102 protein-coding genes (2 of these 102 cut by a window edge) are annotated in these 114088 nt (G+C 70.6%); 43 read left to right on the top strand and 59 right to left on the bottom strand.

Annotated elements, in window-relative coordinates:
• The 3 genes in view from ACQPYK_RS12365 to ACQPYK_RS12355 are tightly spaced (at most 30 nt apart) and all read left to right on the top strand, a layout consistent with a single transcriptional unit that may run on beyond the window.
• Positions 1-669: the 3' portion of an urease accessory protein UreF gene (locus ACQPYK_RS12365; RefSeq protein ID WP_433254297.1), read on the top strand. The gene continues 27 nt to the left of window position 1, outside the view; the window shows 669 of its 696 coding nt (coding positions 28-696); its start codon lies beyond the left edge, outside the window; the stop codon is at positions 667-669.
• A 30-nt stretch (positions 670-699) separates the two neighbouring features.
• Positions 700-1398, top strand: a complete 699-nt coding sequence (gene ureG, locus ACQPYK_RS12360; protein WP_433254295.1) for an urease accessory protein UreG — start codon at positions 700-702, stop codon at positions 1396-1398.
• A gap of 4 nt (positions 1399-1402) precedes the next feature.
• The gene (locus ACQPYK_RS12355) at positions 1403-2176 is read left to right on the top strand and encodes an urease accessory protein UreD (protein WP_433254293.1); all 774 of its coding nucleotides are present in this window, start codon (positions 1403-1405) and stop codon (positions 2174-2176) included.
• Positions 2177-2233: 57 nt separating this feature from the next.
• Here ACQPYK_RS12355 and era read toward each other — a convergent pair whose 3' ends face one another.
• The 7 genes from era to ACQPYK_RS12320 all read right to left on the bottom strand — a co-directional run bounded on the left by era (position 2234) and on the right by ACQPYK_RS12320 (position 7996).
• Positions 2234-3154, bottom strand: a complete 921-nt coding sequence (gene era, locus ACQPYK_RS12350; protein ID WP_433254291.1) for a GTPase Era — start codon at positions 3152-3154, stop codon at positions 2234-2236.
• Between the two features lie 17 nt (positions 3155-3171).
• On the bottom strand, positions 3172-3504 hold the full coding sequence (locus ACQPYK_RS12345; protein ID WP_433254289.1) for a cytidine deaminase: 333 nt from the start codon (positions 3502-3504) through the stop codon (positions 3172-3174).
• A gap of 69 nt (positions 3505-3573) precedes the next feature.
• A complete protein-coding gene (locus ACQPYK_RS12340; protein ID WP_433254287.1) occupies positions 3574-4230 on the bottom strand; it encodes a hypothetical protein in 657 nt (218 codons plus the stop codon).
• 465 nt (positions 4231-4695) lie between these two features.
• Positions 4696-6000: a hemolysin family protein gene (locus tag ACQPYK_RS12335; protein ID WP_433254285.1), complete on the bottom strand. Its 1305-nt coding sequence runs from the start codon at positions 5998-6000 to the stop codon at positions 4696-4698.
• The gene (ybeY, locus tag ACQPYK_RS12330; protein ID WP_012889022.1) at positions 5997-6479 is read right to left on the bottom strand and encodes an rRNA maturation RNase YbeY; all 483 of its coding nucleotides are present in this window, start codon (positions 6477-6479) and stop codon (positions 5997-5999) included. Before ybeY ends, ACQPYK_RS12335 begins: the two co-directional genes overlap by 4 nt.
• Before the next feature lie 7 nt (positions 6480-6486).
• Positions 6487-7554, bottom strand: a complete 1068-nt coding sequence (locus ACQPYK_RS12325) for a PhoH family protein (RefSeq protein WP_433254283.1) — start codon at positions 7552-7554, stop codon at positions 6487-6489.
• Between the two features lie 91 nt (positions 7555-7645).
• Positions 7646-7996 (bottom strand): histidine triad nucleotide-binding protein, encoded by a 351-nt coding sequence (locus ACQPYK_RS12320; RefSeq protein ID WP_433258774.1) that lies wholly within the window; start codon positions 7994-7996, stop codon positions 7646-7648.
• 284 nt (positions 7997-8280) lie between these two features.
• Between ACQPYK_RS12320 and ACQPYK_RS12315 the strand changes: the two genes are divergently transcribed.
• Positions 8281-8760 carry a SigE family RNA polymerase sigma factor gene (locus ACQPYK_RS12315; protein ID WP_043655278.1) on the top strand — a complete coding sequence of 160 codons (480 nt, stop codon included), beginning with the start codon at positions 8281-8283 and terminating at the stop codon, positions 8758-8760.
• Positions 8757-9422, top strand: a complete 666-nt coding sequence (locus ACQPYK_RS12310; RefSeq protein WP_433254281.1) for a hypothetical protein — start codon at positions 8757-8759, stop codon at positions 9420-9422. The genes ACQPYK_RS12315 and ACQPYK_RS12310 overlap by 4 nt, the downstream gene beginning before the upstream one ends.
• A 4-nt stretch (positions 9423-9426) precedes the next feature.
• On the opposite strand, the gene ACQPYK_RS12305 is transcribed toward ACQPYK_RS12310, so the two are convergent.
• The 3 genes from ACQPYK_RS12305 to hrcA are packed head-to-tail and all read right to left on the bottom strand — an operon-like array spanning position 9427 to position 12369.
• Positions 9427-10158, bottom strand: coding sequence for a 16S rRNA (uracil(1498)-N(3))-methyltransferase (locus ACQPYK_RS12305; protein WP_433254279.1), 732 nt, complete (start codon positions 10156-10158; stop codon positions 9427-9429).
• Between the two features lie 42 nt (positions 10159-10200).
• Entirely contained in the window at positions 10201-11343 is a 1143-nt protein-coding gene (gene dnaJ / locus ACQPYK_RS12300) for a molecular chaperone DnaJ (protein ID WP_433254277.1), read from the bottom strand.
• 12 nt (positions 11344-11355) lie between these two features.
• On the bottom strand, positions 11356-12369 hold the full coding sequence (gene hrcA, locus ACQPYK_RS12295; RefSeq protein WP_433254275.1) for a heat-inducible transcriptional repressor HrcA: 1014 nt from the start codon (positions 12367-12369) through the stop codon (positions 11356-11358).
• Between the two features lie 183 nt (positions 12370-12552).
• Here hrcA and ACQPYK_RS12290 point away from each other — a divergent pair, with 183 nt between their 5' ends.
• From ACQPYK_RS12290 to ACQPYK_RS12280, 3 genes are read left to right on the top strand one after another with little or no spacing between them, the layout of a single operon-like run.
• Positions 12553-13284, top strand: a complete 732-nt coding sequence (locus ACQPYK_RS12290) for a hypothetical protein (protein ID WP_433254273.1) — start codon at positions 12553-12555, stop codon at positions 13282-13284.
• Between the two features lie 55 nt (positions 13285-13339).
• Positions 13340-14155 carry a DUF3097 domain-containing protein gene (locus tag ACQPYK_RS12285; protein ID WP_433254271.1) on the top strand — a complete coding sequence of 272 codons (816 nt, stop codon included), beginning with the start codon at positions 13340-13342 and terminating at the stop codon, positions 14153-14155.
• A 24-nt stretch (positions 14156-14179) separates the two neighbouring features.
• Positions 14180-14752 (top strand): DUF4870 domain-containing protein, encoded by a 573-nt coding sequence (locus ACQPYK_RS12280; RefSeq protein WP_433254269.1) that lies wholly within the window; start codon positions 14180-14182, stop codon positions 14750-14752.
• 43 nt (positions 14753-14795) lie between these two features.
• On the opposite strand, the gene hemW is transcribed toward ACQPYK_RS12280, so the two are convergent.
• Positions 14796-16007 carry a radical SAM family heme chaperone HemW gene (hemW, locus tag ACQPYK_RS12275; protein WP_433254267.1) on the bottom strand — a complete coding sequence of 404 codons (1212 nt, stop codon included), beginning with the start codon at positions 16005-16007 and terminating at the stop codon, positions 14796-14798.
• Here hemW and ACQPYK_RS12270 point away from each other — a divergent pair.
• A complete protein-coding gene (locus ACQPYK_RS12270; RefSeq protein WP_433254265.1) occupies positions 16001-17191 on the top strand; it encodes a glycoside hydrolase family 18 protein in 1191 nt (396 codons plus the stop codon). The two genes, hemW and ACQPYK_RS12270, sit on opposite strands and share 7 nt — an antisense overlap.
• 100 nt (positions 17192-17291) lie before the next feature.
• Here ACQPYK_RS12270 and lepA read toward each other — a convergent pair whose 3' ends face one another.
• Positions 17292-19130: a translation elongation factor 4 gene (lepA, locus tag ACQPYK_RS12265; RefSeq protein ID WP_433254263.1), complete on the bottom strand. Its 1839-nt coding sequence runs from the start codon at positions 19128-19130 to the stop codon at positions 17292-17294.
• Between the two features lie 131 nt (positions 19131-19261).
• On the opposite strand from lepA, the gene ACQPYK_RS12260 reads away from it, so the two are divergent.
• Together ACQPYK_RS12260 and rpsT are read left to right on the top strand one after the other, a co-directional pair.
• The gene (locus tag ACQPYK_RS12260) at positions 19262-20206 is read left to right on the top strand and encodes a hypothetical protein (RefSeq protein WP_433254261.1); all 945 of its coding nucleotides are present in this window, start codon (positions 19262-19264) and stop codon (positions 20204-20206) included.
• Between the two features lie 148 nt (positions 20207-20354).
• Positions 20355-20627, top strand: a complete 273-nt coding sequence (gene rpsT / locus ACQPYK_RS12255) for a 30S ribosomal protein S20 (RefSeq protein WP_433254259.1) — start codon at positions 20355-20357, stop codon at positions 20625-20627.
• Between the two features lie 77 nt (positions 20628-20704).
• Here the strand turns inward: rpsT and ACQPYK_RS12250 are convergent, their stop codons facing one another.
• Both ACQPYK_RS12250 and ACQPYK_RS12245 read right to left on the bottom strand, forming a co-directional pair.
• Positions 20705-20896, bottom strand: coding sequence for a hypothetical protein (locus tag ACQPYK_RS12250; RefSeq protein ID WP_433254257.1), 192 nt, complete (start codon positions 20894-20896; stop codon positions 20705-20707).
• 69 nt (positions 20897-20965) lie between these two features.
• A complete protein-coding gene (locus ACQPYK_RS12245) occupies positions 20966-21454 on the bottom strand; it encodes a MarR family winged helix-turn-helix transcriptional regulator (protein WP_433254255.1) in 489 nt (162 codons plus the stop codon).
• Positions 21455-21529: 75 nt separating this feature from the next.
• On the opposite strand from ACQPYK_RS12245, the gene ACQPYK_RS12240 reads away from it, so the two are divergent.
• Positions 21530-22423 (top strand): EamA family transporter, encoded by an 894-nt coding sequence (locus ACQPYK_RS12240; RefSeq protein ID WP_433254253.1) that lies wholly within the window; start codon positions 21530-21532, stop codon positions 22421-22423.
• Here ACQPYK_RS12240 and holA read toward each other — a convergent pair.
• Positions 22420-23391 (bottom strand): DNA polymerase III subunit delta, encoded by a 972-nt coding sequence (gene holA / locus ACQPYK_RS12235; RefSeq protein ID WP_433254251.1) that lies wholly within the window; start codon positions 23389-23391, stop codon positions 22420-22422. The two genes, ACQPYK_RS12240 and holA, sit on opposite strands and share 4 nt — an antisense overlap.
• A 112-nt stretch (positions 23392-23503) precedes the next feature.
• On the opposite strand from holA, the gene ACQPYK_RS12230 reads away from it, so the two are divergent.
• Entirely contained in the window at positions 23504-23656 is a 153-nt protein-coding gene (locus tag ACQPYK_RS12230) for a hypothetical protein (protein ID WP_433254249.1), read from the top strand.
• Between the two features lie 192 nt (positions 23657-23848).
• Here the strand turns inward: ACQPYK_RS12230 and ACQPYK_RS12225 are convergent, their stop codons facing one another.
• Complete coding sequence (locus ACQPYK_RS12225) at positions 23849-26236, bottom strand: ComEC/Rec2 family competence protein (RefSeq protein WP_433254247.1); 2388 nt, start codon at positions 26234-26236, stop codon at positions 23849-23851.
• Between the two features lie 124 nt (positions 26237-26360).
• Positions 26361-27038 (bottom strand): helix-hairpin-helix domain-containing protein, encoded by a 678-nt coding sequence (locus tag ACQPYK_RS12220; protein ID WP_433254245.1) that lies wholly within the window; start codon positions 27036-27038, stop codon positions 26361-26363.
• Positions 27039-27215: 177 nt separating this feature from the next.
• Between ACQPYK_RS12220 and ACQPYK_RS12215 the strand changes: the two genes are divergently transcribed.
• Positions 27216-27626 (top strand): hypothetical protein, encoded by a 411-nt coding sequence (locus ACQPYK_RS12215; protein ID WP_433254243.1) that lies wholly within the window; start codon positions 27216-27218, stop codon positions 27624-27626.
• 519 nt (positions 27627-28145) lie between these two features.
• On the opposite strand, the gene ACQPYK_RS12210 is transcribed toward ACQPYK_RS12215, so the two are convergent.
• Both ACQPYK_RS12210 and hutI read right to left on the bottom strand, forming a co-directional pair.
• Entirely contained in the window at positions 28146-28994 is an 849-nt protein-coding gene (locus ACQPYK_RS12210) for a DegV family protein (RefSeq protein WP_433254241.1), read from the bottom strand.
• 188 nt (positions 28995-29182) lie between these two features.
• Positions 29183-30391 carry an imidazolonepropionase gene (gene hutI / locus ACQPYK_RS12205; protein ID WP_433254239.1) on the bottom strand — a complete coding sequence of 403 codons (1209 nt, stop codon included), beginning with the start codon at positions 30389-30391 and terminating at the stop codon, positions 29183-29185.
• Between the two features lie 1046 nt (positions 30392-31437).
• Between hutI and ACQPYK_RS12200 the strand changes: the two genes are divergently transcribed.
• From ACQPYK_RS12200 to ACQPYK_RS12175, 6 genes are read left to right on the top strand one after another with little or no spacing between them, the layout of a single operon-like run.
• Positions 31438-32307 carry an STAS domain-containing protein gene (locus ACQPYK_RS12200; RefSeq protein ID WP_433254237.1) on the top strand — a complete coding sequence of 290 codons (870 nt, stop codon included), beginning with the start codon at positions 31438-31440 and terminating at the stop codon, positions 32305-32307.
• Entirely contained in the window at positions 32307-32687 is a 381-nt protein-coding gene (locus tag ACQPYK_RS12195; protein ID WP_197048557.1) for an STAS domain-containing protein, read from the top strand. The genes ACQPYK_RS12200 and ACQPYK_RS12195 overlap by 1 nt, the downstream gene beginning before the upstream one ends.
• The gene (locus ACQPYK_RS12190) at positions 32684-33085 is read left to right on the top strand and encodes an anti-sigma regulatory factor (protein ID WP_433254235.1); all 402 of its coding nucleotides are present in this window, start codon (positions 32684-32686) and stop codon (positions 33083-33085) included. Before ACQPYK_RS12195 ends, ACQPYK_RS12190 begins: the two co-directional genes overlap by 4 nt.
• Positions 33073-34083: an ATP-binding protein gene (locus tag ACQPYK_RS12185; RefSeq protein WP_433254233.1), complete on the top strand. Its 1011-nt coding sequence runs from the start codon at positions 33073-33075 to the stop codon at positions 34081-34083. Before ACQPYK_RS12190 ends, ACQPYK_RS12185 begins: the two co-directional genes overlap by 13 nt.
• Positions 34080-35771 (top strand): ATP-binding response regulator, encoded by a 1692-nt coding sequence (locus ACQPYK_RS12180; protein WP_433258772.1) that lies wholly within the window; start codon positions 34080-34082, stop codon positions 35769-35771. Before ACQPYK_RS12185 ends, ACQPYK_RS12180 begins: the two co-directional genes overlap by 4 nt.
• Positions 35764-37344, top strand: a complete 1581-nt coding sequence (locus ACQPYK_RS12175; RefSeq protein WP_433254231.1) for a SpoIIE family protein phosphatase — start codon at positions 35764-35766, stop codon at positions 37342-37344. Before ACQPYK_RS12180 ends, ACQPYK_RS12175 begins: the two co-directional genes overlap by 8 nt.
• An 83-nt stretch (positions 37345-37427) precedes the next feature.
• On the opposite strand, the gene ACQPYK_RS12170 is transcribed toward ACQPYK_RS12175, so the two are convergent.
• From ACQPYK_RS12170 to ACQPYK_RS12140, 7 genes are all read right to left on the bottom strand, one after another.
• The gene (locus tag ACQPYK_RS12170) at positions 37428-39323 is read right to left on the bottom strand and encodes a CocE/NonD family hydrolase (RefSeq protein ID WP_433254229.1); all 1896 of its coding nucleotides are present in this window, start codon (positions 39321-39323) and stop codon (positions 37428-37430) included.
• 567 nt (positions 39324-39890) lie between these two features.
• Positions 39891-40298 carry a hypothetical protein gene (locus ACQPYK_RS12165; protein WP_433254227.1) on the bottom strand — a complete coding sequence of 136 codons (408 nt, stop codon included), beginning with the start codon at positions 40296-40298 and terminating at the stop codon, positions 39891-39893.
• 486 nt (positions 40299-40784) lie between these two features.
• The gene (locus ACQPYK_RS12160; RefSeq protein ID WP_433254225.1) at positions 40785-41555 is read right to left on the bottom strand and encodes an alpha/beta fold hydrolase; all 771 of its coding nucleotides are present in this window, start codon (positions 41553-41555) and stop codon (positions 40785-40787) included.
• A gap of 103 nt (positions 41556-41658) precedes the next feature.
• Positions 41659-42000, bottom strand: a complete 342-nt coding sequence (locus ACQPYK_RS12155; RefSeq protein ID WP_433258770.1) for a DUF1048 domain-containing protein — start codon at positions 41998-42000, stop codon at positions 41659-41661.
• 45 nt (positions 42001-42045) lie between these two features.
• The gene (locus tag ACQPYK_RS12150) at positions 42046-42387 is read right to left on the bottom strand and encodes a PadR family transcriptional regulator (RefSeq protein WP_433254223.1); all 342 of its coding nucleotides are present in this window, start codon (positions 42385-42387) and stop codon (positions 42046-42048) included.
• Positions 42388-42880: 493 nt separating this feature from the next.
• Entirely contained in the window at positions 42881-44338 is a 1458-nt protein-coding gene (hflX, locus tag ACQPYK_RS12145) for a GTPase HflX (RefSeq protein WP_433254221.1), read from the bottom strand.
• 124 nt (positions 44339-44462) lie between these two features.
• Positions 44463-45158 carry a DUF4097 family beta strand repeat-containing protein gene (locus ACQPYK_RS12140; protein WP_433254219.1) on the bottom strand — a complete coding sequence of 232 codons (696 nt, stop codon included), beginning with the start codon at positions 45156-45158 and terminating at the stop codon, positions 44463-44465.
• 232 nt (positions 45159-45390) lie between these two features.
• Here ACQPYK_RS12140 and aceB point away from each other — a divergent pair, with 232 nt between their 5' ends.
• The 5 genes from aceB (at position 45391) to ACQPYK_RS12115 (ending at position 52036) form a co-directional block, all read left to right on the top strand.
• Positions 45391-46977: a malate synthase A gene (gene aceB, locus ACQPYK_RS12135; protein ID WP_433254217.1), complete on the top strand. Its 1587-nt coding sequence runs from the start codon at positions 45391-45393 to the stop codon at positions 46975-46977.
• 187 nt (positions 46978-47164) lie between these two features.
• Positions 47165-48622, top strand: coding sequence for an FAD-linked oxidase C-terminal domain-containing protein (locus ACQPYK_RS12130; protein ID WP_433254215.1), 1458 nt, complete (start codon positions 47165-47167; stop codon positions 48620-48622).
• On the top strand, positions 48622-49968 hold the full coding sequence (locus ACQPYK_RS12125; RefSeq protein WP_433254213.1) for an FAD-binding oxidoreductase: 1347 nt from the start codon (positions 48622-48624) through the stop codon (positions 49966-49968). Before ACQPYK_RS12130 ends, ACQPYK_RS12125 begins: the two co-directional genes overlap by 1 nt.
• Positions 49969-51207: a (Fe-S)-binding protein gene (locus ACQPYK_RS12120; protein WP_433254211.1), complete on the top strand. Its 1239-nt coding sequence runs from the start codon at positions 49969-49971 to the stop codon at positions 51205-51207.
• A gap of 67 nt (positions 51208-51274) precedes the next feature.
• The gene (locus ACQPYK_RS12115) at positions 51275-52036 is read left to right on the top strand and encodes an IclR family transcriptional regulator (RefSeq protein WP_433254209.1); all 762 of its coding nucleotides are present in this window, start codon (positions 51275-51277) and stop codon (positions 52034-52036) included.
• 73 nt (positions 52037-52109) lie between these two features.
• Here ACQPYK_RS12115 and ACQPYK_RS12110 read toward each other — a convergent pair whose 3' ends face one another.
• Positions 52110-52523, bottom strand: coding sequence for a YchJ family protein (locus ACQPYK_RS12110; protein WP_433254207.1), 414 nt, complete (start codon positions 52521-52523; stop codon positions 52110-52112).
• A gap of 183 nt (positions 52524-52706) precedes the next feature.
• Positions 52707-53630 (bottom strand): SPFH domain-containing protein, encoded by a 924-nt coding sequence (locus ACQPYK_RS12105; protein ID WP_433254205.1) that lies wholly within the window; start codon positions 53628-53630, stop codon positions 52707-52709.
• Between the two features lie 294 nt (positions 53631-53924).
• Here ACQPYK_RS12105 and ACQPYK_RS12100 point away from each other — a divergent pair, with 294 nt between their 5' ends.
• The 5 genes from ACQPYK_RS12100 to ACQPYK_RS12080 all read left to right on the top strand — a co-directional run bounded on the left by ACQPYK_RS12100 (position 53925) and on the right by ACQPYK_RS12080 (position 60643).
• The gene (locus ACQPYK_RS12100; RefSeq protein WP_433254203.1) at positions 53925-54515 is read left to right on the top strand and encodes an RNA polymerase sigma factor; all 591 of its coding nucleotides are present in this window, start codon (positions 53925-53927) and stop codon (positions 54513-54515) included.
• Complete coding sequence (locus tag ACQPYK_RS12095) at positions 54512-55591, top strand: CU044_5270 family protein (RefSeq protein ID WP_433254201.1); 1080 nt, start codon at positions 54512-54514, stop codon at positions 55589-55591. The genes ACQPYK_RS12100 and ACQPYK_RS12095 overlap by 4 nt, the downstream gene beginning before the upstream one ends.
• Before the next feature lie 112 nt (positions 55592-55703).
• Positions 55704-56636 carry a pirin family protein gene (locus tag ACQPYK_RS12090; protein ID WP_433254199.1) on the top strand — a complete coding sequence of 311 codons (933 nt, stop codon included), beginning with the start codon at positions 55704-55706 and terminating at the stop codon, positions 56634-56636.
• 822 nt (positions 56637-57458) lie between these two features.
• A complete protein-coding gene (locus tag ACQPYK_RS12085; protein ID WP_433254197.1) occupies positions 57459-58073 on the top strand; it encodes a hypothetical protein in 615 nt (204 codons plus the stop codon).
• Positions 58070-60643 carry a S8 family serine peptidase gene (locus tag ACQPYK_RS12080; protein ID WP_433258768.1) on the top strand — a complete coding sequence of 858 codons (2574 nt, stop codon included), beginning with the start codon at positions 58070-58072 and terminating at the stop codon, positions 60641-60643. The genes ACQPYK_RS12085 and ACQPYK_RS12080 overlap by 4 nt, the downstream gene beginning before the upstream one ends.
• 184 nt (positions 60644-60827) lie before the next feature.
• Here ACQPYK_RS12080 and ACQPYK_RS12075 read toward each other — a convergent pair whose 3' ends face one another.
• From ACQPYK_RS12075 to miaA, 6 genes are all read right to left on the bottom strand, one after another.
• The gene (locus tag ACQPYK_RS12075) at positions 60828-61499 is read right to left on the bottom strand and encodes an HNH endonuclease family protein (RefSeq protein ID WP_433254195.1); all 672 of its coding nucleotides are present in this window, start codon (positions 61497-61499) and stop codon (positions 60828-60830) included.
• Between the two features lie 135 nt (positions 61500-61634).
• The gene (locus ACQPYK_RS12070) at positions 61635-61997 is read right to left on the bottom strand and encodes a phosphomannose isomerase type II C-terminal cupin domain (RefSeq protein ID WP_433254193.1); all 363 of its coding nucleotides are present in this window, start codon (positions 61995-61997) and stop codon (positions 61635-61637) included.
• Between the two features lie 140 nt (positions 61998-62137).
• On the bottom strand, positions 62138-62896 hold the full coding sequence (locus ACQPYK_RS12065) for an SDR family NAD(P)-dependent oxidoreductase (protein WP_433254191.1): 759 nt from the start codon (positions 62894-62896) through the stop codon (positions 62138-62140).
• Between the two features lie 241 nt (positions 62897-63137).
• Positions 63138-65414 (bottom strand): tetratricopeptide repeat protein, encoded by a 2277-nt coding sequence (locus ACQPYK_RS12060; RefSeq protein ID WP_433254189.1) that lies wholly within the window; start codon positions 65412-65414, stop codon positions 63138-63140.
• A 61-nt stretch (positions 65415-65475) separates the two neighbouring features.
• A complete protein-coding gene (dapF, locus tag ACQPYK_RS12055; protein WP_433254187.1) occupies positions 65476-66282 on the bottom strand; it encodes a diaminopimelate epimerase in 807 nt (268 codons plus the stop codon).
• A gap of 116 nt (positions 66283-66398) precedes the next feature.
• Positions 66399-67304, bottom strand: coding sequence for a tRNA (adenosine(37)-N6)-dimethylallyltransferase MiaA (miaA, locus tag ACQPYK_RS12050; protein WP_433254185.1), 906 nt, complete (start codon positions 67302-67304; stop codon positions 66399-66401).
• A 221-nt stretch (positions 67305-67525) separates the two neighbouring features.
• Here miaA and ACQPYK_RS12045 point away from each other — a divergent pair, with 221 nt between their 5' ends.
• Entirely contained in the window at positions 67526-68008 is a 483-nt protein-coding gene (locus ACQPYK_RS12045; RefSeq protein WP_433254183.1) for an antitoxin, read from the top strand.
• A 202-nt stretch (positions 68009-68210) separates the two neighbouring features.
• On the opposite strand, the gene ACQPYK_RS12040 is transcribed toward ACQPYK_RS12045, so the two are convergent.
• The gene (locus tag ACQPYK_RS12040) at positions 68211-68729 is read right to left on the bottom strand and encodes a methylated-DNA--[protein]-cysteine S-methyltransferase (RefSeq protein WP_433254181.1); all 519 of its coding nucleotides are present in this window, start codon (positions 68727-68729) and stop codon (positions 68211-68213) included.
• Positions 68730-69326: 597 nt separating this feature from the next.
• Here ACQPYK_RS12040 and ACQPYK_RS12035 point away from each other — a divergent pair.
• Complete coding sequence (locus ACQPYK_RS12035) at positions 69327-69737, top strand: type II toxin-antitoxin system VapC family toxin (protein WP_433254179.1); 411 nt, start codon at positions 69327-69329, stop codon at positions 69735-69737.
• Positions 69738-69810: 73 nt separating this feature from the next.
• Complete coding sequence (locus ACQPYK_RS12030; RefSeq protein ID WP_433254177.1) at positions 69811-70758, top strand: ribonuclease Z; 948 nt, start codon at positions 69811-69813, stop codon at positions 70756-70758.
• 34 nt (positions 70759-70792) lie between these two features.
• On the opposite strand, the gene ACQPYK_RS12025 is transcribed toward ACQPYK_RS12030, so the two are convergent.
• Together ACQPYK_RS12025 and miaB are read right to left on the bottom strand one after the other, a co-directional pair.
• Complete coding sequence (locus tag ACQPYK_RS12025; protein ID WP_433254175.1) at positions 70793-71461, bottom strand: class III extradiol dioxygenase subunit B-like domain-containing protein; 669 nt, start codon at positions 71459-71461, stop codon at positions 70793-70795.
• 126 nt (positions 71462-71587) lie between these two features.
• Positions 71588-73084, bottom strand: coding sequence for a tRNA (N6-isopentenyl adenosine(37)-C2)-methylthiotransferase MiaB (miaB, locus tag ACQPYK_RS12020; RefSeq protein ID WP_433254173.1), 1497 nt, complete (start codon positions 73082-73084; stop codon positions 71588-71590).
• A 167-nt stretch (positions 73085-73251) separates the two neighbouring features.
• On the opposite strand from miaB, the gene ACQPYK_RS12015 reads away from it, so the two are divergent.
• The 6 genes from ACQPYK_RS12015 to ACQPYK_RS11990 all read left to right on the top strand — a co-directional run bounded on the left by ACQPYK_RS12015 (position 73252) and on the right by ACQPYK_RS11990 (position 79323).
• On the top strand, positions 73252-73914 hold the full coding sequence (locus ACQPYK_RS12015) for a Uma2 family endonuclease (RefSeq protein ID WP_433254171.1): 663 nt from the start codon (positions 73252-73254) through the stop codon (positions 73912-73914).
• Between the two features lie 100 nt (positions 73915-74014).
• The gene (locus ACQPYK_RS12010) at positions 74015-74770 is read left to right on the top strand and encodes an amino acid ABC transporter ATP-binding protein (RefSeq protein ID WP_433254169.1); all 756 of its coding nucleotides are present in this window, start codon (positions 74015-74017) and stop codon (positions 74768-74770) included.
• A 36-nt stretch (positions 74771-74806) separates the two neighbouring features.
• Positions 74807-75616, top strand: a complete 810-nt coding sequence (locus tag ACQPYK_RS12005) for a glutamate ABC transporter substrate-binding protein (RefSeq protein WP_433254167.1) — start codon at positions 74807-74809, stop codon at positions 75614-75616.
• A 70-nt stretch (positions 75617-75686) separates the two neighbouring features.
• Entirely contained in the window at positions 75687-76355 is a 669-nt protein-coding gene (locus tag ACQPYK_RS12000) for an amino acid ABC transporter permease (protein ID WP_433254165.1), read from the top strand.
• The gene (locus ACQPYK_RS11995) at positions 76352-77290 is read left to right on the top strand and encodes an amino acid ABC transporter permease (RefSeq protein ID WP_433254163.1); all 939 of its coding nucleotides are present in this window, start codon (positions 76352-76354) and stop codon (positions 77288-77290) included. Before ACQPYK_RS12000 ends, ACQPYK_RS11995 begins: the two co-directional genes overlap by 4 nt.
• 152 nt (positions 77291-77442) lie before the next feature.
• Complete coding sequence (locus tag ACQPYK_RS11990; protein ID WP_433254161.1) at positions 77443-79323, top strand: S9 family peptidase; 1881 nt, start codon at positions 77443-77445, stop codon at positions 79321-79323.
• Between the two features lie 100 nt (positions 79324-79423).
• Here the strand turns inward: ACQPYK_RS11990 and rny are convergent, their stop codons facing one another.
• The 3 genes from rny to recA all read right to left on the bottom strand — a co-directional run bounded on the left by rny (position 79424) and on the right by recA (position 83505).
• The gene (rny, locus tag ACQPYK_RS11985; RefSeq protein ID WP_433254159.1) at positions 79424-81043 is read right to left on the bottom strand and encodes a ribonuclease Y; all 1620 of its coding nucleotides are present in this window, start codon (positions 81041-81043) and stop codon (positions 79424-79426) included.
• 436 nt (positions 81044-81479) lie between these two features.
• Positions 81480-82388 carry a recombination regulator RecX gene (recX, locus tag ACQPYK_RS11980; protein WP_433254157.1) on the bottom strand — a complete coding sequence of 303 codons (909 nt, stop codon included), beginning with the start codon at positions 82386-82388 and terminating at the stop codon, positions 81480-81482.
• 13 nt (positions 82389-82401) lie between these two features.
• Entirely contained in the window at positions 82402-83505 is a 1104-nt protein-coding gene (gene recA / locus ACQPYK_RS11975) for a recombinase RecA (RefSeq protein WP_433254155.1), read from the bottom strand.
• A 280-nt stretch (positions 83506-83785) separates the two neighbouring features.
• On the opposite strand from recA, the gene ACQPYK_RS11970 reads away from it, so the two are divergent.
• A complete protein-coding gene (locus ACQPYK_RS11970; protein WP_433254153.1) occupies positions 83786-84091 on the top strand; it encodes a hypothetical protein in 306 nt (101 codons plus the stop codon).
• A gap of 33 nt (positions 84092-84124) precedes the next feature.
• Here ACQPYK_RS11970 and ACQPYK_RS11965 read toward each other — a convergent pair whose 3' ends face one another.
• Both ACQPYK_RS11965 and ACQPYK_RS11960 read right to left on the bottom strand, forming a co-directional pair.
• Positions 84125-84319 carry a DUF3046 domain-containing protein gene (locus tag ACQPYK_RS11965; RefSeq protein ID WP_433254151.1) on the bottom strand — a complete coding sequence of 65 codons (195 nt, stop codon included), beginning with the start codon at positions 84317-84319 and terminating at the stop codon, positions 84125-84127.
• A gap of 79 nt (positions 84320-84398) precedes the next feature.
• Positions 84399-85277 (bottom strand): AraC family transcriptional regulator, encoded by an 879-nt coding sequence (locus ACQPYK_RS11960; RefSeq protein WP_433254149.1) that lies wholly within the window; start codon positions 85275-85277, stop codon positions 84399-84401.
• Positions 85278-85376: 99 nt separating this feature from the next.
• Here ACQPYK_RS11960 and ACQPYK_RS11955 point away from each other — a divergent pair, with 99 nt between their 5' ends.
• Positions 85377-87089, top strand: a complete 1713-nt coding sequence (locus ACQPYK_RS11955; RefSeq protein ID WP_433254147.1) for a glycoside hydrolase family 35 protein — start codon at positions 85377-85379, stop codon at positions 87087-87089.
• Between the two features lie 77 nt (positions 87090-87166).
• Here the strand turns inward: ACQPYK_RS11955 and ACQPYK_RS11950 are convergent, their stop codons facing one another.
• From ACQPYK_RS11950 to ACQPYK_RS11930, 5 genes are all read right to left on the bottom strand, one after another.
• Positions 87167-88003, bottom strand: a complete 837-nt coding sequence (locus ACQPYK_RS11950; RefSeq protein ID WP_433254145.1) for a carbohydrate ABC transporter permease — start codon at positions 88001-88003, stop codon at positions 87167-87169.
• The gene (locus ACQPYK_RS11945) at positions 88000-88947 is read right to left on the bottom strand and encodes a carbohydrate ABC transporter permease (protein ID WP_433254143.1); all 948 of its coding nucleotides are present in this window, start codon (positions 88945-88947) and stop codon (positions 88000-88002) included. Before ACQPYK_RS11945 ends, ACQPYK_RS11950 begins: the two co-directional genes overlap by 4 nt.
• Positions 88948-89107: 160 nt before the next feature.
• A complete protein-coding gene (locus tag ACQPYK_RS11940; protein WP_433254141.1) occupies positions 89108-90427 on the bottom strand; it encodes an ABC transporter substrate-binding protein in 1320 nt (439 codons plus the stop codon).
• Between the two features lie 415 nt (positions 90428-90842).
• A complete protein-coding gene (locus ACQPYK_RS11935; protein ID WP_433254139.1) occupies positions 90843-91331 on the bottom strand; it encodes a VOC family protein in 489 nt (162 codons plus the stop codon).
• An 80-nt stretch (positions 91332-91411) separates the two neighbouring features.
• The gene (locus ACQPYK_RS11930) at positions 91412-92749 is read right to left on the bottom strand and encodes a pyridoxal phosphate-dependent decarboxylase family protein (RefSeq protein WP_433254137.1); all 1338 of its coding nucleotides are present in this window, start codon (positions 92747-92749) and stop codon (positions 91412-91414) included.
• A gap of 134 nt (positions 92750-92883) precedes the next feature.
• Between ACQPYK_RS11930 and ACQPYK_RS11925 the strand changes: the two genes are divergently transcribed.
• Positions 92884-97827: an ATP-dependent helicase gene (locus ACQPYK_RS11925; protein ID WP_433254135.1), complete on the top strand. Its 4944-nt coding sequence runs from the start codon at positions 92884-92886 to the stop codon at positions 97825-97827.
• A gap of 77 nt (positions 97828-97904) precedes the next feature.
• Here the strand turns inward: ACQPYK_RS11925 and ACQPYK_RS11920 are convergent, their stop codons facing one another.
• Positions 97905-98732, bottom strand: coding sequence for an ABC transporter permease (locus ACQPYK_RS11920; RefSeq protein WP_433254133.1), 828 nt, complete (start codon positions 98730-98732; stop codon positions 97905-97907).
• Positions 98729-99676, bottom strand: coding sequence for an ATP-binding cassette domain-containing protein (locus tag ACQPYK_RS11915; RefSeq protein WP_433254131.1), 948 nt, complete (start codon positions 99674-99676; stop codon positions 98729-98731). The genes ACQPYK_RS11920 and ACQPYK_RS11915 overlap by 4 nt, the downstream gene beginning before the upstream one ends.
• Before the next feature lie 78 nt (positions 99677-99754).
• On the opposite strand from ACQPYK_RS11915, the gene ACQPYK_RS11910 reads away from it, so the two are divergent.
• Positions 99755-100324 carry a TetR/AcrR family transcriptional regulator gene (locus ACQPYK_RS11910; protein ID WP_433254129.1) on the top strand — a complete coding sequence of 190 codons (570 nt, stop codon included), beginning with the start codon at positions 99755-99757 and terminating at the stop codon, positions 100322-100324.
• Between the two features lie 150 nt (positions 100325-100474).
• Here the strand turns inward: ACQPYK_RS11910 and ACQPYK_RS11905 are convergent, their stop codons facing one another.
• The 10 genes from ACQPYK_RS11905 to ACQPYK_RS11860 all read right to left on the bottom strand — a co-directional run.
• Positions 100475-101074 carry a hypothetical protein gene (locus ACQPYK_RS11905; RefSeq protein ID WP_433254127.1) on the bottom strand — a complete coding sequence of 200 codons (600 nt, stop codon included), beginning with the start codon at positions 101072-101074 and terminating at the stop codon, positions 100475-100477.
• 42 nt (positions 101075-101116) lie between these two features.
• On the bottom strand, positions 101117-101584 hold the full coding sequence (locus tag ACQPYK_RS11900) for a hypothetical protein (RefSeq protein WP_433254125.1): 468 nt from the start codon (positions 101582-101584) through the stop codon (positions 101117-101119).
• Positions 101581-102099 (bottom strand): RNA polymerase sigma factor, encoded by a 519-nt coding sequence (locus tag ACQPYK_RS11895; RefSeq protein ID WP_433254123.1) that lies wholly within the window; start codon positions 102097-102099, stop codon positions 101581-101583. Before ACQPYK_RS11895 ends, ACQPYK_RS11900 begins: the two co-directional genes overlap by 4 nt.
• A gap of 769 nt (positions 102100-102868) precedes the next feature.
• On the bottom strand, positions 102869-108349 hold the full coding sequence (locus ACQPYK_RS11890; protein ID WP_433254121.1) for an amino acid adenylation domain-containing protein: 5481 nt from the start codon (positions 108347-108349) through the stop codon (positions 102869-102871).
• Positions 108346-109653, bottom strand: coding sequence for a 2-oxo acid dehydrogenase subunit E2 (locus ACQPYK_RS11885; protein WP_433254119.1), 1308 nt, complete (start codon positions 109651-109653; stop codon positions 108346-108348). Before ACQPYK_RS11885 ends, ACQPYK_RS11890 begins: the two co-directional genes overlap by 4 nt.
• Entirely contained in the window at positions 109646-110629 is a 984-nt protein-coding gene (locus ACQPYK_RS11880; protein WP_433254117.1) for an alpha-ketoacid dehydrogenase subunit beta, read from the bottom strand. The genes ACQPYK_RS11885 and ACQPYK_RS11880 overlap by 8 nt, the downstream gene beginning before the upstream one ends.
• Positions 110626-111543, bottom strand: a complete 918-nt coding sequence (locus ACQPYK_RS11875; protein WP_433254115.1) for a thiamine pyrophosphate-dependent dehydrogenase E1 component subunit alpha — start codon at positions 111541-111543, stop codon at positions 110626-110628. The genes ACQPYK_RS11880 and ACQPYK_RS11875 overlap by 4 nt, the downstream gene beginning before the upstream one ends.
• Positions 111536-111766 (bottom strand): phosphopantetheine-binding protein, encoded by a 231-nt coding sequence (locus ACQPYK_RS11870; RefSeq protein WP_433254113.1) that lies wholly within the window; start codon positions 111764-111766, stop codon positions 111536-111538. Before ACQPYK_RS11870 ends, ACQPYK_RS11875 begins: the two co-directional genes overlap by 8 nt.
• Before the next feature lie 3 nt (positions 111767-111769).
• Entirely contained in the window at positions 111770-113146 is a 1377-nt protein-coding gene (locus tag ACQPYK_RS11865; RefSeq protein WP_433254111.1) for a condensation domain-containing protein, read from the bottom strand.
• Positions 113143-114088: the 3' portion of a class I adenylate-forming enzyme family protein gene (locus ACQPYK_RS11860; RefSeq protein ID WP_433254109.1), read on the bottom strand. Its footprint extends 503 nt past the window's final position; the window shows 946 of its 1449 coding nt (coding positions 504-1449); the start codon falls outside the window, past its right edge — the gene reads right to left on this strand; the stop codon is at positions 113143-113145. Before ACQPYK_RS11860 ends, ACQPYK_RS11865 begins: the two co-directional genes overlap by 4 nt.

Raw genomic sequence — 114088 nt, 5'->3', positions numbered from 1 at the left:
GACTCCCGGCTGCCCGCCGGGGGGCACGGGCACTCGGGGGGCGTCGAGGAGGCGGTCCGGATCGGGGCGGTCCACGACCTGCCCAGCCTCGCCGCCTTCCTGCGGGGGCGGCTGGCCACCGCGGGCCTGGTGGCCGCGGGCCTCGCGGCGGCCGCCTGCGAGCTCGGCGGGCCCGTTCCCGCCGCCGGTCCGGCGACGGCGGCCGGCCGTACCGGGCCGTGGGCCCGGCTGGACGCGGAGGCCGACGCCCGCGCCTCCTCTCCGGCCCAGCGCGAGGCGAGCCGGACGCAGGGCAGGCTGCTGCTGCGCACCGCCCGGCGGATCTGGCCGTCACCGGCGCTCGACGATCTGGCAGGAGCCGTACCGCAGGGTGCCCATCACCCGATCGCGCTCGGCGCGGTGGCGGCGTCGGCGGGGTGCGCCCCGAGGGAGGCCGCGCTCGCGGCGGCCTACACCGCCGTCACCGGCCCCGCCACGGCGGCGGTGCGGCTGCTGGGTCTCGACCCGGTCCCGGTCCATCGGCTTCTGGCCGATCTCGCTCCGGACATGGAGCGGATCGCCGCGGGAGCGCCGCTGGAGTGGGAGGCGCTGCCCGCCCACGCGGCGCCCGCGCTCGACCTGCTCGCCGAAGGACACGTCCGTGCCGAGCTGAGGCTCTTCGTCTCCTGAACACCTTGACCGGGAAGGACGGTGACGCCCATGGGCGCCGACCACGACGACCACCATCTGGCGGCCGACCCGCGAGGCCGGGCGCTGCGCCTGGGCATCGGCGGGCCGGTCGGCAGCGGCAAGACCGCGCTGACCGCGGCCCTGTGCCGGGCGCTCGGCCGGACGCTGCGCCTGGGCGTGGTGACCAACGACATCTACACCACCGAGGACGCCGATTTCCTGCGCCGGGCCGGCGTGCTCGAACCGGATCGGATCGCCGCCGTGCAGACCGGATGCTGCCCGCACACCGCCATCCGCGACGACATCGCCGCCAACCTCGACGCGGTGGAGAGTCTGGAGGAGCGGTGCGGCCCGCTCGACCTGGTGATCGTGGAGAGCGGCGGTGACAATCTCACCGCCACCTTCAGCAGGGGCCTGGCCGACAGCCAGATCTTCGTGCTGGACGTGTCGGGTGGCGACAAGGTCCCCCGCAAGGGTGGTCCCGGCGTGACGACGGCCGACCTGCTCGTGATCAACAAGACCGACCTGGCCCCCATGGTCGGCGCGGACCTCACGGTCATGTCCCGCGATGCGGCGGCCGTACGGAACGGCAGACCCGTGCTGTTCACCTCGGTCAGGCAGGAGCCGAGCTCGCCCGCGGTCGCCGAATGGGTCACCGCGCTCTTCCGCTCCTGGAGCCACGACCGGCTCCACGACCAACCCCACGACCACGACCACGTCCGCCTCTGAGCCGATGACCGTGACCCGCCGACCGGCACTCCGGCGCTCGATGACGGCTCGGGCCGCGATCGTCACCGAGCGCGCCCCGGACGGGCGAACTGTGCTCGCCACCATGCGCTCCGATCCGCCGCTCACGCTGCGCGGCACGGCGCCGGGCCAGGTACACCTGGTGTCCACCGCGGCCGGGCCGCTCGGTGGCGACGATCTCGCCCTCGACATCGAGGTGGGGGCGGGCAGCTCGCTGGACGTGCGGTCGGTCGCGAGCACGCTGGTGCTGCCCGGTTCGGGAGCCGCCGAGTCGCTGATGACGGTCACGGCCCGGGTCGGGCCGGGAGCGTCGCTGCGGTTCGCCCCCGAGCCGACCGTGCTCGCGGCCGGCTGCCTGCACCGCGTGGTGGTGCGGCTGACGCTCGCCGAGGACGCCCGGGTGTCCTGGCGTGAGGAGATCGTCTTTGGCCGGTACGGCGAGCGTCCGGGCCGCTGCCATTCCCGCTTCGACGCCACGGCCGGGGACGGACCGCTGCTGCGGCAGGAGTTCGTCGTGGGAGACCCGGCGATCGACACCGGCCCCGCCGTGTACGGCGACGCCCGGTGCGTGGGCAGCATCCTGACCACCGTGCGAGCGCCGGAGTCGGCGGTCGGGAACGGCTGGGCGGTGCTCCCCCTGGCCGGACCCGGCACTCTGATCTCCGCCCTCGGCCGGGACTGCGTCGAGCTGCGGCAGCGCCTGCGGAGCGGTGAGTCACACCTGGAGACCGTGACCGTCCCGCCTCGGGAGCGGTCGTGACGACCCGGACGGGACGAACCCGACCGCGGGCCCGGCTGCGACCTGACCGCGGCGGGCTCAGTCGTAGAAGCCCAGGCGGCGCAACTGCTTGGGGTCGCGCTGCCAGTCCTTGGCGACGCTGATCCGAAGGTCGAGATAGACCCGGGTGCCGAGCAGCGCCTCGATCTGCTGGCGAGCCCGGCTGCCGACGTCCTTGAGCCGGCTGCCCTTGTGCCCGATCACGATGGCCTTCTGCGACGGACGCTCGACGAACATGTGCGCGTAGATGTCGAGCAGGTCGTCACGGCCCTGCCGGGGCAGCATCTCGTCGACGACGACCGCGATCGAGTGTGGCAGCTCGTCCCGGACGCCCTCCAGCGCCGCCTCCCGGATCAGCTCGCCCACCAGCACCTGTTCGGGCTCGTCGGTGAGCTGGCCGCCTTCGTAGAGCGGCGGGCTCGCGGGAAGCCGGTCGATCAGCACGTCGCCCAGCACGCCCAGCTGCTCGCCCGACTGCGCCGAGACCGGGACGATCTCCTCGAAGTCCGAGAGCTGGGAGAGCGCCAGCAACTGTGCGGCGATCTGCTCACGTGACGCCAGATCGCACTTCGTCACCACGGCGACGACCGGGGTCTTCTTGACCGCGGCGAGCTTCTCGGCGATGAATCGGTCGCCCTTACCGATGGGCTCGTTGGCGGGCACGCAGAAGCCGATCACGTCGACCTCGGTGAGCGTGGACAGCACCAGGCTGTCCAGTCGCTCGCCCAGCAGGGTGCGGGGCCGGTGCAGGCCGGGGGTGTCCACGATGATGAGCTGGGCGTCCGGCCGGTGCACGATGCCGCGGATGGCCCGGCGAGTGGTCTGAGGCTTGGAGGAGGTGATCGCCACCTTCGTGCCGACCAACGCGTTCATCAGCGTGGATTTGCCGACGTTGGGCCGGCCGACGAAGCAGGCGAAACCGGCATGGAAATCAGCAGCTGAGGAACTCACGTCATCCATTGTCGCCGATGCCGGCCTCAGCTCTGACGCACGGTCCCGTCGGGGTCGGCCACGAGCAGCGTCTTGCCGCCCATGTCGCGGACCGCCTGGGCGTCCGCCTCGGCCGGTCCCTGCCCCGCGGTGACCAGCGCGGCCGCCTCAAGGGACTCGGCGCCGCTGGAGACGGCCATCGCCACGGCGACCTGCAGCGCCGACAGCGTCAGCGACGGCAACGCCACGTTGGTCGCCGAGTAGGTCCGGCCGGTCTCGTCGCGCACGGCCGCGCCCTCGGCGGCGGCGTTGCGGGCGCGGGCGGAGCGGGCCAGAACAATGATCTTGTTGTCCTCGGGATCGAGGGTCACGTCACTCACAGCGCAAGGGTAATCAGCGCATGGCCTTCGATCCCAATCGACCTGCCCGCCAGGCGACGGCGAGCGCGGTCAGCGGGCCGCCTGCTCGACGAGGAACTGGGCCAGTTGCTGGGTGCGCCGGACGTCGACGTTCGCGACCCCGGTGTGCACCAGCGAGACCAGGGTGCCGCCGATACGGGCGAAGACCATGTGCATCTCGTAGGGATATCCGTTCAGCCGGCCGCGCAGCCGCTTGGCCTGCACATCGTCACCGATGGCGTCCAGTTTCAGGCTGGACAGCCTCAGGGAGGTGCTCCTGCCGGGCAGGGGGCTCCTGGCGACCGGGCAGCCCTCCAGCGCTTCGGTCAGCTCGTCGAAGCGGTGCTCGGCATCGACGCCGGTGTAGGACGCCAGGCCGACTCCGAGTAGTTCGCCCAGTTCGTCGCCCGGATAGGTGGCGGCCACCCGCACCCCCGGCGTCCGCCGTGGCGCCCCGCCGCCCGCCATGCCGAGGACGAGCCGGCAGTCACGGCCGGCCGGGCGGAACGGGGGTTTCCATCCCTCACCCGGCCTCGCGGAAAAGCCGTCGGGTAATTGCTGTGCGTTCGGCAATAAACTCCGCAACCGCGCCAGTTCTGTACCGGCGTCCTTTCTGGCAGGCCCGGCCTCGGCACCGCACGCCGTCAGCGCCCCGGCCAGGACCACGCAGACGCCGGCCGCCACGGCAAAACGAATCCCCCGCGTCATGACTATTCCCCCGATGTCACATGCGAGGCGTCTTGTCCCCGCCGATCCGCTTTCTTCCCCGATGGTAAAAGCGGCAATCATCGAGAAACGGCCCGAGGGCGCCCTCAACCGCATTATGCGGCCGAGAACACCCTCGGACGAGAGGCGCAGAGCGGCCGGAGACCGTCCTCGCCTTCTTCTCCCCCCGTGGAGCCGTCCTTCGCGCCGCGAACCCCTCCCGGCGCCGGGACCTCTCCACCGGCTCCCGCGCGAGCGGATGCCGTGAGATGAGAATGGCGCGCGCCGCTTGCAGCCTGCTTGCGAGCCGCTTGGGAGATCGTCCCGCCCCGGACGCGACCCGCCCCCGCCTTCACCCGGGGCCGGCGTCCCGCCCCGGACGCGGCCCTCCCCTGCCTTCCGCAAAGGGCCGGCGTCCCGCCCCGGACGCGGCTCTCCCCTGCCTTCACCCGGGGCCGGCGTCCCGCCCTAGTCGTGTTCCACGGACGCACTGACCGAATTGGGCTCGGCCGGGGTGATCCGTTTGATGAGGACCGTGCCGATCCGGTTGCGGCGCCCGGCGAGGCTCTCCGCGGTCAGGCTGAGTCCCTCCACCACAGCCTCGGAGCCGGCGATCGGCACCCTGCCCAGCGCGTGTGCCAGCAGGCCGCCCACGGTCTCGACGTCGTCCACCTCGAGCTCGATGTCGAACAGGTCGGCCAGGTCGCCCACGGGAAGCCTGGCGGTCACCCGGACCGACCCGTCGTCCAGCGGCTCCACCGGGGGAGTCTCCTGGTCGTATTCGTCGGTGATCTCACCCACGATCTCCTCGAGGACGTCCTCGATGGTGACCAGTCCGGCCGTCCCGCCGTACTCGTCGATGACGATGGCCTGGTGGATCTGACGAGCCTGCATCTCCCGCAGGAGCTGGTCGATGGGCTTGCTCTCCGGCACGTAGCTGGCCGGGCGCATGATCGTCTCAACCTGCTCGGCCCGACCGTCGTCGCCGGTCTCCTGCACCCGGCGCACGATGTCCTTGAGATAGGCGATGCCGATGACGTCGTCCTCGTTCTCGCCGACCACGGGGATGCGGGAGAATCCACTGCGCAGGGCGAGCGACAGGGCCTGGTTCAGCGTCTTGCCGCGCTCGATGAAGACCATGTCGGTGCGGGGCACCATGACCTCGCGGACCAGGGTGTCGCCGAGCTCGAAGACCGAGTGGATCATCTCCCGCTCGTCCGGCTCGATGACCCTGCGCTCTTCGGCCAGGTCGACCAGGTCGCGCAGCTCGGCCTCGGAGGTGAACGGCCCCTCCCTGAAGCCCTTGCCTGGCGTCACGGCGTTGCCGAGCAGGATGAGCAGCTTGGGCAGCGGGCCGAAGATCCGGGTCAGGCCGTACACGAGGGGGGCGCTGGCGAGCGCGATCGGCTCGGCGTGCTGGCGGCCGAGTGTGCGCGGCGAGACGCCGACGATCACGTAGCTGATCACGATCATGACCGCCGCCGCGGCGGCGTAGGCCCAGCCCTTGTCGCCGAGCCAGTCGATGAAGAGCAGCGTGGCGATCACCGTGGCGATGAGCTCGCAGCTGAGCCGGAGCAGGAGCAGCAGATTGAGGTAGCGCGGCGGATCGGCGACGATCGCCTGCAGGCGCACCGCGCCCCGGCGCCCCTCACGGACGAACTCCTCGGCGCGCACCCGTGAGATGCGGGCCAGAGCCGTCTCCGCGCTGGCTATCAGGCCGCCGACCACGACGAGGACGACGGCCGAGAACAACCACCCGTTGGCGAGGTTCACCGCTGGGGGCGCACCTCCCGCCACGATTCGAGGAGTTCGCCCTGCAGGCCGAACATCTCCTTGTGCTCCTCGGGCTCGGCGTGGTCGTAACCGAGCAGGTGGAGGATGCCGTGCGTGCACAGCAGCTCCAGCTCCGCCTCGGTGCTGTGCCCGGCCTCGGCGGCCTGCTTGGCGGCCACCTGCGGGCACAGGACCACATCGCCCAGGAGCGCGGGATCGGTGGGGGCGTCCCCCTCCTGCCTGGCTCCGGAGCCGGGCCCCGGACGCAGCTCGTCCATCGGGAAGGAGAGCACGTCCGTCGGGCCGGGCTCCCCCATCCACTGCTCGTGCAGCACCGCCATGGCCTCTTCGTCCACGATCAGAATGGACAGCTCGGCGAGCGGGTTGATGTCCATCCGCTCCAGCACGTGCCCGGCGAGCGAGACGATGAGTCCTTCGTCGACCTCGACGCCGGATTCGTTGTTGACCTCGATGCTCACTGGTCGCTCATCTTCTTTCCCGGGGGCGCTTGACGACGCCCTTGATCGCCTGCGGGGCGGCGCTCTGCCGCTGCGTCTCGTCATAACGCCCGTAGGCGTCCACGATGTCGCCCACGAGCCTGTGCCGCACCACGTCCGCACTGGTCAGACGGCTGAAGTGGATGTCGGCGATGCCTTCGAGGATCTCCTGCACCACGCGCAGGCCGCTCAGCGTGCCACCCGGCAGGTCGACCTGGGTGACGTCGCCGGTGACGACGATCTTCGAGTTGAAGCCCAGCCGCGTCAGGAACATCTTCATCTGCTCGGGCGAGGTGTTCTGCGCCTCGTCCAGGATGATGTAGGCGTCGTTGAGCGTACGGCCTCGCATGTAGGCGAGGGGGGCGACCTCGATCGTGCCCGCGGCCATCAGCCGGGGGATCGAATCGGGATCGAGCATGTCGTGCAGCGCGTCGTAGAGAGGGCGCAGGTAGGGGTCGATCTTCTCGTAGAGCGTGCCGGGCAGGAAGCCCAGCCGCTCGCCCGCCTCGACCGCGGGGCGGGTGAGAATGATCCGGTTGACCTTCTTCTCCTGGAGCGCCTTCACCGCCTTGGCCATCGCGAGGTAGGTCTTGCCGGTGCCGGCCGGACCGATGCCGAAGACGATGGTGTGCTTGTCGATCGCGTCGACGTAGCGCTTCTGGTTGACGGTCTTCGGACGGATGGTCCGGCCCCGCGAGGAGATGATGTCGAGGGAGAGCACCTCGGCCGGGCGGTCGGAGGTCATCCGCAGCATCGCGATGCTGCGCTCGACGGCGTCCGTCGTGAGTTCCGCGCCTCCCTGGACGAGCTCGGTCAGCTCTTCGAAGAGGCGCACCACGATGCTGCTCTCCTCCGGGCTGCCGGTGATGGTGATCTCGTTGCCCCGGACGTGGATGTCGGCACGGAAGGCGCCCTCGATGACGCGCAGCAGCTCGTCGCGCGAGCCCAGCAGGCTGACCATCGAATGATCGTCCGGAATCACCACCTTTGCCTGGGTCCGGCTGGGACCCTTCGTTCGCGGTGGGGATGTTCTGCTGGAATCGTTTGTCTCGGACATAGGCGGGCCTTTCGGCCTGTTCGCCTCCAGATATCGGCGTGGGACTTCTACGCCATCGTATCCGTGATCCACGCGATCGCGCTTGCCGGTTTTATCCGGGGGGCCAGGTCAGGCCGCGCCCGCCGAGCACGTGTCCGTGCACGTGGAAGACGGTCTGGCCGGCCTGCGCGCCCGTGTTGAAGACCAGGCGGTATCCCGCGTCGGCGACGCCCTCCTGCTGGGCGACCGCGTGCGCCGCCTTGATCACGTCGTCGGCGAGCCCGTGGTCGGCGGCGGCCAGCGCGGCCGCGTCCGGGTAGTGGTCCTTGGGGACCACGAGCACATGGGTGGGCGCCTGCGGATTGACGTCCCGGAAGGCCAGCGTGCGGTCGGTCTCATGGACGATCTTCGCGGGGATCTCCCCGGCCACGATCTTGCAGAACAGGCAGTCGGCTTCACTCACCATGCAGGCACCCTATCCTCCCCCGGCGTTGCCAATCGGTGATGGTCCATCGCCAGCAAAGAAAGATCCACCCGGATAAGGTGGGTATGCAAAACTTCAACAACTACAGACCATGCGATTAGCGCGATATGGCCGCCTGGCGAGGACACGACTGGGTCATGCCCCCTAATGAACCGGAAGAGCGTAAACCCTCTGGGAAGGCCGAGCGTCCCACTGATGTGACCACCGAGACCCTCGTGGCCGACAGGTCGCTCGGGGCGGTGCCCGTCGAGTGGGACGCCGATATGGCCGTTACCGCGCTGTACAGCGCGCATTACCGGTCGCTTGTGCGTCTCGCTGTGTTACTCGTCCGCGATATGGCAACCGCGGAGGAGGTCGTGCAGGACGCGTTCGTCGCCATCCACGGCGCCTGGCGTCGCCTGCGTGACACCGACAAGGCACTCGCCTACCTGCGTCAATCGGTCGTCAATCGATCGCGCTCGGTGCTTCGGCATCGGGCCGTCGTGGAGAAGTACGCGCCCAAGGGCATGCCGGACGCGCCGAGCGCCGAGAACGGCGCGATCGGCGAGTTCGAGCGGTCCGCCGTCATCGAGGCACTTCGCGGTCTTCCCGCGCGCCAGCGGGAGGCACTGGTCCTGCGCTACTACGGAGACCTGTCGGAAGCACAGATCGCCCACGCGATGGGCATCAGCAAGGGAGCGGTCAAGAGCCACACGGCCCGTGGCATGGCCGCCCTACGAACTTCACTGGAGCAACTGTCATGACCGAGTCCCCCGACGAGTACGGCGAGCTGCTCCGCCGTGTCCTCAGCGCGGAGGCGGACTCGGTCGTTCCCTCCCCGGACGGGCTGGAGATCATCCGGGCCCGTGTGGAAAGACGCGGGCTCCGCGGGCTGATGTGGTGGCGCGCCGGAGCCTCCGTCGCGGGAGCCGTCCTGGTCGCGGCCACCGTCGTCATGATGGTCCCGCAGTTCCGCGAGCAGGTGACCCGGCAGATCGACGACGTGAACTTCACCCAGTCGGCCCCGCCCGAGCTGTCGGCCACCTCGCGGGCCCCCGCCAACGACGACGCCCACCTTCCGGCCGCCACCAAGCCGGGGCCCGCGACCACGGCGCCCCTGCCGGCGGCCACCCCGTCCAGGACCGCGGTGCCCAGCCCGAAGCCGAGCGCGAAGCCGACTCCCCGGCCCACGCCGACCCCGAGGCCCACGCCGGCACCCACCTGCCCCACGACGCTTCCCGACACCTCAGCGGTCGAGCCCGAGGATCCTCCGAAGGAGTGCGGTAAGACGCCGGCCCCGAAGCCCTCGGAGTCCGTCACGCCCTCCGATCGCCCGTGCTCGACCGAGGGGTGCCCTCCGTCGGAGGAGCCCCCGATGCCGACCGAGGCGGCGACGGAGGTGGCGACGGCCGTCTCGGGCGGCTAGGCGGTCACCAGCGTCCGGTGCGTGTCTGGAGCACCGCCGCCGCCGCGACCCCGGCCGTCGAGGTGCGCAGCACGGTCGGGCCGAGCAGCGCGGGCACGGCCCCCGCCTCGCGGAACGCGGCGATCTCCGCTTCGGCGACCCCGCCCTCGGGACCGACGACCACGACGATGTCACCGGCCTCGGGGAGCTCCAGAGTGGACAGCGGGCAGGCCGCCTCCTCGTGCAGCACGAGGCCCAGGGCGGCCGCCGACAGCAGTGCGGCGACCCGGGAGGTGGTGGCGAGCTCGCTCACCTCGGGCAGGTGGAAGCGGCGGGACTGCTTGCCCGCCTCCCGCGCCGTGGAACGCCAGCGGCTCAGCGCCTTGACCGCCCTGTCGCCCTTCCACTGGGTGATGCACCGGGTCGCGGCCCAGGGCACGATCACATCGACCCCCGCCTCGGTCATCATCTCCACCGCCAGCTCACCCCGGTCCCCCTTGGGCAGCCCCTGCACCACGACCAGACGGGGCCGCGGGGCCGGCACGTCGTAGCGGCGCAGCACCTCGACGCGCAGGGACTCCTTGCCCGCGTCCAGGACCACGCACTCGGCCACGGCGCCCGCGCCGTCGGTCAGGTCGAGCCGCTCCCCGGCCCGCAGCCGCCGTACGGCCGCCGCGTGACGCCCTTCGGGGCCGCCGAAGGTGAACTCCGCCCGCGCCAGGTCGGCCGGCTCGGCCAGGAAGACCGGAGCCGTCATCGGCCGTCGAAGGCGTGCCGGCGAGGCCGGGAGGCGTCGCGGTCAGCGGCCATTGAACGCATCCCGCAGCCGGGAGAAGAATCCCTGCTGGCCGGGGGCGAACTTACCGGGCGGGCGCTCCTCGCCGCGGAGCTTGGCGAGCTCGCGCATGAGCTCCTCCTGGGCGGGGTCGAGGCGGGCGGGGGTCTCCACGTTGACGTGGATCAGCAGGTCGCCCCGGCCGTTCTCGTTGAGGCGCTGGACGCCCCGGCCGTACAGCGGGATGGTCTGCCCGGACTGGGTGCCCGGCCGGATGTCGAGCTCCTCGGCGCCGTCGAGCGTCTCCATGGTCAGGATGGTGCCGAGCGAGGCCGCCGTCATCGGGATCTGCACGGTGCAGTGCAGGTCGTCGCCACGACGCTCGAAGATCTCGTGCGGGCGTTCGACGATCTCCAGGAACAGGTCGCCGGGCGGGCCGCCGCCCGGACCGATCTCGCCCTCGCCGGCGAGCTGGATGTGGGTGCCGTCTTCCACGCCCGCCGGGATGCGGACCTTGATGGTCCGCCGCGTGCGGACCCGGCCGTCGCCGGAGCATTCCTGGCAGGGGTTGCGGATGATCGAGCCGAACCCGCCGCACTGGGGGCAGGGGCGCGAGGTCATGACCTGGCCGAGGAAGGAGCGGGTGACCTGGGAGACCTCGCCCCGGCCGTGGCACATGTCACAGGTGTCGGGGTGGGTGCCGGCCGCGGCGCCGGAGCCCGTGCAGACCTCACAGAGCACGGCGGTGTCGACGACCAGCTCACGGGTGGTGCCGAAGGCCGACTCGCGCAGGTCGAGCTCCACCCGGATGGTGGCGTTGCGGCCCCGGCGAGCACGCGACCGGGGCCCGCGGCCACCGCCGCCGCCGGCCGCGCCGAAGAAGGCGTCCATGATGTCGCTGAACGGGAAGCCCGCGCCGAAGCCGCCGGCGCCCGCACCGGCGCCCGAGGCGAACGGGTCGGCGCCCATGTCGTACATCTGGCGCTTGTTGGGGTCGGACAGGACCTCGTAGGCCTGCGTGATGTCCTTGAACCGCTCCTGGGTCTCAGGGTCGGGGTTCACGTCGGGATGCAACTCCCGCGCCAGACGGCGGTAAGCCTTCTTGATCTCTTCCGCACTGGCGTCACGGCGCACCCCGAGGGTGCCGTAGTAGTCGCTCTTAGCCACTTAGTTGACCTCTTAGGATGCAGCCAGGATCTGGCTGACGTAGCGTGCCACCGCGCGCACCGCGCCCATCGTGACCGGGTAGTCCATTCGCGTCGGACCCAGCACACCGAGCCGGGCCAGTTGTTTGTCCCCCGAACCGTATCCGGCGGCGACGATCGATGTGCCCTGGAGACCCGTGTAGGGGTTCTCCGAGCCGATCCGCACCGTCAGAGCCGACAGGTCGGAGGTCTCACCGAGCAGGCGCATCAGCACGACCTGCTCTTCCAGGGCCTCCAGCACGTCGCGGAGACCGACGGTGAAGTCGGCTCCCGCGAGGTTGGCCGCCCCGGCGAAAACGATCTTCTCATCATGCCGGTCCACGAGGGACTCCAGCAGCACCGACAGGATCGTGGCCGCCAGCGGCCGGTCCTCCACCGCGAGCCGGGCGGGCAGGTCGGCGACCATGTCGGGGACCCTGGCCAGCCCGCACCCGTCCAGGCAGGCGTTGAGGGTCGCGCGCAGATGGGCGACGCGGGCCTCGTCGACCACGTCGGGCAGCTCGATCACGCGCTGCTCGACCCGTCCGGTGTTGGTGATGAGCACGAACATCAGCCGGCGCTCGCTCAGCGGGACCAGCTCGACGTGCCGGACCGTGGAGTTGGTCAGTGTGGGGTATTGCACGACGGCGACCTGACGGGTGAGCTGCGCCAGCAGCCGCACCGTGCGCATCACGACGTCGTCGATGTCCACGGCGCCGGCGAGGAAGCTCTCGATGGCCTTCTTCTCCGCGCTCGACAACGGCTTCACCTGCGAGAGCCGGTCGACGAACAGCCGGTAGCCCTTGTCCGTGGGCACCCGGCCGGCGCTGGTGTGGGGCTGGGCGATATAGCCCTGCTCCTCCAGCACCGCCATGTCGTTGCGGATGGTCGCCGGCGACACACCGAGGTTGTGCCGCTCGACGAGAGCCTTGGAGCCCACCGGTTCGTTGGTGGACACGTAGTCCTCGACGATGGCACGGAGCACCGCCAGTTTACGATCGTCGACCAACGTGCTCACCTCCCTGCCCGCACCCGAACGTGAAACGTCAGGGCTGGCACTCTGTGTTCCCGAGTGCCAAGTGTACGGCTCTCGCCCGCGGGGTGCGATAACGCGACGTCGGGAGGATGAGGCCAAGCGTCCGTCAAGTCAATTGCTATCGGGATACAAGCGACAAGGCCCACAATCTACGACATGTCCCACGATTTCGGATCCCCCTCGGGTGGCGCCTCTGCCGGCGCGCCCGGTCACGGCGCGCCCCAGCAGCCCTACGGCCACCAGCAGGGCGCCCCTTCTTACGGCTACGCGCCACCCGGATACGGCACGCCTCAGGGACCGCCGCCGAAGACGAAGATCAAGCCCAGCATCGGCTGGATCGTCGGCGCCTGGCTCGTCTTCGTGCTCAGCATCATCGTCGGTATCGCCGGTTTCGCCGGCGGAATCTTCAGTGCGATCACCGATGCCGCCCCCACCAGCTCGTTCGGCTCGGACAAGACCGTCACGGTCAGGCTCGACCCGGCGGACAAGCCCGCCGTCTACGTCTCCGCCGAGACGGGCACCAAGTTCGAATGCCAGCTCCAGGGCGACCCCGCGAAGGTCAGGCTCGAACAGCCGGGCGTGCAGCAGACCGTGACCGCCGACGGCGTCATCTGGGAGATGGCCCTGCGGGTGGGAGTGGACAAGGCCGGCGACTACCAGCTCACATGCACGGCTCCCGAGACGTCGAACGCCAGGTTCGGCGTGGGCAAGGAGATCGCCGCCGGTTCGGTGATGAGCGGAGCGGTCGCGCTGTTCGCGGTGCCGGCACTGGGGTTCCTGCTGGCCGTCATCGTGACGATCGTCGTGCTGGTCAGGCGGAGCGGCGCCCGCAAGCGCCGGGCCGCCGCGGCCGGGCAGTGGGGACAGCCCGGACCCTACGGCGGGTGATCGCGGCCTTTGCTACCGTCCCCTTGATCCCTGAAGAGAGGACGGGCGGTCGGTGATGTACGAGCGTGACGTGCTGTCGGAGAACTGGCGACGCCCCCTCAAGGGGAAGATCCCCCAGGTCCCCGCGGAGCTCGACCTGGTCGTGGAGGACGCCGACGGCGGCTTCTGCGGCGCCGTGGTGGCCTGCGACAAGGAGGCCGTCACGCTGGAGGACCGGTTCGGGCGGCGGCGGCTGTTCCCGCTGGAGCCCGCCGCGTTCCTCCTGGAGGGCAAGGTCGTGACGCTGGTACGACCCACCGCCGCGCCACGGGCCCCGAAACGCAGCGCCTCGGGCTCGATCGCGGTGGAGGGGCTGCGGGCACAGGTGGCCAAGGAGAGCCGGATCTACGTGGAGGGCGTGCACGACGCCGCCCTCGTGGAGAAGGTCTGGGGGCACGACCTGCGCGTCGAGGGCGTGGTCGTGGAATACCTGGAAGGGATCGACCACCTGCCCTCGATCGTCGAGGAGTTCGAGCCCGGCCCCGGCCGCCGACTGGGCGTGCTCGTCGACCACCTGGTCTCCGGATCGAAGGAGAGCCGGATCTCCGCCCAGATCTCCTCGCCGCACGTGCTGATCGTCGGACACCCGTTCGTGGACGTCTGGCAGGCGGTCAAGCCCGCGGTGCTGAAGATCGCGTCCTGGCCGTCGGTGCCACGTGGCGTACCGTGGAAGGAAGGGGTCATCGCCGCCCTCGGCTGGGATCTGGAGCCGGGCGACGCATGGCGCCGCATTCTCGGATCGGTCGCCACCTACGCCGATCTGGAGCCGGAGCTCCTCGGGTCGGTCGAGGAGCTGATCGACTTCGTGACGGTTCCCGGCGAGGATGGCTGATCCCGCACCCCATCAGGAGGGGCCATGAGCGACAGTCACGAGAACCCGCGGCACGAGCCCGCGGACGGCGAGCACCCCGGGCCCGCCGGGCCGCCCCGGTGGTCCGATCATCCCCGGCCAGATCATCCCGCGCCGGGGCAGGGCTACCCGCCTCCCGCCGCCTCGCCGTACGGGCCCGGCGGCTACGGCTATCAGGACGACTACCGCAACGCCTATCCGCCGCCCGGGCCGTACGGCTACGGATATCCCGCGCCACCGGGCGGCTACGGCCCGCGGCCCGGCGGCGACGACACCACCATGGCCATGCTCGCCCATCTGCTGGGCCTGCTGACCTGGTTCGTCGGCCCGCTGGTGGTGTATCTCGCGAAGAAGGACGAGTCCCCCTACGTGCGGGCCCAGGCGGCCGAGGCGCTCAACTTCCAGCTCACCCTGACGATCGCCTACTTCGTCTCCTGGATTCTGGCGTTCGTGCTGATCGGTTTCCTGCTGATGCTGGTGATCTGGATCGGCTCGATCGTCTTGATGATCGTCGCCGCCGTCGCGGCCAACCGGGGAGAGAACTACCGCTATCCGCTGAACATCCGCTTCGTCAGCTGATCGCGGGCACCGCCCCGCGTCTTCGGGCCGGGCTCCGGCGTCCTCAGGTCAGGTCGCGCACCAGGGCGTCGGCCAGCAGGCGGCCTCGCAGCGTCAGCACCGCGCGGCCCGCCTTGAACGGCTCCACCTCCAGCAGGCCGTCGGCCAGCGCCCGGGCGACCACCGGCGGCCGTTCGATCTCCTTGAGCGGGAAGCCCTGGGCGAGCCTGAGCTCCAGCATCAGCCGCTCCACCGCCCTGTCCCGCGGGGCGAGCACCTCGCGCGCGTGCGCGGGCGAGACATCGGAGGCCAGGCGCTGAGCGTAGGCCGCCGGATGCTTGACGTTCCACCAGCGGGTGCCGCCGACGTGACTGTGCGCGCCGGGGCCGACGCCCCACCAGTCGCCGCCGGTCCAGTAGAGGAGGTTGTGCCGACAGCGCCCGGCCTCCGAGGTCGCCCAGTTGGACACCTCATACCACTCGAATCCGGCCTCGGCGAGCATGGCGTCGGCGATGAGGTAGCGGTCGGCGGCCACGTCGTCGTCGGGCATCGGCAGCTCGCCGCGCCGGATCCTGGCCGCCAGCCTGGTGCCGTCCTCCACGATCAGCGAGTAGGCCGAAACATGGTCGGGCCCGGCCTCGATCGCCGCCGCGAGCGAGGCCCGCCAGTCGTCGTCGCTCTCCCCCGGCGTGCTGTAGATCAGGTCCAGGTTGACATGGTCGAACCCGGCGTCCCTGGCCTCCTGTACGGCGCGCGCCGGGCGGCCGGGGGTGTGCCGGCGCTCCAGCACCGTGAGCACGTGCTCGCGGGCGCTCTGCATGCCGAAGCTCATCCGGGTGAACCCGCCGGCGCGCAGCTCGGCCAGATAGGCCGGGTCCACCGACTCCGGGTTGGCCTCGGTGGTCACCTCGGCGCCGGCGGCGAGCCCGAACTCCTCCTCGATCGCGCCCAGGATCCTGACCAGGTCTCCCGCGGGCAGCAGGGTGGGGGTGCCGCCTCCGAAGAACACGGTCTCGACCGGCAGGTCCACGGCGCCGAGGTTGGCGCGTGCCCGCCGTACTTCGTCGATGGCGGTGTCGGCGTAGTCCTTGTGCGAGGCGCCGGGACCGAGCTCGGACGCCGTGTAGGTGTTGAAGTCGCAGTAACCGCAACGGGTCACGCAGAAGGGCACGTGGACGTAGAAGCCGAAGGGCCGCCCGCCGAGCCCGTGGAGCGCGCTGTCGGGGAGCCGGCCGGAGGCCGGTACGGGATCGCCGTCGGGAAGAGTGGATGGCACGACACCAAGTCTGCCGCTCCCGCCGCGATGCCCGAAACATCGGCCGTGCCGCCATGACGGCCACCATGACGGCCGCCCGCGCGACGAGGCGACCGCCGCCCGTGCGGCGAATCCGCGACGGACCGTTGACGCCCGGATCGCCCGAGTCTACGAACTGCGTCTCCTCCGACGCTTGGGCCGACTGGCAACGCCCGGTGCCCGCCGAGCAGAGCGTGGACGGCGTCGCCGACACCGCGGGCCAGGCGCTGAACGGCAACCTCAACCAGCTGAAGAAGCTCAAGGCCAAGCACCCCGGTCTCAAGGTGTTGATCTCCCTGGGCGGCTGGAGCGGCTCGAAGTACTTCTCCGACGCGGTGCTCACCCCCGAGGGGCGCGCCAAGCTGGCGGCCTCCTGCGTGGACCTCTGGCTCAAGGGTGACCTGCCCGGCATCGCGCCCGGCAGCGGGGCCGGCGTCTTCGACGGCATCGACCTGGACTGGGAGTGGCCGGGTTCCTCCGGCAACGACGGCAACGTCATCCGGCCCGAGGACAAGCAGAACTTCACTCTGTTCGCCACCGAACTGCGCCACCGGCTGAACGAGTTCGACCGGCGCAGCGAGCTGACCGCCTACCTGCCCGCCGCGGTGGCGAAGATCGACGCGGGCTTCGAGGTCCGCGAGGTCTTCAAGCAGCTCACCTTCGCCACCGTCCAGGGCTACGACCTGCACGGCCCGTGGGAGAACGTCACCGGCCACAACGGCAACCTGTTCACCGACCGGCGCGACCCCGGCCCGGTGAAGTACAGCGTGGACCAGACCGTCCGCGACTACCTGTCACGCGGCGCCCCGGCCAAGAAGATCGTGGTCGGCGTCCCGGCGTACGGCCAGGGCTGGACCGGCGTCACCGGCGGCACGAGCGGCCTGTACGGCACCGCCACCGGTCCCGCCCCCGGCACCTGGGCCGCGGGCAGCGACGATTACAAGAACCTGGTGAACAAGCCCGGCAAGCGCTACCGCGACCTGCGGACCGGCACCACCTGGATCTACGACGGCAACGAGTTCTGGTCCTACGACGACCCGGCCTCGGTGCTGCAGAAGGCGGCCTACATCCGTCTCAGGGGTCTCGGCGGCTCCATGATGTGGTCCATCGACCAGGACGACGCCAAGGCCTCGCTCACCTCGGTGCTCTACAGCGTCCTGCGCTGAGGCACCGCCCCCGGACCGGGCGGGGCCGTAGGACCCGGATCTGCGGCGGTTCCGCCCGCACGACCTCCCCGGCTCGGGGCCGCCCCGAGCCGGGGAGACGCTATTTCTTGACCTTGTCGGCGGAGGACTCGGTGGACAGCGCGGCGACGAAGGCCTCCTGGGGCACCTCGACGCGGCCGACCATCTTCATCCGCTTCTTGCCTTCCTTCTGCTTCTCCAACAGCTTGCGCTTACGGGAGATGTCACCGCCGTAGCACTTGGCGAGGACGTCTTTGCGGATGGCGCGGATGTTCTCTCGGGCGATGACGCGGGCGCCGATGGCGGCCTGGATCGGGACCTCGAACTGCTGCCTGGGGATGAGCTCGCGAAGCTTCTTGGCCATCTCGACGCCGTAGCCGTAGGCCTTGTCCTTGTGGACGATGGCGCTGAAGGCGTCCACCGCCTCGCCCTGGAGCAGGATGTCGACCTTGACCAGGTCGGACTCCTGCTCGCCCGAGGGCTCGTAGTCCAGCGAGGCGTAGCCGCGCGTGCGGGACTTGAGCTGGTCGAAGAAGTCGAAGATGATCTCGCCGAGCGGCATGGTGTAGCGGATCTCGACGCGGTCCTCGGACAGGTAGTCCATGCCCTGCAGGTTGCCCCGGCGGTTCTGGCAGAGCTCCATGATGGCGCCGATGAATTCCGAGGGGACCAGCACCGTGGACTTCACCATGGGCTCGAAGACCTTCTCGACCTTGCCCGTGGGGAACTCCGACGGGTTGGTGACCGTGACCTCCTTGCCGTCCTCCATGATCACCCGATAGACCACGTTGGGCGCGGTGGAGATGAGCGAGAGGTTGAACTCGCGCTCCAGGCGCTCACGGACGATCTCCATGTGGAGCAGGCCGAGGAAGCCGCAGCGGAAGCCGAAGCCGAGGGCCGCGGAGGTCTCCGGCTCGTAGACCAGGGCGGCGTCGTTGAGCTGGAGCTTGTCCAGCGCCTCGCGAAGCTCGGGGTAGTCGTCGCCGTCGATCGGGTACAGGCCCGAGAACACCATGGGCTTGGGGTGCTCGTAGCCGCTGAGCGGCTCGGTGGCCGGCCGGGCGACGGAGGTGACCGTGTCACCGACCCGCGACTGGCGGACGTCCTTCACGCCGGTGATGAGGTAGCCCACCTCGCCGACGCCCAGGCCCTTGTCGGCGATCTTGGGCTCCGGCGAGATGACGCCGATCTCCAGCGTCTCGTGGGCCGCGGTGGTGGACATCATCAGGATGCGCTCACGCTTGCCCAGGTGGCCGTCCATGACCCGGACGTAGGTGATCACACCGCGGTAGGTGTCGTAGACGGAGTCGAAGATCAGCGCGCGGGCGGGCGCGTCGGCGTCGCCGACCGGGGCCGGAACGTTCTGGACGACGTGGTCGAGCAGCTCCCGGACGCCCACGCCGGTCTTGCCGGAGACCTTGAGCACGTCCTCCGGCTCACAGCCGATCAGGTGGGCGATCTCCGCGGCGTACTTCTCCGGCTGCGCGGCCGGCAGGTCGATCTTGTTGAGCACCGGGATGATCGTCATGTCGTTGTTCATGGCCAGGTAGAGGTTGGCCAGGGTCTGCGCCTCGATGCCCTGCGCGGCGTCGACCAGCAGGATCGCGCCCTCGCACGCCTGGAGCGAGCGGGAGACCTCGTAGGTGAAGTCCACGTGCCCAGGAGTGTCGATCATGTTGAGGACGTAGCCGGTGTCACCCATCTGCCACGGCAACCGGACGGCCTGCGACTTGATGGTGATGCCGCGCTCGCGCTCGATGTCCATCCGGTCGAGATACTGGGCGCGCATGGAGCGATCGTCGACCACGCCGGTGATCTGCAACATGCGGTCGGCAAGCGTCGACTTGCCATGGTCGATGTGCGCGATGATGCAGAAGTTGCGGATCACCGCGGGATCGGTCTGGCCAGGCTGAATGCGCACCGGTGTCCGTTTCGACGGGATTGATGACGATCGACGACTGGCATACCAGCCGTCTTCCATGGTGACATGTCCGGGTGATTGCCCGGACCAGAGCACGGCGCGGCCTGCGGTTTCTCGCGGTGGTGGCGGCAGTGCTCCTTGTGCTTCCAGGGGTGGCCGCGGCCATCCTCACGATCCAGTTTACCGGGACACCCGCCCCATGGGCGAAGGCCACCGGCAACGACGCTCTTTGGCTCGGCCACGCGTGGGTGGACGGCCGTAAGGACGCCGCCGACGTGAAGGACCTGGCCGCACGGCTACGCAAGACGGGCGTCAAGGACGTCTACGTCCATGCGGGCCCGTTCGACGGCGACGGGGCCCTTCCGGCCGCGAAATACCCCGAAGCGAAAAATTTCCTGAAATGGTGGCATGCGGAGTTGCCCAAGGTCCGGGTGTCGGCCTGGCTCGGGCAGAAGGTCGACGGTGTTCTCGACCTCGACGACCCGGCCGCCAGGCAGCGCGTGCTGGACGGCGTGAGCCAGATCGTGGCGCTCGGCTTCGACGGCGTGCACTACAACTTCGAACCGGTCGGCAGCGGCGACGGCGACTTCCTGGATCTGCTGACCCGGACGCGCGCGATCGTCGGCGACCGCCTGGTCTCCACCTCGACCCCGCAGATCGAGCCCTTCCCGCTGACGCGCCCGGCCGTGCGCGCCGTCATCGGCCACGACAAGTACTGGTCGCCCGACTACTTCCGGGAGGTGGTGGCCCGCACCGACCAGGTGGCGATCATGACCTACGACTCCTTCCTGCCCTCCGAGTTGCTCTACGGCGGCTATGTCGTACGGCAGGCCACCCTCGCGCTGGAGCTCGTGCCGCCGGAGAAGACCCTGCTGATCGGCGCTCCCGCCTATCATGACCACGGCGTGGCGTGGTCCGACGCGGCGGAGAGCGTCAAGACCGCGGCCGAGGGCGCCCGGCTGGCGCTGACCTCCCACGGCAAGCCCCGCGAGCGGTTCGGGCTGGCGCTTTACGTGGACTTCGCGGCCACGGCGGAGGACTGGGCGGAATACGAGCGTTTCTGGTCCCACCCATGACGACGGCACGGTAAACTGATCAGGCATCCCTCTGTCCAGGCAGTCGATTTGAGCGACCGTCCTGGCAGTTGGTAGCCTGTTCAACTGCGTGTGGCGCGCCCTCTCTGCCCGCGCGCCCCACTCCGACGACATTCACCGAGGCTTCTTCGTGGCGAACATCAAGTCCCAGATCAAGCGCAACCGGCAGAACGAGAAGGCCCGGCTGCGTAACAAGGCTGTCAAGTCGTCCCTGAAGACGGCGGTCCGCAAGTTCCGCGAGGCTGCCGACCAGGGCAACGTCGACGAGGCCGTCGCGCTCCAGCGCGCCGCCTCCCGTCAGCTGGACAAGGCCGCCAGCAAGGGCGTGATTCACAAGAACCAGGCCGCCAACCGCAAGTCGGCGATCGCCCAGCGCGTCGTCGAGCTGTCGGCCGCCAAGTAGTCCAGGCTCTTCGCTCTTCCAGACGCCGCATCCTCCAAAGGGGTGCGGCGTCTTGGCGTTCCCGGGCAGGGCGCATTTCACGCCCCGTCGCCCCCGGAGGCTCGGGTGGGTTCGGTGGGTTCGGTGGGTTCGGTGGGTTCGGTGGGTTCGGTGGGTTCGGTGGGTTCGGTGGGTTCGGTGGGTTCGACCTTGCCGGGACAGACCCCGCCGGAGGGCGGGTCCGGATCGCGTTCCCGCCCGTCACGCGCGACCCGTCCCGGCAGGCCCACAGACCGGATGAACCCGCCGGCAGGCCCACAGACGGATGGACCTGATCGCCCCGTCGGCGGACGAGCGGGCTATTCCAGGGCGCCCATCAATGTCCTGAGCAGATCACCCAGACGCTCACGCTCCTGCGGCGACAGTCCGGCCAGCGCCTCGTGCTGAGGCCCCAGCCCCGCGGTCACGGCCTCGTTGATCGTCTGAAGCCCCCGGGCTGTCAGGCTGACGCGTAGCGCCCGGCGGTCGTCGGGGTCGGGAGTGCGGGCGACCAGTCCGGCCCGTTCCAGCCGGTCGAGCCGCCCTGTCATGCCGCCGGAGGTCAGCATGAGGGTGGCGGTCATGGCCTTGGGCGAGAGCGTGTACGGCTCGCCGGCACGACGGAGGGTGGCGAGCACGTCGAACTCGCCCCGACCGAGGCCGTAAGCCCCGTAGACCTCTTCCATGCGGTCGCCCATGAGCCGGGCGATGCGGTAGATCCGCCCGAAGACGCCCATCGGCGACGGCTCCAGATCGGGCCGCTCTCTCCGCCACTGCGACACGATCCGGTCAACCGGGTCTTCTCCCATGGCGCCATCCTAACTTGACACTAAATAGCTTAGTGCTAAGTTACTTACTATTGAGCTTGCTTGAAGGAGACCCCCGTGCCCGCCTCACGTCCCATCCTGGTCGCCACCACCGCCCTCGCCCCTACGGTCTGGGGCACCACCTACATCGTGACCACCGAATTCCTCCCCCCGGACCGGCCACTGCTGACCGCCCTGTTGCGCGCCCTCCCCGCCGGACTCCTGCTGATCGCCATGACGCGGGTGCTTCCCCGAGGCGACTGGTGGTGGCGGGCGCCGGTCCTGGGCGCGCTGAACATCGGCATGTTCTTCCCCCTGCTGTTCCTGTCCGCCTATCGGCTGCCCGGAGGCGTCGCGGCGGTCCTCGGTGCCATCCAGCCCCTCCTCGTCGCCGGATTGACGCGCACGGCGCTGCGCGAGAACGTCCCGATCCACCGCGTCCTCGCCGGAATCGTGGCCACGGTCGGCGTCTCCCTCGTCGTGCTCCGAGCCAACGCGGCTCTCGACGTCATCGGCATCATCGCCGGTATCGTCGCCGCGACGGGCATGGCCACCGGCCTCGTCCTCACGCGTTCCTGGGGCAAACCGTCGGGCGTGGGAGACCTGGCCCTCACCGGCTGGCAGCTCACCGCGGGCGGCCTGATGATCGCCCCGGTGGCCTTCGCCGTCGAGGGCATGCCGCCCGCGCTGGACGCGGCCGCCGTCGGCGGCTACCTCTGGCTGGGGCTCGTCGGCACCGCTGCCGCCTACACGCTGTGGTTTCGCGGTATCTCCCGGCTACCCGCCCCCCAGGTGTCGCTGCTGGGCACTCTCAGTCCGCTCACGGCGGCGGTGCTCGGCTGGCTTTTCCTCGACCAGTCCCTGAGCCCGCTCCAGCTCATCGGCTTCGCCCTGGCCCTCGGCGCGACCGTCGCGGGCCAGCTTCCCCCGCCCCGGCGCACCCGCGTCCGCGCGAGCACACAGTCCGTCTAACGCCCCGTACGGCTGGCGACGACGACCTGGATCATGTGCTCCAGAGCGTAAGCCGGATCCGCGCCACCGCCCTTGACCTGCTCGTCGGCGGTGGCCGCGGCCTGAAGCGCACGGGCGATGCCGTCCGGGCCCCAGCCGTTCAGCTGCCGCTGAACCCGGTCGATCTTCCAGGGCGGCATGCCGAGATGGCTGGCGAGCTGCCCGCCACGCAGGTTTCGCGGGGCACCGCCCACTTTGGCCAGCGAGCGCAACCCTCCGGCGAGCGCGCTCACCAGCAGGACGGGGGCCGTTCCGGTGGCGAGCGCCCAACGGAGCTGTTCGAGGGCCTCACCCAGGCGGCCCTCGACGGCGGAGTCGGCCACGGTGAACCCGCTGACCTCGGCCCGGCCACGGTGGTAGCGGGCGACGGCCGCCTCATCGATGGTCTTGCCCGGGGTGTCGAAGGCGAGCTGGCTGCACGCGGCGGCGAGCTCACGGAGATCGTTTCCCACCGCGTCGAGCAGGGCTCCCGCCGCGTCGGCGCCGATGTTACGCCCCGCTCGTTTCAGCTCGGCCTTGATGAATGCGAGCCGTTCGGCCGGTTTGGTCAGCTTGGTGACGACGACCACCTGGGCACCGGCCTTCTTGACCCCGTCGACCAGTGCCTTGCCTTTGACCCCGCCCGGGTGGACGAGGACCAGCACGGTGTCCTCCGCCGGACGCGCGGTGTAGGAGACGATCTCGGAGATGACGTCTTTGACCAGATCCTGGGCCGAGCGGATCGCCACCACCGACCTGTCGCCGAACAGCGAGGGCGAGGTCAGCCGGGTCAGCTCTCCCGGCTCCACCTTTCCTCCGACGAGGTCGTGCACCTCGGTGCCCGGATCCGCCGCCCGGACCGCCGCGATCACCTCGCCCACCGCGCGGTCGGCGAGCAACTCCTCGTCGCCGAGTATCAGGATCACGGGTGCTGGATCGGTTGCCGCCATGCTCAGCAGCATGCCACGTACCGGTGACCAAATCGCAATCAGCAAGCCGTTCGCAATTCGAATGCAGGCGGCATGGGGCAGCCTTGGCGCGAGCAAGGAGGTGAAACCCACGATGAACTCCACTACCTGCCGCCATGCCTGCCCGCACTGCGGGACGATCCTCGACGAGGGCCCCATCATGTATCGCTGCGCGCGTTGCAGCCGGTCGGTTTACGCCGCCGACGTGGACACCGAGTTCCGTCGCCCGGCCACGAGCACGCCCTGACCTCCGCACAGCCGATACGGCCGATACGGCCGACCTCCACGTGGCCGATGACCGACCTCTCCGTAGTGAACACCTCTCCGTAGTGAACACAGCTCCGTAGTGAACACAGCTCCGTAGTGAACACAGCTCCGTAGTGAACACAGCCGACCTCCGCGGGGGAGAGAGCGGAGACGGGATAGACCGTGCGACGAGTCAGCCGTGGTGCCCTCGGGAGACGACGGCCAGGCTTCCTTCCCTGGTCACCACGGCAAGATCTCCCGACAGGTCCGTACGGTGAACGCGCGTCCCCAGGCCGTTCAGCCGGGCCAGGGTCGAGGGGGCGGGATGGCCGTAGTCGTTGTCCGCTCCGACGCTGATCAGCGCCGAGCGGGCACCGGCCGCCGCGAAGAAGGCGGGATCATGTCCGGCTGATCCGTGATGGGGGACTTTGAGGATGTCGACCGGCGGAAAGCCCTGCCGAAGCAACTCCGCTTGGGCCTCGGCCTCGATGTCACCGCTGAGCAGCGCGGTGCCGGCCGCCCAACGCACGTGCACCACGACGCTGGCGTTGTTGACGACCGCCCCTTCTCCATCTCCCGCCGGGAACGTCTCGACCGATGGGCCGATGATCGTGAGTTCGGAGGGGCCGAAGCGCCAGCTCACGCCTGGCCTGGCCACCCACTCGACGACCCGGCGGCGGGCGAGGTCACCGCTCAGCCGGCTGCTCTCCCTCTCGGCGACCCGGTGTGGAGTCACCACCACCGCTCCCACCCGGCGCCCCCGGAAGACCCCGTCCAATCCACCGACGTGGTCGAAGTGCGGATGGGTGAGGATGACCAGCGGCACTTCCCGGACCGCCATGGACCGCAGGCACCGGTCCATCAGCACCGGGTCGGGCCCGGCGTCCACCACGACCGCACGACCCGGACCCGCGGCGACCAGCAGCGCGTCACCCTGACCGACGTCACATGCGACCAGCACCCAGCCTTCGGGCGGCCAGCGGACCATGACCGGCCCTGCCACGGCGACCGCGACCACCGTGCCCGCCGCGACAGCCAACGCGACCCGACGCAGCCGGCGACGCCGCAGTGCCAGGGCGATGGCCGTGACCGCGGCGGCCAGCGCGACCAGTCCGGTGATGCCGCCCGGCCATGGGATCGTGGCGAGTGGAAGACGCGCGGCGTGTTCCGCGACCTCGATGATCCATCCGGTGGCCAGGCCCGCCGGACGGACGAGCAGGTGGGCGAGCCCCATGTGCAAGGGCGCGACCAGCGCCACGAGGAAGCCGAGCAGGGTGGCCGGTGCGATGGCGGGACCTGCGAGCAGGTTGGCGGGGATCGCCACCGGCGCGAGCTGCCCGGACATCAGGACCAGCACCGGAGTGACGGCCGCTTGGGCCGCCGCGGGCACGGCGACCGCTTCGGCCGCCCAGCGGGGCATCCGCGTCGCGAGGCGTTCTCGCCAGCGGGGGGCGAGAACGAGGATGCCACCGGTGGCGCAGACCGACAGGGCGAACCCATAGGACCGGGCCAGAGCGGGGTCGAAGAGGACCAGCCCCAGGACGGTCGCCGACAGGGCTGCGACACCGTCACGTGAGCGGCCGGTACCGAGCGCCACGGAGGCGGCGGTTCCCATCAGAAGGGCGCGGAGCACGCTGGGCGAAGGACGGGCGACGACCGCGAAGGCGAGCATGGCGAACGCCGCCAGCGCCGCCCGGACCGTGAGAGGAAGCCCCGCCGTCCGGGCGAGCGCGACCGCCGCGCCCGCCACGATCGCCAGATTGGCCCCGGACACCGCGGTGAGATGGCTGAGGCCGGCCTCCTTGAAGTCGGCTCTGACCTGCCCGTCCATACGGGAGACGTCACCGACCACGAGCCCCGGCAATAGACCCCGTTGGAGCGGAGGAAGCACGTCGGCGGCCTCCCGCAGCCCCGACCGGAGCGTCCCGGCCACACGCTGGGCCCATGAAGGAGCGCTCAGGACACGCGGCGGTCCCCGCACCAGCACGATCGCCGCGAGCAACTCGCCGGAGTCGGCCGGGCCGAAGCGTCCCTGAACGACGATCCGCTGGCTGGGCGACAACGACCGCCACCCCTCCCCCGAGGTGAGCATCACCACCGGAACCCGCACCGCCGTCCTGGCCGCTCCCGCCCCGATCGACTCAACCCGTGCATGGACCACGAAACTCTCCCTCCGAAACCGCCCTCCACGCTGCGTCAGTTGCCGGGGGTCGTCTGTCACCACCGCCTCGACCTGCGTGGAAGCCCGCCTCGCCGCCAACTCGGCCACCGGTCCCGCGCTGACCGCGTGCACGTGAAAAGCCACCACGCCGGCCACCGCGGCCACACATCCCAGCGTCGCGATCGTCGCGTTCCGCCAGCCGGCACCCCCCGGGGAGATGATCCTCATGGCCACGAAGGCCGCCCCCGCGGCCGCGGTCACCGCCACCGCGGCGCCCACGACGGGCGGGCAGCCCAGAAGGACGATCGCGATCACCCAGGTGGCCAGGGTGGGCAGAACCAGGTGGAGAGCGTGCGCGGGCAGGCCCCTCTCGGCGAGGCCGTCATCGTGGATCACGGCGAAGGCACTGAAGCGGGTCATCGCCATGCCTCCTGGAAACGGCGGATCATGGCCGTGCCCGGGGAACCGACGGTCGTTGCCGTTCCCTTTCGAACGTTCCCCTGTGAAAGTTGGGGGCATGGCCGTCTCCCTCGGAAGCGGCGGTTCATACGCGGACCTTGTCTTTCATCTCGGCGTACTTCCGGTCGCCGATGCCGCTGACTTCCCGGAGCTGCTCGACGGCGCGGAAGCCACCGTGGCCGTCGCGGTATTCGACGATGCGGCGGGCGAGCACCTCGCCGACGCCCGGCAACTGTTCGAGCTGCTGCGGGGTGGCGGCGTTGAGGTCGAGGACGACCGCGGCCGGGTCAGCCACTATGGGCGCGGCGGCGGAACCGGGCATGCCCACGACGATCTGCTCGCCGTCGACGAGCTTGCGGGCGAGGTTGAGAGCACCGGCGCCGGTCCCCTTCCGGACGCCTCCGGCGGCTTGGAGCGCGTCGGTCACCCGGGAGCCGAGGGGCAGGGTGATCACCCCGGGGCGGTGGACCTTGCCCGTGACGTGAACGGTGACCTCGAGGACGGCACCTGACCCGGGAGTGGGGAAAGGGGAAACGGCCCGCGGGGGAAGAGGGGAGGCCGGCGCCGTACGGAGGGAGCCGGAGACGGGTTGAGGCGGAGCGAGGGGCTCGGGCTGCGGCTGGGACCGCCAGGCATGGACGCCACCGGCGATGGCCGCGGCCAGTGCGATGAGGAGAAGCAGGCGTAGTCCTGGGCGGCCGGGAGCGAGCACCGGGCCCTGAGTGGCGACGAGCCTGCGGAGGGTTTCGAAGGAAGGCGGCATCGGCGCTGAGCGCATCCGAGCCGCAGGACCGTCGAGGCGTGCCGAACCGTCCGCGCCGGCGAAGCCTCCATCTCGAGCCCTGCCACCCAGACCGCTCTGGTCAACAGAACCGTCAACAGAACCGGATGACCCGTCCGGGACGACCGGGCCGCCGGGCCGCCTTGCGGAAGCACCCCCTTGGAACCGGCCATCCAGATCACCCCGATCACCCCGACCGGGCAGATCACCTGGGATGGGCGAGGCGCCGAGCCGCCTTTCGGAAGCACCACCTTGGAACCGGCCGTCCAGATCGCCCCGACCAGGCTGACCACCCGGGACGGCCGGACCGCCGGGACGAACTCGGCCGCTCGGAACGGCCGGACCACCCGGCTGCGGGAAGCCACCGTCCCAGGCCGGACCACCCGGGGCTTCGGGGCTGTCGTGATGGGAGTCGTTCGGATCAGCCGAGCCGTCGGCCCGGGCAGGACCATCGGATGGGAGGGCACCGTCGGGGTGGGCGGGCTGGGATCGCTGGACGGGTCGCAGCGGAAGTGGCGGGAAAGCCACGGGATCGGGAAAGTTGAACGTCGTCAGCATCCGCAGCCGTGACTCGGCTCGGAATCGCTCGGTGACATGATCCGTGGTCCGCACATCCAGGACGCTATGACGGCACCACCGGGCGAGTCTCTGCCGAACTCGGCTCTGTGGACAACCTGTCGAGGCTGCGGCAGGGCTGTGGACACCTCGGGCCTGAGCTGCGGCAGGGCTGTGGACACCTCGGGCCTGAGAGGTCGACGCGCCAGGAGAGCATGCCGTGCCCGAAAGCGGGGCGGGCCTCGATCACGGTCACAGCGCAGGCGTCCCTCGCCGGTTACGACCGGTCATCGCGTACCCGGGGTGGACACCCCGTCTTTCAGGAGAAAGCGGAACTTCTCAGCGCCCGTGCCGCAGGCGAACGGGCGAGCCGGGGCCGAAGAGGAGACCGAGCCGGAGTTCGGGAAGAGAGAGGAGGAGCCCGGGGAGAGGCACGAGAAGTTCGGGGAGAGGCACGAGAAGTTCGGGGAGAGGCAAGAGGAGTTCGGGGAGAGGCACGAGAAGTTCGGGAGGTTCGGAAGACAGGACGGAGGTTCAGCAGGAGGGCGAGACGGTCAGGCCGAGCATGCCGGGGCCCGCGTGCGCACCGATGACCGCGCCGACTTCGACCACGGTGACCTTGGCGAGCCCCGGGATGCGTTGGGGCAGACACGCTGCCAGGGTCTCGGCGCGCGATCGGGCGGCGAGATGCTGGACGGCGACGTCCACCGGGCCGGTTCCGGCGGCCTGGACGGCGAGGTCTTCAAGGCGGGCGATGGCTCGGGCGGCGGTGCGGACCTTCTCCAGCGGGACGATCACGCCGTCGGCGATGTGCAACAGCGGTTTGATCATCAAGGCAGATCCGAGCAGGGTCGCCGCCGCGCCGATACGGCCTCCCCTGCGCAGGTACTCCAGGGTGTCCACGTAGAAGAAACTGCGGGTGGAGCGCATGCACCGGCGAGCGGCGTCGGCCACCTCGGTCCGGGTCTCGCCCCTCGCCGCCGCTTCGGCGGCGGCGAGGACAGGGAACCCCAGGCCCATGGCGATCGACCTGCTGTCGATGACCTCGACCGGGATCAGCGAGTCCTCGGCTCCGGCGCGGGCCGCCTCGACGGTGCCCGACATCTCCCCCGACAGGTGGATGGAGACGACACCGGCCGCGCCTCGGGCCGCCGCCTCGTCGTAGGCGTCCGCGAAACGCTGAGGAGCGGGCCGTGAGGTCGTTACGGGAGCCCACTCCCGGAGGGCGTCGCCCATCAGCGCGCCGTCGATCTGCGCCACGTCGTCGAGTGCCCGGCCACCCACCACGACCTGGAGCGGCACCGCGGTGATCCCCAGGCGGGAGAGCTCCTCCGACGGCAGATACGCGGTGGAGTCCGTGACGACGGCGACCGATGGCGACATATACCGACATTACCTGGAAGAGATCGCTTAACCGAGGCTGCAGTGACCATCGGTTCACTCTCCGTGCCGCGACCTGTGCCGCGACCTGTGTCGTGACCCGCCTGTCGGCGCGGCGATCGCGGCCTCGATGAATCCGATCCCGGTGAACCCGACCCCGGTGAATCCGATCCCGGGAGTTCGGCTTCGGCTTACTGGACGGGGGTGCCGCCGCGCCAGACCCGGCGAGGCTTGAGGCCGAAGGCCCAGGCGAAGGCGCCTTCGTGGTCGGCGTCCCACTGGACGATGTCGGCCAGGCGGCCGGGTGCCAGGACGCCGCGGTCGGGGACGCCGAGAACGGTGGCTCCGCCGAGGGTGGCGGCGCGGAGCGCGTCATTGACGCTCATGCCGAAGGCGGCCACGGCGAGGCTGATGACCAGTGACATCGAGGTGATCCCGCAGTGGCCCGGGTTGTGGTCACTGCCGAGGGCCACCGTGACACCCTGGGCGAGCATGCGCCGGACCGGCGGCAGGCTGCCGCGTTGCAGGGCGGTTCCCGGGCAGACCACGGCGGGGACGCCGTAGCGAGCCAGGATCGCGATGTCCTCGTCGGAGGTGTGGTGAAGCAGGTCGGCGGAGGCGCAACCGAGCTCGGCGGCGAGCTGGACGGCTCCGCGCCGGCTGTAGGCGCCGGCGTGCACCCGCGGCAGCAGGCCGACGTTACGGCCGGAGGCGAGGACCCAGCGGGCCTCGTCGGTGGTGAAGTGACCCTCGTCGCAGTAGACGTCGACGCTGTCGGCTCCGGCCGCGGCCGCGTCGGCGCACCAGGCGCCCACGGCCTCGACGTAGTCGCGCTGACGGCCGAAGTATTCCGGCGGGACGACGTGCGCGGCCATGAACGTCACGTGCACGCGCGGCATCATCGGCTCTTTTTCGAGCTCGCGCAGGAGCCGCACGTCGGCCAGCTCGCCGTCGCGGGTGAGGTGGTAGCCGGTCTTGGCCTCCACGGTGGTGGTGCCACTGAGCAGCCAGTCGCGCAGGCGCTCACGGACACCGTTGCACAGGGTCCACGGGTCGGTGCCCCGGGTCACCGTGACGGTGGAGCCGATGCCGCCACCGGCCGCGGTGATGGCCGACGGCGTGGAGCCGCCGGAGCGCATCGCCATCTCGGCGTAGCGGTTGCCCGCGTAGACCGGATGGGTGTGGGCGTCGATCAGACCAGGCGTGACCAGCGCGCCGCCCAGGTTCTCGACGTGGTCGACATCGACGATGTCGTCCACCACACCGGGGACGCTCTGCGGCAGGTCGGCGGCACGGCCGACCCAGGCGATCCGGTCGTTGTGCACCAGGATCGCGGCATTGCTGCACACGTCATTGCCGGTCCAAAGCCGGCCAATGTTGGTCAGAAGGCGGACCGTCATCGCATCACCGCCTTGTCAGCAGGGGAAGACATCGGGAGGGAGACCGCTTCCGGGCACGAAGGACGAACCCAGCCGTTGCCGGGCTCCATGCCCACCGGGTCCGCCGTGATTCCGGACGACATTGGGGGGTCTCCTGCTCTCATCCGCATATTTGTGGTGCGGCGACAGTATCGCCGGGATCATGATCAGGCGATTTCAGTTCAGTTACGTTATTTCACAAGTGAGCTCGCTGTACAGGCTAATTGGGAAGAACGCCGCTTCGCCGTAACCACACCCGGCGCGCCAGCTCCGCGGTGCCACCTAACCCTGAGCGTGTTTTCACAGCTCAGGCCACTTCTTTCCCGCCTGTCACATCGGTCTCCGAGACAACTTGCACCCTAACATCTCGGCAGATTTGCCTTATGGTAGCAATCCAAACCTCGACCGACCACTGTCTCTTTTGGGGCTTTTGTACAGTTTTCGCGCACCGCCAGTGCAGCCCATAAAGCCTTTCCAGGGCAAGGTCTCGCATTGAAATGTGCCGCACTACCTCTCTAGCCTGAAATCAGAAGAGTCCGCCACCGGGATCGAGACGGCGATCGCACCGCCCCGATCGACGTGCCGGCCTGGCCGCCGCCCGTTCCCGCCACCCGCCGCCCACTGCCCGCCGCCCAGCCGCCCAGCCGCCGCTCCAGGAGTTGCCGGCCATCGCCGCCCGCCGACAGATGTCGTCTCCATCATCTCCACGCCGCTTTCCCGTCGTACCGGACGGACCGAGGGCCAGGGTGGGATCCGGGTGGAACCGGGATGGAATCCGGCGTCCCATCCGGTGATCGGAGATCTCGTGAAGGGCGATCACGACCGTGCCGGTCCCGGCTTCCGGGAGGTGACCGCGTCACGGCGAGGCTCCCGAGGTGGGCGGTCACACCAACCGGCCCGATCTCGATCCGAGGCTGCCGACCCCCTGGCATACCGCCTCACAGGCCCCTTAAATAGGCCCTAAGCAGGACGTTCAGTGTAATCTTTCGTGCGAGCTGTCCATCTGCTGCACGTGCATGGGAGTTACCTTGTCCGTCCACGCGGACGCCGGTCGGCGTCGCATCGTAGAGCTTCTGCAGGAGAACGAGGAATCCATCTTCAAACGATGGCTTGGGCTGGCCTCCGCCGCCTCCTCCAACGGCCACACGGACCGGGGCAGTCTGATCGGCCAGCTCCGCGAGCTCTACCAGGTGCTGCGCCAGTCGTTCGACAGCCCCACCGGAGACTCCAGCGACCTGCGAGGGCTGCTCGCCGAGCTCTCCCGCTCCCGTGCCCGGCAGGGGTTCACCCCGACCGAGACCGCCGTCGTGGTGTTCGGGCTGAAGGAGGCGCTCTACGAGGTCGTCGAGGACGACGGCTCCCCCGAGGCCCTGCGGGGCTTCATCTGGTTCTCCCGGGTGATCGACGACCTGGGGCTCTTCACGATGGAGAGCTACGCCGCGGCCAGGGAGAAGGTCATCATCGACCAGGCGGAGCAGCTGCTGGAGCTGTCCACCCCGGTCGTCAAGCTCTGGGAGGGCATCGTCGCGGTGCCGCTGGTCGGCACGCTCGATTCGGCCAGGACCCAGGTGGTGATGGAGAAACTGCTGCAGACCCTGGTCGACACCGGTTCCGAGCACGCGGTCATCGACATCACCGGCGTGCCCGCCGTGGACACCCAGGTGGCCCAGCATCTGCTCAAGACCGTGGTGGCGGCGCGGCTGATGGGCGCGGAGTGCGTGATCTCCGGCATCCGCCCGCAGATCGCCCACACCATCGTCACCCTCGGAATCGAGTTCGGTGACATCGTGACCAAGGCCTCACTCGCCGACGCGCTCGCGCACGCGCTGCGGGAGAGCGGGTTCGAGTTCGTCAAGAACCGGGGGACCCGCATCGCCGTCCGGACAGTGGAGGACTGATGGATCGAGTACCCGTCCTCAAACTCGGCGACATTCTCATCGTCTCCATCCAGATCGATCTCCAGGATCAGAGCGTGCTCGCGCTCCAGGAGGATCTGGCCGACCAGGTGGTCGCGACCGGCGCACGTGGTGTGATCATCGACATCACCGCGGTGGAGATCGTCGACTCGTTCATCGGGCGCATGCTGGCCACCATCGCCGCGATCTCCCGCATGCTCGACGCCGAGACGGTCGTCGTCGGCATGCGGCCCGCGGTGGCCATCACCCTCGTGGAGCTGGGCCTGTCGCTCGGCGGTGTGCGTACCGCGCTCAACCTCGAAAAGGGCGTCGCGCTGCTGAACCACCTCGACGGCGCACAGATCGTCACGGCCGCCCGGTGACGACCTCCGACGAGCTGCCCATCAAGAGCAACAGCGACGTCGTCCTGGTGCGCCAGCGCGTCAGGACCGTCGCCGTGAACGTGGGCCTGTCTCTCGTCGACCAGACAAAAGTGGTGACCGCGGCCAGCGAACTGGCTCGCAACGCGCTCGTCTACGCAGGCGGCGGCCAGGTGCGGATCGAGATCGTGAACAACGGCATACGGCGCGGCCTGCGTCTGGCCTTCAGCGATAACGGTCCCGGCATTCCGGACATCCAGCAGGCGCTCACCGACGGGTGGACCACCGGCGGCGGTCTCGGCCTCGGTCTGAGCGGCTCCCGCCGCCTGGTCGACGAATTCGACCTGCAGTCGGCTCCCGGTGAGGGGACGCTGGTCACGGTGACGAAATGGGCGAGGTGATCCGTTCCCAGAACGACACCTGGGTGAGGGCCGAGGACGCGAGCGCGATCGGCGCCCTCCGCCGTGCCGCCGTCGCCCTCGCCGAGTCCCGGGGATTCGACGAGGAGGACGCCGGGCAGGTGGCCGTCGCGGTGAGCGAGGCCGCCTCGAACCTGGTCAAGCATGCCGTCGAGGGGGTCATGCTGATCCGGCCGCATCCCGAGCTGAACACGGCGGTCGAGGTCGTCGCGATCGACCGGGGGCCCGGTATGGGCGACGTCTCCCGCGCCCTGCGCGACGGCTACTCCACCACGGGCACGCTCGGCATCGGCCTGGGCGGCATCGCGCGGATGGCCAGCGGTTATGAGGTTCATTCCATACCCGGGCGGGGCACAGTGCTCGGCATGTACTTCACCGCGCGCGGCGCCCCGCGCCCCGCCACGCGGGTGAGCGGCATGACCCGGCCGATCGGCGAGGAGACCGTCTGCGGTGACGCGTTCGCGGTCACCGACACCGACGCCACGACGAACGTGATGCTCTGCGACGGGCTCGGCCACGGCAGCGCGGCGGCCTACGCCTCGCAGGAGGCGGTACGGCTGTTCCTCGAAAACGCCGACCTCGCCCCGATCACCGTCCTGGAGCGGATCCATCGCGGGCTCGGCCAGACCAGGGGCGGCGCGGTCGCCGTGGCCAGCATCGACCGAACGGAGGGCATGGTGACCTTCGCCGGTCTCGGCAACGTCTCGGCGTGGATCACACACCAGGAAGGCCGCCAGGGGATGATCTCGGTGCCGGGCATAGCCGGTCACCAGGCCCGCACCCTGCGCCAGTACGAATACGCCGTACCGCCGCACAGCATGGTCGTGCTCCACTCCGACGGGCTCTCCGACCGCTGGGACATCACCTCCTATCCCGGGCTCCTCACCCGGCCCCCCGTCGTCGTCGCCGCCACGATGCTGCGCGACGCGGGAACCCGCAGGGACGACGCCTGCGTGGTGACCCTGAGGCCGTGGACATGACGGATGACATGACCGGGGACGAGCTGATCCGGGTCCACGTCCAGGACGACCAGGGCGTGTTTGCCATGCGCAAGCTGGGCAGAGAGGTTGCGGAGACGGTCGGGTTGGAGACCCAGGACCAGATCCGGGTGGCCACGGCGCTGAGTGAGATCGGGCGGGAGGTGTTGGGTGAGGGTGCAGACGCGTTCATCGCCTTCCTCCTCAGGAGAGACGGCCTGCTCATCACTGTCGACATGGCGGCAACGACCGATTTCAGTCAGGCGGACGGCGTGACGCTGGCGGGGCGTCTCGTCGACGTGATCGAGCTGGACCCCGCCGGGGGACGAATACAGATGCTCAAACGGCTTCCCAGCGGCCAGCCGACGCTTTCGGTGGAGGAGATACGGGCCAGGCTCGCCAAGCTGACGCCGACGACCGCCCTGGACGAGCTGCGCCGGCAGAACCACGAGCTCGCGACCACCCTGGAGGAGGTCCTGCAGCTCAACGCCGAGTTGCAGGAGACCAACCAGGGTGTGCTCGCCCTGTACAACCAGCTCTCGGAGGAGCTGGAGGAGACCAACCGCGGCGTCGTGGCCCTCTACGCGGAGCTGGACGAGAAGTCCGCGCAGCTGCGGGAGGCGAGCGATGCCAAGGACAGATTCTGGGCCACGGTCAGCCATGAGCTGCGCACCCCGCTCAACTCGATCATCGGCCTGGTCCGCCTCCTGGTGGGGCCCGGCGGGGATCCGCTGGCGCAGGAGCAGCTGCACCAGATCCAGCTCATCGGCTCCTCGGCGGAGACCCTCCTGACGCTGGTGAGCGAGCTGCTCGACATGGCCAAGGCGGAGGCGGGGCGGCTCGACCCGCAGCCGTCCGCGGTGGACCTGGTCGCGCTGGCCGAACGGCTGCGCATGACGCTGCACCCCACCAGCGGCAGCGACCAGATCACGCTCTCGGTCGAGGTCGCGGACGGGGCGACGGAGCTGTTCGTGGACGAGGTGATGCTCACCCGGATCCTGCGCAACCTGCTGTCCAACGCGCTGAAGTTCACCGAGGAGGGCGCGGTCAGGCTCGAGGTGGGCCTCGACGCCGCCACCGAGGAGATGGTCTTCGAGGTGGCCGACAGCGGGATCGGCATCCCCGAGGAGCACCTGGAGCGCGTCTTCGAGGAGTTCTTCCAGGTGCCGGGGCCGATCCAGGTTCGCGCGAAGGGCACCGGCCTCGGCCTGCCGTACGCCCGCCGTCTGGCCCAGGCGATGGCGGGCACGCTCCAGCTGACCAGCACGGCCGGCGAGGGCACCACGGCCGTCCTGCGGCTGCCGTACCAGCACGACAGGACACCGGTGATCGACCGGGTGCTCGTGGTGGACGACGACGAGAAGTTCCGCGCCACCATCCGGCGGATGCTCACCGGGTTCGCCGCCCACGTCGACGAGGCCCCCGACGGGCTGGTCGCGCTGGAGGCGATGAAGCGGCAGCCGCCGGACGTCGCGCTGGTGGACCTGCTGATGCCCCGGCTCGACGGCGCGGCCCTGATGCAGCGGATGGCCGACGACGAGCGGCTGCGCGAGGTGCCGGTGGTCGTGGTGACCGTGGCGACCTCGAACCAGTACCCGCAGGACGCCCACACGGTGATCCCCAAACATGGTCTGCGCAGGGAAGATCTCCTGGAAGCCGTACGGAGCGCCCTGGGGCGCGGCGATGAATGAAGGACCGGCGACGGTGCTGGTCGTGGACGACACGCCGACCAAGCTCTACATCCTGTCCAGCTGGCTACGGCGGTCGGGGCATCAGGTGATGCAGGCCACCGGCGGCCTGGAGGCGCTCGCCAAGGTGAAGGAACTGCGGCCGGACCTGGTCGTCCTCGACGTGCGGCTGCCCGACATCAGCGGCTACGAGGTCTGCGAGCAGATCAAGGCGGATGCGGCCACCTCCTCGATCCCCGTCATCCAGATCTCCGGCGCGGCGATCGCCCCCGCCGATCGCGCCCAGGGTCTCGAACGGGGGGCCGACGCCTATCTGGCGGAGCCGGTCGAGCCCGACGAGTTCGCGGCGACGGTCGAGGCCACGCTGCGCTACTACCGCGCGCGGCAGCGAGCCGAGCGGATGGCCCAGCGGCTGGCGGCCCTCACCCAGGTCACCCTGGCGATGAACTCCGCCGACACCTTCGACGAACTCCTCGCCAAGGCCGTCGAGGGTGCCGCCCGCATCCTCGGCCGGCAGGCGGGCACGCTCGCGCTCCCGCCCGACGGGCGGATTCGCAGGTTCGCCGCCCTGCCGCCGGAGAGCGTCGCGGTGTCCAAGACATCGGCGCCGGACACGCTGCCCAGGCTCAGCGCGATGTCCCTGGGCAACTCGGCGGGGACGGAGGTCTTCACGGTCCCGGTCGCCGACTGGATGAAGCTGATGCCCGACGCGGCCATCGAGGGAGACGTCTCGGCCGTGCTCTGCCGGACCAAGGTCGGCCGCCCTCCCGTCTACCTGGGAATGGAGGCGCTCCCGCCGCTCGACGGGGACGAGCTGAACATCCTGCGCCAGCTCGGCCAGGCCCTGGCACTGGCCGTGGACGCCCTGCGCGCCTACGCCGAGGAGCACGCGATCGCCCTCACCCTGCAGCGCAGCCTCCTGCCCGCGCGGATCCCGGAGACGCCCGGCCTCGTGATCAGCTGGCGGTACCAGCCGGCCGTCGACAACATCGAGGTCGGCGGCGACTTCTACGAGGTGTTGCGGATGGGCGAGCAGGTGCTCATCGCCATCGGCGACGTCCAGGGGCACTCCCTGCTCGCCGCGACGGTCATGGCGGAGCTGCGCCACGCGCTGCGCGCCTCCCTCATCGGGACGGTGGACCTCGGCGCGTCCATGGCCCTGCTCAACAACGTGCTGCGGCGATACCACCCCGGCATGACCGCCACGGTGTGCCTGATCCTCATCGCCCCGCTGACCGGGGAGGTACAGATCGCCAACGCGGGCCATATCCCGCCGCTGCTCATCGGCGACGGGGAGGCCGGCTACCACCGGTTGGGCAACCTGCTGCTGGGCGTGGCCGAGGAGACCTACCGGGTCGACCGGCTGACCCTTCCGGAGGGCGGTTCGGTGCTGATGTTCACCGACGGGCTCATCGAGGACCGCGACAAGCTGCTCGACGAGAGCCTGGAGATCGTGCGGCACCTGGCGGAGGTCGTGGAAGACGATCTGGAGCTCTTCTGCGACCGGCTCATCAAGCAGTTCGGTGCCCGGGAGGACGACGTGGCGCTGGTGGCGTTCCGCCGCACCCGGCAATAGCGCGCCCCGCGCCGCGCCCGGAACGTCATGCCTACGGTCGCGGCCGGCGTGGCCGCGGCCGTAGGCGAACATTGATTTTGTTGTTACTTGATGGACGTGCCGGTGACCAGTGGCAGCGAGATCGAGGTGCCGGCCAGGTCGACGGTGACCTTGGCCCCGGTGCCGGGTTCGGCGTCGTCCCCGGTGCCGTGGCCGGTCTCGTCCATGTTGAAGTCGTCGTTGGTTCCGGTCAGCACCAGGCCCAGCCGGTGCCCGGCCTTGAACTCGTAGTCCAGCGGCAGCGTCTTCCAGGTGATCTGGTAGGACTTGCCCGGTGTCAGCGGTGTCTGGCGGCTGAGCGACTTGTGGTTCTGCGCGTCCATGATTCCGCGGGTGACCACGTGGAAGCCGGTGGTCGCCGTGTTGTCGCCGACCTTGAAGTAGCAGCCGTCGTCATCGGCCGTGCCCTGGCCGACGCAGTCCTTGCCACCGATGAACTTGAGGCCTTCCGCGGACGTCGCGGTGCGTTCGCGGTAGTTGATGCGGGTGTCGGTGCCGTAGTCGACGAGCAGGACGCCCAGGTTGGCGGTCGGCTTGTCCAGCTTGAGGCGCAGGCTCACCGACGGCGTTCCGGACAGCCGCATCGCGTCCTTCAGCGGCGGGGTCAGGAAGGCGAGCCGGTTGGGGTTGGTGGTGGCGGGGTTGTCGGCCATCGCGATCTCGGTCTGGGCGGTGTCGAGATAGCTGCCCGAGCCGGTCGTCGAGGGCTTGCGGCCCAGGGAGCCGTCCTGCTGCGGCCGCAGGGTCGTCGTCCGCGCCCGCGCCGGCCAGTCGGCCTGGGTGATCCACCGGTTCGGGCCGAGCTGCAGATCGACGCGCGGCTCGCGCATGATGTCGTTGGAGATGCCCATGAGTTCGTGGTCGAACCACTTGTTGAGGGTGTTGAGCCACACCTCGCGGCGGGCCCAGAACGGGTCGAGGTGCCCGTACTGCGTCACCCATGCCTTGCGTTGCACGTTTCGGGGCAGCATGGCCCACCACTGGGCGAACTGGCTGCCCACCACGGCCCGGTCCTGCATGCCGTAAACGGCGAAGACGCTGGCGTGGATGTTGCGCGCCTTCGAGATCGGCCCGGTCCGGTAGTTGCGTTCGTCCCAGAAGGCGTTGTAGTTGCCGGTGGCGTCGTCCTCGCCCTCTCGCAGGCGCTCGTGCTCAGCCGCGCATTTCTCATCCGGATCGGTGTCGAACCGCTTGGCCATGAATTCCTGCACGCCCCTGAACCAGGAGATGGTGCCGTTCATGCGGCTCGCCTCGTAGCCGCTGGTGTAGCTCGCGAGCGGCACGATCGTCTCCAGCCCCTGCACGCCGGTGCCGGCGACGCCGACGCCGAGCGCTCCCTCATAGGAGTGGCCGATCATCCCGGTGCGTCCGGTGGTCCAGGTGGCCTTGACCGGATCGCCCTTGTCGTCGAAGGCGGTCGCCCGGCCGTTCAGCCAGTCGATGACCGCCTTGCCGCCCAGCACGTCGGGAGCGCCGTAGGAGGTCGGGCAGCCGTCGGACAACCTGGTGCCGACCATGTCGACGGACACGAACGCGTACCCGCGGGGCACGAAGTAGTTGTCGTAATACAGCGGGAACTTCGTCGCGTTCCCGTTCGCGTCGTATTTCTTGTGGTCATTCTCGTAGCCGGCACCCGGTTCGTCGAAGGTCGGGCTCTCGTGCATGATCACCGGGACCTTGAGCCCGGGATTGGACTCCTTCGGCCGGATGATGTCCACCCGGATCAGATCCTTCTTGCCATCACCGTCACTGTCGACCGTCGACTCCACCCGGACGTGCTCACGGATGGCGTCCTCGTAGGAGAAGACGGGCTGAGTCACCCCGCCGGAGACTTCGATCTTCGGCTCCGCCTTCGCGGATGCGGCGGGAGTGGCGGCGACCACGAGCGGGATCGCGAGTGTGACTGCGGCGAGGAACCCTCGCCGTTGCGCGTTGGACATGTGCTCTCCTTTTGCTGGTTACTGCTGTCGGTGGCATCGTCATGGCGCGCCAAGAAGGCGCCATGACGAGGTCGTAGTGGCGCCAGGAAGCGTTTTCGCTTGTCAGTGCGGGTGTGCCGACCAGATCAGCGGGATCAGCGGCGGCCGGCGAAGCACGCGCAGGCGGCGGCGAGTACGCCGACGGGCAGCGGCAGGCTCGTCGCGGTGCGGGCGAAGGGTGGTGATGCGGGCGAGGGTGAGGGTGCGATCGGTGTCGGCCCGGCCGGGCAGGTCACGGCGCGGTGCCCGGCCAAAGTGGGGCGTTGTCGCAGTTCACCGTGGGTGAGCGTGGTCCATTTCCGGGACGTGTTTCGGTCCGCGCGTTGGGGGATGAGTCCGGCGCCGGAGCGGCGATAACGAGCGAGTGGCACGTTCTTCCGGGTCGCGGTGCTCGGTAGGTGTCCTTCTGTCAAGCTGTTCGGTCGGGGTGAGCTCGGTGTGGTCTGGCCGGCTTCCCTGCTCGTCTGCTCGGTGTGGCCTGGTTCGCGCTCTGCCTGACAAGCGGTGGCTGCGCTGGTCGACGTCCCATCAAGCGGCGCCGAGGGCTATGGTGATCTTGCGGATCATGTCGGCCAGGGTGGGGCTGGGCTGGCCCCGGTGGGTCCGGGCGGCTGCTTCGACGGCGACGACGACGGTGCTGCGGAAGTTGTCGGCCTCGGCCGGAGCCTGCTTCTTGAGCAGGCTCATGGCCGCCGTCAGGGCCGGCAGCACGAGGTCGGCGAGTTCGGCTACGGACTTGCCGCTCAGGTTCATGCCCTTGGGATACGTGGCGAGCACGTGCCCGACCAGGCCGGTCCCGGAGCCCAGGGCGATGGAGCCGTCGGCGGCGACCCGGTGGGGCTTGCCGGTGGCATCGGCGGCGGCCAGCAGCGAGACGGCGCCGTAGGCGGCGGTGCGCAGGGTGAGCTGGTCCTGGTCGGTAAGGGTGAAGGACATGGTGGTGTGCTCCTTTGAATCGGTAACGAAGTGCGGTTGAACGGACGGATGGTGGAATGCCGGCCTGTTGGTGCCCGGGGTATCTCGATGGCTCAGGTCGGGTCGGACCGCCGCCATGGGTGTGGGACGGGATACGCCCACGGAGCGGAGTTCGGCCTCGACGAGCGCGCTCAGCCGGGCCCAGGCCGGTGCCTGATCTTCGCGCTGGTGGTTGATCAGCCGTACCGGGTCACGGCGTCGGTGCGGGGTCGGAGGCTGGTCAGGAAATTCAGCACTGCGGCGTCGAGCAGGGTCCCGATCGCGGCCGGCGGTGACCAGGGTCCGGACCTGGACCAGCCGCAGCAGGTCGGCCGAGGCGGGCCGGCGGTAGCCGGAGGCGTCGCGGGCCGGTTCGTCGACCAGGCCGTGCCGGTGGTAGCGCCTGTTCGGTCTTCACCGTGACAGCGGCGAAGACCGCTGCCAGGCTGATCGTCAGCCCGCTGGTCTTCAGCGCCGCCCGCGGTCGACGGCGGCGACTTCGCGTACGGCCTCTGCGATGGCGCGGAAGTCCTTCTTCAGGATGGAACCGTGGTTGCTGGGGACCTTCGCGTGGATTTTGATGTTGGGGTTGCGTTCGCACACCTTGGCGAGACTGGCGCGGATGCGTTCCTGCTCGTCATCCTTGCTGCCGAAGGACCTCCCCGACGCGACCACATACCGGGCCGGGACGGTGATGTCGTCCAGCACGGGGGCCAGCGCGCGCACGCTGGCGATCCGGCCGATCTCGATGTTGCTCTCCGCGATCTGCGCGGCGGACATCCGCGAGGTCAGGCCCGTCGGGCGCAGCAGCAGCAACAACGGGCTCAACCGCCGAAACAGCTTCCGAAGCCGCACCTCCATGGCATCGTCGAGCCAGTCGTACGGCTGCGCGCCCTCGACCATGACCGCGCCCACGGTACGGTCGGGGTTCCGGCTGGCCCAGTACGCCGCGGCGAACGCTCCGTAGGACCAGCCCACCACCACCGCCCGGTCCACCCCCCTGGCCGCCAGAACGGCGTCGATATCCCGCACGTTCGTCTCGAACGAATAGTCCGCCGAGCGTCCCGACTTGCCGCGAGCCCGCATGTCGTAGGTGATGTGCCGCCACCCCGTCCCCAGTTCGGCGATGACGCGCCGCCAGTACCCCTGGGTGGCGGTGTGGCCATTGAGGTAGAGCACAGGGATACCGGTGCCGCCGGTGTCGGTGACGGCCAGGGCCGTGTCGTCAACCGGCAACATGCCGGTCCACCTCGTCGAAGTGCTGTTCTTCGTCATGTGTCCCACCTGATCGTGTTAGGAGTTTTGTACGACTTCTGGATCGCCATGGCGTGCTGTGTCGTCATCAGACGGTCCTGTCTTCTTTTCCGGTGTCTTCGCCGGCGGCGCGCTCGATGGCGCTGGTGAGTCGGTTCCGCTCCCGGGTTCTCCACTGCCCCACCGGGTAGTTCTGCACGAACGCCTCGACGAACTCCACCGGGTCCTCTCCGAAGATCTCGCGGATCGGGGTTCCGTTCGCCGCGCTCTGTTCGAACAGATCGGCAAGGTCCTCGTACATCGAAACCGCGCCGTCCCCCGGCCCGAAGTGGATCAGGTACCGCTCCAGCGCTTCGACCGTCGTGCGACAGTTCTCGGGAAGCTGCTCCGTGCGCGCCTTGTACTGCCGGTAGCGCCGCTTGTCCTCGATCGGCCCGGGACCGTGTCCAGATACTGCCGGTAGCGCCCCTTCGGCTCATTCGGCCCTGTCGCCATGTCTACTCACCTCCTTCGCGAAGCTTTTCGAGCCGTTCGGCGAGGAAGCTCCAGGTCCTCCAGAACTCGTCGAGATGCTCCCGTCCCTGCGCGTTGAGGGAGTAGGCGGCCCCTTGTCGGACGGGGCCTTCTCCACGTCGACGAAGCCGCGCCGCTCGATCCTGACCAGCAGCGCGTAGACGGTGCCCTCGGCGATGTCGGAGAAGCCCTGATCCCGCAGCCACGCCGTGATCTCGTAGCCGTAGACGGGCCGGCCGGACAGGGGCGCCAGGAGGATGCTCTCCAGCGTTCCCTTGAGCATCTCCGTCACCTGCTTGCCCATGGAACACCTCCTTCAGCTATTCAGTAATGCTTACTACTGGTACACAGTAACACTGACTACTGGTATGTAGCAACACTGAATAGCTGAGATGCAAGCCGGCACCGCAAGCGTGTGGGTACGGGCGACCTGATCGCCGCTCGTGAGCGAGCACACCGCCACCCCATAGGAGAAGACGGGCCGCGTCAGCCCGCCGGAGATGCCGATCACCGGCTATCGCGTGCATCACCGGTCCCGTCAGATGTTGATCTGCGAGTCCGTCACCGTGTCGACCGTGCGGCTCGGACACGTCATCCGGTACATCAACCAGGCCATCGGTTCCAGGCTCGGCCGCCGGCTCGCTCCCGGCCCGCGGCGATGGCCGGCGTGAGCGCCGCCATTCGGCCGCCACTCACCTCGGCGACGCCTGGCCGTGCCCCGCACATGGCGACGCCCCGCCGTACCGCCCTCCCGGTGAGGGGCGCGGTACGACGGGGCGTGGCTCGCCGGCGGACCGTCAGACGGTCTCGACCGGCTTGGCGGTCTTCTCCAGTTCGGCGAAGAGGCCGGGCAGGACCCTGGCGTGCAGGATCGTGCCGTCCTCGGTGTGCTCGACGCCGAGGACCTCGCCCTCCTGGTGGGCCCGGGAGATCAGGTCACCGCGCTGGTACGGCACGAGCAGCCTGACCTCCTGGTCGAAGCGGGGCAGCTCGCGCTCGATGACGGCCAGCAGCTCGTCGATCCCGGCGCCGGTGCGGGCCGAGACCACGACGGTGTGCTTCTCGCGCGCGGTCAGCTGGGCCAGCACCACCGGGTCGGCGACGTCGGCCTTGTTGATGACCACGATCTCCGGGATGTCCCGGGCGCCCTCGATGTCGGCGAACACCTCTCGCACGGCGGCGAGCTGTGACTCCGGGTCGGGGTGCGAGCCGTCGACCACGTGCAGGATCAGGTCGGCGTCGCCGACCTCCTCCAGCGTGGAGCGGAAGGCCTCGACGAGCTGGTGCGGCAGGTGCCGGACGAATCCGACGGTGTCGGCCAGGGTGAACAGCCGGCCGTCGGGCGTGTGCGCCTTGCGGACGGTCGGGTCCAGGGTGGCGAACAGGGCGTCCTCGACCAGCACGCCGGCGCCGGTCAGCCGGTTCAGCAGCGACGACTTGCCCGCGTTGGTGTAGCCGGCGATGGCCACGGCCGGGACCTCGCGCTCCAGGCGCCGTGCCCGCTTGGTCTCGCGCGAGGTGGTCATCTCGACGATCTGGCGGCGTAGCTTGGCCATCCGCTCGCGGATCCGGCGACGGTCCAACTCGATCTTGGTCTCACCGGGGCCACGGCCGCCCATGCCGACGCCGCCCGCGGCGCGTCCGCCCACCTGCCGGGACAGGTTTCCACCCCAGCCACGCAGGCGCGGCAGCAGGTAGTTGAGCTGGGCGAGCTCCACCTGCGCCTTGCCCTCGCGGCTCTTGGCGTGCTGGGCGAAGATGTCGAGGATCAGCATGGTCCGATCGATGACCTTGACCTTGACGACCTCTTCGAGCTGGCGCAGCTGGCCGGGGCTCAGCTCGCCGTCGCACACGACGGTGTCGGCGCCGGTGGCGGAGACGATGTCGGCGAGCTCCTGGGCCTTGCCCGAACCGATGTAGGTCGCCGTGTCGGGCTTCTGGCGGCGCTGGATCAAACCTTCCAGCACCTCCGAGCCCGCGGTCTCGGCGAGGAGCTTCAGTTCGAGGAGTGAATTCTCGGCGTCGATCGCCGTGCCCGAGGTCCAGACGCCCACCAGAACGACCCGCTCAAGTCGCAGCTGGCGGTATTCGACCTCGGTGACGTCCTCAAGCTCCGTGGAGAGCCCAACGACCCGGCGTAGCGCCTGGCGCTCGGCCAGGTCCATCTCACCGATCTCGGGCAGGTCGTCGAACTGGTCAATGTCCAGCGGCTCACGAGTGTCTATGTCGTTGCTCCATTCAGGTGCGTGGTTCATATGCGTCCTCTCTGCAGAGTAGAACGCTCGAACCCCTCGGGTCTCTTCCCTCCGATGGTGCCACGGGAACGCCCGCGTCTCATCTGGTTATCGGGCGTTTCGGGCGGAAAGAACGCGGGCCCTCTCAGGGGTGCAGGACCCTGGCGTCGCCGGAGCCGGTCCGCACACGGACGCTTCTGGACGCGGAGGGATCGTCGGTGACCTGGACGGTCTTGACGCCGGAACCGGTCTCGGCGGTCACGTCGTAGGCGCCCTGCGGCAGCCGTACCGTGGCGTCGCCCGAGCCGGTCCGGACCTCGACGTGGTCCGGCGTGGCGGCGAACTTCGCCTCGATGTCGCCGGAGCCGGTCTCGGCGACGAACCGCCCGGTGCCCAGGATGGCGGCCTCGACTCTGCCGGAGCCGGTTTTGGCCTTCACCTCGCCGGTCAGCGCGCGCATCGTGAGCGTGCCCGAGCCGGTGTCCAGCTTGGCGGAGAGCCCCTTGGAGATCTCGATCTTGTAGTCGACCGAGCAGCTCTGGACGGGGCACCTGTGGCGCAGCGTGAGCGTGCCTCCGTTCACGGAGTGCTCGGTCACGGGTTTGTCGCCCGCCTCTCCCCGCCAGTGCAGTGTCTCGGTCACCCGGGCGCCGGTCCTGTCGGATCCGTTGACCACGATGTCCCCGGAACCGGTGTGGACGTCCAGAACCTTCAGATCGCCGGTGACGTCGTAGGAGGCGACTTCCTGCGCCTGCTCACCGAGGTCGAGGTCGATCCGGCAGGCGGACAGCACGAGCGCCGAGCCCAGAAGCATCCCCGCGACGATCATGTTCTTCTTCATGAGCCCAATCCTCGACTTCCGGAAGGCCATCCGCCTCCCCCGTACGACCGGTTCGCCGCTCCCTCCGAGGAGGGAGCTGACTCAACTGTGGCCGAGCGTGGCTCGACGCTCCATCGGGAAGTTCCCTGAGTAGCCCCTCAGGGCGACCCTGCTCTTTGACCGGGCAATGGCCATCCAGTAGCGTCGATTCCACAATTCAGAAGCATTTTTCCATTATGTGGAAAGGAAGCTCATGGACGGCGTTGAGATAACCGGCCCCTCGCAGAACCGGTTCGACGAGATCCTCACGCCGGAGGCGCTGGCCTTCGTGGCCGCCCTCCAGCGCGAGTTCGGCACCCGGCGCCTTGAGCTGCTGGAGGCCCGCCGGGCACGCCAGGCCGAGCTGTCGGCCGGCGGCACCCTCGACTTCCTGCCCGAGACCCGGCACGTGCGCGAGTCCGACTGGCGGGTCGCCCCGCCCGCGCCCGGCCTCGTCGACCGCCGGGTGGAGATCACCGGCCCGGTGGACCGGAAGATGACGATCAACGCGCTGAACTCCGGGGCCAAGGTCTGGTTGGCCGACTTCGAGGACGCCAACGCTCCCACCTGGGAAAACACCATCGGCGGCCAGCTCAACCTGCGGGCCGCGCTGGATCGGACCATCGACTTCTCTGCCGGGGAGAAGAGCTACACGCTCAAGCCCGACGAGGAGCTCGCCACCATCGTGGTGCGCCCGCGCGGCTGGCACCTGGAGGAGAAGCACCTCACCCTCGGCGGAGCTCCGTTCTCCGCCTCGCTCGTCGACTTCGGCCTCTACTTCTTCCACTGCGCGCAGCGGCAGATCGCCAAGGGCAAGGGCCCCTACTTCTATCTGCCGAAGATGGAGTCGCACCTGGAGGCCCGCCTCTGGAACGACGTCTTCGTCCGGGCCCAGGACCTGCTCGGCGTCCCGCGGGGCACGATCCGCGCGACCGTCCTGATCGAGACCTACCCCGCCGCGTTCGAGATGGAGGAGATCCTCTACGAGCTGCGGGAGCACTCCGCCGGCCTCAACGCCGGCCGCTGGGACTACCTGTTCAGCGTGATCAAGAAGTTCCGCACCCGGGGTAGGGAGTTCCTGCTGCCCGAGCGCAACGCTGTGACGATGACCGCCCCGTTCATGCGCGCCTACACCGAGCTCCTGGTCCGCACCTGCCACAAGCGCGGCGCCCACGCCATCGGCGGCATGGCGGCCTTCATCCCCTCCCGCCGCGACCCCGAGGTCAACAAGGTCGCTCTGGAGAAGGTCACCGCCGACAAGACCCGCGAGTCCGGTGACGGCTTCGACGGCTCCTGGGTGGCCCACCCCGATCTGGTGCCGATCTGCCGCGACGTCTTCGACGGCGTTCTCGGTGACCGGCCGAACCAGCTCGACCGCCTGCGCGAGGACGTCTCCGTCTCCGCCGCCGACCTGCTGTCGGTCTCCAAGACGCCGGGCGACATCACCGAGGCGGGCCTGCGCAACAACGTGGACGTGGCGTTGCGTTATCTCGCCGCCTGGATGGGCGGCCTGGGCGCGGTGGCGATCCACAACCTGATGGAGGACGCCGCCACCGCCGAGATCTCCCGCTCCCAGATCTGGCAGTGGATCCACAACGGCATCGAGCTCGCCGACACCGGGACCGTGGTCACCAAGGATCTCGTCGAGAGGATCATCGACGAGGAGCTCGCCAGGATCAAGGCCGAGCCCGGCTACGACGAGACCCTCTACGCGCAGGCCACCGCCCTGTTCAAGGAGGTCGCCCTCGACGACGACTTCGCGGAGTTCCTCACCCTGCCCGCCTACGCGCGCATGCCCTGAGCCGAGGGAGCGCGGGACGGCGCCGTCCCACGCCGCGCTCCGTCCGGAAGCGGGACGATCGTCAGGCGCCATCGTCCCGATACTGAGCGAGAATGCGACATAGAGGGATGTTGTTCTCGATCAGCCGACTGATCAGGAGAACGAGGGCGCGGCCAAGCTCCCGCGCGCGCGGGAGGAGGAACCAACGATGGGAACGAAGACTCTCGACGAGCTGGCCCGGCGGTTCCAGGAGGTGCTCGGCCCCGGGGCGGTGATCACCGATCCGGTACGGCTGCGCACCTACGAGTGCGACGGCCTGACCCACCACCGGGCCACGCCCGGCGTCGTCGTGCTGCCGCAGAGCGCCGAGCAGATCGCGGCCGTGGTGCGGGCCTGCAACGACCACGGCGTGCCGTTCGTGGCCAGGGGCGCGGGGACCGGGCTGTCCGGCGGGGCGCTGCCGCGGACCGACGGGGTGCTGATCGTCACCTCGAGGATGCGGCGGATCCTGTCCGTCGACGTGGCGGACCGGCGCGCCGTGGTGGAACCGGGGGTCACCAATCTGGCGATCACCGAGGCGGTGCGCGACCAGGGTTACTACTACGCGCCCGACCCCTCCAGCCAGCAGGTCTGCTCGATCGGCGGCAACGTCGCGGAGAACTCGGGTGGCGCGCACTGCCTGAAGTACGGGTTCACGGTCAACCACGTGCTCGCCCTGGAGATCGTCACCCCCGACGGCGACATCGTCGAGCTGTCGGACGTCGATCCCGGATACGACCTGATGGGCGCCTTCGTCGGCTCGGAGGGCACCCTCGGCATCGCCACCAAGGTCACGGTACGGCTGATGCGGGCGCCGGAGGCCGTGACGACCCTGCTCGCGGCGTTCGACGACATCGAGCGGGGCGGCCGGGCGGTGTCGGCGATCATCGGTGGCGGCATCGTGCCCGCCGCGATCGAGATGATGGACGCCCTGGCGATCGAGGCGGCCGAGGCGGCCGTGGCCTGCGCCTATCCCGAGGGCGCCGGGGCCGTGCTCATCGTCGAGCTGGACGGTCCGGCCGCGGAGGTCACGCGCCAGTTCGACGAGGTGACCCGGATCTGCCGGGAGAACGGGGCGTTCGAGCTGCGGACCGCGGCCGATCCGGCCGAGCGCGTGGCGATCTGGAAGGGGCGCAAGTCGGCCTTCGCCGCGGTGGGCCGGATCAGCCCCGCCTACATCGTGCAGGACGGGGTCGTCCCCAGGACCGCGCTGCCCCAGGTGCTGGCGAGCATCGAGCGGCTGTCCCAGGAGTACGGCATCCGGGTGGCCAACGTCTTCCACGCCGGGGACGGCAACCTGCATCCGCTGGTGCTGTTCGACGACGCGGAGGCCGGCGCGGGCGAACGGGCAGCGCTGGTCTCGGGAAGGATCCTCGACCTGTGCATCGAGCACGGCGGGTCCATCACCGGGGAACACGGTGTGGGCGTAGACAAGTCCAGATATATGACGAAAATGTTCTCTGACGACGATCTCGACACCATGCAGCTGGTCCGCTGCGCCTTCGACCCTCACGGCCTGTCGAACCCGGGCAAGGTCTTCCCGACCCCGCGCCTGTGCGGCGAGGTTCCGGGGGTCCGCAAGGGCGTGCACCCGCTGGTCGAGGCGGGACTGGCGGAGCAGTTCTGATGGGCGCGCTGCACGACGCCGGCGAAGCGGTCCTGGCGGACGCCCTGCACGGCACAGGGGTCACGATCCGGGAGGCGGGACCCGACGACGCCGTGGCCGGGGTCATGCCCCGCTGGGTGGCGCTGCCCGAGACGACCGGGGAGGTCGCCGCGCTGATGCGCCTGTCGGCCGCGCACGACCTCGCCGCGATCCCGGTCGGCGGCGGCACCAAGCTGCACTGGGGCAATCCGCCCGAGCGCTGCGACCTGCTGATCGACACCTGTTGCCTGAACCAGGTGCTGGAGCACGCCGCCGGCGACCTGGTCGTCCGCGCCCAGGCGGGCGTGACCGTGAGCGCGCTGGCCGAGACCCTCGCCGCCGCGGGCCAGGAGCTGCCCCTGGACGTCGCGTTCGAGGGCGCCACGGTCGGCGGCGTGCTCGCCACCGCCGTCGCCGGCCCCCGCAGGCTCCGGTACGGCACGACTCGCGACCTGCTGATCGGCATCACGGTCGTGCTGGCCGACGGCACGACCGCCCGTTCCGGCGGCAGGGTCGTCAAGAACGTCGCGGGCTACGACCTGGGCAAGCTGTTCACCGGCTCCTACGGCACGCTCGGCGTGATCACCGAGGCCACCTTCCGTCTCCATCCGATCCCGCAGGACCGCCGCTGGATCACCGCGCGGCCATCCATTCCCCCGGCCCGGGCCGCCGAGACCGCGGGCGCCGGTGCGCTGCCGCTCGCCGGGGGCTCCGGCTTTCCGCCCGGCCTGGATTCGCTCGTCACCGGGCTGGCGGCCGCCCAGTCCGAGCCGAGCGCGATCGAGGTGGACTGGCCCGCCCCCGGGGACGGCCTCGGAGACGGCCTCGGTCCCGGAGACGGGCCCGTCGTGGCCGTCCTCGTCGAGGGGACGGCGGCCGGCGCGCGGGCGCAGACCGTACAGGCCCTGATGGGCGGGGGCGCGACGGCGCGGATCACCGCCGGGCCGCCCGGCTGGTGGGGGACGCCGCCCGGCGACGAGGTGCTGCTGGAGCTTCGGATCGCGCCCTCCGGCATGGGCGACGCGCTGCGGGCGGTCGCCGCCCGGGGACTGCCCGCGCACGTGCGCGGCTCGGCGGCGACGGCGGTCCTGCAGATCGCGCTGCCCCCGGACATCGGCGAACCGGCGTTCGCGGAGTTCGTGTCGGGCGTGCGCGACGACCTCGGACGTCTCGGCGGCAGGCTGACCGTGCTCGCCGCGCCGCCGGAGCTCGCGCGCCGGGTCGACCGCTGGGGCCCGGTGGGCGCGCTGCCGCTGATGCGGCGGGTCAAGGAGCGGTTCGACCCGGGCAGGCGGATGTCGCCCGGCCGGTTCGCGGGAGGGATCTGAATGGACCCGGAGCTGATCGGCGACTGCGTGCACTGCGGCTTCTGCCTGCCCACGTGCCCGACGTACGTCCTGTGGGGCGAGGAGATGGACTCCCCGCGAGGGCGGATCCACCTGATGAAACAGCACGTCGAGGGCACGCCCCTGACGCCGGAGATGGTCGGGCACTTCGACGCGTGCCTGGGGTGCATGGCGTGCGTGACGGCCTGTCCCTCCGGGGTGCGCTACGACCGGCTGATCGAGCAGACCCGGGCCGAGGTGGAGCGGAAGCACGTCAGGGAGCCGGACGACCGGGCGTTGCGGGCCCTGATCTTCCAGCTCTTCCCCTATCCCCGGCGGCTGCGGGCGATGCGGCTGCCGCTGCGGCTCAGCGCGGGGCTGCGGCGGAGGATCGCGCCGAGGCTGGAGCGGATCAACCCGTCCCTGGCGGCGATGGCCGACCTCGCTCCCCCGGTCGAGGCGAGGGTGCGGCTGCCCGGCAGGGTCGAGGCGAGGGGCGGGCACCGGGCCACGGTCGGGATGCTCACCGGGTGCGTGCAGGGCGAGTTCTTCCCTCAGGTCAACGCTGCCACGGCCCGGGTGCTCGCCATGGAGGGATGCGAGGTGGTGATCCCGCCCTCGCAGGGCTGCTGCGGGGCGCTGTCGCTGCACTCCGGTTTCGACAGGCAGGCGGAGCGGTTCGCCAGGCGGACGATCGCCACGTTCGAGCGGGCGGGCGTGGACACGGTGGTGGTCAACGCGGCGGGGTGCGGATCGACCATGAAACAGTACGCCGAGGTCCTCGAAGGCGAGTGGGCGGACAGGGCGCGGGCGATCCGGACCGTCGACCTGTCCGAATATCTCGCCGAGCTCGGCCCGGCGGCCGAGCGGCATCCGCTGCCGCTCACGGTGGCCTACCATGACGCCTGCCACCTGGCCCACGCGCAGGGGATACGATCCCAGCCGCGTCACCTGCTCACCGCCATCCCCGATCTGGAGTTGAGAGAGATCTCCGAATCAGCCATCTGCTGCGGTTCCGCGGGAACCTACAACCTCCTCCAGCCCGAGGCCGCCCGCGAGCTGGGCGACCGCAAGGCGGAGCGGGTGCTGGCCACCGGCGCCGACCTGCTGGTGTCGGCCAACCCGGGCTGCACCATGCAGATCACCGCGGCCATCCGTCGCCGGGGCGCCGAGGCGATCCCCGTCGCGCACCTCGCCCAGGTCCTGGACGCCTCCCTGCGCGGGCTGGCGGGGGTGCCGTGAGCGAGCGAATCAGAAGGCACAGGGTGTTCGCGAATGCGAACCCCGAGCCGCCAGGCGAGAGGGTCGTATGAGCGGGGTGCAGTCGGTCGAGCGGGCGCTGGACGTGCTGGAGGCGCTGGCCGAGCAGGGCGGGGAGGCCGGGCTCTCGGAGATCGCGGCCATGACCGGCCTGCCGTACGGGACGATCCACCGGCTACTGCGCACGCTGCTCGCCCGGGGTTACGTACGCCAGGAGTCCGACCGCCGCTACGCGCTGGGCGGCGCGCTGGTACGGCTCGGCGGAGTGGCCGAGCACATGGTCGGCGCCTGGGCGCAGCCGTACCTGACCAGGATGGTGGAGCTGTCCGGCGAGACGGCCAACCTGGCGGTGCTGGAGGGCGACTTCATCGTCTACGTCGCCCAGGTGCCCTCGCCCCGGCGGCTGCGGATGTTCGCCGAGGTCGGCAGACGGGTGCTGCCGCACAGCACGGCGGTGGGCAAGGTCTTGATGGCCGGGCGGGCGGACGCCGACGTGGCCTCGCTGATCGGGCGGACCGGCATGCCCCGGCGGACCGCGAACACGATCACCGACCTGCCCACCATGCTCGCCGAGCTGAAGCGGGTGCGGGATCGGGGTTACGCCATGGACCTGGGCGAGGAGGAGCTCGGCGTGCACTGCCTGGCCGTGGGGGTGCACGACGGGGCAAGGATGGTCGCGGCCATGTCGGTGTCCGGGCCGGCCGAGCGGATCGACGCGCTCGACCGGGAGGACCTCGCCGCCGACATGCGCAGGATCGCGCGCGACTTCGGCACCGAGCTGGGCCCCAGCAGGGGCGGCGGCGACGTCTGACGGGCACGCGGGCCGGCCGCACGCGGCGGGACTTCCCCGCGGGAGGGGCGGCGGGCACCGCGAAACGCGCGTTCTACAGCGCTCCCACGTACACCCAACCGCCTTCGTGCCGGGCGAAGCGGCTGTGTTCGTCCATCTGCCCCGCGCGCCCGCCTTCGACGTAGTGGGCGCGGAACCGGACGGTGCCCTCGGTGTGGAAGGCGCTTCCGCCGGTGGTCTCCAGAACCTCCAGGCGCACCCACCGCAGCGTTCTGTCGAGATCGACGTGCGGCGGACGCGTCGCCGGGTGCCAGGTGCGCAGAAGGTAGTCGTCGTCGCCGACGCTGAAGGCGCTGAAGCGTGAACGCATGAGCAGCTCGGCGGTGGGCGCGGCGGAGTCTCCACGGTGAAACCGTCCGCAGCAGTCGCGATAGGACGCGGGGAGCCCGCACGGGCACGGGGTCGCGGGGGCGGGGCGGCCCTGGGGCCGTGAACTGCGTCGGGACATGCCTCTCATTGTGCCGGTCGATCGAGACGGCACGTCATCGAAGCCGCCCGGAGTGGAGCCGCCCTGAAGGGCGGTCCGCGTTCGGACGGCGCGAGGCCCTCGTCCGGGGCCGGCGACGCGCACCCGGGTCGAGGCGTCGCCGGTCAGCCGTGGACGGGGCGGGGACGGGGGCGGCTCAGGACGCTAGCGGCCCGGCGGGGTGATGTTGAGGTTGCTGCCCTGGGGCACCGGCACGACCGAGACCTGGCCGTTCTGGATGGCCTGCCAGAGCACGGCCCCCTGCGGGCCGAGGACCTTGGCGAGGTCCTTGATGGACTCCAGCTCGGTGCGGACCTTGGCGTTGCGCTGGGTCTGGGCGACGTTCTCGGCCTTGGCGGCCTGCTCCGCGGCGAGGGCGTTCACCAGGGAGTCCGGCGGCTCGGGCTTCTGGATCGTCAGGGAGATGTCGGCGCACTCGCCGGTGCCGATGTAGTTCTGGTTGCAGAAGTAGTCGGCTCCGGCCGTCTCCTGGATGAACTGCCGGGCCAGCACGCCGACTCGCGCCTCCCAGTCCTGCTTGACCTTGGGGTCGTTGAACAGCCCGCGCCACTCGAACTCCTGCGACGCGGCGTCCATCGCCCGGTCCAGCGGCACCCGCATGTAGATGTTGAGCATCCGCCGCCATCCCTCGGACACGCCGTCCTCGTAGTACGCGTGGTACTTCAGTCCGATCTTCTCGTGGAAGCGCTGCAGCGTCTTGCAGTCGGTGTTCAGCGTGAACGTCGCCACCCCGGAGACCGTCATCTCGACGTTGTCCTTGGAGACGACGGACAGCGGCTTGGACTCGGCGCCCTCTCCGCCGGAGAAGTCGAAGGTGCGCTGGCCGAACGGGTAGGAGTAGGCCGTGTCGCCGGGGCCGAGCAGCGTGGCGCCGCTGGAGGGGTTGATGCACCTTTCGAACTTGATGGCCTCGAAGGTACCGCCCGCGTAGTGCAGGACCATCTCGTCGGGCTGGGTGCTGACCCGGGAGCATCCGGTGAGCATGAGACCGAGCACCACCACGGCGGCGACCGCGAGCGCGAACCACTTCACCAGCGGCCGCTTCGCAGCGGTCTTCTGCGCATTCATCGTTTCTCCCTTTGATCCCGCTTTGTTGAGGACGGTTCCCAGTACCGTACGGCTATCGGGCCCTGTGTAAGAGAAATACGTTCACAAGCCGACGACAAGGGCGATCGCCCTTTCCCCCGGGATGGAGACCGGATACGTCCGGGACGGAGGCCGGATACGCTTTTCCCGCCGCCCCCCACCACCGCGAACCGACCGCGGCGAACAGGGAACCGGCCGGCGCCGAGCGGCGGAGTAGGGGTGAGGGCGCGGACGCGCCCCGGAAGGAACTCCCCTGATGACTGGACGAAACGGGTGGTGACGCTGGCGTCCCCGCAACGGGCCGGTACGCCTGCGTCGCCCCCTCACTTCGACGACGCCGCGCTGATCAAGGAGTCGATGGCGGACCCCGACAGGTTCGCCGGGCTCTTCGACCGGCACGCCGATGAGATCCACCGGTATGCCGCACGGCGGCTGGACGACGTGACGACGGCCGACGACGTGACGGCCGAGACGTTCCTCGTCGCGTTCCGCAAGCGGACCCGATACGACCTGACCAGAGCCGATGCCCGGCCCTGGCTGTACGGCATCGCCTCGAACCTGATCTCCGGCCACCGCAGGGCCGAGATCCGCAGGCTCAGGGCGTTGGCCCAGCAGGCCCCGGAGCCGGCGGCCGGGTTCGAGGAGCGCAGCGCGGAGCGGGTCACCGCCGACCAGCTCCGGCCGGTGCTGGCCGCCGCGCTCGCCAGGCTCGGCTCCGCCGAGCGGGACCTGCTCCTGCTGGTCGCCTGGGCCGAACTGACCTACGAGGAGGCCGCTCAGGCGCTCGGCATCCCGATCGGGACCGTGCGGTCCCGGCTCTCACGCACCCGGACCAAGATCCGCCGCTTCCTGGAGTCACACGCATGAACAACGACGAGATCGAGATGGTGGCCGGCATCCGCCCGGACGCGCCGCCGTACGACCACGAGGCGAAGAGCGCGGCTCGGCGGGGGCTGGCCGCGGCCGTCGCAGGTCGCAGGTCGCTGTGGCGCCGGCCGTACGCGATGGTCCTGGCCGGGGCGCTCGCGGTGGTGGTCGGCGGCACCGTGACGGTGATGACGCAGGCGCGCGAACGCGAGGCGGGCCGCACCGAGGTGGTGGTGGCGATGCCCAAGATCGCCCCCATGTCGGCGAGCGAGGTGCTCGGCAGGGCCGCGCGGGCCGCCGCGCGCAGCGACCTCGACCCGCGTGACGACCAGTTCATCAAGGTCGAGTCGCAGACGATGTACGGCGCGTTCGGAGGCATGGGCACCGACGCCGACGGCCACGCCCAATCCGAGACGCGCTACCTCTACCGGAGCAAGCGGGCGATCTGGCAGTCCGCCAACGGAGAGAGGGACGGCGCGCTGAAGATCGAATACCTGGAGCCGCGCGCCTATCCCGGCTGGCCCATCCCGCAGGAGGCCTACCGGCAGGAGAAGGGCGGATGGGATCGGCTGCCGGCCTGCGGCAAGTCGCCGGCCTACCTGCGCACCGACTACGCGAGCCTGAAGAAACTGCCCGACGACGCCGAGGGGATGCGCGCCCACCTCTACACCGGTGACCGCGGCGGCAACTCCAAGGACGAGGCCGCGTGGACCGCGGTGGGCGACATGCTGCGGGAGAACTACATGCCCCCGGCCCAGCGCGCGGCGCTGTTCAAGGCCGTGGGGACGATCCCCGGCGTCGACGTCGTGCAGGACGCCGAGGACGCGGCGGGCCGTAAGGGCATCGGGGTGGGCCGGGTCTTCGCGGGCGTGCGGGAAGATCTGATCTTCGACCCGGAGACCTACGAGCTCCTGGGCGAGCGGGGGGTCGTGGTCGACGAGAAGGTGGCGAAGTCCCCGGCGGGCAGCCTGGTCGCCTCGACCGCCCAGCTCTCCGTCACCGTGACCGACTCCCTGCCCGAGATGCCCGAGGCGTCCGGCGCGAAGGAGGACACGACCGTCGGCTGCGGCTCCTGACAGACGCAACGCCGCGCTCCGGCCGTGCCCGGCCCGGGTCCGGCCGGAGTGCGGCGTACCGGCGCCGTCACCGACCGGCCGGACGCGTCGGCGCAAGTCGTAAAGTCGGGTGGTGAGCAATCTGGAGGCAGTTCCGCGAGAGACCCTGTGCGCCGCCGCCGCCACGACCGGACCGGTCGTCGAACGGCTGGCCGGCCACGAGGTGGCGTTGGGCGGGCCACGCGCGATGGCGGTCACCCGCACGCTGCCCAGCCGGGGACGGCGGATGGTCGGCGCGTGGTGCTTCCTCGATGACTACGGACCCGAAGCGGCGGCCATGCGCGTGCCGCCGCACCCGCACACCGGCCTGCAGACGGTCACCTGGCTGCTGTCGGGTGAGGTGCTGCACCGCGACAGCCTGGGCACCCTGCAGCAGGTACGGCCGGGCCAGCTCAACCTGATGACGGCCGGGCGCGGCATCTCCCACTCCGAGGAGTCGGCCGAGACGCTGCTGCACGGCGTCCAGCTATGGGTGGCCCTGCCCGACGGCGACAGGCGTACGGCCCCGCATTTCGAGCACCACGCCGATCTGCCGGTCCTGACCGAGGGAGCCGCGCGGGTCACCGTGATCATGGGTTCGATGGGTGGCTCCACCTCTCCTGCTCGCACCTACACGCCGCTGCTGGGCGCGGAGGTCGCGATCTCCGGCGGTGCCGTCCTGCCCCTGGAACCGGATTTCGAGCACGCGGTCGTCCTGCTGTCCGGCGAGGTCGAGGTGGGCGGTGCGCGGCTCGACCGTGGGGAGCTGCTGTATCTGGGCTCCGGCCGCCGGGATCTCCGGGTGAGCGGGCAGGGGCGTTTCCTGCTGCTCGGCGGCGAGCCGTTCGAGGAGGAGATCGTGATGTGGTGGAACTTCATCGGTCGCAGCCACGACGAGATCACCGCCTTCCGCGAGGAGTGGCACAGCGGCGAGGCCTTCGGCACCGTCCGGGGCTTCGACGGCGCTCCCCTGCCCGCCCCCGCCCTCCCGACGACCCGCCTGAAGCCCCGAGGCCGCGTCCGCTGATGCGATGACCACGGATGTTCACCGGGTCGCGCACCGCGTGTCGGCGCAGGCCGGGCCGGTGTCGCCTCTTACCGCACCGGCGCCGTGAGCGGCCTCGGACACGGCGAGGGTATGAGGGCATGCGGTCACCGCTCTAGATGTCCGGGTCCTGCGTGCTGCCCGGCGGGACCGAACCCGGCAGTGAGGGTCCGCGAAAGATTCCACTCCATATTCGATCTTGACCATACTTCGTCGAACGAAGTATGGTCCTCCGTATGTCCAAGAGATCATTTGTGGCGCCCGCCGCTTCCGCGGCTCTCCCGCCGCCGGACGCGGGGCCACCTCGACGGTCGCGCATCGTCCCGCCACCACCCAGGCCCCTCGCTCCCCGGCTGATCCCAGCCGGAAGGTAGAACGTTCCCGCAGGTGACATCTGCGGTCCCCGACTCCCGAATTCATCCCGGGCAGGCGGGGACAAGCCGGGGCTCGGCCGACCGGCAACCCAGCAAGGCGCATTCACCCAGGTCGCGACGGGCGACCATGGCGCACGTCCCGGCCGGTTCGAGAGCTCCCGATCGCATACAGCCGCTTCCCCGCCGGAGGCGGCTTCGGGAGAGCCGACCGGCCTGGCCTTCACCGTAATCGGCTTCGCCTTCGACGGCGCCCGCATGGCCGGGTGGATCAACCGTCCTCATCCCAAGGCGCTCGCCCGGTTCTCCGTGACCGCGGCGGGATCAGCCGTCGCGCCCCGATCTCCCGGAGGACGCGTCGCCATTCGAGACAGGTGACGCGGCTTCCCGGGCCCGGGAAGCCGCGTCACTCCCTATCACCGAGAGGCAGTTCATGATTTTAGGCAACGGACTCGTCGCCGTCCTCCTTGCGGGAACGCTCGGCGTCACGCCGGCGCAAGGCGCGCAGGCCAGCGTCCCGCAACTGAGCGCCCAGCAGCCGGACGCCGGGAAGGCGAACGGCGTGACCCTGATAACCGGGGACCGGGTCGTGGTCGCCGGCACGGGCTACCACGTGGAGCCCGGTCCCGGCAGGCAGGTGGGGTTCATGAGGCAGGTGCGCGGGGGCCACCTGTACGTGATCCCGTCCGACGCCGGGCCCCTGATCGCCGAGGGGGTGCTCGACCGGCGGCTGTTCGACGTCACCCAGCTCCTGGCCTGGCACTACGGCGACGCCGACCGGCCCGACATCCCAGTGATCACCCAGTCGTCCAGGGGACCGGCGCCCACACTTCAGGGCGCGCAGCAGACGCGGCAGCTCGCCGACCTCGGCATGAGCGCGCTACGCGTGCCCAAGGCGAGCGCGGGCCAGACGTGGCGGGACCTGACGGGGGCACCCGTGCCCTGGCGGCGGGGACGACGAAGCTCTGGCTGGACGGCCGCCGCACCTTCAGCCTCGACCGGAGCGTCAAGCAGATCGGCGCCACCGAGGCCTGGAAGCAGGGCATGACCGGCAAGGGCGTCACGGTCGCCGTCCTGGACTCCGGCTATGACCCCGGCCACCCCGACCTGAAGGGTGTGGTGGCGCAGGAACGCAACTTCAGCGACGACCCCGACATCCGCGACACCCTCGGCCACGGCACCCACGTCGCCTCCATCGTCGCCGGCGCCGGACAGAAGTACCGGGGTGTGGCGCCGGACGCGAAGCTCGCCATCGGCAAGGTGGGCGGCGCCTTCGGCGCCACCGACTCCGCCATCCTGGCCGGGATGGAATGGGCGACCGTCGAGGTCAAGCCCAAGGTCGTCAACATCAGCCTCGGCGCGCCGGACACGGTGGAGCTCGACCCCATGGAGCAGGCGGTGAACTCGCTGTCGGCACGGACCGGTGCGCTGTTCGTCGTGGCCGCGGGCAACAGCGGCAGAAACCCGGTCGACAGCCCCGGCAGCGCCGACGCCGCCCTCACCGTCGGCGCCGTCGACCGGCAGGACCGCATCGCCGAATTCTCCAGCACCGGACCTCGCGAGGGCGACCACGCCATCAAGCCGGACATCACGGCACCGGGCGTGAAGATCATGGCCGCGGCTGCCACCGGCACCGCCGACGACTCCCACGTCGCGCTCAGCGGCACCTCCATGGCCACCCCCCACGTGGCCGGAGCCGCCGCGATCCTCGCCCAGCGCCACCCCGAATGGACCGGGCAGCAGCTCAAGGCCGCCCTCATCGGCAGCGCCACCCCCTCCGCCGGCGCCACGCCGTACCAGCAGGGCACCGGACGGGTGGACCTGGTGCGCGCCCTGGCCCAGCAGGTCGTGGCCGAGCCTGGCAACGTGTGGGCCGCCTTCCCCTGGAACGGCTCGGACGAGCGGGTGGCGACCAGGACCATCACCTACACCAACTCCGGCGACACCCCGGTCACCCTCGACCTGGCCGCCGACAGCCAGGTGCTCAAGCTCTCCACCCAGCGGATCGAGATGCCCGCCAAGGGGCAGGCGTCGGTCATCCTCACCATCGACGCCAGGGAGAAGGCGCCGGGCGACTATCCCGCAACCGTCACCGCCCGGTCGGGCGAGACCGTGATCCGCACGCTGGCCGGCGCGTTCGTCGAGCCGGAGTCCTACAACGTGACCGTCAACGCCATCGGCAGGAACGGCGAGCCCGTCGACGCCCGCTCCCAGCTCTACGATCCGAAGACCGGCGCCATTCGTGAACCGGTCTTCCAGAACGGGGTCGCCAAGGTCCGGCTGCCCAAGGGCGAGTGGAACCTGTACACGGAAATCTTCGATCGGGCGTCTGGGCTCACGCTCGCCCACACCGCGCTGAAGGTGGACGACGCCGACCAGCAGGTGACGGTGGACGCCCGCCAGGGCAAGCAGGTTCAGACCACGCTCGACGACCTGACCGCGGCACGTGAGCCCGGCTTCGACGTCCAAGTGGACTACGGGCCGTGGATGACGGCCTGGTCGGCACACCTGCGTCCCGGATTGGAGCTCTTCGTCGTTCCCGTGCGCCAGCCGGGGCTGCGCTATGCGTACAGAACCCTCTGGGAGAACAAGGACGTCTCGCCCAGCCCGTACGTCTACGACCTGGTCGACCGCCGCACCGACGGATTCCCCGAGGATCCCACCTACGCCGCCCGGCAGAAGGACCTCGCGAAGGTCACGGCGACCTACCGGGCCTCCGGCGTCGCAGCCAAGGCAACGCCGCTCTTCGGACCCCGACTCGGTGACGTCCCGGCCTTCTCCATGGCATCGCCCCAGGCGGATGTGGACCTGCCCGGAGCGCTCACCCACTATCGGACCCCGGGGTTGATCTGGGACAGCGCACTCCAGGTCGGCACGTCCCTGATGGCCGACGGCGGCAGGCTCATGAAGCGCGGCCACACCACGGAGACGTGGAACGCCGCCGTGACCGGCCCGTCCCTCGCCAGGCCCGGCGGCAGCCGTACCGGCGACGAGCTGACCTTCTCCGCCGGCACGCTCTTCGCCGACGGCGTCGCCGAGCGGACCGGGACGGACGGCGCGGCCACCGGCACCGCCACCCTCGCCAGGGACGGGCAGGTGCTCGCCAAGGCCGACCTCACCGGCTGTGAGATCGACCAGCCGCAGACGTGCGAGCTCCACGCCGACCTGCCGGCGGAGGACGCCTCCTACACGCTGAGCGCGTCGATGCGCAGGCAGGTGCCGTACCCGACGCTGTCCACGGCCGTGGACGCCGTCTGGACGTTCCGCTCGGCGAGTACGGCCAAGCGGCGGCCTCTGCCGCTGACGGCGGTGCGCTACGCTCCCGCCGGGCTCGACCACCTCAACCGCGCCAAGCCCGGCTCGCTGACCCGGCTGCCCATGTGGGTCGAGCGAAACCCGGGAGCCTCCGAGGCGACGGTGAAGTCCATCCGGTTGGAGATGTCCTCCGACGACGGCGCGAGCTGGCACCGGATCCCGGTCGCCCCCACCCCCTCAGGATGGGTCGCCGTGGTGCCCAACCCGACCACGCCGGGATTCGTCTCGCTGCGGGCGACGGCGACCGACACCTCCGGCACCAGCCTCGCCCAGACGATCACCCGCGCCTACGCCGTCGGGTGAGCCCGTAGTCTCTCGGTGGTCCGCCCGGATCGGTTTCACGGTCCCGAACCACCGAGGGAACCCCGGCGTCGAGCGACGCCGGGGTCGGTCGGCAACGGCCGGCGGGGCGGGCGTCTCCTTCTGCGGGCCGTCCAGATCGTCAAGGAGTGCGTCCCCCGCGGGCGCGTGACCGGGCCACGACCGATCAGCAGGAGCCGAGCACGTTCTTCATGGCGTCCTTCTCCGCGGAGGTCACCCACAGACCGTACTTGACCTTCACCTCGATCTGCCGCGTGACGTAGGCGCACCGGTAGGCGCGGCGCGGCGGCAGCCAGGTCGCCGCGTCGCCGGCGCCCTTCTGGCCGTTCAGCGGGCCGTCGGCGGCGAGCAGGTTCAGCGGGTCGTTGGCCAGTTCCTTGCGCTCGCTCGCCGGCCACTGCTGGGCGCCCTTCTGCCAGGCGTCGGCGAGGGCGACCACGTGGTCGATCTGCACCGCCATGCTGGTCTTCTGGCCACGCTCGAACTTGATGGTCTTGCCGCTGTAGGGGTCCTCGAGGACCCCGCTCAGCACGATGCAGTCATGGGTGCCCTGCTTGAACGTCTCGTCCTTGAGGTCGCGCTTGAGGATGTCGTTGCGGGTGTCGCAGCCGTTGTGGTCGACGTCCGACCACGCGGGGCCGAACTTCTCCCGGTCGAAGCCGGTCATCGGGGCACGGCCCTTGACCTGTAGCTTCTCCAGATCCTTGAGTGCCGCGGCGGAGGACTTCCCCGTGCCGGCGGATTGGTCGCCGGACCCTTGACCCAGGAAGCCGCAGCCCGTCAATGCGAACGCGATCGTCGCGACGACCGCACCCCGTCCCAGCGCAGACCGCACCATGCCACCTTTCACGCGCACTGACTACCCATGAAGTGGCAAATTACCCTATATATCGGCCAGTTCCCGGAAGGCGCGGCCCGACCGCCGGCCCGGCGCGAGGTGCGGGCCGGCGGCAGGACAGAGGGGGCTATGGTCTCAGGCCCGTCCGTAGGAGTCTTCGAGCCGCTCGATGTCGTCCTCGTCGAAGTGACCGAAGGCGATCTCCAGGATCCGGGTGGCCTCCCCCGCGGAGCTGAGACGATGTGTCTGGCCGGCCCGGATGAGCACGCGATCGCCGACGGAGGGCTCGATCCGCCCACCGTCGATCTCGAACACCGCCCCGGGGTCGAGAGCGACCCACAACTCGTCCCGGTGTTCGTGTCGCTGCAGGCTGAGCCGCTGTCCGGGCGCCACGTCGATGATCTTCACCGTGGACGTCTCGTTGAGCGTGTAACGCTCGAACCCGCCCCAGGGACGCTCGTCGCGAACAACCGCGCCGAGCCGGTCGATCTCCAGCAAGATGCCTCCATCCGCTTCCGTCAAGTGACGGTAACTCTCACACACCCGCATGACGGATACGCATGTTTCATGAAGCCGGACGCTTAACTGGGGCAATACTGTTGCCCCCTGACCTCCGGGCCCGCTGCTGCGCCCAGGCCTCAGGTGATGAGGATCCCGCCGTCCACCGGGATCACGGCCCCGGTCACGTACGACCCGGCATCGGAGGCAAGGAAGATCGCCGCGGCGACGAGCTCGGCCGGATCGCCGGCGCGTTTCATCAACACCCGGTGCTCAAGCTGCCATACCATGTACTCGGGTGCGTACTGCTCGGTCATCTCCGAGGCGAAGAAGCCGGGCTCGACGCAGTTGACCCGGATGCCGCGCCGGCCGGTCCACTGCTGGGCCAGGTCACGGGTGAGCCCGGCGACCGCCGCCTTGGAAGCGCTGTAGGCGGCCTGCGGCAGGCCGGCCGTGGTCTCCCCCAGGATGCTGCCGATGTTGACGATCGAGGAGCCGGGCCTCATGACCCGGGCACAGGCCTGCGCCATCCAGTAGGTGCCGTGCAGGTTGATCTCCACGACCTGCCGGAACTGCTCGGGCGTCTCCTTGAGCGCCGGCACCGCCGTACCGACGCCGGCGTTGTTGATCAGGACGTCCACCGCGCCCAGCTCGGCGACCGCCGTCTCGACCAGCGTCCGGCAGTCCTCGGGGCTGGTCACGTCGGTCGCCACGGCCACACACCGCCTGCCGGTCTCCTCGACCAGGGCTCGTGTCTCCTCAAGGCGGTCCTTGCGGCGCGCGCCGATCACGATGTCCGCGCCCGCCTCGGCCAGACCCCGCGCGAACGCGACTCCCAGCCCCGAGGAGGCCCCGGTGACGATCGCGACCTTGCCGTCCAGCCGGAATCGATCCAGCATCCAGACCCTCCTCCTGCGGAACCCTCCGCACGAACCCCTGACGCGGAACGTGTAGAACGGGATTCTAGAGGGGAGGGGCGCACTCTCCATGAGCGGGTTCCCACGGGCGGTGCGACGGCCTGAAGACGGGACGGGCTCCGGCTACGGCCTGGAGACGGGACGGGCTCCCGGCGACGGCCTGAAGACGGGACGGGCTCCCGGCGACGGCCGAGCCGACGCCGGGAGCCCGGGGAGCCGTCGGCTACAGGCCGTACTCCTTGGTGATGCGCTCGTGCCGCTCCACCTCGACGTCGACGGCCTTGGCCAGGTCGAGCCAGGCCAGCGGGTGCACCCAGCGTTCGGTGGCGTCGTCGAGCAGCGCGTCCACCTCGACCGGGGTGACGTCCGGGGGGACCGCGATCCAGCCGAACACGCCGGGCAGCCGCTCGCCCGAGGTCGGGTGGCTCACGGTGTAGTTCTCGTCGCTGTAGACCCACATCGGCCAGCCCCGCTCGGCCAGGACCTCGTTGAACTCGGTCCAGTCGGCCTCGCTGGGGGCCGCGCCGTCGAAGAACCAGCTGGTGTAGCCGCCGGGTCGCAGCATGCTGATCGCGGCGAAGGGCGGGATGAAGCTCTCCTGGTCCTCCGCCTTCTCCGGAATCGGCTCCAGCAGCTGCGGGTCGAAGACGACCAGGTCGCCGGCGTTGTAGTCCATGCCGGGAGGCTGCGGAATGGCCAGGCGGGCCGTCGCGGGGCCGGTGCGCAGGCTGATGACCGCGCGCTGGCTGCCGTCGGGGGCGGGCAGGATGATGCGCACCAGGCCCATCTCCTCCTCGATCGGCCCCTCGGTCGACTGCAGCGACATGCCGATCTTGACGGCGCCCGCGCGGACGGTCTCCCAGTCTTCGGCGGCCGTCGCCATGGTGATCATCCGCCAGACGTCCTCGGGCTCGATCTCGTCGGAGTCGAGGATGTCGCGCAGGATCCCGGCGCCCTTGGTGTTGTCGTCGGTCTGCTGTACGGCGGCGGCCCACAGGCGCCTGGCCTCGATGCCCGCACCGGCGGCGACCGCCGCCTCGCCCTCGGCCGCGGCCTGCTCCCAGCGCTCCCGAGCGCGGTGCAGGCGGCCCAGGGCCAGGTGACGCTGGGCGGCGGGGAGCCGCTCGGCCAGCTGCTCCAGGCGCTCGTCCTGGCGAGCCTCGATCAGCAGGCCGGTGAGGTAGGAGATGTCCTGCGGGTCGGCGGTCTCGATGTCGCCGGACTCGACCAGCATGGTCCAGTAGACGTCCGCGCCCGTGGCGGGGTAGCCGAGGAAGCCCAGCGTGGTGGTGTGACGGCGGGTGGCCTCCAGATTCTGCCCGGACAGCGGGGCCAGCCAGCCCACCCAGCGCTCAGGGTCGGCGTTGAAGCCGTCGGCGGCGTCGAAGTAGGCGACCAGCTCATCCTGGGGGCCGGGGGCCTTCGGCGGGGTGGCCGCGTCGGAGGCGGCGCGCAGCGCGGCGATCCGCTCGGCGACGTCACCGGGGCTCTTGAGCTCGCCGGCGCCGGACTCGGCGACGTCGGCCAGCAGACGGGCCTGCCACACGCCCTCCCGGGCGACGGCCAGGTCACCGGCGACGAGCGCCAGCTCGACCCGGGCGCGGTAGCCGCCCATCATGGCGAAGTAGTCGATCCACTGCTTGAGCACCCGGCCGAGCTGCCAGCTGTTGGTGATCTGCGCGGATCCGGCGAGCCGGCTGACGGCCCGCGCCCACTCCGCCCAGACCCGCGGGTGGTCGGCGACCACGTCGAGGTCGGGCAGGGCGTCGACGGCCTCCTGCACCCGGTCCAAGGTGGCGAGCACGAGCGCGCGAAGCACACCCTCGCGGTACGCCTTGGCCACCGGGTCGTCGGGCTTGAGTCCGGTCGCGGCGTCGAGCGCGGTGAGCGCGTCCTGCGCGCGGCCGGCGGCCAGGAGCGCGCGAGCCGAGGCCGCGCCCAGCTCCCAGCTCGCCTCGCGGCCGGCGGCGCCCAGCTTCGCCACGGCGGCCTCGGCGTGGGTGACCGCCTCGTCGGCGCGCCCGGCGTCCACCAGGGCCGCGACGTAATGCTCGGCGACGGCGGAGAAGGTCAGCGAGCCGGGCTCGGCCTCGATGGCCGACAGCGCCGCCAGCCGCTCGGGCGCGTAGCCGGGGCCGTCGGTGTTGGCCTGCGCGGCGGCCAGCGCGATGACCGCACCGGGTGCCGCCGGGCACTCACGGACGTCCTCGCGCCCGGCGAACTCGACCAGCGTCTCCGCGTCGGCCATCGCGACCGCCCCCTGGGCGCGATCGCCGACCCGGCCGATCAGGTGCCAGTAACGGGCGTAGAACTCAAGCCAGGGCAGTTCCAGGTTCTCCGCCTGCTGCGCGATGGCCGGCGCGAGCACGTCGAGCTGCGAGTATCGGCCCTCCAGTGCCTGCGCGGGCACGTCGCCGATCGCCATGGCCAGACCGGTGTGCCCGGCTTCGTGCAGTTGCCGCTGGGTGTCGCCCACCCAGGCCCAGATGTCCACGTCCATGGGACGTCAGTCTGCCAGGTCGGCGACCGTGCCCCAAACGACTCGGCTCACGCGCGTGCCCTCAGAGGGTGAGTTCTCCCGAGGCGACCAGGACGGCGGGGCCCGCCAGGTAGCTGGTGTGCTCGTCGAGGGTGACGGTGACGGTGCCGCCCAGGACTTCGACCGCCCAGGTGCCCGTGGTCTCTCCGGCCAGGTGCGCGGCCGCCACGGCCGAGGCGACCGCGCCGGTGCCGCAGGAGCGCGTCTCACCGGAGCCGCGTTCGAAGACCCGCATCACGATCCGGCGCGGGCCCACCGGGTTGAGCAGCTCGATGTTCACCCCGCTCGGGAACACCTCCGTGTCGAAGGAAGGCTGGTGACTCAGGTCGAGCTGAGCCACCGGGTCGCCGATGGCACAGGCCAGATGGGGGTTGCCCATGTCGACGTGGAGTCCTTCGTACTCCCGCCCCGCCACGCTCGTACGGCTACGCCCCAGCAGCCGGGGCGCGCCCATTTCCACCGTCACGTCTCCGGTCTCGGCCAGCCGGACACGCTTTACCCCCGCCCGGGTCGCCACGCCGAACTCGCCCGCGCCGGCCAGCCCCGCGTCGACCAGGTAGCGAGCGAAGACCCGCACCCCGTTCCCGCACAGCTCGGCGGCACCGCCGTCGGCGTTGCGGTAGTCCATGAACCACTCGGCCTCACCCGCCTGGCCTGCCACCTCGGGGCTGAGCTTCGTGGGCATCACGCGCAGCACGCCGTCGGCGCCGATCCCCGCGCGCCGGTCGCACAGCGTCGTCACGAACGAGGCGGACAGCTCGAGCTCACCGTCGGGGTCGGGAAGGATGACGAAGTCGTTCTCAGTGCCGTGTCCCTTTACGAATCGCATGTTCCGACTCTAGGTCCTGTCCTCCAGGCCTTCTTCCCCGCATGGCCGCCCGGTCCTTCAGGCCTTCCTCCCGTCCGGGTCCTGGCGTGACCGCCCGGCCTGCGGTCCACCGCCGGTCACCGGCGCACCTGTACGAGTGCCCGGCCGAGAAGGTCCGGCGCCTGCTGGGAAAGCCAGACCACCCGGGGGTCACGGCGAAACCACGACTCCTGCCGGCGGACGAACCTGCGCGTCGCGCGGATCGTCTCCTCCATCGCCTGCCCCTCGGTCCACTCTCCGTCCAGGAAGCGCAGCACCTGGGCGTAGCCGAGCGCGCGGCTGGCCGTACGGCCCTCGGCGAGTCCCCGTGCGGCGAGCTCGCGGACCTCCTCCACCAGACCGTCCCGCCACATGCGCTCCACCCGCGAGGCGACCCGCTCGTCCAGAACCTCTCTCGGCACCTCCACGCCCAGTTGCACGCTGTCGTAGACGGCGTCGTAGGAGGGCATCGTGGCGGAGAAGGGGCGCCCGGAGAACTCGACGACCTCCAGCGCGCGGACGATCCTGCGGCCGTTGCCGGGCAGGATCGCCTCGGCGGCCCGGGGGTCCCGCTCCCGGAGACGTTCGTACAGCGGCGCCGGGCCGGTGCGTTCGAGCTCCGCCTCCAGCCTGGCGCGGATCTCCGGGTCGGTGCCGGGGAACTCCAGGCCGTCGAGGGCGGCCCGCACGTAGAGCCCGGAGCCGCCCACGAGGATCGGCACGACGTCCCTGGCCCGCAGATCGTCGATCAGCGGCCGGACCAGCGCCTGGTATTCGGCCACGCTCGCGGTCCTGGTCACGTCCCAGATGTCGAGCAGGTGATGCGAAACCCCCCGCCGCTCGGCCACGGACAGCTTCGCCGTTCCTATGTCCATTCCCCGGTAGAGCTGCATGGAGTCGGTGTTGATCACCTCACCGCCCAGTTCGAGGGCGAGGTCCACGGCGAGATCGGACTTTCCGGCCGCCGTGGGGCCCACGACGGCGATGACTGGTAGCTGACGCACGCGACAAGTGTGTCAACTTCCCGGGACTGCTCGGGTGAGGAGACCGGGCCCGCGCCGAAGGAGAGCGCGGTGGCGGCCGCCGGGGGAACACAACACACAAATGCCTTTTTGTCGGAATTTGTGTTTTTGTGGACTGAAAACCGGAGACTCCCCATCACTGAGGGCGGAAACGGTTCTTCCGTCCGCCAAAAGGTGCAGAACGTTCATCGGGGGTTTCACCTATGTCGTTTTTCGACAAGGTCAAGAGCATGCTCGGCGACCACAGCACCAAGGCTGAAGAACTCGCCAACCAGGGCATCGACAAAGCAACACAGATGGCCAAGGAGAAGACCGGCGGCCAGTACGACCAGTACATCGACGCCGCAGCCGAGCAGGCCAGGCAGCGGGCGGACATGATCGACGGCCAGATCGGCACATCCCCGGTTCCCGGACAGAGCGACGCCTCACAGGTTCCCGGCGAGACCGGCACACCCCAGACGCTCAGCGAGCCCGGTACGTCCCGGGCTCCCGGTGAGACCGACACGACCTGGATCTCCGAGGAAACGGACACGTCCCAGGTCATCGGCGAGAGCGACACGACCCGGACTCCTGATGGAAGCGACACGACCCGGGTCTCCGAAGAGACGGACACGTCTCAGATCCTTGGCGAGAGCGACCCGCCCCGGAGCTCCGACGGGACGCGAAAGCCCCCGTACGGCACCTGAATCGGCCTGACCAACCGCGCAGACCGCCCGGCCCAGTCCCCGGGCGGTCCTCGCGCGTCTTCGCCCAGGGCCCGTCCGTCTTCGCCCAGGGCCCGCGCGTCTTCACGCAGGCCCGCGAGCCTTCATGTGAGCCCGCCCGCCTTCATGCGGGCCCGCGCCTTCACGCATGCCCGCCCGCCTTCGCCGGGCCCCGCCTTTCGGCTCAGGCCCAGTCGAGGGTCGGTTGCAGGTAGCCCTCCATGGTCAGCAGCCACCGCTTGGACTCCACGCCCTCTCCACCGCTGAACCCGCCCAGGCCGTTGCCGGCGACCACCCGATGGCAGGGGACGATGATGGGAATGGGATTGGCCCCCATGATCGATCCGATCGCCCGTGCCGGAACGCCCGTCCCGCTTCGCTCGGCCAGCTCGCCGTAGGTCACGGCCTGGCCGTACGCCACCGTCTCGTGGAGCGTGCCCAGCACCTTGCGCTGCACGGGAGAGGTCAGTCTCCAGTCCACCGGGACGCCGAAGACCCGCAGCCGGCCCGCGTAATAGTCGGCGAGCTCGGCGAGCGCCGGGGCCGTACGGTCCGGGTCGTCGACCTCGGCCAGTTTGAGGCCCTCCAGCATGCGGGCCCGGAACGCCTCCTCCCGGCCGTTCCAGCCGACGCTCGCCACTCCGGCCTCCGTGACGGCGACGAACATGTCTCCCAACGGTGTCGGGACACTCCCGAACGCCACGGTTCCTACCATGTGGACTGTGTCCCTTCGCGAACTCGTCGTCCTCGGCACCTCAAGCGCGGTGCCCACCCGTCACCGTAACCACAGCGGGTAGAGCCTTCCTTAGAGCAAGAACTCCTCGTAGATCCGCATTCCTTCCCATTCTCCGCGTCTTTCGCAGTACGCCCGCACAGATCTCAGCGGGCACCGAGAAGCCAGAGCCTCCTGCCTGGTCCTGGTGCGAAAGCCACGGTGAGCGGGCAGCCTTGAGGGGTGAACACTCGGTCGCGGTACGCCAGTCATCGTGGCCACTACACGCCACCTCGATGGACACGTCCGGCAACGCCTCCCGACGATCTTCAGCGCGGCGTAAACTCACTGTCATGAGCGCGGCACACGAAGAGTACGACGACCTTCACCGCCTGGTCGATCGCTTGACGCTGAACCAGGCGCGAGCCCTGCGTGCCGTCGCCCTGGAACTCGTGGAAAGCGAACCCGCGCCTCTCGCCGAAGCGCATGGCCGACGACGGCGACTGTCATTCGCCGGGATCATCGCCGATGAGCCGGACAGCGCCCAGCGTTCGGAGGAAATCCTTCTCAACCGGTTCCGGTCAGTTAGTGCTGATCTGCGACACCGGCCCCCTGTATGCGGCGATGAACCGGAAAGACCAGGATCACGCCCGCTGGCTTGATCTTCTCGAAACCCACCCGGGCCCGCTGATCCTCCCCAGCCCGGTTCCGGCAGAAGTCTGCTGGCTGTTGGAGTCACGGATAGGACCGGCCGCCGAAGCCGACTTCCTTCAGTCCATCGTGGACGGCGAGCTGACCATGGAACCGTTGACCACCGCCGATGTCGCCCGGATGAAGGCCTTAGTGGTGAAGTACGCGAACTTCCCCTTGGGAGCGGTGGACGCCGCCGTGATCGTCGTCGCGGAGAGACTCGACGTCCAGGAGATCGCCACCATCGACCATCGCCACTTCGAAGCGGTGAGGGATTCCCACGGCGGTCACTTCACGCTGCTGCCGTAACCACCGACCTCGCGCCTCTCGGACACGAAATCGCCGCCGCGACGGCTTCGTGGGAACACCTAGCATCGACCTCGTGTCCCTTCGCGAACTCGTCGTCCTCGGCACCTCAAGCGCGGTGCCCACCCGTCACCGTAACCACAACGGATATCTCCTGCGATGGGACGGTCAGGGATTCCTGTTCGATCCGGGCGAGGGCACCCAGCGCCAGATGCTCCAGGCGGGCGTCGGCGCCCACGACATCACCTGGATCTGCGTCACCCACTTCCACGGAGACCACTGCCTGGGGGTGCCCGGAATCGTCCAGCGCATCGCCAGGGACGGCGTCACCCACCAGGTTCGGGCGGCCTACCCCGCCGCGGGGGAGGTCTACTGGCGCCGCCTGCGCCACGCCAGCGCCTTCGCCGACACCTCGGTGATCGCCGAGTGCCCCGTCTCCGGACCGGTCACGGCCTTCGACGCCGGCCCGGTGACCCTCACCGCGCGCCCGCTGTCGCATCCCGTCGAGTCCTACGGCTACCGCCTCGACGAGCCGGACGGCCGCCGGATGGTCCCCTCGCTCCTGGCCGAACGGGGAATCGGCGGTCCGTCGGTCGGCGAGCTGCAGCGCGCCGGCAGGGTGACCGCCCCGGACGGCACGACGGTCCTGCTGGAGGAGTGCAGCGAGCCACGCCCCGGCCAGAGCGCGGCGTTCATCATGGACACCCGGTTGTGCGAGGGCGTGTTCGCCCTGGCCGCGGGGGTGGACCTGCTGGTGATCGAGTCCACGTTCCTGTCCGGGGAGTCGGCCCTCGCCTCTCAGTACGGCCACCTGACCGCCGACCAGGCCGGCCGGGTGGCCGCCGAATCCGGCGCCCGCCGCCTGGTGCTGACCCACGTGTCCGAGCGCTACGACGCCGACGATGAGCCCCGCTTCCTCGAAGAGGCGCACCGGTCCTTCGACGGCGAGGTCGTCCTCGCCCACGACCTGATGCGCGTCGCCGTCCCCCGCCGGGTCACCGGGTCGCCGGACGTCCCGGTGTAGCCGAGCCGTGGCTCCGTCCGGCTCCCGGCCGGGGTCACTCCGCCCAGCGGGCGACGAAGTAGCCGACGCCGTAGGGGGCGTCGTCGTAGAGGATCTCGCCGTTCAGGCGACCGCCCGCGCCGGCGAGGACCTGAAGGGCGGCACGGCCGGCCACCCAGAGCTCGGCCGCCTCGCGGGGGTCGAGTGCCGGGACCTCGGCTCGAGCGAGGGCCGCGACGATCGCGGCGTTGTACGGCTGTGCGCGCTCGTCCAGGTATCCGGGCGACTTCTCGGTGAGGCGGGCGGAGCCGTCGGCCATGACCAGCATCCCCACCCGGCCGGGCACCCCCGCCAGCCGCTCGCCGAGCGCGGCGCACGTCTCCGCGGAGGCGTCGAACGGCACCGCGTGGAATCCCGACACCGCCATCCCCTGCCTCTCCAGCAGCCAGCGGCCGACCGAAAGGGAGAGCGGCAGGACGGGCTCACCGGCGCCGACCCGGACGTCGACGCCCCAGGGCGCCAGGCTGCCGGCGGCGTCCGCTCCGTAGGCTCCGGACCGGTCGGCCCCACCGACCACCACGATCACGTCGGGCCCGGCGGCGCGCAGCGCGTCCATCGCGACCGCGCAGGCCGCCCGGAGCTCGTCGAGCTCCGGAGCCGCGGCGCCGGCCAGCTCGGGGACCAACAGCGGAGGATGCGGGCAAACGGCCGCGGCGACAAGCACCTCGCCAGACTAACCGAGCCCCGTGCCGGCCCCGCCGCTCCCGCGCGGGAACCGATCACCCGGCGGGCGGCGGAACGGGCCGGCGGGCTTCCGAAGCGGCGCAGGAGGGCCGCACAGAGGGAGCGCTCAGAGGGAGACGGAGCAGCCCGAGGTCTCCTGGACCGGCGCGGGGCGGCCGATCGAGGGCATGCCCAGCATGACCCCGCCGCCGCCGGCGGCCGGAGCGGCCTGCCTGGCCGCCCAGGCGTCGCCCGCGCGGGTGCGGCGCAGCTTCGCGGCGGGGCCGTCCGCCACCAGGTGGTGCGGGGCGGCGTAGGTCACCTCGACGGAGACCATGTCACCGGGGCGCGGGAGCTCCTCGCCCGGCGTGAAGTGGATCAGGCGGTTGTCGGGGGCCCGGCCGGACAGGCGGTGGGTCGCCTCGTCCTTGCGGCCCTCTCCCTCGGCCACCAGCACCTCGAGCGTCCGGCCGACCTGCCGCTTGTTCTCCGCCCAGGAGATCTCGGTCTGCAGGGCGACGAGCCGTTCGTAGCGCTCCTGCACGACCTCCTTGGGGATCTGGTCGTCCATGGTGGCCGCGGGGGTGCCGGGACGGATGGAGTATTGGAAGGTGAAGGCGTTGGCGAAGCGCGACTCGCGCACCACGTCGAGCGTGCCCTGGAAATCCTCTTCGGTCTCGCCGGGGAAGCCGACGATGATGTCGGTGGAGATGGCCGCGTCGGGCATGGCCGCGCGAACCCGCTCGATGATGCCCAGGTAGCGCTCGGCCCGGTAGGAGCGGCGCATCGCCTTGAGAACCCGGTCGGAGCCGGACTGCAGCGGCATGTGGAGCTGGTGCATCACGTTGGGCGTCTCGGCCATGGCCGCGATGACGTCGTCGGTGAAGGCCGCCGGGTGCGGGCTGGTGAAACGGACCCGCTCCAGTCCGTCGATGTCGCCGCAGGCCCGCAGCAGCTTGCCGAAGGCGAGGCGGTCGCCGAACTCCACACCGTAGGTGTTGACGTTCTGCCCGAGAAGGGTGACCTCCAGCACACCCTGGTCGACCAGGGTGCGCACCTCGTTGAGGATGTCGCCGGGGCGGCGGTCCTTCTCCTTGCCGCGCAAGGCCGGCACGATGCAGAAGGTGCAGGTGTTGTTGCACCCGACGGAGACCGACACCCACGCCGCGTAGGCGGACTCCCGCTTCGTCGGCAGCGTGCTCGGGAAGGTCTCCAGGGATTCCTTGATCTCGACCTGGGCCTCCTGCTGGACGCGCGCCCGCTCCAGCAGCACCGGCAGCGAGCCGATGTTGTGGGTGCCGAACACCACGTCCACCCAGGGCGCCCTGCGGACGATCTCTCCCTGGTCCTTCTGCGCCAGGCAGCCGCCCACGGCGATCTGCATGCCGGGGTTGCTCACCTTCGAAGGACGCAGGTGTCCGAGATTGCCGTAAAGCTTGTTGTCGGCGTTCTCCCGTACGGCACAGGTGTTGAACACGACCACGTCGGCCGTCTCCCCCTCGGGCGCCGGGACGTAGCCCGCGTCTTCGAGAAGGCCCGACAGGCGCTCGGAGTCGTGCACGTTCATCTGGCACCCGTAGGTACGAACCTCGTACGTGCGGGCGCTCTCCACGGTGACAGTCATCTCAGTAGACAAGGGTAGGCGCTTCGCCGAACCTCCGGGTACGGCCCGCGCCCGCCGTACGATGAGTAATGAAGTCGTCACGCTACGCTGATGAGGTCGTTAAGCCGGCGCTCCAAAGCCGCGTGCGAGAATGAGACCCCACCGACAGCTGAGAGTGGTGAGCCGCGATGGCGATGCTCGTGCAGACCTCGGAGGCGCCAGTGAAGGCCGAGAAGCCGCCCAGGAAGAAGGCGGCGGCGAAGCCGGAGAGCGTCTGGAGCACCCCGGGCGAGCTCAGCGTCGATGAGTGGTTCGAGCTCAACTCACGCGACGACGGCAGTCGCTACGAGCTCATCGACGGGAGCCTCATCGTGTCCCCCGCCCCATCTTTCAAGCATCAGCGCCTCGGAGACCGGCTTCAGAATCTCCTGGAGGACCTCCTGCCGCAGGAAATGGTCGCCGTCACTGCGACAGGCCTGCTCCTGGACAGCAAACCTGGAGTCATCCCCGACCTGATGGTCGTCGACAAGGCGCCGTTCGAAGAAGGTGCGGACGTTGCTCAGCCCGAATGGGTACACCTGGTCGCGGAAATCGTCTCCAGATCCACCACGACGACGGATCGCAAGATCAAACCCGCCAAATACGCACAGGCCGGGATTCCACACTTCTGGCGGATCGAGATGCCGCCCTTCCAGGGGCAGGGCAACGACCGGCTTCCCGTCGTCTTCACCTACAGCCTCAATGAGGAAGGCGACTACCAGCTCACCCATCGGATCGCTGCGGGGACGGTCACGGACCTCACCGAACCGTGCAAGCTGACGCTCGATCCGGCCGATCTCGCCACGATCTGACAGAAACTGGATCAGACTTTACCCAAAACGGGCAGGTCGTGATCTGATCGGTACCACAGGGTTAGCCCCGGGTGCCCTTTACAGAATTACGTTGTCCTGCATGACGGAGAACGGGGACGCGACTCCTCTGGTTGTGCTTGCGGACGTCAACAAGCACTTCGGTAACCTGCATGTCCTGCGTGACATCAATCTGACGATCTCTCGTGGCGAGGTCCTCGTCGTCATCGGCCCCTCGGGCGGCGGCAAGTCGACCCTGTGCCGGACGATCAACCGGCTGGAGACGATAGACGGCGGAACGATCACTTTCGACGGGCAGCCGCTGGCGGCGGAAGGCAAGACGCTGGCCAGACTCAGGTCCGAGGTCGGCATGGTGTTCCAGTCCTTCAACCTGTTCGCGCACAAGACGATCCTGGAGAACGTCACGCTCGGGCCGATCAAGGTCCGCGGCGTGGCCAAGGCCGAGGCCGAGCGCCGGGGCATGGAGCTGCTGGACCGGGTCGGGATCGGCGCCCAGGCGTCGAAGTATCCGGCGCAGCTGTCGGGAGGTCAGCAGCAGCGCGTGGCCATCGCCCGCGCGCTGGCCATGGACCCCAAGATGATCCTGTTCGACGAGCCGACCTCGGCCCTGGACCCGGAGATGGTCCAGGAGGTGCTCGATGTCATGATCGGACTTGCCCAGGAGGGCATGACGATGATGGTCGTGACACACGAGATGGGATTCGCCCGCCGCGCGGCGAACCGGGTGGTGTTCATGGCCGAGGGCCAGATCGTCGAGCAGAACACTCCTGAGGAGTTCTTCACCACCCCCCGGACCGACCGGGCGAAGGACTTCCTCTCCAAGATCCTTACGCACTAACGGCTCACTCCCCCTTGAAGAAGAAGAGGTAGCAGGATGCGTGTACGTCGTATTGGAGCCGTTGTGGTCGCAGTGGCCGCCGCCGCGGCGAGCCTGACCGCGTGCAGCGGCGGCAGTGACAAGTTCGTTGTCGGAATCAAGTTCGACCAGCCTGGCCTGGGGTTGAAGCAGCCGGACGGTTCGTTCAAGGGTTTCGACGTTGACGTGGCCAGATATGTCGCCAAGGAGCTCGGCTACGGCGACGACAAGGTTGAGTTCAAGGAGGCCATCTCGGCCAACCGTGAGTCCTTCATCCAGCAGGGCCAGGTCAACATCGTGATCGCCACCTACTCGATCACCGACGACCGCAAGAAGAAGATCGGCTTCGCCGGGCCGTACCTGGTCACCGGCCAGGACATCCTGACCCGCGCGGACGACACGACGATCAACGGCGTCGACGACCTGAAGACCAAGAAGGTCTGCGGCGCCCAGGGATCGTCCTCGCCCAAGCGCCTGGTCGAGAAGTTCGGCGACGCCTGGAAGGGCCAGTACCTCACCGAGCAGCAGGGCTACGGCGCCTGCCTGCCCCTGCTGGAGAACAAGCAGGTCGACGCGATCTCCACCGACGCGACGATCCTGGCCGGGTTCGCCACCCAGTCGCCCGGCAAGTTCCGCCTCGTCGGCAAGCCCTTCTCCGAGGAGAAGTACGGCATCGGCGTGAAGCTGGACGACAAGGACACCCGCGAGAAGCTCAACGCGGCCGTGGAGAAGATGTTCAAGGACGGCAGCTGGAAGAAGGCCGTCGACGCCAACTTCGGCGAGTTCGGCAAGTTCTTCACGTCCCCGCCGGCCGTCGAACGTTACTGACCGGCACTGATCGGCCACGAGTCGGCCGGGGCGTTCGCACACCCCCGGCCGACGGCCATTGGAGGGATGAGTGCAGGCACTCTTCGACGAATTCCCAGTCATTCTGGGCGCCTTCTGGCTGACGATCCGGCTCACGCTCGCCAGCGGGGTGGCCGCGCTGGTCCTCGGGACGATCCTCGCCGGGATGCGCGTCAGCCCGCTGCCCGTCCTGCGCGGGATCGGCACGGCGTACGTCAACATCGTGCGGAACACCCCGCTGACGCTGGTGATCGTGTTCTGCGGGCTGGGTCTCGGCCTGGTGCTGGACGTCTCGTTCTCCACGAGTCTGTCCACGAACTACCTCTGGCTGTCCATCATCGGCCTGTCGGCCTACACGGCGGCGTTCGTCTGCGAGGCGATCCGAGCCGGCATCAACACGGTGCCGCTCGGCCAGGCCGAGGCGGCCCGCGCCATCGGTCTGACCTTCTTCCAGAACCTGAGGCTGATCGTGCTGCCCCAGGCGCTTCGCGCGGTGATCGCCCCGCTGGGCAGCATCCTGATCGCCCTGATCAAGAACACCACGATCGCCGCCGCCATCGGCGTGGGTGAGGCCTCCTTGACGATGAAGACGCTCTTCGAAGCGCACGGCGACGCGGTCGTCCCGATCTTCTTCGGATTCGCGCTCGGCTTCCTGATCCTGACCCTGCCCACCGGACTGCTGTTCACGTGGCTGTCCAAGCGCCTGGCGGTGGTCCGATGAGCACGCTGACCGCAGAGCCGAAGCAGACGCGCAAACGCGCGTCCGGGCCCGATCGGGTCAGCGTCCTGTACGACGCGCCCGGTCCGCGCGCGCGGATGCGCAACACCGTGCTCACGGTGGTGGTCGTCCTCGTCGCGCTGCTCGCCGTCTACGTGATGGTGACCAAGCTGGATGAGAAGAACCAGCTCAACGCCGATCTGTGGACCCCGTTCCTGCGGGGCGACGTGTGGGTCAACCTGATCCTGCCCGGCCTGCTGAACACGCTCAGCGCGGGAGCGGTCGCCGCGCTGATCGCGGTGCCGTTCGGGTTCGTCTTCGGCATCGGCCGGCTGTCCGACCACGCCTGGATCCGCGTCCCGGCGGGAGCGGTGGTCGAGTTCTTCCGCGCCATCCCGCTGCTCATCATGATCTTCGCGGTGATGTACGGCGGAAGCGCGGTCTTCGGGCTCACCGTGACCCCGTTCATGGCGGTGGTGACCGGCCTGGTCCTGTACAACGGGTCGGTGCTGGCGGAGATCGTGCGGGCGGGCATCCAGTCCATCCCGCGCGGCCAGTCGGAGGCGGCGCTCGCCATCGGGCTGCGCAAGGGCCAGGTCATGCGGATGATCCTGCTTCCGCAGGGGGTCACCGCGATGATGCCGGCGATCGTCGCGCAGCTCGTCGTGCTCCTCAAGGACACGGCCCTGGGGTTCATCGTCTCGTTCGAGGACCTGTTGAACGCGGGGGCACGCGTGCTGCCGTCCAACTTCAACAACATCATCCCGGCGGTGCTCGTCATCGCGATCGTCTACATCATCATCAATCTGATCGTCGGCGCCCTCGCCACCTGGCTGGAGCGGCGCAGCCGCCGCAGCCGCCGGACGGCGGCCCAGCCGATCGCCCCGCCCGGGGCGGTCGTGGCGCCCGGCTCGGGCGACATCTCCGCGGTGGACTGACACGGTTCACACGAAGGCGGTCACCCCTGGCGGTGGCCGCCTTCTCGCTTTCTTCTCGTGTTGTGGAAAAGCATGGAAAACCGAATCACCGCATGTCGCGTGGGATGCGTCATACCGGCGACACGCGGCGGGTTATCGGGCAGGATTACGCCATGTCCCCCGAGCAGGCCGTCCTGCCGTACGCCACCTGGCCTTCCCCGATCTCCAGCACCGGGGTGGCCCGGTCCGGGCTGCGCCTGGGATTTCCGACGGTGCTGGGCGATGAGGTGTGGTGGACCGAGGACCGCCCCGCGGAGGGCGGGCGGACCACGATCGTGCATCGGAGCGCCGACGGCACGTTCCGCGAGCTGCTGGCCGCGCCGTGGAGCGCCAGAACCCGCGTCCACGAGTACGGCGGGCGCTCCTACGCGGTGGTTCCCGGCGGGAACGTGGTGTTCGCCAACCTCGCCGACCAGCGGCTCTACCTGCTGGCTCCCGGCGCCGAACCCCGGCCGATCACACCGGAGCCCGAGCGGGAGGCCGGGCTCCGCTACGCGGACCTGCTCGTGCACGACGGGCAGGTCTGGTGCGTGCGGGAGTGGCACCACGACGACGGCGGGACAAGCCGCTCCATCGTGTCCGTCCCGCTGCACGGCGAGGACGCGCCGCGCGAGTGGGTCGGCGGGAGCGACTTCTACGCCGGCCTCGCCCTCTCCCCCGACGGCGAGCACCTGGCCTACATCTGCTGGGACCACCCCCGCATGCCGTGGAACGGCACCGAGCTGCGGGTCACCCGGCTGGCCGACGGCGTGTCCCGGACGGTCTGCGGCGGGCCCTCCGAGTCGGTGCTCGCCCCGCAGTGGCGCGACGACCGGCACCTCTATCTGGTCTCCGACCGGTCGGGCTGGTGGAACCTCTACCTGGTCGGGATACACGGCGGCGAGCCCCGGGCGCTCCATCCGGCGCAGGAGGAGTTCGCCGGACCGCTGTGGCAGCTCGGCGCCCCGCCGTACCAGGTGCTGGACGACGGGCGGATAGCGATCCTGCACGGCCGGGGGGACCCGCGGCTGGGCGTCCTCGATCCGGGCAGCGGCGCACTGACCGACCTGGAGGTGCCCTACGACGGCTGGGAGCAGGCGCTCTCCTCGGACGGACGGATCCTGGCCGGGATCGGATACGGCCCGACGGTGCCCCGGTCGGTCGTCCGGATCGACACCATGACCGGATGGGCGCAGGCGCTCCGCCATGACGTCGACGAGCTGCCCGACATCGCCTACCTGCCGCGCGCGCGGGCCGTGGAGTTCGAGGGACGATCCGGCCGCCGGGTCCACGCGTTCGTCTGCCCGCCGTCGAATCCGAAGGCCCGCGGCGACGGCGCCCCACCATACGTCGTGTTCGTCCACGGCGGTCCCACCGGGCGCAGCACCGGCGCCCTCGACCTGGAGAAGGCGTTCTTCACCAGCCGGGGCATCGGCGTGCTCGACGTCAACTACGGCGGCTCCACCGGTTACGGCCGCGCCTACCGCGACCAGCTGCGCGGCCAGTGGGGCGTGGTCGACGTGGAGGACTCGATCGCCGGCGCCGAGTGGCTGGCCGCGGAAGGCCTGGCCGACCCGCGGCGGATCGCGATCCGGGGCGGGAGCGCGGGCGGCTGGACGGTCATGGCGGCCTGCTGCGCGTCCGGCGCGTTCGCCGGCGGGGTCTCCTACTACGGGGTGAGCGCGCTCGCCTCCTTCGTCGCGACCACCCACGACTTCGAGTCCCGCTACATCGAGTGGCTGGTGGGTCCGGAGGATCCCGTCCTGTACGGCGCGCGCGAACCTCTCGGCCGGGTCGCCGAGGTGAGCTGCCCCATGCTGCTCCTGCAGGGCCTGTCCGACCCGGTGGTCCCCGCGGCGCAGTCACAGGCCTTCGCCGACGCCATGGCCGAACGCGGCGTCCCGTGCACCTACCTCACCTTCGAGGGCGAGGCCCACGGTTTCCGCCGCGCCGAGACCCGCAGCGCGGCGCTCGCCACCGAGCTCGCCTTCTACCAGCAGGTCTTCCGGAGCTGACGCGTCGCGGTCGTCGCGCTCACCGGGCCGGCCGGGCTCACCGTGCTCACCTGACTCACCGGGCCGGCCGGGCTGGCCGTGTTCACCGGACTCGCCTGGCTTACCGGGCGAACTCGGTGGCCCGGGACTCGCGGACGACCGTGATGCGGATCTGGCCGGGGTAGGTGAGCTCCTCCTCGACCTGCTTGGCGACGTCGCGAGCGATCACCTGGGCCTGGATGTCGTCGACCGAGTCGGGTTTCACCATGACCCGGATCTCCCTGCCCGCCTGCATGGCGAAGACCTTCTCGACACCGTCGTAGGAGGTGGCGATCTCCTCCAGGCGCTCCAGCCGCTTGACGTAGGCCTCCAACGACTCGCGCCGGGCGCCCGGACGCCCGCCGCTGATGGCGTCGGCCGCCTGGGTGAGGACGGCTTCGACGGTCTTGACCTCGACCTCGTTGTGATGGGCCTCGATCGCGTGGACGACGTCCTCGTGCTCGCCGTACCGCCTGGCGATCTCGGCGCCGATGAGCGCGTGGCTGCCCTCGACCTCGTGGGTGAGGGCCTTGCCGATGTCGTGCAGGACCGTGCAGCGCTTGAGCAGCACCGAGTCGAGCCGCAGCTCGGCCGCCATGATCCCGGCGAGGTGGGCGGACTCCACGAGATGGCCCAGCACGTTCTGGCCGTAGGAGGTGCGGTAACGGAGCTGGCCGAGCAGGGTGATCAGCTCCGGGTGCATGTCGGTGATGCCGAGCTCCACCAGGGCGTCCTCACCGGCGCGTACGCACAGTTCCTGGACCTCCGCCCTGCTGCGCTCGTGCGCCTCCTCGATGCGCTGGGGGTGGATACGCCCGTCGAGGACGAGCTTCTCCAACGTCAGCCGGGCGGTCTCCCGGCGAACCGGGTCGAAACACGACAGCAGCACCGCCTCGGGCGTGTCGTCGATGATCAGATTGACCCCGGTGGTCGACTCGAAGGCGCGGATGTTACGGCCCTCGCGGCCGATGATGCGGCCCTTCATCTCGTCGCCGGGCAGGTGCAGGACGCTGACCACGGACTCGGCGGTCTGCTCGGTGGCCACCCGCTGGACGGCCAATGTGACGATCTTGGTGGCCCGCTTCTCCCCCTCCTTGCGCGCCTCTCCCTCGATCTCCCTGACGATCAGCGCGGCCTCGCGCTTGGCCTGGTTCTCGATCTCCCTGACCAGTTCGGCCTTCGCTTGCTCGCCGGTGAGCCCGGCCACCCGTTCCAGGATGGCCCTGCGCTCCTGGGCGACCCGGTCGAGGTCCTCGCGGCGGTCGGCCAGCTTGGTCTCCGTCTCGGCGAGCTTGCGCGCCCGGTCGGCCTGGCGCCTGGCCTCCTCGTCGAGGCGCTGTTCCCGCTCGCCCAGCCGGTTCTCCCTGCGCTCGAGGTCGGAACGCAGCTCCTTGAGCTCGTACTTCAGCACCCGGCTCTCCGCCTCCGCCTCCTTGCGCAGCTCGGCGGCGGCCTCGACGGTGGCCTCGGACCTGCGCAGGACCTCCTCGGCGTCACTCTGCGCTCTGGTGCGGATCTCGGTGGCCTCGCGTCTGGCCTCCTCCAGCGCGGCCTGGATCTCGGCCTCCTGCTCGGGGGAAGGACCGGTCGGCCGGCCGGCGGCTCCACCGGTGCGACGCAGCAACACGATCAGTGCGGCTATCGTCACCACGGCAAGCACCGCAACCGCCCCCGCCAATGTGACGACCACAACCGGATCCATGCGCGCCCCGCCCTCCTCGCGTCGCAGATATCAAGCACGCGAGGGTCACACGCACGGCACGGAAAGTCCAAGCGCTGGCGCCACCAGGACAGATATCAACACGGCGGCGACGACGCACCGGCCATTCCCGCCGGCACCTCGCCCGTCCGTATCCGTCAAGCCCGCTCGTCCGTAATTCACCGTTATGACAATCCGCACTGCGCGGAGTAACTCCTCACTGCCGTCGAGGTTAAGCGTCAAAGAGGTAACGGGCAAGCAAAGCCCCGTTGGGAGCCGCTTAAACATGAGGAGCCGATGTTTCTTTCCTCACCGCCTCGACAGAACCCGGTGAAGGCGGGTGACCCCCGGCGTCACCGGGGGTGACGGCACCGGTCTCATGGGTCAGGACATCACTTGAGGACCGGTTTCCCGGTAAAACATCGCCGACATGCTTTTGCTAGTCAGGCGGGTAATCCAGCTCCTCCGAAAATGCGGGACTTTCCGCCTCTTCGTTCTCAAGTGCCTCACGGACCACGCGAAAGGCCAGACCCGGACCGTATCCCTTCCGGGCGAGCATGCCGGCCAGCCGCCGGGTCCTGGTCGCCGGCTCCAGACCCCGCGTCGAGGGGAGCTTGCGCGCCACGAGCCTGCGCGCCGTCTCCGCCTCCTGCTCCGGGTCGAGCTGCTCCACCGCCTCCTTGACGGTGTCTTCGTCCACCCCGCGGTGACGCAGCTCCGAGGCGAGGGCCCTGCGGGCGAGACCTCGCCCGGAGTGGCGTGAGCTCACCCATGCCGCGGCGAACGCCTCGTCGTCGATGAGCCCGACCTCGGAGAACCGCTCCAGCACGGCCTCGGCCGCCTCCTCGGGCACCTCACGCTTGCGCAGCGCCTCGGCGAGCTGGGCACGGGTGCGCGGCGCCATGGTCAGCAGCCGCAGGCAGATCGCGCGTGCCACCGCCTGCGGGTCCGCGGCGGGCCCCTGGCTCGCCGGAGATCCCTCGACCGGCCCGTCGGGCAGGAACCCCGCGGAGGCGCCCCGGGACCGCTTCGCGCCGCGACGCGAACCGCGACCGCCCCGGCCCCGGCTATCCCCGCCGGAGCGCTCTCGCGCCCCCGCTTCGACGTCGTCTCCGAAGGCGGGCCCGCCGTCCGGGGCGAAGCCGGCGTCTCTTCCCGGGGCCGAGCCGCCGACTTCCTCCGAGCCGAACGCCTCCCGGTCGCCCGGCCGATCCCGGCGGGAACGCCGTGATCGACCACTCCCCCGCCTGCCCGTCCCGGAGGATCCCGCCTCCGGCACGTCCGGCCAGGCGCCCCAGTCCCGCGGCCCGGCCGCGTCGGCCGGACCGGAGTCAGGTCCCGTCGTCATCGATCGATCCGGCTCAGACGTCACCCGGCTTGGGGGTGGCCGCCTTGGGACCACGGCCGGAGGCGGCCGGAGCCGGAGCGGGAGCCGCGGCGGCCGGAGCCGGGGTGGCCGGAGTGTCGAGGCGCGGGCCGATGCCGAGCTTCTCCTTGATCTTCTTCTCGATCTCGTTGGCCATGTCGGGGTGGTTCTTCAGGAAGTTGCGGGCGTTCTCCTTGCCCTGCCCGAGCTGGTCGCCCTCGTAGGTGTACCAGGCGCCGGACTTGCGGACGAAGCCGTGCTCGACGCCCATGTCGATCAGGCCGCCCTCACGGGAGATGCCGACACCGTAGAGGATGTCGAAGTCGGCCACGCGGAAGGGCGGGGCCATCTTGTTCTTGACGACCTTCACCCGGGTGCGGTTGCCGACCGCCTCGGTGCCGTCCTTCAGCGTCTCGATGCGGCGGATGTCGAGACGGACCGAGGCGTAGAACTTCAGCGCCTTTCCACCGGTCGTGGTCTCGGGCGAGCCGAACATGACGCCGATCTTCTCGCGGAGCTGGTTGATGAAGATCGCGGTGGTGCCGGTGTTGTTGAGCGCGCCGGCGACCTTGCGCAGCGCCTGGGACATCAGGCGGGCCTGGAGACCGACGTGGCTGTCGCCCATCTCGCCCTCGATCTCAGCCTTGGGCACCAGGGCCGCGACCGAGTCGATGACCAGCAGGTCGACGGCGCCGGACCGGATCAGCATGTCGGCGATCTCCAGCGCCTGCTCACCGGTGTCGGGCTGGGAGACGAGCAGCGCGTCGGTGTCGACGCCCAGCTTCTTGGCGTATTCCGGGTCGAGGGCGTGCTCGGCGTCGATGAACGCCGCGATGCCGCCGGCTCGCTGGGCGTTGGCCACCGCGTGCAGCGCGACGGTGGTCTTACCCGAGGACTCGGGACCGTAGACCTCGACGATGCGGCCGCGCGGGAACCCGCCGATGCCCAGCGCCACGTCGAGCGCGATGGAGCTGGTCGGGATCACTTCGATGGGTGCACGGGTCTCGTCGCCGAGGCGCATGACAGAGCCCTTGCCGAACTGACGCTCGATCTGGGCGAGCGCGGTCTCAAGCGCCTTCTCGCGGTCGTTAGCCGCCATGGGAGCCCCCTGAAGGGTCGCGGGTTGAATCGGTTGCCAGAAAGCTACGGGGTGCCACCGACATTTTCTGGAGAGCACGCCACGAGTGGCGGCGTGTCCAATATAGCCGAACGATTGTTCGATCGTGGCTCAACGGCACCGGGCGTTCCCTGCGCGACACGAGTCACAGGAGGCGGCCGATCCCTCCTCGGGGAGACATTCCCGGGCATTCGTCCGGAGCTGTTGTCATCCGGCTGAGCTGGGGTGATGCTGAAGGCACAACGATCCCGAGGTGCCCGACGTGACCGCCCCGTTCGTCCAGCAACGCCTGGCCCACCTTGAGTCGCTGGCCGCCGGACTGCGCGGTCGGGGGCTGATGTGCCGCATGCTCGGAGCCGGGAATCCGGTGCTGTGGGTGTGGCATCCGGGCAACGGGCGGCAGACCATCGTCTTCGCCAGTCCCGCCGGGGACGGCTGGCTCTTCCTGTGGGCGCCGGACGGCCAGGAGAGCGCCGAGGACCCCGGCCGTGCGGCCGGTCTGGTCGGGAAACTGCTCGACGGCACGCCTAGACCGAACACGCCGGACATACCGGACACGTCGGTCTGACCTGCTCGGGCCGGTCCGGGGCCGGTGGGCCCGTCAGCGCAGCCGGGCGGGAACGTCGGACACCCCGCACACGGCCCGCCAGACGTCCTTGGCCGCGAAGCCGTCGGCCAGCGCCTGGTTCACGGTCCGGCCGCCCAGATCGGCGATGATGTAGTCACGGGCCCACGACTCCGCGTACGAGTCACCGAAGTGCAGTTTCATCCGGTTCCAGAAATCCGACAGGCGCATCCTCCAAGTGTGGCGCCTTCCCGCCATGCTCATGACAGGCGGACCCGCGGCCGGGACGTCCCGTGGCGACGTCCGGACCTCAGCCGATGAACCCGCGTGACCGCTGCTCCCTGAAGACGCTGGGCGCCGATCCGACCCGCCGGGTGAAGATGCGCGTGAAGTAGGCCGGGTCGTCGTAGCCGACGCGTCGCGCGATGGAGGCGACCCCGAGGTCGGTGCCCGCGAGCAGGTCCTTGGCGCGGGTCAGCCTGATCGACAGGACGTAGTCCTTGGGGCTGCAGCCGGCGCTCCTGCGGACGGAGTCCCGCAGCTCCGCGACGGTCATGCCCATCCGCCGCGCGTGCTCGGGGATGGTCAGCGGCAGGCAGGCGTCCCTGGCCAGGCTCTCCAGCACGGGGTGGCCGTTCGGATCCCGGTCCGCCCGGCCGCGGCGCAGGGCGACGAGCAGTTCGTGCACGGCCGCCGAGGTCTCGACCTCCACGTGCGGCCCGCCCTGCCGGCACACGGTCGCCATCTTCTTGACGAGGTGCTGTACGGCCTCGGCCGAGGACAGGGGGACGACCGGCTCCTGCCGGTCGATGAAGCCCAATTCCCGGTAGGCGTCCGTCGCGGGGCCGGTGAAGTCCACGAAGCACTCCGACCAGCCCGGTTCGTACGGGCCGTAGTGGTGCACGACCCCCGGGTACAGCCACAGCAGGACCGGGGCCCGCACGTCCACGGGCGGCCGTCCGTCAGAGGAGAACCAGCCCTCTCCGGACAGGATGACCACCGCGACGTGGTGTTCGAGAACGCGGGGGCCGACGGCCGGCAGGCGTCCCTGCTGCATGCCCACGCCCAGGCAGGTCAGGCCCAGCCGCCGATGGGCGGGGCTCGGCGTCAGGTAGTGCCACCAGTGGTCCCAGTGCTCCTGACCCTCGGTCCACTCGATCGGTCCAACAGGCCGCCGCGAATTGTCCATGGCCTCCCCCGGCTCCGGTCGGCAGGCTTGCGGTGCTGACTTGGGGGATCGTAGTGAAGCCCGATGACGATCCCGTCACGAGATGGAAGGGATCGGTTGATGCGTGAGTTCTCGATCACAGATGGGGAGTTCCTCCTGGACGGCGCGCCGTTCCGGCTGCTGTCCGGGGCCGTGCACTATTTCCGGGTGCACCCCGCCCAGTGGGACCACCGGCTGGCGATGGTGCGCGCGATGGGCCTGAACACGGTGGAGACCTACGTTCCGTGGAACCTGCACGAACCGCGGCCGGGCGACTTCAGGCGGCTGGACGAGTTGGGAGACTTCCTGGAGGCGGCCGCCCGCCACGACCTCCTCGCGATCGTGCGGCCCGGGCCGTACATCTGCGCGGAGTGGGAGAACGGCGGCCTGCCCGCCTGGCTGACCCACCTGGTCGGCGCGCGGGTCCGCACGAGCGACGCCGCCTATCTGGAGCGGGTCGACCACTGGTTCGACCAGCTCGTCCCCAGGATCGCAGAGCACCAGATCACCCAGGGGGGAAATGTGATCATGGTGCAGGTGGAGAACGAGTACGGCTCCTACGGATCGGACTCCGGCTACCTGCTCCACCTCGTGGACCTCCTGCGCGACTCGGGGATCGAGGTTCCCCTGTTCACCTCCGACGGGCCGGAGGACCACATGCTGACCGGTGGCACCGTGCCCGGCGTCCTGGCGACCGTCAACTTCGGCTCCGAGCCGGAGGCCGCCATCGCCGCCCTGCGCCGCCACCGTCCGGACGACCCGGTCGTGTGCATGGAGCTGTGGCTCGGCTGGTTCGACCACTGGGGCAGCGATCACACCGTCCGCGACGCGGCCGACGCCGCCGACACGCTGGAGCGGCTCCTCAAGGCGGGCGGCTCCGTCAACATCTACATGGCCCACGGCGGGACCAGCTTCGGCACCTGGGCGGGGGCCAACCACGACGGGACCTACCGGCCCACCGTCACCTCCTACGACTACGACGCGCCGATCTCCGAGGACGGCAGACCCACCGAGAAGTACTGGCGGTTCCGGGAGATCCTCAGCCGCTACAACACCGCGCCGGAGCCTCCGCCCGCACCTCCCCTCCTCCCCCCGTCCCGGGTGGAGATGACCGGCTCGGCCGCCCTCTTCGACGTGTTGCCCGCCGGCTCGGCCGTGTCTCCCATGCCGCCGTCCTTCGAGGACCTCGGCCTCGTCCACGGGCTGGTCCGCTACGGGGTGGACGTGCCCGGGCCGCGGCGGCCGTACCCCCTGACCGTGGACGGGTTGCACGATCGCGCCCACGTCTACGTGGACGGCACGCGCGTGGCGACCCTGTCGCGGGACGGTGACGCGTCGGTGGAGGTCGCCGGCCCGGCCAGGGTCGAACTGCTGGTGGAGTCGCTCGGGCGGGTCAACTACGGCACACGGCTCGGGGAGCGCAAGGGCATCGTGGGCGGGATCCGGCACGAGCGGCAGTACCTGCACGGCGTGAGCGCCCAGGCCCTGTCACTGGAGGAGCTCCCCGCGATCTCTTTCCGGGAGGGCGCGCGGTGCGCGGCGCCGGCCTTCTTCCGCGGCTCGCTGCAGGTGTGGGAGCCCGCCGACGCCTTCCTGGCCCTGCCCGGGTGGGAGCACGGCCACGTGTGGGTCAACGGCTTCGGCCTGGGCCGCTACTCGGCCCGCGGGCCGCAGCACACCCTCTATCTTCCCGGTCCCGTGCTGCGTCGGGGCGCCAACGAGATCGTCGTCCTCGAGCTGGACGCCGTGGGCGATCCGGTCGTCGAGATCCGCGCCTCGCCCGACCTCGGCTGATCCGCCCGCGCGGAGGCCGTACGCGCACGAGCGGCACACGCGAGGGCCCGGCCGAGCGGCCGGGCCCTCGCGCCCTCCTACAGCTTGACGCTTCCGGCGGCCAGATCGGCCTTCCAGAAGCGCTGCAGCGCGACGAAGGCCAGGATCACCGGGATGATCGAGATGAGGGAGCCCGTCACCACGGCGTCCCGCAGGAAGCCGGTGCGGATGCCGTTCCACTTCGCCAGCCCCAGGGTGATCGGCCAGAGCGACTGGTCGTTGAGCACCATCATCGGCAGGAAGAAGTTGTTCCAGATCGCGACGAACTGGAACAGGAACAGGGTCACCAGGGCGGGAGCCATCAGGCGTATCGCCACGGTGGAGAAGATGCGCAGCTCGCCGGCGCCGTCGATGCGGCCCGCCTCCAGCAGTTCGTCGGGAACGGCCGCCTCGGCGTACGCCCTCGCCAGGAAGACGCCGAACGGGCTCACCATGCACGGCAGCAGCATCCCCCACATGGAGTTAAGCAGCCCGATCTCGCCGAGCAGGAGGTAGAGGGGAAGGGTGAGCAGCGGGGTCGGGATGAGGACGGCGCCCATGATGACCGCGAACACCGCGCCGCGTCCCTTGAAGGGATACTTCGCCAGCCCGTACCCGGCCATGGCGGCCAGCAGCGTGGCGCCCAGGGCTCCCCCTCCGGCGTAGACCAGGGTGTTGAGCAGCCATCGGGGATAGAGCCCGCCGTCCTGGGACATCAGCCGGTCGAGGTTGTCGCCGATACCGATGTGCCCGAACCACAGTCCGGGCGTGTCGAACAGGTCGCCGCCCGATTTCGTGGCCGACACGACGAGCCACCAGATCGGCAGCAGGACGTAGATCGCGACCACGAGGAGGACGGCGGTGGTGAGGACCCGCGAGCGGACGGTGACCCTCATCGGCGTACTCCTCGGGTGGTCAGCCAGGCGGACAGGCGCAGGAACGCGAGAGACAGCCCACCGGCGACGAGCGCGAGCACGATGGCGATGGCCGAGCCCTGCCCGTAGTCGTTGTTGTCCAGGGCGACCTGCACCGACCACATCAACGGGGTGTAGCTCTTGGAGACGGCGGTGGTGACCCCGCTCAGCACGGTGGGCTCGTTGAAGAGCTGGAGCGTCCCGATGATCGAGAAGACTCCGGTGAGGATCAGCGAGGGCCGGATCAGCGGGATCTTGACCGACCAGGCGATCCGCCACGCGCCGGCCCCGTCCAGGGACGCCGCCTCGTACAGGTCGCGCGGGATGGCCTGGAGCGCGGCGTAGATGACGAGCATGTTGAAACCCGTCCAGGTCCACGTGACGATGTTGCCGATCGACCAGATGACGACGCCGTCACCGAGGAAGTCGATCCCGAGGAAGCCGAGCGGTGAGATCTCCCGGGTGTACAGGAACGACCAGACGATGGCCGCGATGACCCCCGGAACGGCGTAGGGCAGGAAGTACACCAGGCGGAAGAACCGCGAGAAAAGAGCGGCCCGGCCGTCCAGCAGGAGCGCCAGCAGCAGCGCCAGGCCGAGCATGACCGGCACCTGCACGACCCCGAAGGCCAGCAGGCGGCCGAGACCGCTCAGGAAGGTGTCGTCTTCGAAGACGGCGAGGTAGTTGCCGATCCCGGAGAAGACGCGCTCGGGCGTGCCGAAACCCAGCCCCGATCGCTTGACCTGGTAGAGGCTCTCGTCGATCGCGTAGCCGATCGGCAGTAGGAAGAAGACCACGAAGAGCGCGCCGAAGGGAAGCAGAAAGATGAGCGCGGCCCGGTTGCGCCCGGGCGTGCCCCGTCGTCGCCGCAGGCGCACCCCGTCGGCGGCCTGACCGGGGGGAGCCTCCAACTCGGAGACTGTCATGAGGTGATCGCCTTTCCTGACACATGTGTCACGCGGAGGTCCACGGGCCTCCGCGTGATCGCGTGCATTTCTCGGCCGCCCCGGGACGTGCGGGACCCGTCCGGCATGGCCGGCCCGGGACGTATGGGACCCGTCCGGCATGGCCGGCCCGAAGGTCCGTCTAGCTCTGGGAGACGTTCAGGCCCTTGCCCTTGATCGAGGCCACGGCCTTCTCCTGAAGGGACTTGAGCGCGTCCGTCAGGGTGCCGCCGCCGGTCACGGCCCGCCCGACCTCGGTGACGAAGGCGTCGTTCAGCGCCGGCATGGTCGGGCCCCAGCCGAAGTCCGGGGCCACCGTCTTGGCGGACTCGGCGAAAGTGCCGAAGACCGGCTGGTCGCCATAGAAAGGCCGCCCCGCCCGCATGCCCGGCGACGACTCCGCGCCGGCCGCCGCGGGGAAGAGGCCGCCGTCGGCCATCAGGCCGCCGACCGCACCCGCGTCGGTGGACAGCCACCCGGCGAACTCCACGGCCTCCTTCGGGTGCGCGCAGCCCCTCAGCACGGCGTTCGGGGAGCCGCCGACGTTTCCGGTGACGGTACGGCCCGCCTCCCACTGGGGCATGGGGGCGACCGCCCATTTGCCCTTGGTCTTGGGGATCGAGTCCTCCAGCACCTTGGTCATCCATACGGCCGACACCAGCGAGGCGATCTTCCCGTCGCTGAAGTCCTTGAACCACGCGTCCGACCAGCCGGGCTTGACGTCCACGAGCTTGCCGTCCAGCAGGCGCTGCCAGTAGCCGGCGACCTTGAGCGTCGGCTCGTCGGCGACGTTCACCCGCCAGGCGTCACCCTGGGTGGAGAACCACCGGGCGCCGGCCTGCCAGGCGAACCCGCTGAAGCCGTACATGTCATCGGGGTTGAACGAGGTGAGGAACACCTCGGGATCCGCCTTGTGGATCTTCTCGGCCGCCGTCGCGAACTCGTCCCAGGTCTTCGGCACCTCGATCTTGAACTTCTCGAACAGGTCCTTGCGGTAGAACATGCCCATGGGGCCGGTGTCGACCGGGACGCCGAACTGGCGCCCGCCGAAGGTCACCGTGTTGACCGCCCATGGCTGGATCTTGGCGTTGACGTCCTTGACGAGGTCGGTGACGTCCTCCAGCGCGCCCTCGATGAGGAAGCTGGCCATCGTCTCCGCGCCGACCTGCGCCAGGCACGGCGCGTTGCCGGCTTTCACCGCGCCGAGCATCTTCTGGTAGCCGCCCTTGCTACCCGGCTCGACCTGGGTGTACTTCACCCGGACGTCCGGATGGGAGGCGTTCCACGCGGCGGCGGCCTTGTCGTATCCGGGAGCCCATCCCCACCACTCGATCGTGACCGGGCCCGACGGGGAGGCGGGCGCGGCCGAGGACCGCGGCGCGGTGTCGCCGCCGCAGGCCGCCGCGGCGAGAGCGGTGATCAATGCGGTCGCCGCCCCGGCGACCGCTCGTGCGTTACGCATGACGTGGACATCCTTCCGCGCACCCTTTTCTGTGGCGGTAACACTCCGCTCCCGGCGCCTGTCGCCTCCATGGACAAACGCCGCCGGATTCTTGCACTTTGCGATCGGCGGCCTCGCCGGTTCGCGCGCATGCCGCCGCGCAGCGCGCTGACCGGCGGCCCCGACGGGCGCGGGCCGGACATCCGGATGCCGGACGGTCCGCAAGGCTCGGGGCAAACGTCCAAGTGCCGGCCGCCTTTGTCCATTACCGGACGGCGGGCCCGCCGCTATTCATGGAGGGGACTTCTCCGCCGTACGGCGTGGCTTCCCGGAAGGCACGTGGCATGACCGTCCCGGAAGGGAGGACGCGATGCGTCCCGCGGCTCTTCGCCGTCGCCCGGCCGTGCCGGACGTCGCCCCCGCGGCGGGGCGGGCGTCAGATCACGCGGGAGCCGTACATCTCGCCGAGCCGGTCGGCGAGCAGTTCCAGGCGGGCTCCGTCGGGGTCCCTGAAGTAGATCGACGCGCCGCTCTCGATCTGGTGCGGCACGCCCGCGGCCTCCAGCTTGCCCCGCAGCCGCTCCCAGGTCGACGGGTCGACGGAGATGGCGATGTGGTGCAGACCGCCGAGAACCTCCCGGTAGGGGCCGAGGTCCAGTCCGGGGAAGTCGAAGAAGGCCAGCAGGTTGCCGTTGCCGATGTCGAAGAAGAAGTGGTTCGATCCCCGATAGTCGCGATTCTCGAAGATCTCCGTGAGGGGGAACTCCAGGAGGTCCTGGTAGAACGCGATCGTCGTCTCGACGTCGGAGGAGAGCAGCGCGAAGTGGTGCAGGCCCCTCGCGCTGCTCGGCGGCCGGTGCTCTCGCAGGCGCTCCGCCCTGATCCGCTCACGTGCCGTCTCCACGGCCGGATGGTCGATGCTCATCGCTGGCTCACCGCTCAATGCGTCGGGTGCTCGTCTGAGCTCTATCTCCGTGACGGGAGGCGGTGAACCTTCCCCGACCGTCACGCCATGGTGGCGAGGATCTCCCGCACGATCTCCATGGACGTGCCGGGATGCAGGAACGCGAACCTGGCGACGGTCTCGCCCTCCCAGCCGGTCGGCGTGACGAAGCCGATCTGCCCGGCGAGCAGCCGCTCGGACCACTCGTAGTAGTCCCGGTCCGTCCAGCCGCTGCGCCGGAACAGCACGGCCGACAGCTCGGGCTCCCGGATCAGCTCCAGGTGCCCGGCCTCCTCGACCAGAGCGGCGGTCTCGCGGGCGAGCGTCAGGCCCCGCTCGATCGCCTCGGTGTAGGCGTCGGTGCCGTTGACCGCGAGGGAGAACCAGAGCGGCAGCCCGCGGGCGCGCCGGGTCAGGTGGTAGGCGTAGTCGGTGGGGTTCCACTCGTCGCCCTCGGTGTGCAGCACGTCGAGGTAGGAGGCGTCCTGGGTGTGCACGGTACGGGCCAGGCGGGGGTCGCGGTAGAGCAGGGCCGCGCAGTCGAAGGGCGCGAACAGCCATTTGTGCGGGTCGACGACGAAGGAGTCGGCGTGCTCGATGCCCGCGTAGCGGTGGCGGATCGACGGGGCGAACAGCCCGGCGCCGCCGTAGGCGCCGTCCACGTGGAACCAGAGGTCACGCTCACGGGCCACCTCGGCCACCCCGGCGAGGTCGTCGATGATGCCGGCGTTGGTGGTGCCCGAGGTGGCGACCACGGCGATCACGTTGGCGGGGTCGGGGTCGGCGGCCAGCGCCGCGCGCAGGGCCTCGCCGGTGAGGCGGTGGTCGGCGGAGGGCACCACGAGGGCGTCCACGTCGATGATGCGCAGGGTGTTGGAGATCGAGGAGTGCGCCTGGTCGCTGACGGCGACCCGCAGCCGGCCTTCCGGACGCCTGCGCCGGGCGGTGTCGCGGGCCACGACGAGCGCCGACAGGTTGCCCGCCGAGCCGCCGGAGACGAAGCAGCCGCCCGCACCGCCGGGCATGCCCGCCCGGTCGGCGAGCAGCCGTAGCACCTGGTTCTCCGCGGCGATCGCGCCGGAGGCCTCCAGCCAGGAGATGCCCTGGAGCGAGGCGCAGGAGACGACCATGTCGAACAGCAGCGCGGCCTTCGTCGGCGCGGCCGGGATGAACGACAGGAAGCGGGGACTGTCGGCGGAGATGACCGCCGGGGCCAGCTGGGTCGCGTAGACGTCCAGGACCTTCTCCGGATCGGTGCCGCCGGGGGTGATGATCCCGGCCAGGGCGGCATCGAGCTTGTCCTTGACCCCCGGGTTGTCGAGGGGGACGGGATCAAGGGAGAGCCGCTCCCTCATGTAGGAGAAGACCAGGTCCGTCAGGCGCTCGTCATAGCTGTGCACATGTGCAGTATGCGGACAAAAGAGTTAAAACCGGTAATAGATGATTTAGACACCTTGATACGTATTTTAGGTCCATCCGTACGGTCGTCGCCGCGACGGCGGATTCTGTCGGTGGGGCAGTGCACTATGGAGCCGTGACCGGATCAGCGCTCGACCACTTCAGCCCGGTGACCAGGCAATGGTTCGCCGGGGCCTTCGAGGCGCCCACCGCCGCCCAGGAGGGGGCCTGGGCGTCGATCGCCCGGGGTGACAACACGCTCGTGGTCGCGCCGACCGGATCCGGCAAGACGCTGGCGGCGTTCCTGTGGTCACTCGACCGGCTGGCCGCCGAGCGAGCGGGCACGGCGGCCACGGTCAGCACGGCGGGCGGCACCGAGAGCGATACAGCGGGCGGCACAGCGGGCGCCGGGCGCGGGCGGGCGCGGCGGCCGCGCCCGGACCACGAGCCCGCCCGGCTGTGCCGGGTGCTCTACGTGTCGCCGTTGAAGGCCCTCGCGGTGGACGTCGAGCGCAACCTCCGGGCGCCGCTGGCCGGGATGAAGCAGACCGCGCGGCGGCTCGGGCTCGCGGTGCCGGAGATCTCGGTGGCGATCCGGTCGGGCGACACCTCCGCGGAGGAGCGGCGCCGTTTCGCGGCCAAGCCCTCCGACATCCTCATCACCACCCCGGAGTCGCTGTTCCTGCTGCTGACCAGCCAGGCCCGCGAGGCGCTGCGGGGCGTGGAAACGGTGATCATCGACGAGGTGCACGCGGTGGCGGCCACCAAGCGCGGCGCGCACCTGGCCCTCAGCCTGGAGCGGCTCGACGCCCTGCTCGCCCGGCCGGCGCAGCGCGTCGGCCTGTCGGCGACGGTGCGCCCGGTGAGCGAGGTGGCCGCCTTCCTCGGCGGTCCGCGCCCGGCGACGGTGGTCCAGCCGCCCTCGGAGAAGGTGATCGAGGTCGAGGTGGTCGTCCCGATCGAGGACATGACCGAGCTCGACGGCGCCCCACGTCCCGCCCCGCCCGGTGATGACGACGACCGGTGGCTGATCGAGCCTCCGGCCCGGCGCTCCATCTGGCCGCACGTGGAGGAGCGGCTGTTCGACCTGATCGGAAGACACGGCTCGACGATCGTGTTCGCCAACTCGCGGCGACTGGCCGAGCGGCTGTGCACCCGGCTCAACGAGCTGGCCTGGGAGCGCGCGTCCGGCGAGACCGAGCCGTCGCAGACGCCGGAGCGGCCGGGATCGTCGGAGCCGGTGCCCTGGAGCGAGGGGTTCCCCACGCCACCGGCCTCCCCGTCGCCCCCGCCGGCGCCCCAGGCCTCCCTGTCCACCCCGGCGGCGATGATGGCGCAGGCCGGAGCGTCGAAGGGAGCCGTCCCCGAGATCGTGCGGGCGCATCACGGGTCGGTGTCGAAGCAGGAGCGCTCCCAGATCGAGGAGGCGCTCAAGTCCGGGCGGCTGCCCGCGGTGGTCGCCACCTCCAGCCTGGAGCTCGGCATCGACATGGGCGCGGTGGATCTGGTCGCCTGCGTGGAGTCGCCGCCGAGCGTGGCCAGCGGCCTGCAGCGGATCGGCCGGGCCGGCCACCAGGTGGGAGCCGTCTCGCGCGGGGTGATCTTCCCCAAATACCGCGGCGACCTGGTCCAGACGGCCGTGGTCGCCGAGCGGATGCGCAGCGGGGAGATCGAGGAGCTGCGCTATCCGCGCAACCCGCTCGACGTGCTCGCCCAGCACATCGTGGCGATGACCGCGCTGGAGGAGTGGACGGTCGAGGAGCTGGAGACCGTGGTACGGCGCGCCGCGCCGTACCGGACCCTGCCCCGAAGCGCGCTGGAGGCGACGCTCGACATGCTCGCCGGGCGCTACCCGAGCGAGGAGTTCGCCGAGCTGCGCCCGCTCATCGTGTGGGACCGGATCACCGGCACCCTGCAGGGGCGGCCCGGCGCCCAGCGGGTGGCCGTGACCAACGGCGGCACCATCCCCGACCGAGGGTTGTTCGGCGTGTTCCTGGTCGGGGAAAAGGCCTCCCGGGTGGGCGAGCTGGACGAGGAGATGGTCTACGAGTCCCGGGCGGGAGACGTCTTCGTGCTGGGCGCGACGTCCTGGCGGATCGAGGACATCACGGCCGACCGGGTGCTGGTCTCCCCCGCGCCCGGGCAGCCGGGCAAGCTGCCGTTCTGGCACGGCGACAGCGCGGGCCGTCCGGCCGAGCTGGGCAGGGCGATCGGCGCCTTCCTCCGCGAGATGTCCGGCGCGGGCGCCGACTCCGCCGCCCGGCGCCGTCCCGGCGGTGAGGACCGCGCCGCGAAGGCGGGTGACGGCACCGCCCACTCCGGCACCGCTCACTCTGACGCCGCCCGCTCCGGCGCCACCCACTCCGGCGCCGCGAAGGCGGGTGACGGCGCCGGGCCGGCCTCCGGCGAGCGGGAGGATCCGGCGCGCGAGGGCGCGCTGGAGCGGATCAGGGCGGCGGGGCTCGACGAGTTCGCCGCCGCCAACCTGCTGTCCTACCTGGCCGAGCAGCGACAGGCCACCGGATACGTGCCGGACGACCGCACGCTGGTCGTCGAGCGGTTCCACGACGAGCTGGGCGACTGGCGGGTCGTGGTGCACTCGCCGTACGGGGCGCGGGTGCACGCGCCGTGGGCCCTGGCGATCGGGCGGAGGCTGCGGGAGCGCTACGGCGTCGACGTCCAGGCCGTGCACTCCGACGACGGGATCGTGCTGCGCATCCCGGACACGCTCTCCGGACCCCCGTCGGACGTGGCGACCTTCGACGCCGAGGAGATCGAGCAGATCGTCACCGAGGAGCTCGGCGGTTCGGCGCTGTTCGCGGCGCGTTTTCGCGAATGCGCCGGTCGGTCCCTGCTACTGCCGCGCCGCACGCCCGGCAAGCGCACCCCGCTGTGGCAGCAGCGCCAGCGGGCCGCGCACCTGCTCGACGTGGCCGGCCGCTACGGCTCGTTCCCCGTGGTGCTGGAGACGATGCGCGAGTGCCTGCAGGACGTCTTCGACGTGCCGGGGCTGGTCCGGCTCATGCGCGACATCGCCGCGCGCCGCGTGCGGTTGGTGGAGGTCGAGACCTCCCAGGCGTCGCCGTTCGCGGCGTCGCTGCTGTTCAACTACGTCGGCGCCTTCATGTACGAGGGAGACGCCCCGCTGGCCGAGCGCCGAGCCCAGGCGCTCGCGCTCGACACCAGCCTGCTGGCCGAGCTGCTGGGCCAGGCGGACCTGCGCGAGCTGCTCGACCCCGACGTGATCGCCGACACCGAGCGAGAGCTGGCCCGGCTGGACCGGCCGCTTCGCGACGCCGAGGACCTGGCCGACCTGCTGCGCTCGCACGGCCCCCTGGTCGCGGCCGACGTGAGCCTGCGCGGGGGGGACCCGAGCTGGCTGGCCGACCTGGAGGGCGCCCGGCGGGCGATCAGGGTGCGGGTGGCCGGGCAGGAGCAGTGGGCGGCGATCGAGGACGCCGCCCGGCTGCGCGACGCGCTCGGCACGCCGCTGCCGGTGGGGGTGCCGCACGCCTTCCTGGAGCCGGTGGACGACCCGCTGGGCGACCTGGTCGCCAGGCACGCCCGCACGCGCACCCCGTTCCCGGCGAGTACGGCCGCCGCCAGGTTCGGCCTCGGCCCGGCGGTCGTCACCGACACGCTGCGCCGCCTGGCCGCCTCGGGCCGGGTGGTCAGCGGGGAGTTCCGGCCCGGCGGCCGGGGCGAGGAGTGGTGCGACGCCGGGGTGCTGCGGATGCTGCGCCGCAGATCCCTGGCCCGCCTCCGCAAGGAGGTGGAGCCGGTCTCCCCCGAGACCCTGGCCGCCTTCACCCCCGCCTGGCACGGCATCACCGGCGTCCCGCAGCGCGGCAGGCCGCCGATCGACGCGCTGGTGAGCGCGATCGAGCAGTTGCAGGGCGCCGCGGTGCCCGCCTCGGCGCTGGAAACGTTGATCCTGCCCTCGCGGGTGCCCGGATACGACCCGTCTCTGCTGGACGAGCTGACGTCCTCCGGCGAGGTCGTCTGGGCCGGGCAGGGGTCGCTGCCGGGCGGGGACGGCTGGGTGGCGCTGTATTTCGCCGACACCGCTCCCCTGCTGATGCCCGATCCGGGCGAGATCACCATGACCCCGCTGCACGACGCGGTCCTGGAGGTCCTCGGCGGTGGCGGTGCGCTGTTCTTCCGGGAGTTGGCGGGCCGCGTCGGCTCCCTCGTGACCGGCTCGGCCCCGGACGACATGACGCTGGCGGCGGCCGTGTGGGACCTGGTGTGGGGTGGGCGGATCACCGGCGACACGCTCGCGCCGTTGCGGGCCACGCTGGGCACCGGCCGTCCCGCGCACCGCCCGGCCACGACGCGCAGGCGGCGGCCGGTGCTGCCCAGCCGCAGCGGGCCGCCGACCGTGGGCGGTCGCTGGTGGCCGCTGCCCGGCCCGGCGGACGACGCGACCCAGCGGGCGCACGCGCAGGCCGAGGTGCTGCTGGAGCGGCACGGCGTGGTGACCCGGGGTTCGGTCGCCGCCGAACGGCTGCCCGGCGGGTTCGCCGCCGTCTACCAGGTGCTGCGCGCCTTCGAGGAGAGCGGCCGGTGCCGCCGGGGTTACTTCGTCGAGGGACTGGGCGGGGCCCAGTTCGCCCTTCCCGGGGCCGTCGACCGCATGCGCGCCGCCTCCACACCCCTGCGCCCCCCGGCGTCCCCCGACCCATGGAGCACACGCGAGCCGGACGCGATCGTCCGGCGAGCGGTGGTGCTGGCCGCGGCCGACCCGGCCAACCCCTACGGCGCGGCCCTGCCGTGGCCCGCCCATCCGGGTGAGGTGTCCCACAAGCCGGGCCGGAAGGCGGGCTCGCTGGTGGTGCTCGTCGACGGGCACCTGGTGCTCTACGTCGAGCGCGGTGGCAAGACCCTGCTGTCCTTCTCCGACGACGACCGCCTCCAGCCCGCCGTGGACGCCCTGGCGCTGGCCGTGCGCGACGGCGCCCTCGGCAAGCTGACCGTGGAACGCGCGGACGGCGCCGCCGTCAACGACTCCCCGCTGGGCGCCGCCCTGGAGACCGCCGGCTTCCACCCGACTCCGCGGGGTCTGCGCCTGCGGGCCTGAGAAGTCCTGGCGAGAGGGGCCTCACCGTGGCGGTGCGGCCCGCCGTAACGGGATGTCCCGGTACGGCGGGGCCGCGCTCAGCGGCCCAGTCGCCGGTAGCGGCGCACGGCCAGCGGCAGGAAGACCAGTGTGATCAGCACGGGCCAGCCGATCGCCAGCGACAGCGCGTGCTCGGCGGCCCAGGAGCCGCCGCCCCATCCGGGGTTGCCGAACAGCTCCCGGCAGGCGGCCACCGTGGCCGACAGCGGGTTCCACTCGGCGATCGCCCTCAGCCAGCCGGGCATCAGCTCGGGCGAGACGAAGGTGTTGGCGAGCATGGTGAGAGGCAGCAACGGCATCCACGCGGCGCCCGCCGACTCCGGCGTGAGCATCAGCCCGAGATAGATGCCGACCCAGATGAGCGCGAAGCGCAGAAGCAGCAGCAGTCCTACGGCGGCGAGGGCGTCGCCGGCGCTCCCGTGCCAGCTCCAGCCGACCGCCAGCCCGCAGGCGAGCAGGACGGCCAGCTCCAGCACGGAGTTGACCATGTCGGCGAAGGCCCGGCCGAGCACGACCCCCGACTGCGAGATCGGCATGGAGCGGTATCTGTCGGTGACGCCCCGGGCGGCTCCGGTGGCGACGACGATCATGGTGGTCATCACGCCGTGCGCCATCGTCTGGCCGAACATCCCGGGCATCAGGAACTCGCGGTAGTCACCGCCTCCGGACACGCGCATCGCGCTGCCGAGCACGTAGCCGAACAGCAGCACCATCACGACCGGATATATCACCAGGCTGAGGATCATGGTCGGGTTGCGCACCCAGTGGATGAAGTTGACGCGGGCGATGATCCAGCCGTCCACGAGCGTCCAGCGCAGCCGCTCGCCGTACGTGGTGGGGACGGCGGGGACGATGAGCGCGCTCACGCGGCCTCCTTCTCCCCGGTCAGGCTCAGGAACACCTCGTCCAGTGTCGGCCGGCGCAGGGCCACGTCCTCCACCGCGATGCCGCGTCGCTCCAGCTCGCGCATGGTCTCGGTCAGGGCGCCGATCCTGTCGCGCACGGGAGCGGTCAGGCGACGGGCGTCGGCGTCGGCCGCCGGCTCCGCCCCGGCGACCCCGGCCAGCACCACCGCGGCCTCGGCCAGGTTCGCGGCGTCACGGAGGACCAGGTCGAGCTGGTCGCCGCCGATCATCGACTTGAGCCGCTCGGGGGTGTCGTCGGCGATCACCCGGCCCGCGTCGATCACCGCGATCCGGTCGGCGAGCTGGTCGGCCTCGAACAGGTACTGCGTGGTCATCAACACCGTGCTGCCTGCCGCGGCCAGGGAGCGGACGGCCTGCCAGACCTCGTTGCGGTTGCGCGGATCCAGACCGGTGGTGGGCTCGTCGAGGAACAGCACGCGCGGGGCCAGGATGAACGAGGCCGCCAGGTCCAGACGGCGACGCATGCCACCGGAGTAGTGCTTGACCCGCTTGCCGTCCGTGCCGGCGAGCCCGAACCGCTCCAGCAGCTCCCCTGCCCGGCGACGGGCGGTGGCCGCGTCGAGGTGGTAGAGCCGCCCCCATACCTCCAGGTTCTCCCTGCCGGTGAGGATCTCGTCCACGGCCGGCTGCTGGCCGGCCAGGCCGATGCGGTGGCGCACCTGCGCCGGCCGCTTCGCGACGTCGAGCCCGGCGACGAGAGCGCGGCCCGCGTCGGCCCGCAGCAGCGTGCTCAGCACCCGGACGGCGGTGGTCTTGCCCGCGCCGTTCGGTCCGAGCAGGCCGCACACCGTCCCCTCCGGCACGGTCATGTCGAACCCGTCGAGAGCGTTGGTGTCGCCGTAACGCTTGCGCAGCCCCTCAGCCACGACTGCAAAGGATTCCATGCACCCATATTGGGACATCAATGTTCCAAAAGCAAACGTTTAAGTTTCCTTATGGGCGTGCGATGCTACCTTCAGTAGGTGAGCGTCACCCCGGAGTCCGGAACCCGCAGCCGCACGCGCCGCGCCATCCTCAGCGCGACGGCCTCGGTCCTCGCCCGTGACCGCACCGCCACGCTGGCGGACATCGCCGAGGCCGCCCAGGTCGGCCGCAGCACGCTGCACCGCTACTTCCCCGACCGCCAGGAGCTCCTCAACGCGGCCGTCGTCGACTCCTTCGGCGCGGTCGAGCGGTCGATGGCGGAGGCCGCGGTTGACCAGGGGCCGCCGCTGGAGGCGATGCGCAGGCTGATCACGGCCATGGTGGACGTCGGCGACCGGCTGGCGTTCCTGTTCGGCGACCCGCGCGTGCTGGAGGAGTTCAGCGCCTGCTTCGAGCCGGACCTGTCGGTGCCGACCACCGTCGGCCTCATCGAGCGCGGCCAGGCCGAGGGGGTGTTCGACCCGGAGCTCAGCCCCGAATGGATCCAGCAGCTGCTGTGGGCGCTGACCTACACCGGCTGGGAGGCGGCCGAGAAGGGGATGTTGCCCCGCCACAGCGTCGCCGCCACCGTGACCCGCACGTTCGAGAACGGCGTCACCGTGAGGTGAGGGCTGCCGGCGCGCCCGCGCCGGACACGGCAAGGCGGGCGACGACCCGGGCATCCGCCCACATCATCGCCCGCCTTCCGCCTCTCGGGCATCGCCTCGCGGCTCGGTGGCGGCGACACGGCCGGTGCGCAGCCGTACCAGAGCATCGGATCACTCCTGCCGAAGCCGCTCCGGCCGCAGTGCCTCGCGCAGGATCGGCCGGGTGGCCCGCGCCACCAGCAGCGCGGCCAGCACTCCGATTCCCACCATGAGCGCCGCCCCGGCAGCGGCGAAGACAAGCGCCTGCGGCACCTGGCGGTAGACGTCCGCCACCATCGAGACGAGGACTCCGACCCCGCCGGCGGCGGCCACGACGCACACCGGCAGCGCCGCGATGAGCGCCTGACGGGTCAGAACCCGGCCCAGCGCGAGCTCGGGCGCACCCGAGGCGGCCAGGACCGCGAACGAGCGCCGGTGGTCCAGCAGCTCCTCCGCCTGGTGCACCACGAGGGCGGCGGCCGAGGTGATCAGCGCGACGAGCAGGGCGAGATACACGAGCAGATAGGGCGTGACGGGGAGGGTGGCGGGGCCGCCCCGCAGGAGGGTGTCCCCCTGGTGGGCGCCGACGGCGGAGCCGAAGAACACGGTCAGCCCCACCACCGACAACGCGCGGGCCCACCCACGGGGATCGGCCTCGACCATCCGGGCGGCCAGCAGGGTCCCCGCCGCCCCGGTACGGGCACCGACCCGCCGGGCGACCTGCTGGACCACCGAGTCCGCCCGGACACACCGCACTTTCAGCGAAACCGGTCCTCAGCCGACTTCTGAAACAGGCCCTTCCAACTGCTCCTTGCGCCGCAGGAGGGCCGACCTCTCGCGGCGGGCGGTGCGCAGGTTGGCGACGGCCAGTACGCCCAGCGTGAGCACGACGACGATCAGCGTCGGCTCAAGCTTGTGTCGCAGGGTGGTGATGGCCAGCACACCGGCGGTGAACACCAGCCACGCGCCCAACCCGACCCAGCCGGCCACGACCCGATCCCGGGCGAACAGCGGCGCGCGCCGGGTCACCGCCCAGCCGCCGAACGCCGCCCAGCACAGTCCGATCGCCACCAGCGCCCCGAACGCCACCCGCGTGCGCGGCGGCAGCCCCGGCTCGGTCGCCCACAGCAGCCCGATCAGGCCGCTCCCGGCAAGCCCGCTGAACGCCAGCGTCACGTAGCCGACCCGCCGCCGCAGCGACAACGGCGCGTCGAGCCGCTTGAGCATCTCTTCCGGCGTCATGCCTCGTACTCCTTCCGCACCAGCTCTTCGCGCAACAACTTCCGTGCCCGGTTGAGTCGCGACTTGACGGTGCCGACCGGAACCGCGCATATCTGTGCACACGCGTCCAGCGGCAGATCCTCGAGATAGAACAGCAGAAGGACTTCCCGCTCTCGTGGCGGAAGTGCCGCCAGCGCCCTGCCGAGCGTCTCCCGGTCGACGACGCCTTCCGCCTCGTCCTCGCCGAGCAGGTCGTCGATCGGCTCGGGTTCCGGCTGTGCGTAGACGTCCCGCAGCCGGTTCGTCACGGCCCGGCGGGCGATGGCGAACAGCCACGGGGCGAACCGGTCCGGCTGCCGGAGTTTCGGCAGCCCTTTGAAGACCGCCAGCCAGACCTCCTGCACCACGTCGTCGTCGGGCCCGGCGAGCATCCGCCCGACGTACCTCTCCACCGCCCCGTGCCAGGTCCGGACCAGCTCGGCGAAGGCGTCGCGCTCGCCCAGCTGGCAGCGGACCACCAGCAACTCATCGCTCATCTGCCCTCCTTGACCTGTTCAGTCGGTGCCGGGGCCGCGGAGGTTCATTTCCTCCCTGCGTCGTTTCCGAGACGCTGGTCGAAGAAGCGTCCGACCGCTGCCCCATCACAAGCGGCGGCGCCTGGCACGGCCCGGGCGAACACCCGCCGGGCACAGAGGCCACCTGAAGGACATGCGGGAACCGGAACGAACCCGTCCCCGGCGCCACGACCGGCACCCGGAGTGGAACTCCACGATCACGCCCACAGCCGTGTGATCCCGAGCGTGTGATTCATTTACAGACCCTTGGCTTCCGAGGACGCACGGCGGGGGTATGTCCTCCCCCATGAGGCGATCTTGCGCCCAGGAAGGAGGTCAGCCGTGTACGCAACGGTACGGCGATACGAGGGGGTAACCGATCCCGCCGAGGCGGGACGCCGGGTGAGTGAGGGGTTCGTGCCGCTCATCCGCCAGGTCCCCGGGTTCGTGGCTTACTACTGGGTCGACGCCGGGGACGGGGTGATGGTTTCCACCGGTGTCTATGAAGATCGAGCTGGGGCCGAAGAATCCACCAAAAGGGCTGCGGACTTCGTACGGGAGAATCTCGCTTCCCTGCTTCCGAACCCTCCTCAAGTCACGGTCGGCGAGGTCGTAGCGTCCGGGTAGTGGCTGCCTGCCGCCCGACGGCGCCGGTGGGGTACGACTTTCCGGCCGAGGGTCGCCGGTGCTCCACCCGGCGAAGCGGCGGTGCACCGTCGGCACGACCGCCACCGCACACTCCGAGGACGACTCATCTCCCCTGGGAGACCACCTCCGCGACCGGTTCGTGGCGCCTTTGCAGGGTCTGGAAGCCGACCAGGTCGTCCGGGAGCGCGTCCGGCACGTCCACGTCGAACCGCGACAGCGTCCGGGTCCGCATCGCGACCAGCGCGACGGCGGCGATGGCGACCGCGAACAGCACGTACATCAGGCCGACGCCCCGGCCCTCCCCGGTGCCGATCACCAGGCCGACCGTGTCGGCCAGCGGGCCGCCGGGCAGCAGCAGCGGCTCGAACAGGGCGCTGCCGTACGGCGCCACCAGGCCGAAGCCGATCGGCAGCGTGGACCAGGCGATCAGCGTGTTCAGCGCGATGACCCGGCCGTGGAAGCGCTGCGGCACCTTGACCTGGATGATCGTGGCGTAGACGCCGTTGAGCATGGTCAGCCAGAACGACATGCCGAAGGCGCCGACCGCGATCGCGATCAGGTTCTGCTGGAGGCCCGTGACCAGGCAGAAGACGGCGAGGACCACGGTGGAGAGCATGACCCCGCGCAGCCGCTGCCGCCGCGGGCCGCCCCAGACGGTCATGGTCAGGCCGCCGAGGAAGACGCCCAGTCCCCCGGCGAAGGAGATCCGTCCGACGTCCTGGAGCGTGGCGAAGCCGAGGACCAGCGGCGAGATGAGCAGGAACAGCGGCGACAGGAAGACGTTGAGCACCGCGAAGAAGAAGAGCATGCCGCGGAAGCCCCGGTTGCCCCAGGAGAACCTCCATCCCTCGACCATCTCGGCGACCAGGGACTCGCGGCGCTTCCAGGCCATCGTCTTCGGGAAGCGGACGAGGAGCAGCACCCCGATCGCGAAGGCGTAGGAGACGACGTCCAGGGCGAGGATGCCCTCCAGCCCGATCAGGGCCATCAGGCCGACCGCGACCAGCGGGACGACGAGCTGGGCGGTGCCGGTCACCATCTGGACGACGCCGTTGGCATGGCCGAGGAAGCGTTTGGGGACCAGCTGCGGGACGGCGGAGTTGTAGGCCAGGCGCTGGAAGGTGAGCGCGACCGACAACATCACCAGGAGCGGGTAGATGTGCCAGACCTGCAGGTTGCCGGTCCACAGCAGGACGCCCAGGGCGAGCTGGGTGGCGAACGCTCCGGTGTCTCCGGCGAGCATGACCTTGCGCCGGTCGTAGCGGTCGACGAGTGCGCCCGCGAGCGGCGAGACCAACATGCCGGGCACCAGCGCGAGCACCGAGAACAGGGCGAACCTGGCGAGCGAACCCGTGGTGACGTAGATCCACAGCGGGACCGCGAACTCGGTCAGCGACGACCCGATGATCGAGACGAGCTGCCCCGCCGCCACCGTGGCGAACCGCTTCATGCTGGGCTTCGGCTCCCGCCGTGCCCCGGCCGGGGCGTAGGCCCCTTCCTTCCCTGAGCCCCCTTCACCGGACACGACCGAGCCCGGCACGACCGGAGCCGGCACGACCGAGCCCGGCAAGACCGGGCCCGAGGCACCCCGCTCAGAAACGCCCTGCTCGGAGACGCCCTCGAGCCACCAGGTGGACCGTTCGGTACGGCCCAGCCCGGCCGTCTCGCCGGAGGCGACGGCCCGGTGGGTTCCGGTGACGATGGCGGCGAGTTCCTCGGCCCGGTACTTCAGGAAGAAGTGACCGGCCTCGTCCAGGACGACCACGGCGGTGGAGCCGGTGAGCAGATGCCACTCGCGGTAACGCTCCTGGTAGAACTCGGTGGCCGGATCGCGCTCGCCCGCCACGGAGATGATCGGCGCCCTGAGCGGCTCGACGCCCTCCTCGAACAGGCGGGTGAAGTAGCGTTCCGCCTCCTTTGTGCCCTTGCGGCGGTTGTCGATCATCAGCTTGAGCTGGTCACGCTCGAGGTCCTCGACGTCGAGGCCGGCGGCCTGGAGGGCGTTGGCCCAGACCTGGTCGCTGCGCAGGCGGTCGGTCAGGTTCGACAGCCACGCCAGCGTCGAGGCGGGCCGGGCGAAGGGGAAGATGCCGCCGAGGTAGATGGCCTCGACCGGCCGGCCCGCCGCCTCCAGGCGCCGGGCGATCTCCACCGTCAGCATGACGCCGAGCCCGCAGTGGCCGTACAGCGCCAGCGGCCCCCGCACCTCTTTGAGGATCTCCTCCACGCAGCCCTGCGCGACCTCGGCGACCGGACGGGTCTCCTCCACCAGCCCCATCTCCTGGCCGGGGACGGCGACCGCGTGCAGCGCCCAGCCGGCGGGCATCGCGTCGGCCAGCGGCTGGTAGATGGCCGCGCTGCCGCCGCCGTACGGCACGCAGAGCAGGGTCGAGGTGGCCGGGCGGGCCGGGGTGAGCCGGTGCAGGAGCATGCGCGGGCCGTCGTCGCCGGTCTCGACGAGTTGGGCGAGCTCGCGGACGGTCCGATGCTTGAACAGGTCGAGGATGCTGACCTGGCGCCCGCCTGCGGGAAGAGCCTTCCGCAGGCGGGCCACCACCTGTGCGGCGAGCAGCGAATGTCCGCCCAGGTCGAAGAAGTCGTCCAGCACGCCGACCCGGACCAGCCCGAGCACCTGGGCCCACACCCCGGCGATCGCCTCTTCGACGGGCGTCTGCGCCGGGACGAACCCGGCTTCCTGGTCCGGGCGTTCCTCGTCGGGCTCGGGCAGCCTGGCCCGGTCGACTTTGCCGTGCGACTTCAGCGGCAGCTCGTCCAGCCAGACGAACCGCCCGGGGATCATGTATTCGGGGAGCCGCTCGCCCAGCCGCGCGCGCAGCTCGCTGACGCTGACCCGCTCCCCGACGAGATAGCCGATCAACCGGTCCCGGCGCAGCTCGACCACGGCGTGCGCGACGCCGGGCTGGTCGGTGAGCACCGACTCGATCTCCGACAGCTCCACCCGGTAGCCGCGGACCTTCACCTGCAGGTCGCGGCGGCCGAGGAAGCACAGCTCGCCCGAGGGCAGCCAGCGGCCGAGGTCGCCGGTCCGGTACATGCGCGCGCCGGGCTCGCCGTACGGGTCGGGCAGGAACCTGTCCGCCGTCAGGCCGGGCTGCCCGAGGTAGCCCCGGGCGAGGCGATCGCCGCCGAGGTAGATCTCGCCGGTCATGCCGGGTGGGACGAGCCGCAGGTGCTCATCGAGCACGTAGACCCGGGCGCCGGGCAGCGGCCTGCCGACCGGCAGGTTCAGCGCCCGCTCGGCCTCGCCGGTGACGGCGTGGGTGGAGATGCCGACCGTGGCCTCGGTGGGTCCGTAGTGGTTGACCACGGTGGTGTGCGCGCTCAGCTCCCGGGCCCAGCTCCACTTGGACGCCTCACCACCGAGGATGAGCAGCTTGCGCGGGAGCAGCTCGGCGGGGTCGGCGAGGTCGGAGTCGGCCAGCAGCGAGGCGAGGTGGGACGGGGTCATCTTCAGATAGTCGGTACGGCTCAGCCGCCCGGCGAGCTCCTCCGCCGGGGTCTGCGGGTCGACCAGGTGCAGCTCGCCGCCAGTCATGAGCGACAGGTAGAAGATCGTCACCCCGAAGTCGAACGAGAGCGACTGCAGCAGCGTGTAGACCGCCGCGGGCTCGACCTCGAACCGCTCCCTGACCCCGGCCAGATAGTTCAGCACCTGCCGGTGCTGCACCCCGACGCCCTTGGGCCGCCCGGTCGTGCCCGAGGTGTAGATCACATAGGCCAGGTGGTCGGCCGTGACCGCGGGTGCCTCGAACGCGTTCTCCCGCAGGGCCTCCTCGTCCAGGCAGACGACCGGCGGCCCGGGGACCAGGTCGCGCAGGGAGGAGGTGGTGACGACGGCGACGGCTCCGGCGTCGCCGAGCATGTGTGCCAGCCGGTCGCGGGGCTGCTTGGGGTCGAGGGGGACGTAGGAGCCCCCGGCCTTCATGACGCCGATGACGGCCGCCGCGAGGTCGGTGGACTGCTCCAGGAAGACGCCGACCCGGGTGTCGGGGCCGACGCCGTACCGGTCGCGCAGCAGGGCGGCGATCCGGGTGGAGCGATCGTCGAGCCCGGCGTAGGTGAGGGATTCGCCGCCGCAGACCACGGCCGTGGCGTCGGGGGTCAGCGCGGCCCGCGCGGTGACGAGCTCGTGCAGCAGGTCATGGCCGGCGGGGGCGGGGGCGGTGCCGGAGCCGAAGTCCAGGACCCGCTCCCGCTCCTCGCCGGACAGCAGGGACAGCTCCCCGACCCGCGTACCCGGGTCCGCCACGATCGAGCGCAGCAGCGTCTCGAACCGGGCGGCCAGCAGTTCCACGGTCTCCGGATCGAACAGCGCCGTGTTGTAGGTGAAGTTCCCGACCAGCCCGTCCGGGTTCTCGAACAGGTACAGGGCCAGGTCGTAGCGGGTGGTCCTGGCCGGCAGGGTGAGGTAGGAGACGCGCCCGTCCTCCTCGCCGGCCTTGAAGTTCTGCAGGGCGAACGTGACCTGGACGAGCGGTGACCGGCTCACGTCGCGGACCACGTTCAGCTCGTTGACGAGCTGGTCGAACGGCAGCTCCTGGTGCGCGAACGCGTCCAGCGCGGCCTCCCGCGTGCGGGCCAGGAACGCGCTGAACGACGGGTCGTCGGCCAGGTCCGCGCGGAGCACCAGCGTGTTGACGAACATGCCGACGACGCCGTCCAGCTCCGGCAGGCCGCGGCCCGCGACCGGGGAGCCGACGGCGAAGTCCGGCTGGCCCGAATAGCGGGCCAGCAGCACCTGGAAGGCGGCCATCAGCGTCATGTACGGCGTGGCGCCGGCGGCCTGGCCCAGCTCGGTGAGCCGCCGGGTGAGGTCGGCGTCCAGCCGGAAGTCGAGGGCGGCTCCCTCGTATCCCTGCTCGGCCGGGCGCGGCCGGTCGGTGGGCAGCTCGATGGCGGGCAGGCCGGCGAGCCTCTCCCGCCAGTGGTCGATCTCGCGGCGGTGGTCGCGTCCGCGCTGCCAGACGGCGTAGTCGCCGTAGCCCACCGGAACGGGCGGCAGGGTCGCGCCGTCGTGCAGGGCGAGCAGCTCGCGAATGATCACGTCGCTGGACCAGCCGTCGATGACGGCGTGGTGCGCGGCGATCAGCAGCACGTGGTCGTCCGGTGCCAGCCGTACCAGCACGGTCCGGAAGAGCGGGCCGCGCTCCAGGTCGAAGGGGGTGGCGAGGTCGGCGTCGAGCAGCTCGACCACGGCGTCCAGGTCCGCCGCCTCGGTGACGCGCAGCTCGGCCGGCCGGGGCTCGTCGACCACGAGTTCGGGGGTGCCGTCCTCGGTGGTGAGGAAGCGCATCCGCAGGGCCTCGTGGCGGGTGACGATCTCGTCCAGGGCCCGGCGCAGCGCCTCGGCGTCCAGCTCGCCGCGCAGGCGCACCGCGACGGGGACGGTGTAGGTGGTGGTGCCGGGGCGGTACTGCTCCAGGAACCACAGGCGTTCCTGGGCGTGGGACAGGGGCGGGGTGGTCGCCGAGTCCCGGGTCGTGATGGTCCGGGACTCCTCCCGGCGCCGGAGCCGCTGAGCGAGCAGCGCCCGCTTGGCGTCCGACAGGGTCGTCTCGGTCATTGCAGCTCCATCCGGAGGGCCGTGAGGAAAAGCGCGGCGTCCCGGCCGTTGATCAGCCGGTGGTCGTAGGCGAGGCCGATGTTCGCCACCGTTCTCGCCGTCACCGCGCCGTCCTCGCCGAGGACGAGCTCCTGCTGCGGCGCGGTGATCGCCAGCGCGCAGGCCGTTCCGGGGAAGACCAGGGGGACGGCGAGGACGACGTCGGCGTCGGTGTGCAGGGTGACGGCGATGTTGGCGCCGGCGAGGTCCTTCTCCCGGAAGTCGCCCTCCATGGCGGCCAGCCGGTAACGCATCAACGTGTCGGCGATCTCCCTGAGGGAGCCGGTCTCCCGGACGACCGGCACGTACAGGCCCGCGCCCAGGTCGAAGGTGACGCCGACGCGGGGGGCGTCGGCCGGCCGGACCTCGTCCCCGTCGATCGAGGCGAAGAACAGCGGGAACGCCGGGTGCAGCCCGGCCACGGCCTGGACGAACAGCTCCGCCAGGCCCACCGGCCGGCGGACCTGCCCGCTCAGTTCCCTCGTCCGGGCCAGCGGCGGGCCGACGTCGAACTTCACCGCCGTGTAGGCGGCGGGGATCGTGCCGTGCGAGACCGTGACCGCCCTGGCCACGGCGCGCTGCACCCGGGAGAGCCGGTGCGCGCCCGCCGGGCCGCCGGCGGCCCGGGTCTCATCGAGCCCGACGGGCTCGTCCCGCGACGGGGTCTCCCGGCCGGCGAGGCGTCGCGCGTCGGCGTGCGATCCGGTGTCGGTGTCGGTGTCGGTGTCGGGCTCCACGTCGGCGCGACCCTGCGTCTCGGCGAGGCGTTCCACGTCGGCGCGGCGGACGACGTGCAGGCCGAGCGCCGTGACCTGGGCGACGGTGACACCGAGTTCGCCCATCAGGGCCCGGGCGAGGTCGGTGATGACCGGGGCGCCCGCCGGGGCCGCCTCCACCGGGGTCACCGGCGGGGCGGCGGGATCGGCCGGGGCCCCGGCGGCCGTCACGGGCACGACCTCGGAGGTGAGCGAAGCCTCGGCCGCCGCGAGGACGGCCTCGGAGGTGACCGGCGCACCGGCCGCCGCGAGGAAGGCCTCGGAGGTGATGCGGGCGAGGACGGCGCCGGGAGCGATCCAGGTGTTCACCGTGGCCACGTGGTGGAGGCGACCGGACTCGTCGGCCTCCAGCTCGTCGGCTGCCTTGGAGGTCTCCAGGACGGCGACGGGGTCTCCGGCCCGGACGGGCCTGCCGTCCTCGACGAGCCATTCCACGACCAGGTACTCGGTGTCGTTGTTGTTGAGTTTGGGGACGCGGATGTCAGCCACGCAGGGCCTCCCGTACGGCGTGGTGAATCGTGGACGCCCCCACCAGGACCTCGTTCTCGAGGTGGGCGGCCGTGGGGATCACGCTGGCCCGGGAGTGGACGAGACGGACGGGTCCGCGCAGCCGATCCCAGATGCGCTCGTGCAGGAGATGGGCGACCTCGCTGCCCCAGGTGCCGCCGGCCGTGCTCTCCTCGGCGACGAGGACGACGTCCCCGAGGAACGGCAGCAGCGCCTCGACGTCCAGCGGGTAGAGCCGGGAAGGGACCAGCAGCCGGCAGGAGATCTCCCGCTCCACCAGCAGGGACCGCATCGCGTCCAGCGCCCGGTGCGCCGTCCCGCCCGGCGCGATGATCACGCAGTCGGGCCGGGCGCCCGGGTCGCGGAGCTCCGCCACGGCCAGGTCGCCCGCGCGCCGCACCGCGAACAGCGGGTCCACCTGATCCATCTGCCGCGTGTAGAGGACCTTGTCCTCGAAGAACACGCAGGGCTCGGCGCGCTCCAGCATCGCGGTGAACACCGCGCGGTTGTCGTGGAAGGGGGACATCTCATACAGCGACAGCCCCGGCATGCCGACGAAGTGCTTTTGCAGGCTCTGGCTGTGGGTGGGACCGTAGCCCCGGCCTCCGCCGGTCGGGCAGCGCACCACCATCCGCAGCGGCAGCCGCCTGCCGTACATGGAGACCGACTTGCTCGCGAAGTTGCAGAGCTGGTCGAAGGCGAGGGCCACGAAGTCGCCGAACATGATCTCAGCCACCGCCGTGTTGCCGGTCAGCGCCAGTCCGGCCGCGACGCCGGTCAGCGCGCCCTCGCTGATCGGGGTGCCGATCACGCGTCCGGGGAAGCGGGTCGACAGGCCCTTGGTGACCTTGAAGGCGCCGCCGTAGGGGTCGAGGATGTCCTCGCCGAGCACGTAGGCGCCGGGGTCGTCGTCCAGCAGCCCGTGCAGGGCGGCGTTCAGGTTCTCGGCCACTCTCACGGCCCCTCCCAGCGGGACGGCGGGCGCGCGGCGACCTCGTCGGCGATGGCCTGGACCTCGGCCCTGGCCAGCCCGTCGAGCCGGTGGAACTGCTCGGGGTGGTCGTGGGCGTAGCGGTCGTACCAGTCGCTCTCCCGGGCGGCCCGTACGGCGCCGGCCGGGCGGATGTCGTCGCCCTTGCTGTGCGGGCCGAGCCGGTGGGTGAGGAATTCCACCACCAGCGGCTCCCCCTGGCGCACCGCTGCGACCAGGGGGCCGAGCGAGGTCCGGATCTCGTTGACGTCGGTGGAGGCGACGAGATGGTGCCGGATGCCGAACGCCGCCGCCCGGCCCGCCACGGTGCCCGCCATCTGCGAGGAGGTCGGCGACGACTGGGCGATGCCGTTGTTCTCCACCACGACCAGCAGCGGCAGCCGCCAGAGCGCGGCGAGGTTCAGCGCCTCGTAGACCGCGCCCTCGCCCCAGGTGCCGTCGCCGATGTGGACGCAGGCCAGCGCGCCGGGCTCGACCCGCTTGAGGTGGAGCGCGACCCCCGCGGCCACCGGCAGGCTCTCGCCCTGCACGCCGGTGGACATGTAGCGGTCGCGGTGGATGTGCTGGCTGCCGCCGACGCCTCCGCAGACCGCGCCCTCCCTGCCCATGATCTCGGCGAGCAGGCCGTGCGGGTCCCGGAAGCGGGACAGGTAGTGGCCGTGGCCACGGTGGTTGCTGAAGACGTGGTCGTCCGCGCCGAGCAGCGGGCGCAGCGCCACCGGGACGTACTCCTGACCGAGGCAGGTGTGCGTGGTGCCGTTGAGCTGGCCCCTGCCGTACAGCTCCAGGAGCTTCAGCTCGAAGTGCCGGATCAGGAGCAGCAGCTCCAGGTCGTCGTCGCCGAGGCGGGACGGCCTGAGCCGGTCGAGGGTCTCAGTCATCGCCGAGGGACTCCACGATCCCGGCGATGGTCGGGTTGTCGAAGAAGTCGTCCAGCGAGATCTCGACGTCCAGCCGCTTGCGCATGCGGGCGATGATCTGCGTGATGGTCAGGGAGTGGCCGCCCAGGTCGAAGATGTCGTCGTGGTCGTCGATCGGCGAGATGCCCAGGACTTCCTCCCAGATCTCGCGTACCTGGTCGGTGAGGGTGGTGACGGAACCCATCTCTTACTCCAGAATTTCGCTCAGTGTTTCGTTCAGCGGCAGGTCGGGGTCGTGTGTGGCGCGCTCCAGGAGGAGACGCAGGTCGCCGGCCACCCGTGCGGCGTCGGGAACCGCCTCGGGGTCGTGGCGCAGGCTGATCGCGAGGCCGCCGGGGCCGTCCACGCACTGCAGGTGCAGCGCGCCGCGAACCGCGTGGTTGAAGACCGTCCACTCCACCGAGGCGTCGAGCCCGGTGAACACCGGGTCGGCGTCGCGGCGGGTGCGGTAGCTGACCGAGACGGGGACCAGCGCGGCGTGCGGCCGGATGCGGGGCATCGCGCGGGTCAGCGGCACCTGGCGGAAGCGGTAGATCTGGCGTAGCTCGGCGCGCAGGGCGGTGGCGAAGGTCCGGAAGGTCGTCTCCCGGGACGGCTGGGAGGCGACCGGGAGCTCGTTGACGAACAGGCCGATGTGCCCGGCCGCCTCGGCCGGCCGGGTGGACAGGTCGACGGCGGTGGTCACCTCGGCGTTGCCGTACCCGAACAGCAGGGCGTGCAGCGCGGCCAGCAGCACCTCGAACCGGGTGAGCCCGGAAACCGAAGGGTCGGCGGCGAACGCCAGCACCCGGCCCTCGCCCGCCCGCCGGGACCGCAGCGCCCGGCCGAGCAGCACGGTCTCGCCCGGATCGCGCCACCGAGGCGTCCAGAAGTCCTTGGCGGCCGGAAGGACGGCCGCCACCCGCTCGCGCTCGGAGCGGCCGTGGTCGATCACCGGCAGCGGAGGTGGCCGCTCGCCGTTGTGGAAGGCGGCCAGGTCGCGGACCAGGATGTCCTTGGACTGGCCGTCGAAGACCAGGTGGTGAGCGACGAAGGCGAGCAGGTGCCGGCCGGGGCCGGTCTCGAACAGGGTGAACCTGGCCAGGGGGCCGTCCTCCAGGTCGAACCCGCGCAGGATCTCCTCCCGCACGGCCGCCGCGGCGTCCGTCCCGTCCGGTGGACCGGTCGCCGGATCGCGGGGGAGGCCGCCGGCCGGGCCGCCGGGGGAACCGGTCACCGGACCGCAGGGGAGGCCGCCGGGGGAACCGGCCGCCGTCCCGGCCGCCGGACCTTCGGGGGAACCGGCCCGGTTCCCGCCGGCCCGCCGTACGGGGACCTCGGCTCCGGGTACGAGGCGCAGCTCGTCGTCCACCTCCGCCACCACGCTGCCCAGCATGGGGTGGCGATCGACGACCGCCGCGCAGGCCGCCAGGAGCCTGCCGGCGTCCAGCTCGCCGCGCAGGTGGATCAGCAGCGGCATGTGATAGGCCGTCCCCACCTTCACGGCCTGCTCGGTCACCCACATCCCCTGCTGGGTGAAGGTGACCGCCGCGCCCCGCCGGTCCGGCGGGCCGCCGGTCGTCACGCGTTCTCCAGGGTCCGGCGCAGGGCGCGCTTGTCGACCTTGCCGCCGTTGTTGCGCGGCAGGGCCTCGACGGTGGTCACGTGCGCGGGCAGCTCGTGCGAGGCGAGCCGGTCCTTGAGGAAGATCCGCAGCTCCTCGGGCGTGAGAGGCTCCCGGGTCACCATGGTCACGGCGACGACGGTGCCGAGCACCGGGTGCGGCATCCCGAAGGCCGCCGCCTCGACCACGGCCGGGTGCCGGTAGACGGCCTCCTCGACGTGGATGGTGGAGACCTTGTAGGCGCCGGACTTCACCACGTCTCCCTCGCGATCGACCAGGTAGAGGTAGCCTTCGGCGTCGATGCGGCCGAGGTCGCCCATCCGCACCCAGCCGTCGCGGAAGGTGGCGCTGTCCGGGTCGCCGTAGTAGGCGCGCGGCGCCGCCGGCGAGCGCATCCAGACCTCGCCGGTCTCCCCCGGCGCCAGCGGCGTGCCGTCGGCGGTGGCGATCCTGACCCGTCCGCCGGCCACCGCGCGGCCGACGCTCCCGGGCCGGTCCGGGTCGAACATCATGATCGTCTGAGCGGGGGCGGCCTCGGTCGAGGTGTAGTAGTTGGTGATCGTCGCGTTGGGGAAGACGCTGGTCAGCGCCTGGGCGACGGCCGAGGGCAGCGGCGCGGCGGCCGAGCCGAGCAGCAGCACGCTGGACAGGTCGTGCCGCTCGCCGACGCCGGCGTTGACCAGCTCGATGGCCATCGCGGGGACGAGGAAGACCGTTCCCGCCCGGTAGGACTCGATCAGCGCGGCGAAGCGGCCCGGGGTGAAGCGCGGCAGCGTCACCACGGCCGGGTGGGCGTCGAGCGCGTTGATCAGCATGGCCTGGGCGGCGTTGGTGCCGATCGGGAAGGCGTGGAGCAGATGTCTGGAGTGCGCGAACGGGCGGCGCCGGGCGCCGCAGCCGTAG

This window comes from Streptosporangium sp. CA-135522 (assembly GCF_050949235.1).
In the GTDB taxonomy this organism is placed as follows: Bacteria; Actinomycetota; Actinomycetes; order Streptosporangiales; family Streptosporangiaceae; genus Streptosporangium.
The sequence above is the reverse complement of the archived record's forward strand: the minus strand, read 5'-3'. Positions and strand labels throughout refer to the sequence as shown.

Coding starts and splice junctions, on each gene's coding strand:
- ureG (WP_433254295.1), top strand. CDS start 700: ATGGGCGCCGACCACGACGACCACCATCTGGCGGCCGACCCGCGAGGC.
- ACQPYK_RS12355 (WP_433254293.1), top strand. CDS start 1,403: ATGACCGTGACCCGCCGACCGGCACTCCGGCGCTCGATGACGGCTCGG.
- era (WP_433254291.1), bottom strand. CDS start 3,154: ATGGATGACGTGAGTTCCTCAGCTGCTGATTTCCATGCCGGTTTCGCC.
- ACQPYK_RS12340 (WP_433254287.1), bottom strand. CDS start 4,230: ATGACGCGGGGGATTCGTTTTGCCGTGGCGGCCGGCGTCTGCGTGGTC.
- ACQPYK_RS12325 (WP_433254283.1), bottom strand. CDS start 7,554: ATGTCCGAGACAAACGATTCCAGCAGAACATCCCCACCGCGAACGAAG.
- ACQPYK_RS12315 (WP_043655278.1), top strand. CDS start 8,281: ATGGCCGTTACCGCGCTGTACAGCGCGCATTACCGGTCGCTTGTGCGT.
- ACQPYK_RS12310 (WP_433254281.1), top strand. CDS start 8,757: ATGACCGAGTCCCCCGACGAGTACGGCGAGCTGCTCCGCCGTGTCCTC.
- ACQPYK_RS12305 (WP_433254279.1), bottom strand. CDS start 10,158: ATGACGGCTCCGGTCTTCCTGGCCGAGCCGGCCGACCTGGCGCGGGCG.
- ACQPYK_RS12290 (WP_433254273.1), top strand. CDS start 12,553: ATGTCCCACGATTTCGGATCCCCCTCGGGTGGCGCCTCTGCCGGCGCG.
- ACQPYK_RS12285 (WP_433254271.1), top strand. CDS start 13,340: ATGTACGAGCGTGACGTGCTGTCGGAGAACTGGCGACGCCCCCTCAAG.
- ACQPYK_RS12280 (WP_433254269.1), top strand. CDS start 14,180: ATGAGCGACAGTCACGAGAACCCGCGGCACGAGCCCGCGGACGGCGAG.
- ACQPYK_RS12270 (WP_433254265.1), top strand. CDS start 16,001: ATGGCACGACACCAAGTCTGCCGCTCCCGCCGCGATGCCCGAAACATC.
- ACQPYK_RS12245 (WP_433254255.1), bottom strand. CDS start 21,454: ATGGGAGAAGACCCGGTTGACCGGATCGTGTCGCAGTGGCGGAGAGAG.
- holA (WP_433254251.1), bottom strand. CDS start 23,391: ATGGCGGCAACCGATCCAGCACCCGTGATCCTGATACTCGGCGACGAG.
- ACQPYK_RS12230 (WP_433254249.1), top strand. CDS start 23,504: ATGAACTCCACTACCTGCCGCCATGCCTGCCCGCACTGCGGGACGATC.
- ACQPYK_RS12225 (WP_433254247.1), bottom strand. CDS start 26,236: ATGACCCGCTTCAGTGCCTTCGCCGTGATCCACGATGACGGCCTCGCC.
- ACQPYK_RS12220 (WP_433254245.1), bottom strand. CDS start 27,038: ATGCCGCCTTCCTTCGAAACCCTCCGCAGGCTCGTCGCCACTCAGGGC.
- ACQPYK_RS12210 (WP_433254241.1), bottom strand. CDS start 28,994: ATGTCGCCATCGGTCGCCGTCGTCACGGACTCCACCGCGTATCTGCCG.
- hutI (WP_433254239.1), bottom strand. CDS start 30,391: ATGACGGTCCGCCTTCTGACCAACATTGGCCGGCTTTGGACCGGCAAT.
- ACQPYK_RS12195 (WP_197048557.1), top strand. CDS start 32,307: ATGGATCGAGTACCCGTCCTCAAACTCGGCGACATTCTCATCGTCTCC.
- ACQPYK_RS12185 (WP_433254233.1), top strand. CDS start 33,073: ATGGGCGAGGTGATCCGTTCCCAGAACGACACCTGGGTGAGGGCCGAG.
- ACQPYK_RS12180 (WP_433258772.1), top strand. CDS start 34,080: ATGACGGATGACATGACCGGGGACGAGCTGATCCGGGTCCACGTCCAG.
- ACQPYK_RS12175 (WP_433254231.1), top strand. CDS start 35,764: ATGAATGAAGGACCGGCGACGGTGCTGGTCGTGGACGACACGCCGACC.
- ACQPYK_RS12170 (WP_433254229.1), bottom strand. CDS start 39,323: ATGTCCAACGCGCAACGGCGAGGGTTCCTCGCCGCAGTCACACTCGCG.
- ACQPYK_RS12165 (WP_433254227.1), bottom strand. CDS start 40,298: ATGTCCTTCACCCTTACCGACCAGGACCAGCTCACCCTGCGCACCGCC.
- ACQPYK_RS12160 (WP_433254225.1), bottom strand. CDS start 41,555: ATGTTGCCGGTTGACGACACGGCCCTGGCCGTCACCGACACCGGCGGC.
- ACQPYK_RS12150 (WP_433254223.1), bottom strand. CDS start 42,387: ATGGGCAAGCAGGTGACGGAGATGCTCAAGGGAACGCTGGAGAGCATC.
- hflX (WP_433254221.1), bottom strand. CDS start 44,338: ATGAACCACGCACCTGAATGGAGCAACGACATAGACACTCGTGAGCCG.
- ACQPYK_RS12140 (WP_433254219.1), bottom strand. CDS start 45,158: ATGAAGAAGAACATGATCGTCGCGGGGATGCTTCTGGGCTCGGCGCTC.
- aceB (WP_433254217.1), top strand. CDS start 45,391: ATGGACGGCGTTGAGATAACCGGCCCCTCGCAGAACCGGTTCGACGAG.
- ACQPYK_RS12130 (WP_433254215.1), top strand. CDS start 47,165: ATGGGAACGAAGACTCTCGACGAGCTGGCCCGGCGGTTCCAGGAGGTG.
- ACQPYK_RS12125 (WP_433254213.1), top strand. CDS start 48,622: ATGGGCGCGCTGCACGACGCCGGCGAAGCGGTCCTGGCGGACGCCCTG.
- ACQPYK_RS12120 (WP_433254211.1), top strand. CDS start 49,969: ATGGACCCGGAGCTGATCGGCGACTGCGTGCACTGCGGCTTCTGCCTG.
- ACQPYK_RS12115 (WP_433254209.1), top strand. CDS start 51,275: ATGAGCGGGGTGCAGTCGGTCGAGCGGGCGCTGGACGTGCTGGAGGCG.
- ACQPYK_RS12110 (WP_433254207.1), bottom strand. CDS start 52,523: ATGTCCCGACGCAGTTCACGGCCCCAGGGCCGCCCCGCCCCCGCGACC.
- ACQPYK_RS12105 (WP_433254205.1), bottom strand. CDS start 53,630: ATGAATGCGCAGAAGACCGCTGCGAAGCGGCCGCTGGTGAAGTGGTTC.
- ACQPYK_RS12095 (WP_433254201.1), top strand. CDS start 54,512: ATGAACAACGACGAGATCGAGATGGTGGCCGGCATCCGCCCGGACGCG.
- ACQPYK_RS12085 (WP_433254197.1), top strand. CDS start 57,459: ATGATTTTAGGCAACGGACTCGTCGCCGTCCTCCTTGCGGGAACGCTC.
- ACQPYK_RS12080 (WP_433258768.1), top strand. CDS start 58,070: ATGACCGGCAAGGGCGTCACGGTCGCCGTCCTGGACTCCGGCTATGAC.
- ACQPYK_RS12075 (WP_433254195.1), bottom strand. CDS start 61,499: ATGGTGCGGTCTGCGCTGGGACGGGGTGCGGTCGTCGCGACGATCGCG.
- ACQPYK_RS12065 (WP_433254191.1), bottom strand. CDS start 62,896: ATGCTGGATCGATTCCGGCTGGACGGCAAGGTCGCGATCGTCACCGGG.
- ACQPYK_RS12060 (WP_433254189.1), bottom strand. CDS start 65,414: ATGGACGTGGACATCTGGGCCTGGGTGGGCGACACCCAGCGGCAACTG.
- dapF (WP_433254187.1), bottom strand. CDS start 66,282: ATGCGATTCGTAAAGGGACACGGCACTGAGAACGACTTCGTCATCCTT.
- ACQPYK_RS12045 (WP_433254183.1), top strand. CDS start 67,526: ATGTCGTTTTTCGACAAGGTCAAGAGCATGCTCGGCGACCACAGCACC.
- miaB (WP_433254173.1), bottom strand. CDS start 73,084: ATGACTGTCACCGTGGAGAGCGCCCGCACGTACGAGGTTCGTACCTAC.
- ACQPYK_RS12015 (WP_433254171.1), top strand. CDS start 73,252: ATGGCGATGCTCGTGCAGACCTCGGAGGCGCCAGTGAAGGCCGAGAAG.
- ACQPYK_RS12010 (WP_433254169.1), top strand. CDS start 74,015: ATGACGGAGAACGGGGACGCGACTCCTCTGGTTGTGCTTGCGGACGTC.
- ACQPYK_RS12005 (WP_433254167.1), top strand. CDS start 74,807: ATGCGTGTACGTCGTATTGGAGCCGTTGTGGTCGCAGTGGCCGCCGCC.
- ACQPYK_RS11995 (WP_433254163.1), top strand. CDS start 76,352: ATGAGCACGCTGACCGCAGAGCCGAAGCAGACGCGCAAACGCGCGTCC.
- ACQPYK_RS11990 (WP_433254161.1), top strand. CDS start 77,443: ATGTCCCCCGAGCAGGCCGTCCTGCCGTACGCCACCTGGCCTTCCCCG.
- rny (WP_433254159.1), bottom strand. CDS start 81,043: ATGGATCCGGTTGTGGTCGTCACATTGGCGGGGGCGGTTGCGGTGCTT.
- recX (WP_433254157.1), bottom strand. CDS start 82,388: ATGACGACGGGACCTGACTCCGGTCCGGCCGACGCGGCCGGGCCGCGG.
- recA (WP_433254155.1), bottom strand. CDS start 83,505: ATGGCGGCTAACGACCGCGAGAAGGCGCTTGAGACCGCGCTCGCCCAG.
- ACQPYK_RS11965 (WP_433254151.1), bottom strand. CDS start 84,319: ATGCGCCTGTCGGATTTCTGGAACCGGATGAAACTGCACTTCGGTGAC.
- ACQPYK_RS11960 (WP_433254149.1), bottom strand. CDS start 85,277: ATGGACAATTCGCGGCGGCCTGTTGGACCGATCGAGTGGACCGAGGGT.
- ACQPYK_RS11955 (WP_433254147.1), top strand. CDS start 85,377: ATGCGTGAGTTCTCGATCACAGATGGGGAGTTCCTCCTGGACGGCGCG.
- ACQPYK_RS11950 (WP_433254145.1), bottom strand. CDS start 88,003: ATGAGGGTCACCGTCCGCTCGCGGGTCCTCACCACCGCCGTCCTCCTC.
- ACQPYK_RS11945 (WP_433254143.1), bottom strand. CDS start 88,947: ATGACAGTCTCCGAGTTGGAGGCTCCCCCCGGTCAGGCCGCCGACGGG.
- ACQPYK_RS11940 (WP_433254141.1), bottom strand. CDS start 90,427: ATGCGTAACGCACGAGCGGTCGCCGGGGCGGCGACCGCATTGATCACC.
- ACQPYK_RS11935 (WP_433254139.1), bottom strand. CDS start 91,331: ATGAGCATCGACCATCCGGCCGTGGAGACGGCACGTGAGCGGATCAGG.
- ACQPYK_RS11915 (WP_433254131.1), bottom strand. CDS start 99,676: ATGGAATCCTTTGCAGTCGTGGCTGAGGGGCTGCGCAAGCGTTACGGC.
- ACQPYK_RS11900 (WP_433254125.1), bottom strand. CDS start 101,584: ATGACGCCGGAAGAGATGCTCAAGCGGCTCGACGCGCCGTTGTCGCTG.
- ACQPYK_RS11895 (WP_433254123.1), bottom strand. CDS start 102,099: ATGAGCGATGAGTTGCTGGTGGTCCGCTGCCAGCTGGGCGAGCGCGAC.
- ACQPYK_RS11890 (WP_433254121.1), bottom strand. CDS start 108,349: ATGACCGAGACGACCCTGTCGGACGCCAAGCGGGCGCTGCTCGCTCAG.
- ACQPYK_RS11875 (WP_433254115.1), bottom strand. CDS start 111,543: ATGACTGAGACCCTCGACCGGCTCAGGCCGTCCCGCCTCGGCGACGAC.
- ACQPYK_RS11870 (WP_433254113.1), bottom strand. CDS start 111,766: ATGGGTTCCGTCACCACCCTCACCGACCAGGTACGCGAGATCTGGGAG.